General features: G+C 65.8%; 107 protein-coding genes (1 of these 107 only partly in view). 70 read left to right on the top strand and 37 right to left on the bottom strand.

The features are described 5' to 3' along the window. Positions 1-93: 93 nt before the first annotated feature. Positions 94-420 (top strand): hypothetical protein, encoded by a 327-nt coding sequence (locus tag AC3A56_RS14165; RefSeq protein ID WP_487770753.1) that lies wholly within the window; start codon positions 94-96, stop codon positions 418-420. Between the two features lie 352 nt (positions 421-772). On the opposite strand, the gene AC3A56_RS14170 is transcribed toward AC3A56_RS14165, so the two are convergent. After that, on the bottom strand, positions 773-1,852 hold the full coding sequence (locus tag AC3A56_RS14170) for an IS110 family RNA-guided transposase (RefSeq protein ID WP_487770754.1): 1,080 nt from the start codon (positions 1,850-1,852) through the stop codon (positions 773-775). Positions 1,853-1,998: 146 nt separating this feature from the next. Between AC3A56_RS14170 and AC3A56_RS14175 the strand changes: the two genes are divergently transcribed. The 13 genes from AC3A56_RS14175 to tkt all read left to right on the top strand — a co-directional run bounded on the left by AC3A56_RS14175 (position 1,999) and on the right by tkt (position 16,239). Further along, entirely contained in the window at positions 1,999-2,442 is a 444-nt protein-coding gene (locus AC3A56_RS14175; RefSeq protein WP_487770755.1) for a hypothetical protein, read from the top strand. A 776-nt stretch (positions 2,443-3,218) separates the two neighbouring features. After that, positions 3,219-3,563: a hypothetical protein gene (locus tag AC3A56_RS14180; protein WP_487770756.1), complete on the top strand. Its 345-nt coding sequence runs from the start codon at positions 3,219-3,221 to the stop codon at positions 3,561-3,563. 54 nt (positions 3,564-3,617) lie between these two features. After that, positions 3,618-4,088, top strand: a complete 471-nt coding sequence (locus AC3A56_RS14185) for a hypothetical protein (RefSeq protein ID WP_487770757.1) — start codon at positions 3,618-3,620, stop codon at positions 4,086-4,088. A 262-nt stretch (positions 4,089-4,350) separates the two neighbouring features. Further along, positions 4,351-4,704 (top strand): transposase, encoded by a 354-nt coding sequence (locus tag AC3A56_RS14190; protein WP_487770758.1) that lies wholly within the window; start codon positions 4,351-4,353, stop codon positions 4,702-4,704. 92 nt (positions 4,705-4,796) lie between these two features. Continuing rightward, entirely contained in the window at positions 4,797-5,018 is a 222-nt protein-coding gene (locus AC3A56_RS14195) for an IS3 family transposase (RefSeq protein WP_162248802.1), read from the top strand. Positions 5,019-5,020: 2 nt separating this feature from the next. Then, positions 5,021-5,509, top strand: coding sequence for an IS3 family transposase (locus tag AC3A56_RS14200; RefSeq protein WP_487770759.1), 489 nt, complete (start codon positions 5,021-5,023; stop codon positions 5,507-5,509). A 979-nt stretch (positions 5,510-6,488) separates the two neighbouring features. Continuing rightward, positions 6,489-6,731 (top strand): DUF6429 family protein, encoded by a 243-nt coding sequence (locus tag AC3A56_RS14205; protein ID WP_056764358.1) that lies wholly within the window; start codon positions 6,489-6,491, stop codon positions 6,729-6,731. A gap of 656 nt (positions 6,732-7,387) precedes the next feature. Further along, complete coding sequence (gene zwf, locus AC3A56_RS14210) at positions 7,388-8,794, top strand: glucose-6-phosphate dehydrogenase (RefSeq protein ID WP_487770760.1); 1,407 nt, start codon at positions 7,388-7,390, stop codon at positions 8,792-8,794. Beyond that, positions 8,788-9,528 carry an HAD family hydrolase gene (locus AC3A56_RS14215; protein ID WP_487770761.1) on the top strand — a complete coding sequence of 247 codons (741 nt, stop codon included), beginning with the start codon at positions 8,788-8,790 and terminating at the stop codon, positions 9,526-9,528. Before zwf ends, AC3A56_RS14215 begins: the two co-directional genes overlap by 7 nt. A gap of 17 nt (positions 9,529-9,545) precedes the next feature. Next, complete coding sequence (gene tal, locus AC3A56_RS14220; RefSeq protein WP_056714583.1) at positions 9,546-10,649, top strand: transaldolase; 1,104 nt, start codon at positions 9,546-9,548, stop codon at positions 10,647-10,649. Further along, positions 10,646-12,298, top strand: a complete 1,653-nt coding sequence (gene pgi, locus AC3A56_RS14225) for a glucose-6-phosphate isomerase (protein WP_487770762.1) — start codon at positions 10,646-10,648, stop codon at positions 12,296-12,298. Before tal ends, pgi begins: the two co-directional genes overlap by 4 nt. A 95-nt stretch (positions 12,299-12,393) precedes the next feature. Next, positions 12,394-14,040, top strand: a complete 1,647-nt coding sequence (gene pgm / locus AC3A56_RS14230; protein ID WP_056714589.1) for a phosphoglucomutase (alpha-D-glucose-1,6-bisphosphate-dependent) — start codon at positions 12,394-12,396, stop codon at positions 14,038-14,040. A 150-nt stretch (positions 14,041-14,190) separates the two neighbouring features. Continuing rightward, complete coding sequence (tkt, locus tag AC3A56_RS14235; RefSeq protein ID WP_487770763.1) at positions 14,191-16,239, top strand: transketolase; 2,049 nt, start codon at positions 14,191-14,193, stop codon at positions 16,237-16,239. A gap of 62 nt (positions 16,240-16,301) precedes the next feature. Here tkt and AC3A56_RS14240 read toward each other — a convergent pair whose 3' ends face one another. Beyond that, a complete protein-coding gene (locus AC3A56_RS14240) occupies positions 16,302-17,057 on the bottom strand; it encodes a Bax inhibitor-1/YccA family protein (protein WP_056714591.1) in 756 nt (251 codons plus the stop codon). A 133-nt stretch (positions 17,058-17,190) separates the two neighbouring features. Here AC3A56_RS14240 and hemC point away from each other — a divergent pair, with 133 nt between their 5' ends. Then, positions 17,191-18,105, top strand: coding sequence for a hydroxymethylbilane synthase (hemC, locus tag AC3A56_RS14245; protein ID WP_487770764.1), 915 nt, complete (start codon positions 17,191-17,193; stop codon positions 18,103-18,105). Between the two features lie 73 nt (positions 18,106-18,178). Here the strand turns inward: hemC and AC3A56_RS14250 are convergent, their stop codons facing one another. Both AC3A56_RS14250 and AC3A56_RS14255 read right to left on the bottom strand, forming a co-directional pair. Continuing rightward, positions 18,179-18,985, bottom strand: coding sequence for a DUF481 domain-containing protein (locus tag AC3A56_RS14250; protein ID WP_487770765.1), 807 nt, complete (start codon positions 18,983-18,985; stop codon positions 18,179-18,181). Positions 18,986-19,066: 81 nt separating this feature from the next. Continuing rightward, a complete protein-coding gene (locus AC3A56_RS14255) occupies positions 19,067-19,987 on the bottom strand; it encodes a hypothetical protein (RefSeq protein WP_056762757.1) in 921 nt (306 codons plus the stop codon). Positions 19,988-20,091: 104 nt separating this feature from the next. Between AC3A56_RS14255 and AC3A56_RS14260 the strand changes: the two genes are divergently transcribed. After that, positions 20,092-21,072, top strand: coding sequence for a helix-turn-helix transcriptional regulator (locus tag AC3A56_RS14260; protein ID WP_056714604.1), 981 nt, complete (start codon positions 20,092-20,094; stop codon positions 21,070-21,072). 291 nt (positions 21,073-21,363) lie between these two features. On the opposite strand, the gene AC3A56_RS14265 is transcribed toward AC3A56_RS14260, so the two are convergent. After that, entirely contained in the window at positions 21,364-23,124 is a 1,761-nt protein-coding gene (locus tag AC3A56_RS14265) for an SLC13 family permease (protein WP_487770766.1), read from the bottom strand. A gap of 198 nt (positions 23,125-23,322) precedes the next feature. On the opposite strand from AC3A56_RS14265, the gene AC3A56_RS14270 reads away from it, so the two are divergent. Next, positions 23,323-24,276, top strand: coding sequence for a patatin-like phospholipase family protein (locus tag AC3A56_RS14270; protein WP_487770767.1), 954 nt, complete (start codon positions 23,323-23,325; stop codon positions 24,274-24,276). A 10-nt stretch (positions 24,277-24,286) separates the two neighbouring features. Here AC3A56_RS14270 and AC3A56_RS14275 read toward each other — a convergent pair whose 3' ends face one another. From AC3A56_RS14275 to AC3A56_RS14295, 5 genes are all read right to left on the bottom strand, one after another. Continuing rightward, the gene (locus AC3A56_RS14275) at positions 24,287-24,655 is read right to left on the bottom strand and encodes a DUF488 domain-containing protein (protein ID WP_056714614.1); all 369 of its coding nucleotides are present in this window, start codon (positions 24,653-24,655) and stop codon (positions 24,287-24,289) included. A 79-nt stretch (positions 24,656-24,734) separates the two neighbouring features. After that, entirely contained in the window at positions 24,735-25,451 is a 717-nt protein-coding gene (locus AC3A56_RS14280) for a glycosyltransferase (protein WP_007809932.1), read from the bottom strand. Positions 25,452-25,648: 197 nt separating this feature from the next. Further along, positions 25,649-26,518 carry a ParB/RepB/Spo0J family partition protein gene (locus AC3A56_RS14285; RefSeq protein WP_056714620.1) on the bottom strand — a complete coding sequence of 290 codons (870 nt, stop codon included), beginning with the start codon at positions 26,516-26,518 and terminating at the stop codon, positions 25,649-25,651. Positions 26,519-26,521: 3 nt separating this feature from the next. Continuing rightward, positions 26,522-27,400, bottom strand: a complete 879-nt coding sequence (locus tag AC3A56_RS14290) for a ParA family protein (protein WP_056714623.1) — start codon at positions 27,398-27,400, stop codon at positions 26,522-26,524. 78 nt (positions 27,401-27,478) lie between these two features. Further along, entirely contained in the window at positions 27,479-28,570 is a 1,092-nt protein-coding gene (locus AC3A56_RS14295; protein ID WP_487770768.1) for an ABC transporter ATP-binding protein, read from the bottom strand. Positions 28,571-28,701: 131 nt separating this feature from the next. On the opposite strand from AC3A56_RS14295, the gene AC3A56_RS14300 reads away from it, so the two are divergent. After that, positions 28,702-30,057 (top strand): GH1 family beta-glucosidase, encoded by a 1,356-nt coding sequence (locus AC3A56_RS14300; RefSeq protein ID WP_487770769.1) that lies wholly within the window; start codon positions 28,702-28,704, stop codon positions 30,055-30,057. 185 nt (positions 30,058-30,242) lie between these two features. On the opposite strand, the gene rsmG is transcribed toward AC3A56_RS14300, so the two are convergent. Together rsmG and AC3A56_RS14310 are read right to left on the bottom strand one after the other, a co-directional pair. Continuing rightward, positions 30,243-30,875 carry a 16S rRNA (guanine(527)-N(7))-methyltransferase RsmG gene (gene rsmG, locus AC3A56_RS14305; RefSeq protein ID WP_056714629.1) on the bottom strand — a complete coding sequence of 211 codons (633 nt, stop codon included), beginning with the start codon at positions 30,873-30,875 and terminating at the stop codon, positions 30,243-30,245. A gap of 151 nt (positions 30,876-31,026) precedes the next feature. Further along, complete coding sequence (locus AC3A56_RS14310) at positions 31,027-31,482, bottom strand: SPFH domain-containing protein (protein WP_056714074.1); 456 nt, start codon at positions 31,480-31,482, stop codon at positions 31,027-31,029. A gap of 402 nt (positions 31,483-31,884) precedes the next feature. Here AC3A56_RS14310 and AC3A56_RS14315 point away from each other — a divergent pair, with 402 nt between their 5' ends. From AC3A56_RS14315 to AC3A56_RS14365, 11 genes are all read left to right on the top strand, one after another. Then, positions 31,885-32,895, top strand: a complete 1,011-nt coding sequence (locus tag AC3A56_RS14315; protein ID WP_487770770.1) for a LacI family DNA-binding transcriptional regulator — start codon at positions 31,885-31,887, stop codon at positions 32,893-32,895. A 160-nt stretch (positions 32,896-33,055) separates the two neighbouring features. Beyond that, positions 33,056-35,887, top strand: coding sequence for a TonB-dependent receptor (locus tag AC3A56_RS14320; RefSeq protein ID WP_487770771.1), 2,832 nt, complete (start codon positions 33,056-33,058; stop codon positions 35,885-35,887). Between the two features lie 128 nt (positions 35,888-36,015). Continuing rightward, positions 36,016-37,482: a glucoamylase family protein gene (locus tag AC3A56_RS14325; RefSeq protein ID WP_487770772.1), complete on the top strand. Its 1,467-nt coding sequence runs from the start codon at positions 36,016-36,018 to the stop codon at positions 37,480-37,482. Beyond that, a complete protein-coding gene (locus AC3A56_RS14330; RefSeq protein WP_487770773.1) occupies positions 37,479-38,801 on the top strand; it encodes a sugar ABC transporter substrate-binding protein in 1,323 nt (440 codons plus the stop codon). The genes AC3A56_RS14325 and AC3A56_RS14330 overlap by 4 nt, the downstream gene beginning before the upstream one ends. Beyond that, positions 38,798-39,676: a carbohydrate ABC transporter permease gene (locus tag AC3A56_RS14335; protein WP_487770774.1), complete on the top strand. Its 879-nt coding sequence runs from the start codon at positions 38,798-38,800 to the stop codon at positions 39,674-39,676. The genes AC3A56_RS14330 and AC3A56_RS14335 overlap by 4 nt, the downstream gene beginning before the upstream one ends. Continuing rightward, on the top strand, positions 39,673-40,494 hold the full coding sequence (locus tag AC3A56_RS14340) for a carbohydrate ABC transporter permease (RefSeq protein ID WP_487770775.1): 822 nt from the start codon (positions 39,673-39,675) through the stop codon (positions 40,492-40,494). The genes AC3A56_RS14335 and AC3A56_RS14340 overlap by 4 nt, the downstream gene beginning before the upstream one ends. A gap of 2 nt (positions 40,495-40,496) precedes the next feature. Continuing rightward, on the top strand, positions 40,497-43,280 hold the full coding sequence (locus AC3A56_RS14345; protein ID WP_487770776.1) for a discoidin domain-containing protein: 2,784 nt from the start codon (positions 40,497-40,499) through the stop codon (positions 43,278-43,280). Between the two features lie 88 nt (positions 43,281-43,368). Continuing rightward, positions 43,369-43,779 carry a GntR family transcriptional regulator gene (locus AC3A56_RS14350; RefSeq protein WP_056714051.1) on the top strand — a complete coding sequence of 137 codons (411 nt, stop codon included), beginning with the start codon at positions 43,369-43,371 and terminating at the stop codon, positions 43,777-43,779. 20 nt (positions 43,780-43,799) lie between these two features. Further along, positions 43,800-44,720: an ABC transporter ATP-binding protein gene (locus AC3A56_RS14355; RefSeq protein ID WP_487770777.1), complete on the top strand. Its 921-nt coding sequence runs from the start codon at positions 43,800-43,802 to the stop codon at positions 44,718-44,720. Positions 44,721-44,746: 26 nt separating this feature from the next. Further along, entirely contained in the window at positions 44,747-46,597 is a 1,851-nt protein-coding gene (locus tag AC3A56_RS14360; RefSeq protein ID WP_487770778.1) for a hypothetical protein, read from the top strand. A gap of 77 nt (positions 46,598-46,674) precedes the next feature. Continuing rightward, positions 46,675-48,768 (top strand): S9 family peptidase, encoded by a 2,094-nt coding sequence (locus AC3A56_RS14365; RefSeq protein ID WP_487770779.1) that lies wholly within the window; start codon positions 46,675-46,677, stop codon positions 48,766-48,768. Positions 48,769-48,975: 207 nt separating this feature from the next. Here the strand turns inward: AC3A56_RS14365 and AC3A56_RS14370 are convergent, their stop codons facing one another. The 4 genes from AC3A56_RS14370 to xth form a co-directional block, all read right to left on the bottom strand. Next, complete coding sequence (locus AC3A56_RS14370; RefSeq protein ID WP_487770780.1) at positions 48,976-49,809, bottom strand: pirin family protein; 834 nt, start codon at positions 49,807-49,809, stop codon at positions 48,976-48,978. Between the two features lie 106 nt (positions 49,810-49,915). After that, positions 49,916-50,662, bottom strand: coding sequence for a DUF4336 domain-containing protein (locus AC3A56_RS14375; protein ID WP_487770781.1), 747 nt, complete (start codon positions 50,660-50,662; stop codon positions 49,916-49,918). Positions 50,663-50,713: 51 nt separating this feature from the next. Further along, on the bottom strand, positions 50,714-51,397 hold the full coding sequence (locus tag AC3A56_RS14380; RefSeq protein WP_487770782.1) for a YecA/YgfB family protein: 684 nt from the start codon (positions 51,395-51,397) through the stop codon (positions 50,714-50,716). After that, entirely contained in the window at positions 51,394-52,161 is a 768-nt protein-coding gene (gene xth, locus AC3A56_RS14385; RefSeq protein WP_056713787.1) for an exodeoxyribonuclease III, read from the bottom strand. Before xth ends, AC3A56_RS14380 begins: the two co-directional genes overlap by 4 nt. Positions 52,162-52,427: 266 nt before the next feature. Between xth and AC3A56_RS14390 the strand changes: the two genes are divergently transcribed. Further along, positions 52,428-52,637 (top strand): cold-shock protein, encoded by a 210-nt coding sequence (locus tag AC3A56_RS14390; RefSeq protein ID WP_007809889.1) that lies wholly within the window; start codon positions 52,428-52,430, stop codon positions 52,635-52,637. 112 nt (positions 52,638-52,749) lie between these two features. On the opposite strand, the gene AC3A56_RS14395 is transcribed toward AC3A56_RS14390, so the two are convergent. Next, positions 52,750-54,792, bottom strand: coding sequence for a M3 family metallopeptidase (locus tag AC3A56_RS14395; protein ID WP_487770783.1), 2,043 nt, complete (start codon positions 54,790-54,792; stop codon positions 52,750-52,752). A 95-nt stretch (positions 54,793-54,887) separates the two neighbouring features. Here AC3A56_RS14395 and AC3A56_RS14400 point away from each other — a divergent pair, with 95 nt between their 5' ends. Further along, positions 54,888-55,424 carry a gamma carbonic anhydrase family protein gene (locus AC3A56_RS14400; RefSeq protein ID WP_056762807.1) on the top strand — a complete coding sequence of 179 codons (537 nt, stop codon included), beginning with the start codon at positions 54,888-54,890 and terminating at the stop codon, positions 55,422-55,424. Beyond that, positions 55,421-55,750: a low molecular weight protein tyrosine phosphatase family protein gene (locus tag AC3A56_RS14405; RefSeq protein ID WP_487770784.1), complete on the top strand. Its 330-nt coding sequence runs from the start codon at positions 55,421-55,423 to the stop codon at positions 55,748-55,750. The genes AC3A56_RS14400 and AC3A56_RS14405 overlap by 4 nt, the downstream gene beginning before the upstream one ends. A gap of 13 nt (positions 55,751-55,763) precedes the next feature. Here the strand turns inward: AC3A56_RS14405 and AC3A56_RS14410 are convergent, their stop codons facing one another. The 3 genes from AC3A56_RS14410 to aroE form a co-directional block, all read right to left on the bottom strand. Beyond that, on the bottom strand, positions 55,764-56,303 hold the full coding sequence (locus AC3A56_RS14410; RefSeq protein WP_487770785.1) for an energy transducer TonB: 540 nt from the start codon (positions 56,301-56,303) through the stop codon (positions 55,764-55,766). 111 nt (positions 56,304-56,414) lie between these two features. After that, complete coding sequence (locus tag AC3A56_RS14415; protein ID WP_056762813.1) at positions 56,415-56,681, bottom strand: YkgJ family cysteine cluster protein; 267 nt, start codon at positions 56,679-56,681, stop codon at positions 56,415-56,417. Further along, the gene (gene aroE / locus AC3A56_RS14420) at positions 56,678-57,508 is read right to left on the bottom strand and encodes a shikimate dehydrogenase (protein WP_056762815.1); all 831 of its coding nucleotides are present in this window, start codon (positions 57,506-57,508) and stop codon (positions 56,678-56,680) included. The genes AC3A56_RS14415 and aroE overlap by 4 nt, the downstream gene beginning before the upstream one ends. Before the next feature lie 120 nt (positions 57,509-57,628). On the opposite strand from aroE, the gene AC3A56_RS14425 reads away from it, so the two are divergent. From AC3A56_RS14425 to AC3A56_RS14435, 3 genes are all read left to right on the top strand, one after another. Continuing rightward, complete coding sequence (locus AC3A56_RS14425) at positions 57,629-57,880, top strand: hypothetical protein (protein ID WP_056762819.1); 252 nt, start codon at positions 57,629-57,631, stop codon at positions 57,878-57,880. A 190-nt stretch (positions 57,881-58,070) separates the two neighbouring features. Further along, positions 58,071-58,808 (top strand): LysM peptidoglycan-binding domain-containing protein, encoded by a 738-nt coding sequence (locus AC3A56_RS14430; protein WP_056762822.1) that lies wholly within the window; start codon positions 58,071-58,073, stop codon positions 58,806-58,808. Beyond that, positions 58,796-59,218, top strand: a complete 423-nt coding sequence (locus tag AC3A56_RS14435; protein ID WP_056762825.1) for a hypothetical protein — start codon at positions 58,796-58,798, stop codon at positions 59,216-59,218. The genes AC3A56_RS14430 and AC3A56_RS14435 overlap by 13 nt, the downstream gene beginning before the upstream one ends. Before the next feature lie 258 nt (positions 59,219-59,476). Here AC3A56_RS14435 and AC3A56_RS14440 read toward each other — a convergent pair whose 3' ends face one another. Next, positions 59,477-60,964 (bottom strand): RimK family ATP-grasp domain-containing protein, encoded by a 1,488-nt coding sequence (locus AC3A56_RS14440; protein ID WP_056762826.1) that lies wholly within the window; start codon positions 60,962-60,964, stop codon positions 59,477-59,479. Positions 60,965-61,209: 245 nt separating this feature from the next. On the opposite strand from AC3A56_RS14440, the gene AC3A56_RS14445 reads away from it, so the two are divergent. Continuing rightward, a complete protein-coding gene (locus AC3A56_RS14445) occupies positions 61,210-61,677 on the top strand; it encodes a GNAT family N-acetyltransferase (protein ID WP_200946041.1) in 468 nt (155 codons plus the stop codon). A 12-nt stretch (positions 61,678-61,689) separates the two neighbouring features. Here the strand turns inward: AC3A56_RS14445 and AC3A56_RS14450 are convergent, their stop codons facing one another. After that, entirely contained in the window at positions 61,690-62,379 is a 690-nt protein-coding gene (locus tag AC3A56_RS14450) for a hypothetical protein (RefSeq protein ID WP_056764365.1), read from the bottom strand. A 112-nt stretch (positions 62,380-62,491) separates the two neighbouring features. On the opposite strand from AC3A56_RS14450, the gene lptM reads away from it, so the two are divergent. The 16 genes from lptM to AC3A56_RS14530 all read left to right on the top strand — a co-directional run bounded on the left by lptM (position 62,492) and on the right by AC3A56_RS14530 (position 78,110). Next, entirely contained in the window at positions 62,492-62,647 is a 156-nt protein-coding gene (lptM, locus tag AC3A56_RS14455; protein ID WP_487770786.1) for an LPS translocon maturation chaperone LptM, read from the top strand. A gap of 13 nt (positions 62,648-62,660) precedes the next feature. Further along, on the top strand, positions 62,661-63,521 hold the full coding sequence (dapF, locus tag AC3A56_RS14460) for a diaminopimelate epimerase (RefSeq protein WP_487770787.1): 861 nt from the start codon (positions 62,661-62,663) through the stop codon (positions 63,519-63,521). 82 nt (positions 63,522-63,603) lie between these two features. Then, positions 63,604-64,290 (top strand): DUF484 family protein, encoded by a 687-nt coding sequence (locus AC3A56_RS14465; protein ID WP_204110049.1) that lies wholly within the window; start codon positions 63,604-63,606, stop codon positions 64,288-64,290. Positions 64,291-64,297: 7 nt separating this feature from the next. Beyond that, positions 64,298-65,203: a tyrosine recombinase XerC gene (xerC, locus tag AC3A56_RS14470; RefSeq protein ID WP_487770788.1), complete on the top strand. Its 906-nt coding sequence runs from the start codon at positions 64,298-64,300 to the stop codon at positions 65,201-65,203. Positions 65,204-65,353: 150 nt separating this feature from the next. Further along, positions 65,354-65,890 (top strand): ATP-dependent protease subunit HslV, encoded by a 537-nt coding sequence (gene hslV / locus AC3A56_RS14475; protein ID WP_108471249.1) that lies wholly within the window; start codon positions 65,354-65,356, stop codon positions 65,888-65,890. A 103-nt stretch (positions 65,891-65,993) separates the two neighbouring features. Then, a complete protein-coding gene (gene hslU, locus AC3A56_RS14480; protein ID WP_056762842.1) occupies positions 65,994-67,337 on the top strand; it encodes an ATP-dependent protease ATPase subunit HslU in 1,344 nt (447 codons plus the stop codon). A gap of 40 nt (positions 67,338-67,377) precedes the next feature. After that, positions 67,378-68,010, top strand: a complete 633-nt coding sequence (locus AC3A56_RS14485; RefSeq protein ID WP_200950226.1) for a hypothetical protein — start codon at positions 67,378-67,380, stop codon at positions 68,008-68,010. A gap of 139 nt (positions 68,011-68,149) precedes the next feature. Further along, positions 68,150-69,034 carry a ribokinase gene (gene rbsK / locus AC3A56_RS14490; RefSeq protein WP_487770789.1) on the top strand — a complete coding sequence of 295 codons (885 nt, stop codon included), beginning with the start codon at positions 68,150-68,152 and terminating at the stop codon, positions 69,032-69,034. 144 nt (positions 69,035-69,178) lie between these two features. After that, on the top strand, positions 69,179-70,762 hold the full coding sequence (locus tag AC3A56_RS14495) for an AAA family ATPase (protein WP_487770790.1): 1,584 nt from the start codon (positions 69,179-69,181) through the stop codon (positions 70,760-70,762). Beyond that, a complete protein-coding gene (locus tag AC3A56_RS14500; protein ID WP_487770791.1) occupies positions 70,762-71,724 on the top strand; it encodes a hypothetical protein in 963 nt (320 codons plus the stop codon). The genes AC3A56_RS14495 and AC3A56_RS14500 overlap by 1 nt, the downstream gene beginning before the upstream one ends. Positions 71,725-71,845: 121 nt before the next feature. Continuing rightward, complete coding sequence (locus AC3A56_RS14505) at positions 71,846-73,600, top strand: vWA domain-containing protein (RefSeq protein ID WP_487770792.1); 1,755 nt, start codon at positions 71,846-71,848, stop codon at positions 73,598-73,600. Beyond that, positions 73,597-74,562 carry a radical SAM protein gene (locus AC3A56_RS14510; protein ID WP_487770793.1) on the top strand — a complete coding sequence of 322 codons (966 nt, stop codon included), beginning with the start codon at positions 73,597-73,599 and terminating at the stop codon, positions 74,560-74,562. Before AC3A56_RS14505 ends, AC3A56_RS14510 begins: the two co-directional genes overlap by 4 nt. Beyond that, entirely contained in the window at positions 74,559-75,149 is a 591-nt protein-coding gene (locus AC3A56_RS14515; protein ID WP_487770794.1) for a hypothetical protein, read from the top strand. The genes AC3A56_RS14510 and AC3A56_RS14515 overlap by 4 nt, the downstream gene beginning before the upstream one ends. Further along, positions 75,146-76,486, top strand: coding sequence for a phenylacetate--CoA ligase family protein (locus AC3A56_RS14520; RefSeq protein WP_487770795.1), 1,341 nt, complete (start codon positions 75,146-75,148; stop codon positions 76,484-76,486). Before AC3A56_RS14515 ends, AC3A56_RS14520 begins: the two co-directional genes overlap by 4 nt. Continuing rightward, positions 76,483-77,055, top strand: coding sequence for a nicotinamide riboside transporter PnuC (gene pnuC / locus AC3A56_RS14525; RefSeq protein ID WP_056716509.1), 573 nt, complete (start codon positions 76,483-76,485; stop codon positions 77,053-77,055). Before AC3A56_RS14520 ends, pnuC begins: the two co-directional genes overlap by 4 nt. Then, entirely contained in the window at positions 77,052-78,110 is a 1,059-nt protein-coding gene (locus AC3A56_RS14530) for an AAA family ATPase (protein ID WP_487770796.1), read from the top strand. Before pnuC ends, AC3A56_RS14530 begins: the two co-directional genes overlap by 4 nt. Positions 78,111-78,125: 15 nt before the next feature. Here the strand turns inward: AC3A56_RS14530 and AC3A56_RS14535 are convergent, their stop codons facing one another. Genes AC3A56_RS14535 through AC3A56_RS14555 form a run of 5 tightly spaced genes read right to left on the bottom strand, consistent with a single transcriptional unit; the run spans position 78,126 to position 85,541 of the window. Then, complete coding sequence (locus AC3A56_RS14535; RefSeq protein ID WP_487770797.1) at positions 78,126-79,313, bottom strand: VWA domain-containing protein; 1,188 nt, start codon at positions 79,311-79,313, stop codon at positions 78,126-78,128. Beyond that, on the bottom strand, positions 79,306-81,585 hold the full coding sequence (locus AC3A56_RS14540; protein WP_487770798.1) for a DUF5682 family protein: 2,280 nt from the start codon (positions 81,583-81,585) through the stop codon (positions 79,306-79,308). Before AC3A56_RS14540 ends, AC3A56_RS14535 begins: the two co-directional genes overlap by 8 nt. Positions 81,586-81,592: 7 nt before the next feature. Next, positions 81,593-82,675, bottom strand: coding sequence for an ATP-binding protein (locus tag AC3A56_RS14545; RefSeq protein ID WP_007809840.1), 1,083 nt, complete (start codon positions 82,673-82,675; stop codon positions 81,593-81,595). Continuing rightward, complete coding sequence (locus AC3A56_RS14550; protein WP_487770799.1) at positions 82,672-84,213, bottom strand: DUF5691 domain-containing protein; 1,542 nt, start codon at positions 84,211-84,213, stop codon at positions 82,672-82,674. The genes AC3A56_RS14545 and AC3A56_RS14550 overlap by 4 nt, the downstream gene beginning before the upstream one ends. Beyond that, positions 84,210-85,541 carry an SWIM zinc finger family protein gene (locus AC3A56_RS14555; protein WP_487770800.1) on the bottom strand — a complete coding sequence of 444 codons (1,332 nt, stop codon included), beginning with the start codon at positions 85,539-85,541 and terminating at the stop codon, positions 84,210-84,212. The genes AC3A56_RS14550 and AC3A56_RS14555 overlap by 4 nt, the downstream gene beginning before the upstream one ends. Before the next feature lie 530 nt (positions 85,542-86,071). Here AC3A56_RS14555 and AC3A56_RS14560 point away from each other — a divergent pair. The 3 genes from AC3A56_RS14560 (at position 86,072) to AC3A56_RS14570 (ending at position 87,733) form a co-directional block, all read left to right on the top strand. Beyond that, positions 86,072-86,275, top strand: a complete 204-nt coding sequence (locus tag AC3A56_RS14560) for a helix-turn-helix transcriptional regulator (protein WP_487770801.1) — start codon at positions 86,072-86,074, stop codon at positions 86,273-86,275. Positions 86,276-86,402: 127 nt separating this feature from the next. Then, positions 86,403-86,921: a hypothetical protein gene (locus AC3A56_RS14565; protein ID WP_487770802.1), complete on the top strand. Its 519-nt coding sequence runs from the start codon at positions 86,403-86,405 to the stop codon at positions 86,919-86,921. 209 nt (positions 86,922-87,130) lie between these two features. Next, the gene (locus AC3A56_RS14570; protein ID WP_487770803.1) at positions 87,131-87,733 is read left to right on the top strand and encodes a hypothetical protein; all 603 of its coding nucleotides are present in this window, start codon (positions 87,131-87,133) and stop codon (positions 87,731-87,733) included. Positions 87,734-87,844: 111 nt separating this feature from the next. Here AC3A56_RS14570 and AC3A56_RS14575 read toward each other — a convergent pair whose 3' ends face one another. Next, positions 87,845-88,129 (bottom strand): helix-turn-helix domain-containing protein, encoded by a 285-nt coding sequence (locus tag AC3A56_RS14575; RefSeq protein WP_487770804.1) that lies wholly within the window; start codon positions 88,127-88,129, stop codon positions 87,845-87,847. A gap of 149 nt (positions 88,130-88,278) precedes the next feature. Here AC3A56_RS14575 and AC3A56_RS14580 point away from each other — a divergent pair, with 149 nt between their 5' ends. The 4 genes from AC3A56_RS14580 to AC3A56_RS14595 all read left to right on the top strand — a co-directional run bounded on the left by AC3A56_RS14580 (position 88,279) and on the right by AC3A56_RS14595 (position 90,384). Next, positions 88,279-88,860 carry a hypothetical protein gene (locus tag AC3A56_RS14580; RefSeq protein ID WP_487770805.1) on the top strand — a complete coding sequence of 194 codons (582 nt, stop codon included), beginning with the start codon at positions 88,279-88,281 and terminating at the stop codon, positions 88,858-88,860. 64 nt (positions 88,861-88,924) lie between these two features. After that, the gene (locus AC3A56_RS14585) at positions 88,925-89,236 is read left to right on the top strand and encodes a hypothetical protein (RefSeq protein ID WP_487770806.1); all 312 of its coding nucleotides are present in this window, start codon (positions 88,925-88,927) and stop codon (positions 89,234-89,236) included. 67 nt (positions 89,237-89,303) lie between these two features. Next, positions 89,304-89,567 carry a hypothetical protein gene (locus tag AC3A56_RS14590; protein WP_487770807.1) on the top strand — a complete coding sequence of 88 codons (264 nt, stop codon included), beginning with the start codon at positions 89,304-89,306 and terminating at the stop codon, positions 89,565-89,567. Between the two features lie 277 nt (positions 89,568-89,844). Then, positions 89,845-90,384 (top strand): hypothetical protein, encoded by a 540-nt coding sequence (locus AC3A56_RS14595; RefSeq protein WP_487770808.1) that lies wholly within the window; start codon positions 89,845-89,847, stop codon positions 90,382-90,384. 54 nt (positions 90,385-90,438) lie between these two features. On the opposite strand, the gene AC3A56_RS14600 is transcribed toward AC3A56_RS14595, so the two are convergent. Together AC3A56_RS14600 and AC3A56_RS14605 are read right to left on the bottom strand one after the other, a co-directional pair. Further along, positions 90,439-91,251, bottom strand: coding sequence for an AbiJ-NTD4 domain-containing protein (locus AC3A56_RS14600; RefSeq protein WP_487770809.1), 813 nt, complete (start codon positions 91,249-91,251; stop codon positions 90,439-90,441). A gap of 38 nt (positions 91,252-91,289) precedes the next feature. Then, positions 91,290-91,850, bottom strand: a complete 561-nt coding sequence (locus tag AC3A56_RS14605) for a recombinase family protein (RefSeq protein ID WP_487770810.1) — start codon at positions 91,848-91,850, stop codon at positions 91,290-91,292. 956 nt (positions 91,851-92,806) lie between these two features. Between AC3A56_RS14605 and AC3A56_RS14610 the strand changes: the two genes are divergently transcribed. Further along, positions 92,807-93,427: a hypothetical protein gene (locus AC3A56_RS14610; RefSeq protein WP_487770811.1), complete on the top strand. Its 621-nt coding sequence runs from the start codon at positions 92,807-92,809 to the stop codon at positions 93,425-93,427. Between the two features lie 59 nt (positions 93,428-93,486). On the opposite strand, the gene AC3A56_RS14615 is transcribed toward AC3A56_RS14610, so the two are convergent. The 5 genes from AC3A56_RS14615 to rpmH all read right to left on the bottom strand — a co-directional run bounded on the left by AC3A56_RS14615 (position 93,487) and on the right by rpmH (position 98,799). Then, entirely contained in the window at positions 93,487-94,797 is a 1,311-nt protein-coding gene (locus tag AC3A56_RS14615; protein WP_487770812.1) for a tyrosine-type recombinase/integrase, read from the bottom strand. Positions 94,798-94,978: 181 nt separating this feature from the next. Next, positions 94,979-96,325 (bottom strand): tRNA uridine-5-carboxymethylaminomethyl(34) synthesis GTPase MnmE, encoded by a 1,347-nt coding sequence (gene mnmE, locus AC3A56_RS14620; RefSeq protein ID WP_487770813.1) that lies wholly within the window; start codon positions 96,323-96,325, stop codon positions 94,979-94,981. Positions 96,326-96,451: 126 nt separating this feature from the next. Further along, positions 96,452-98,182 carry a membrane protein insertase YidC gene (yidC, locus tag AC3A56_RS14625; protein ID WP_487770814.1) on the bottom strand — a complete coding sequence of 577 codons (1,731 nt, stop codon included), beginning with the start codon at positions 98,180-98,182 and terminating at the stop codon, positions 96,452-96,454. A gap of 63 nt (positions 98,183-98,245) precedes the next feature. After that, the gene (rnpA, locus tag AC3A56_RS14630; protein ID WP_487770815.1) at positions 98,246-98,650 is read right to left on the bottom strand and encodes a ribonuclease P protein component; all 405 of its coding nucleotides are present in this window, start codon (positions 98,648-98,650) and stop codon (positions 98,246-98,248) included. A 14-nt stretch (positions 98,651-98,664) separates the two neighbouring features. After that, the gene (rpmH, locus tag AC3A56_RS14635; protein WP_008211413.1) at positions 98,665-98,799 is read right to left on the bottom strand and encodes a 50S ribosomal protein L34; all 135 of its coding nucleotides are present in this window, start codon (positions 98,797-98,799) and stop codon (positions 98,665-98,667) included. A gap of 193 nt (positions 98,800-98,992) precedes the next feature. Between rpmH and dnaA the strand changes: the two genes are divergently transcribed. From dnaA to AC3A56_RS14680, 9 genes are all read left to right on the top strand, one after another. Beyond that, positions 98,993-100,327 (top strand): chromosomal replication initiator protein DnaA, encoded by a 1,335-nt coding sequence (dnaA, locus tag AC3A56_RS14640; RefSeq protein WP_056716482.1) that lies wholly within the window; start codon positions 98,993-98,995, stop codon positions 100,325-100,327. Positions 100,328-100,571: 244 nt separating this feature from the next. After that, positions 100,572-101,672 carry a DNA polymerase III subunit beta gene (dnaN, locus tag AC3A56_RS14645; RefSeq protein WP_487770816.1) on the top strand — a complete coding sequence of 367 codons (1,101 nt, stop codon included), beginning with the start codon at positions 100,572-100,574 and terminating at the stop codon, positions 101,670-101,672. Positions 101,673-101,768: 96 nt separating this feature from the next. Next, on the top strand, positions 101,769-102,848 hold the full coding sequence (gene recF, locus AC3A56_RS14650; RefSeq protein WP_487770817.1) for a DNA replication/repair protein RecF: 1,080 nt from the start codon (positions 101,769-101,771) through the stop codon (positions 102,846-102,848). A 93-nt stretch (positions 102,849-102,941) separates the two neighbouring features. Beyond that, positions 102,942-105,374 (top strand): DNA topoisomerase (ATP-hydrolyzing) subunit B, encoded by a 2,433-nt coding sequence (gene gyrB / locus AC3A56_RS14655; RefSeq protein WP_487770818.1) that lies wholly within the window; start codon positions 102,942-102,944, stop codon positions 105,372-105,374. Between the two features lie 156 nt (positions 105,375-105,530). After that, positions 105,531-106,817 carry a tetratricopeptide repeat protein gene (locus AC3A56_RS14660; protein WP_487770819.1) on the top strand — a complete coding sequence of 429 codons (1,287 nt, stop codon included), beginning with the start codon at positions 105,531-105,533 and terminating at the stop codon, positions 106,815-106,817. A gap of 213 nt (positions 106,818-107,030) precedes the next feature. Next, positions 107,031-107,690: an energy transducer TonB gene (locus AC3A56_RS14665; RefSeq protein WP_487770820.1), complete on the top strand. Its 660-nt coding sequence runs from the start codon at positions 107,031-107,033 to the stop codon at positions 107,688-107,690. 98 nt (positions 107,691-107,788) lie between these two features. Further along, positions 107,789-108,520, top strand: coding sequence for a MotA/TolQ/ExbB proton channel family protein (locus AC3A56_RS14670; protein WP_007809815.1), 732 nt, complete (start codon positions 107,789-107,791; stop codon positions 108,518-108,520). An 11-nt stretch (positions 108,521-108,531) separates the two neighbouring features. Continuing rightward, a complete protein-coding gene (locus tag AC3A56_RS14675) occupies positions 108,532-108,954 on the top strand; it encodes an ExbD/TolR family protein (protein WP_007809813.1) in 423 nt (140 codons plus the stop codon). 6 nt (positions 108,955-108,960) lie between these two features. Next, positions 108,961-109,365, top strand: a complete 405-nt coding sequence (locus AC3A56_RS14680) for an ExbD/TolR family protein (protein ID WP_040673554.1) — start codon at positions 108,961-108,963, stop codon at positions 109,363-109,365. 85 nt (positions 109,366-109,450) lie between these two features. Here the strand turns inward: AC3A56_RS14680 and AC3A56_RS14685 are convergent, their stop codons facing one another. Beyond that, on the bottom strand, positions 109,451-110,194 hold the full coding sequence (locus tag AC3A56_RS14685) for a pyridoxine 5'-phosphate synthase (RefSeq protein ID WP_487770821.1): 744 nt from the start codon (positions 110,192-110,194) through the stop codon (positions 109,451-109,453). Positions 110,195-110,300: 106 nt separating this feature from the next. After that, a complete protein-coding gene (locus AC3A56_RS14690; protein ID WP_487770822.1) occupies positions 110,301-110,945 on the bottom strand; it encodes a 4'-phosphopantetheinyl transferase family protein in 645 nt (214 codons plus the stop codon). Positions 110,946-111,025: 80 nt separating this feature from the next. On the opposite strand from AC3A56_RS14690, the gene AC3A56_RS14695 reads away from it, so the two are divergent. After that, a protein-coding gene (locus AC3A56_RS14695; protein ID WP_056762893.1) for a hybrid sensor histidine kinase/response regulator crosses the window boundary here: on the top strand, positions 111,026-112,617 show its start. 1,873 nt of this gene lie beyond the right edge of the window; 1,592 of the gene's 3,465 nt are visible here — the first part of the coding sequence; the start codon lies at positions 111,026-111,028; the stop codon falls past the right edge of the window.

A 112,617-nucleotide genomic window follows, 5' to 3' on the forward strand; every position in this document is an offset into this window, starting at 1 on the left:
CCTGCTACCGTGGCCCCTAACCACTCGTCCAAGCGGACGCGCGAAAAGCCGCGCGCCGCTTAACTCAAGCGTTAGGCCTTACAGCGAGAGCTCATGAATCCTCAGGTACCTTCAATCATTCTCTTCGCCGTGCTTTTTGGCATGGTCATCGTGTGGTTTATGCTCATCAAGTTGCTGTTCAATCGCCTCGAAGCGGCACATCCACAAAAGTACGAGGCAATGGGGAGGCCCTCGCTATTTCTGCGCAACAACATCGCTACAGGGTGGGCCACCATGAAGTTTCTGTTCGCGCGCGAGCATCGTTCGCTCCACGATAGCTACCTGTCCAAGCTGTCCGATGCAATGCTCGCCTTCTTCGCAATCTATCTGTTTCTTTTCTTTGGGCTGTCGTACTTCGTTTCCGTACCTCACGCGGCCTAACAATTCCGTAAGAGACTTCCCGTCAACCCGAGGTGCATGACGCTTTTGCCTTGGGCTCTCAGGCGACTGCCGGTGAGGGTGTTGTTCGGTGCTGCATGTTGCGTGTCAGTGCTGCGCGGCTCCAACGAGTGTCAGGCTGCATTTCCGTAACCGGTCTTGTTGAGTCGGTTTCGCTGACTCGGACCTCTGTATAAACCGCACCCAAAGACCTCTTTCGTTCATCGGACTGTCGGGTGCCCGGGGATCAGCCGGAACACCGTTTGGACGTCCATCTGGTTAGTCAGGTTCTCTCTGGGTCGGCCTGAACCGTTGTTTACCACTTCGCGCTGACGATGGAACGAAAACCCTGTGGCTACGCGGCGTTGGCTGTATGGCTTCCCTGGTGCATGGGATGGCTGAGGCAGGCGTGCGGATCGTAGTCCACCTCGTGCGCCAGCATCGCCCAGATTTGTCGTGCGTGTTTGTTGGCGATGGCCACGATCACCTTGCCGAACGGCATGCACCCGTCGAGTGAGCGTATCCACCACTGTTCCGGCGTGGCCTTCTCCGGCGCGCCGACCTTGGCCCGCTGCAGACTGCTGCGGGCCCCCTGGATCAGCAGCGTGCGCAGGTACGCATCGCCGCGGCAGCTGATCTCGCCCAGCTGCACATGCCCGCCGCTGGAATGTTGCGTGGGCACCAGACCCAGCCAAGCCGCCATCTGCCGGCCCTGCTTGAACTCGCGGGCGTTGCCCACCGTCGCCACCGCCGCATCGGCGGTGATCGGGCCGATGCCGGTGATCGCGCGCAGCTGTACACACCGCTCGTCCTCGCGCGCGTGGGCCTCGATGCGTGCATCGCACGCGTCGAGGTGCAGGCGCAACCGCTTCCAGTGCCCGGCCAGATCACGCAACAGCTCTCGGAGCTCGGCCGGCAACCCGGGCTGTCCATCGAGGTCCGCCAGCAGGCGGCACAGCGCCCGGTCACTCGGCGCCACGATCACGCCAAACTCGGCCAGCAGGCCCCGCAGCCGGTTGCCGGTCGCCAGCGACTCGGCCTTGTAGCCTTCGCGGACCCGATGCCAGGACAGGCGCACCTGCTGATCGATGTCCTTGACCGGCACGAAGCGCATGTTGCCCTGCCGCGCCGCCGTGGCGATCGCCTCGGCATCGGCGCGATCATTCTTGGTCCGACCACTCTTGCGGAATGGCGTGACGAACTGGGCCGCCATGATCCGCGGCTGCAGACCGTACACCTGGCACCGTCGTGCCCAGTGATGCGCCCCGCTGCACGCCTCCATCGCCACCACGGTCCCCGCCGGCCGCTGCGCCAGCCACACGGCAAACGCCTCACGTTTGAGCTCCCGCCGTTCCAGCACGTGCCCGGCGCCATCCATCGCGCACACCGAAAACACGTTCTTCGCCAAGTCCACACCCAGGGTTATAGTGCTCATGGAGACTTCCTCTTCTGCTGACGGTTGTGTCGCAACACCATCATGGCCCTCGAGGCCGAAAGGGGAGGAAGTCTCTTTTTACTCGTTCGAGGCGGACGGCTTCGCCGCCGCTCAACTCCAGCGTTAGCTGCTAAGGGGAGATTTTTATGAGCCGAACCTTCTTCTGCTTTGTCGCAGGGTTGATGTTTCTCCTGTCGTCGTGCGCCAAAGAGCCATCGCCTCAAATCGCACTAACAGCCTCGCCACCACCGCCCTCCGGAGAACGTCTCGTTTACGTGGTTGGTTGTGTCAACTGCCATCACCAGACCCCCAAAGAGATACTCAACGCTCCACCTCTGACTATTGTGCAAAGCTATTCTTTGCCAGAGTTCAAGAAGCTACTCACAACTGGGGTCACGCGTGACGGTCGAGACATGTATGCGCAAGGCAGCATCATGGGAATTGTGGCAAGAGAGCAGCTATCCCACCTTGCAGACGAAGAAGTGGTAGCTATCCATCAATTCTTGCAAAAAGGATGGACCGCTGAACGTGGCGCACAAGAAGAGGCCAAGATCGCCACTTTCCCACCACCGACGTTCATGAAGAAATGAGCTCGTTGGCTCCTCGGCACGCAGCTAACAATTCATTCAAGCCGAACCCGCTTCGCAGCTTCTTTGGGGCAGCTCGTTGCGGCTACTATTCCGGCTCACAGGCCCCGCGTTGCGGGTCGGCTTAATTCAGGCGTTAGCCGTCCGATCAATGCTGAATCTTAGAGACCAAATCACCACATTCGCCGCCGTTGAGCGCACGACTAGACGGACTGGAGACCTATCCACGTATGTGGAGGCACACATCCGCGGGAACTATCGCGAGGGCCTCGTCCCGGTCACGGTTCGATATCACTCCTACTTCCGTTACAACGAGGAGTGGCTGGATGATCATGGCAACCGTATCTTGGCTACTCAGCGGGACTTTGACACTGCCGCAGAGCGAGACGCTTACAACAGCACTCGCTTCGTTACTGTTCCCAGTGGCGGCTAACAATTCATTCAAGCCGAAGCCGCTTCGCGGCTCGGCTTAATTCAGGCGTTAGGCCTCCAGATGAGCACTGTCGCAAAATCGTCACCGTATCGCTGGCGGACCGCTCTAAGACGACACTTGCCCTGGTTCGTCATCGACCTTGGCATTGCGCGCAAGGGGCAAGATTGCGAGGCGGTTGGAGGTGTCCATTGTTGGTACAACCTCGATGACACCCGCAGCGGCTGCTATCACTGTGAAATCGTACGTCAGGGGCGTCTCTGGGAGTCCGCTGATGCCTAACAGTTCATTCGAGGCGGACGGCTTCGCCGCCGCTTAACTCCAGCGTTAGACCATATGGGAGCAGGGGTTGAACAAGTCTCTTGTTAGCTCGTTCCTCGCAATGCACGCACTTGGGAACGTAGCCGCGTTTATGTCGAACCCTGACTACTATCTGTGGGCATCGTTTTCTATCATTTCGCTTGCAATTTGCAGCTACCTGGTCAACCGGCAAACTGCCAAGCTCATTGTGCTTTCCTACCTGGCAATCGGCTTGTATAGCTTCCTCGTGGGCCTAGTCTTCTTCAACCACGGGCAACTGAGTGGTGCCGGCGTCGCAGCAATGGTTCTAGCCTTTCCTGCAATGTTCTACGTCGTATACCGCGTTTACTCTTCCAAGCCCCGCACGGATACCGTAGCTTCCGGCGTGGTCTAACATCTCGTTCAAGGCGAACGGCTCCGCCGCCGCTCAACTCAGGCGTTAGCGCTCATGAAAAAGATCGTGGCCCTCTTGACCACTAGTCTGCTTATTGCGGGCGCCTGCGCCGCCACCGGACAGACGCCGGCTCCAGCCTCCGTGGCGCCTGCGGGCGCCATAAGCATTTGCCACATCCGGCAGGACCCTGAGCGGTATGTCGGCCAAGTTGTGACTGTGTCTGGCACCTATAAGACTGACTCAAGCCACTATTCCTACGTGCTTGATCCCTCCTGCTCTAGCCAAGGCACGCTAGAGCTAGGGTTCAAGGTCCCGGAGCGGGATGGATCCGTTAAAGCCTTCGAGGCTGCCGAGGCCGAAGAGTGCAAGCGTTCGGGTCAACGAAGTATTTGTTTGCTTGAGGCATCCATCGTGTTGCGGGGTGAAATCGCCGAGACTAAAGGCGCCCACCTTATGCCGAACCTGGTGCACCTCGTCATCAACCCACTCAGCGTCCTAGCTTACCGGTTTCAGGCTAAGCGCTAACAATTCGTCCAAGCGGACGGGGTACCGCCGCCGCTTAACTCAGCGTTAGGTCGCAAGTGAAATCTCCCTGCTGGTCACGGAAGAAAATGTATGACATTGCCGCATAGCATACGCCCGAAGCTGCACGGAGTGGCCTACTCTGGTGCAGGTCATCAAGGTGGCCGCAAATAGCGTCGTAGCGGCCTAACCAGTCATCCAAGCGGACGGGACAGTTCCTACGCTTTAGTGGACACCCTGAACTAACTTTTCAGGAGTCCACGACATGCCCAAGCCAGGTCCGCGAACCACCTATCGCTACACCGATCAGTTCAAGGCAACCGCCGTCCGTTTGAGCCAGCTACCTGGCGTCGCGGTGGGTGACGTTGCCGCGTCGCTTTACATCCATCCGTTCATGCTGTCTCGTTGGCGCAAACAGGCGCGCGAGGGTTTGATCATGACGAAGGGTGTGGCCGTGGACAAAGAAGTGGCGGCGGAGCTCAAGGAGCTGCGCCAGGTGAAGAAGGCCTACGAGCGACTGAAGGTCGAGCATGACCTTTTAAAAAAAGCGATCGCGTTCACTTCCAGTCCAAGGCCGACATCTTCACCTTCATCCGCCAGCAAGAGAAGCACCCGGTGAGGCTTCTGTGCCGGCTCTACGGTGTCAGTGCGAGCGGGTACTACGCGTGGCGCGACCGGCCAACCAGCGCGCGGGATCGGGAGGATGCGCGGTTGCTTGAGCGCATCCGTCGGGTGCACGACGAAAGCCGGCAGACGTATGGCAGCCCGCGTGTCCATGCCGGTCTGCGGCAGGACGGCGAAGCGGTGGGCCGGCGGCGGGTCGAGCGTTTGATGCGTGACCATGCCGTCCGTGGCTGCTCGGCCGATCTGTATCGGCGCTGCCCGGGCGTGGATCGTTTCTTCGCCAGTGTGGCAACCAGGTTCACGAGCTGATGGTGAATCGACCCGACCAGGTCTGGGTGTCCGATGTCACGTACTTGAAGGTATCGGGGACGTGGCGCTACCTCGCCACGGTCATGGATCGCTACTCGCGGCGTTTGCTGGGGTGGTCGCTGGGAACGGATCGGACGGCGAGCCTGACGCGGCGGGCGCTGGCCGCGGCCATGCGTCAACGCAAGCCGCCCGTCGGCACCTTGCTGCACAGCGATCGCGGCGTGGAGTTCCTGGCCGGGGAGTTCAGGCGAGCGCTGGCCAACGCCGGCCTGGTGCAGAGCGTGAACCGCCCGCATCGCATGACCGACAACGCGCACATGGAGTCATGGCACAAGTCCATGAAATCGGACATGTATCACCGTCGCCACTTCACCACTGAAAGCTCGCTGCGAAAGGCGGTGCGCAGTTACATCGATTTCTACAACAACAAGCGCTTACACTCCGCCCTGGGCTATCGTTCTCCTGTCGAGTTCGAGGCCCAAGGCGGCTAACCCACCGGTGTCCACTTTTGCGTAGGAACACTCCGGCTACGCCGCCGCTCAACTCCAGCGTTAGACGTCATGAATGACACAGCTTCTGATGACGAGTCCTATTTCCTGCTGGGCACTGGCACTTGGCGGGATCTCCTGCCGCGTGTACCACGGCCGGTGTTAGTTGTTGGCTCAAAATCGCTGTATCGCGTTCTCCTGGAAGGTTCACTCTTCAAGTTTTCTATCGCGGGAAGCGATCGGCCGATCATTGGCTTTTTTACAACTCGCTTCGTGGCCGCACGAAATAGGCTCGAAGCTGAGGCTATGGCCAAGTCCTCGGTATTACGCGAGTGGGAACGCCAAGGATTTGCCTCTCGAGCGGGAGCGAAGCCAAGCCTTTCCGTTGAGACTTCGGAGATGCTCTCCTCTCGCTTCCGCCTGCGGTCAGGCGCAGGGTTTGCCTTCTTTGGAGACGCGGGTGACGTCTAACAATTCGTTCAAGGCGGACGGCTTCGCCGCCGCTTAACTCCAGCGTTAGGGGGCTAAACGTGCGTCTTTCATGGCTTGCTATTCCGCTCCTCGCTGCCTGCAGCGTCACAGCGAGTGCAGTGGGTGCTTGGCCCCCGTTGCCAAGAACCGGCTTTGTTGCCGGGCGTGCGGCTACGCAAGCCGACGTAAACAGCGGTAGCGCTGGCTTTGCAATTGGTGGCAATGGCGTGGTTGGCTCACCGTTGTCAATCACAATTCCGCAGTACGCCTACTTCAATGACAACGACACAACGATTCCGGTCGTACTCATCCAAGCAGAGGCATCTCAGGGCAAGCAGCTGGCTGCGGGCAGGAAAGCAGATGGAAGCATTGTCGTTGGGTTCCTGAGCGACTTCACGTTGTTGGGCACGGAGCCGCCCCCTGACATCTAGCTCAAGGCGGACAGCTACGTCGCCGCTCAATTCCAGCGTCAGCCGTCATACTGAGGCACTTGCTCCTTGAGGTTCCCGACATGACCTACGATGAGTCAAAAATCGAGGATGCTGTACTTGCACTGCTCGCCGCTTTCAGCTTCGATGGTGGGCGAGCTTGGAAGGGGTTCGACTTCGACGTAATGGATCGGCTTCATGCGCAGGACTTCATCGAGAACCCCGCAAGCAAGAACAAGTCGGTCTGGCTCACACCACAAGGGCTCGAGCGCGGCCGTAAAGTTGCAGAGCAGCTTTTTTCGTCCAGCCCAGGCAATGCCGGCTGACATCTCGTTCGAGGCGGACGGCTGCGCCTCCCTCCGCTCAACTCAAGCGTCAGACTCCAAGAGGCGACATGACAGCCGTCGTGATTCTTCCCGGGCTTGATGGCACCTCTGCACTCCTCGCAGAGTTCTGCGCGTCCTTGAGCGCGCTGGGTGTTGCCGCGCGAGCTGTGACCTACCCTCCGGATCGCCCGCTTGGATACGAGCAGTTGGAGGCGCTGGTACGGGCTCAGCTTCCGTGCGAGCCACACGTGCTTCTGGGTGAGTCGTTCTCCGGGGGAAGGGTCCCGTTTTCCGGACGGCGCGCAATGCCGGGCGATCCCGACAGCCACCCGTCGCGACAGGTGACCGGCACCGTGTTTCTCACCGCGTCGGGCTGGGCGCCCCATCGCGACTCCTCCGGCATTCCGCCAGCCGGGTGAGGGCCCGCGCTGCGTGGTTGGGCATCGGACTGCCCGGTCTTCAAGGATGCAAGTTCATGCGGCGGTCTCGACCGGATGGGTGCGCATCTTATGCATCAACTTAACCTGTTGGCGTGCAGGCTTTGCGGGTAGATTTGGTCTTCGGTGCGAAGGTGGTACATCAGCGCGCCAGCACCGTTGTCACGCGTACCGCCCGAGGCCCGGGATGCTGCGCCCCCTCATGGAGAAATTCGCCTCATGCCGACCCCTCGTTCGGATGCCTTGGTCTTTTTCGGCGCCACCGGTGACCTCGCCTACAAGAAGATCTTTCCCGCCCTGCTGGCGATGATGACGCGCGACGGGCTGGATCTGCCGATCATCGGCGTGGCGCATTCGGGCTGGGACGTGGAGCAGCTGCGGCAGCGCGCCCACGACAGCCTGGTCGAGGCGGCGAAGCACGACGGCGGCGAGCTGGACGAGGCCGCGTTCAGGAAGCTGTCGGCGTGCCTGCGTTATGTCGATGGCGACTACAACGACGCGGCAACGTTCACCGCCCTGAAGCAGGCGCTGGGCGAGGCGAAGCGGCCGCTGCACTACCTGGCCATTCCGCCCAGCCTGTTCGGGGTGGTGGCGAAGGGGCTCAAGCAGGCCGGCTGCGCCGACGATGCGCGGATCGTGGTGGAGAAGCCGTTCGGCCGCGACCTGGCCTCGGCCCGCGCGCTCAACCGGACCCTGCACCAGGTGTTTCCGGAGTCGGCGATCTTCCGCATTGATCATTACCTGGGCAAGGAACCAGTGCAGAACCTGCTGTATTTCCGTTTTGCCAACACCGTGCTGGAGCCGGTGTGGAACAACCGCTACGTGGACCGCGTGCAGATCACCATGGCCGAGGAGTTCGGCGTGGACGGCCGCGGCGGCTTCTACGAGGGCGTGGGCGCGATCCGCGACGTGCTGCAGAACCACCTGCTGCAGGTGACCTCGCTGCTGGCGATGGATGCGCCGATCGGCAACGACCCCGATGCCCTGCGCGCGGAGAAGCTGCGGCTGTTCCGGGCGATGCGTCCGCTGGACCCGGCCGAGGTGGTGCGTGGCCAGTTCAACGGCTACCGGCAGGTGGAGGGCGTGGCCGCGGATTCCAACGTGGAGACCTTTGTGGCGCTGTGCCTGCACATCGACACCTGGCGCTGGGCCGGCGTGCCGTTCTACATCCGCGCTGGCAAGCGGTTGCCGCTGACCACCACCCAGGTGCTGGTGGACATGAAGACGCCGCCGCTGTCGGTGTTCGACCCGATCGGCGCGCCGCAGTCGAACTACTTCCGCTTCCGGCTCAGCCCGGAGGTGGTGATTGCCGAAGGCATGCGGGTGAAGAAGCCGGGCGAGGAGATGCGGGGCGAGGCGGTGGAGCTGGTGGCGCGGCACGATTCGGGACCGGAGAAGTCGCCGTACGAACGCCTGCTGGGCGATGCGATCCGCGGCGACAACGGGTTGTTCACCAGCGACGAATGCGTCGAGGCGGCGTGGGCGGTGGTCGACCAGGTGCTGGCCCATGAGGGGCCGGTGGCGTTCTATGAACCGGGCAGCTGGGGCCCGGATGCGGCAGCCGCCATCGTCAGCGATGATGAGGGCTGGCACGACACCCGACCGGAGCAGAGCACGCCATGTTGACCGACCGCACCTCCGAATCCGCCGCCGTGGTGTTCCTGCTGGACGTGGACAACACCCTGCTCGACAACGACCGCTTCGGCCGCGATCTCAGCGACACCCTGGACGCCGCCTTCGGCGAGGCCGAGCGCGAACGCTACTGGGCGATCTACGAAGAGCTGCGCCAGCTCGGCGGCGTGGCCGACTACCTGGGCGCGCTGCAGCGTTTCCGCAGCGGGCTGGACAACGAACCCTCGCTGCTGCAGATGTCGAACTACCTGCTCGAATACCCGTTCGCCACCCGGCTCTATCCGCATGCGCTGGACACCGTGGCGCACCTGCGCACGCTGGGCACCACGGTGATCCTGTCCGACGGCGACGTGGTGTTCCAGCCGCGCAAGATCCAGCGCGCCGGTCTGTGGCAGGCGCTGCGCGGCGAGGTGCTGGTGTACGTGCACAAGCAGCAGATGCTGGTGGCGATGCAGCAGCGCTACCCCGCCGCGCACTACGTGATGGTGGACGACAAGCCGCAGGTCCTGGCCGCCATGAAGCAGCGGATGGGCCATCGGCTGACCACCGTGTTCGTGCGCCAGGGGCATTACGCCGCCGCGGCCGCCAGCGAAGTGATCGACCCCGCGCCGGACATCACGATCGCTCGCATCGGCGATCTGCGCGGGCGTAAGCTTGATGACTTTCTGCCGGCGGCTCCGGTCATCGCCCTGGCAGCTGATGGAACCTCCCCCCGAAACCCGTCGTGAAGCGACATGGAGCAAGCATGAAAGCGACCCGCCAATTGCACGACCTCGGCCAGAGTCTGTGGCTGGACAACATCACCCGCACCCTGCTCGATGACGGCACGCTGGCGCGCTACATCGAAGAGGATTCGATCACCGGACTGACCTCCAACCCCAGCATCTTCGACGCGGCGATCAGCGGCGGCGACGCCTACGACGCGGGCATCCACGCCAAGTCGCTGGTGGGCATGCAGGGCGAGGCGCTGTTCACCGAGCTGGCGCTGGAAGACCTGCGCCGCGCGGCCGACCTGTTCCAGCCGGTGTTCGAGTCGACCGGCCAGGTGGATGGCTGGGTCTCGATGGAGGTCTCGCCGCTGCTGGCCGCCGACACCGCCGGCTCGATCGCCGCAGCCCGCCACATCCACCACAAGGGGCGGCGCGACAACCTGTTCGTGAAGATACCCGGCACGCCCGAAGGCGTGCCGGCGATCGAGGAAGCGATCTTCCTGGGCATTCCGATCAACGTGACCCTGCTGTTCTCCTGCGCCCAGTATGAGGCCGTGAGCGAGGCCTACATGCGCGGCATCGAGCGCCGCCTGCAGGCCGGACTGGACCCCAGGGTGGGCTCGGTGGCCTCGCTGTTCATCAGCCGCTGGGACGTGGCCAGCAACAAGCAGCTGCCCGACGAGTTGCACAACAAGCTGGGCATCGCGGTGGGCCAGCAGACCTATCGCGCCTACCGGCAGATGCTGGCCTCGCCGCGCTGGCAGAAGCTGGCCGACGCCGGCGCGATGCCGCAGCGGCTGCTGTGGGCCAGCACCGGCACCAAGGATCCCAACGCATCCGACACGCTGTACATCAGCGCCTTCGCCGCGCCGGAGACGATCAACACGATGCCGGAGAAGACCCTGCACGCGTTCGCCGACCACGGCCAGCTGCACGGGGTGATGGACGTGGACGGCGGTGATGCCGACGCGGTGCTCGCGCGCATCAGTGCGGCCGGCGTGGACATCGAGCAGCTGGCACTCACGCTGCAGCGCGAAGGCGCCGAAGCCTTCGTCAAGTCGTGGCACCACCTGCTCGACGGCATCGCCGAGAAAGCCCGCCAGCTGGCCGAGAAGTCCCAGGGGCCGGCGCTGAAATGAGCCAGGGCACACTTACCCGCCTGCCGCAGTGGCAGGCCTTGCAGCGGCATTTCCAGGACATCGGCGGCAAGCACCTGCGCGAACTTTTCGCGGGCGATCCCAAACGCGGCGAGGCGCTGACCGTCGAGGCGGTGGGCTTGTACCTCGACTACTCCAAGCAGCGCGTGGACGCCGACACGCTGCGCCTGCTGTGCGAACTGGCCGGCGCCCGCCAGCTGCCGCAGCGCGTCGAGGCGATGTTCAGCGGCCGCAGGATCAATACCACCGAGGATCGCGCGGTACTGCATGCGGCGCTGCGCGCGCCACGCGGCGAGCAGATCCTGGTCGACGGCCACGACGTGGTGGCGGACGTGCACGCGGTGCTCGACCGCATGGCCGCGTTCTCGGAACAGGTGCGCAGCGGCGCGTGGAAGGGCCACAGCGGCAAGCCGATCCGCAACGTGATCAGCATCGGCATCGGCGGCTCGGACCTGGGCCCGGTGATGGCCTACGAAGCGCTGCGCGATTACAGCCGACGCGACATGACGTTCCGCTTCGTCTCCAACGTCGACGGCACCGATTTTGCCGAAGCGGTGCGCGACCTGGACCCGGCCGAGACCCTGTTCATCGTCTGCTCTAAGACCTTCACCACGCTGGAAACCCTGACCAACGCGCACGCGGCGCGCGCCTGGAGCGTGGCGGCGCTGGGCAAGGAAAGCGCGGTGGCGAAGCACTTCGTGGCGGTCTCCACCAACGCCGAAGGCGTGGCGAAGTTCGGCATCGACACCGCCAACATGTTCGGCTTCTGGGACTGGGTCGGCGGGCGCTATTCGATGGATTCGGCGATCGGCCTGTCGACCATGCTGGCGATCGGCGCGCACGGTTTCCGCGATATGCTGGCCGGCTTCCACGCGATGGACGAGCATTTCCGGCACACCCCGCTGCAGCACAACCTGCCGGCGATCATGGGCTTGCTTGGCGTCTGGAACGCCAACTTTCTGGGCGCCGCCACGGTGGCGGTGCTGCCGTACGAGCAATACCTGAAGCGCTTTCCCGCCTACCTGCAGCAGCTGACGATGGAGAGCAACGGCAAGCACGTGACGCTGGACGGCGCGGCCGTCGACTACGCCACCGGACCGATCTACTGGGGCGAGCCGGGCACCAACGGCCAGCATTCGTTCTACCAGCTGATCCACCAGGGCACCCACATCGTGCCGTGCGACTTCATCGGTTTCGGCCAGACGCTGAACCCGATCCCCGCCCAGGGCGGCGGCGACCAGCACGATCTGCTGATGGCCAACCTGATCGCCCAGGGCGAGGCGCTGGCGTTCGGCAAGACCGCCGACGAAGTCCGTGCCGAAGGCACCGCCGAGGCCCTGGTGGCGCATCGCACGTTCGAGGGCAATCGCCCCAGCAGCACGATCCTCGCCGCGAAGCTGACGCCGCACAGCCTGGGCACGCTGATCGCGCTGTACGAGCACAGCGTGTTCGTGCAGGGCGTGATCTGGGACATCGATTCGTTCGACCAGTGGGGCGTGGAGCTGGGCAAGCAGCTGGCAAAAACCACCATCGCCGAACTGATCGCGAAGGACGAGCCCTCACTGCACCACGACAGCTCCACCAATACCCTGATCCGTCGCTACCGCCAGCTGCGCGACGGTCATCCCTGACGGTACGGGAGCGCACGCTGTCCACGAGGGACTCCCTTCGGACAGCGTGCGCTCCTGCGAAATACGCCCACCCGTCGCATCACTCCAGAGAACCCATGAGCCAGAAGATCAGCCCCCTCGCCGGCAAGCCGGCACCGCAGTCGATCCTGGTCGACGTGGCGAAACTGCTCGCCGCCTACGCCGACACCCGGCCCGATCCGTCGGTGCCCGCGCAGCGCGTGGCGTTCGGCACCTCGGGTCATCGGGGCAGCTCGCTCGACGGCAGTTTCAACGAGTGGCACATCCTGGCGATCAGCCAGGCGATCTGCGAGTACCGCAAGTCCAAGGGCATCGACGGCCCGCTGTTCATCGGCGCGGACACCCATGCGCTGTCGCAGCCGGCGTTCGAGAGTGCGCTGGAAGTGCTGGCGGCGAACGGCGTGGACGTAATGGTCTCCAGCGGCGGCGAGTTCACCCCCACGCCGGCAATCTCGCACGCGATCCTGGTCTACAACCGTGGTCGCACCACGGGGCTGGCCGACGGCATCGTGATCACGCCGTCGCACAACCCGCCCGACAACGGCGGCTTCAAGTACAACCCGACCAACGGCGGCCCGGCCGACACCGACATCACCAAGTGGGTGGAGAACCGCGCCAACGCGTTGATCGAAGCCGGCCTGAAGGACGTGAAGCGCATGCCGTTCGCGCAGGCGCGCAAGGCAGCGACCACGCACGATCACGACTACCTCAACAGCTACGTCGCCGACCTCGCCAGCATCATCGACTTCGACATCATCCGCAGCGCCGGCGTGCACATGGGCGTCGACCCGCTGGGTGGCGCCGGCGTGCATTACTGGGCGCCGATCGCCGAGCGTTACAAGCTCGACCTCACCGTGGTCAGCGAGGTGGTTGATCCGCAGTTCGCCTTCATGAGCGTGGACTGGGACGGCAAGATCCGCATGGACCCGTCGTCGAAGTACGCGATGCAGCGGCTGATCGGATTGAAGAACCAGTACGACGTGGCGTTCGCCTGCGACACCGACCACGACCGCCACGGCGTGGTCACCCGCTCCAGCGGCCTGATGGAGCCGAACCATTACCTGTCGGTGCTGATCGACTACCTGTACCGCCACCGCCCGCAGTGGAGCAGCAACGCCGCCGTGGGCAAGACCGTGGTCACCACCGCGCTGATCGATCGCGTGGTGAAGCGGCTGGGGCGCCAGTTGTACGAGGTACCGGTGGGCTTCAAGTGGTTCTCCGAAGGACTGTTCGACGGCGCGCTGGGCTTCGGCTGCGAGGAAAGCGCGGGCGCCTCGCTGCTGCGCCACGACGGTTCGGTGTGGACCACCGACAAGGACGGCCTGGTGCCGGCGCTGTTGTCCGCCGAGATCACCGCCCGCGAAGGCCGCGACCCGGGCGAGCTGTTTGACCGGCTCACCGGCGAGCTGGGCCGACCGTACGCGAACCGTCTCGAGGCAGCGGCCACGCCCGCGCAGAAGGCGAAGCTGTCGAAGCTGTCGCCCGACCAGCTGAAGAGCGACCAGCTCGCCGGCGAGAAGATCGAGCAGGTACTGGACAAGGCGCCGGGCAACGGTGCGGCGATCGGCGGCATCAAGGCGGTCGCCGCCAACGGCTGGTTCGCCGCCCGGCCGTCCGGCACCGAGGCGATTTACAAGATTTACGCGGAAAGCTTCAAGAGCGAAGAACACCTCAAGAGCCTGCTCGACGAGGCACAGAAGATCGTCGACGCCGCGCTCGCCTGATCGTGGGCTTGGGTCTTCTGGGCGACGTCATTCCCGCGAAAGCGGGAATCCAGTGACCTCAAGGCCGCCGACAGGGAGAGGCACTGGATCCCCGCTTTTGCGGGAATGACGGTGGTTGCCTCGCACCATTCCCCCACACTGGAGAACATCATGTCCCACGACCTCGACCAGCAATGCATCAACATGCTTCGCTTCCTGTCGGTGGACATGGTGCAGAAGGCCGACAGCGGCCACCCCGGGCTGCCGCTGGGCGCGGCGCCGATGGCCTATGTGCTGTGGACGCGGCACATGAAGTTCCACCCGGCCGATCCGCACTGGGCCGACCGCGACCGTTTCGTGCTTTCCGCCGGCCACGGCTCGGCGCTGCTGTACAGCCTGCTGTTCGCCAGCGGCTACGACGTGTCGCTGGACGACATCAGGCAGTTCCGCCAGTGGGGCAGCAAGACGCCCGGCCATCCCGAGTACGGCCATACGCCCGGCGTCGAAGTCACCACCGGGCCGCTCGGCCAGGGCCTGGCCAATGCGGTGGGCATGGCGCTGGGCGAGGCGCAGCTGGCGGCGACCTACAACCGCGAAGGCCATCGCATCATCGACCACCACACCTACGCCATCGTCAGCGACGGCGACCTGATGGAAGGCGTGGCCAGCGAGGCCGCGTCGCTGGCCGGCCATCTCAAGCTGGGCAAGCTGATCTGCCTGTACGACGATAACTACGTGACGCTCTCGGCCGGCACCGACATGACGTTCTCGGAAGATCGGGGCGCACGCTTCGACGCGTATGGCTGGCAGACCATCCATGTCGACGACGGCAACGACGTGGACGCGATCCATGCCGCCCTGCGCGCCGCCCGCGAGGACACCAGCCGCCCGTCGCTGATCCTGGTGCGCACGCACATCGGCTACGGCTCGCCCGAACAGGACAGCTACAAGGCGCACGGCTCGCCGCTGGGCGTGGAGGACGTGAAGAAGACCAAGCAGAAGCTCGGCTGGCCGGTGGAACCGGACTTCCTGGTGCCCGAGCCCGCGCTGGCGCACATGCGCGAGGCGCTCGAGCGTGGGGCGAAAGCCCAGTCGGACTGGGACGGGCGGATGAGCGCCTACGCGGCGGCCTTCCCCGAGCTGGCCAGGGAGTTGCGCGCCCGCCTTGGTGGCGAGCTGCCGCAAGGCTGGGACGCGGACATCCCGCGGTTCCCCGCCGACCCGAAAGGCCTGGCCACCCGCGTGGCCGGCGGCCAGGTGATGAACGCGTTCGCGAAGAAACTGCCGGCGCTGTGCGGCGGTTCGGCCGACCTCGATCCGTCCACCTTTACCGCGCTGAAGGGCCTGGGCGACTTCAACCCGGCCGTCGTCCCGGGCGAAGACACCGAAGGCTCCGACGGCGGCGGCTGGAGCCGTGACGGCCGCAACTTCCACTACGGCGTGCGCGAACACGCGATGGCCGCGATCAGCAACGGCCTGGCCGCGCATGGCGGCTTCATCCCGTTCGACGCCACCTTCCTGATCTTCTCCGACTACATGCGCCCGTCGATCCGGCTGGCCGCCCTGATGGGGCTGCACGTGGTGCACGTGTTCACCCACGACAGCGTGGCGCTGGGCGAGGACGGCCCCACCCACCAGCCGATCGAACAGCTGGCCAGCCTGCGGGCGATCCCCAACCTCACCGTGATCCGTCCCGCCGACGCCAACGAGACGGCCGAGGCCTGGCGCGTCGCGGTGAGCTCGAAGAAGCATCCGGTGGCGCTGGCGCTGACCCGGCAGAAAGTGCCGACGCTGGACCGCCAGCACCACGCCGGCGCCGAAGGCCTGCGCAAGGGCGCGTATGTGTTGCGCGAGGCCCGCAGCGGGCAGGCCGCGCTGATCCTGATCGCCAGCGGCTCGGAAGTTGGCCTGATCCTCGACGCGGCGGACAAGCTCGAAGCCGACGGCGTCGCCACGCGCTGCGTGTCGATGCCCAGCTGGGAATTGTTCGACGCGCAGTCGCCGGATTACCGCGAGCAGGTGCTGCCCGCCGGCGTCGCGGCCCGGCTGGCCGTGGAAATGGGCGCCACCCAAGGCTGGCTGCGCTACGTGGGCTCGCGCGGTGACGTGCTCGGCATCGACCACTTCGGCGCCTCCGCGCCGGCGGAAAAGCTGCTGCAGGAATTCGGCTTCACCGTCGACAACGTGGTGAAGCGGGCAAAGGCGCTGCTGGGCAAATAGACCCGCGGACACGACGAGGCCGGCGGATCGCAGCGATCCGTCGGCCTCGTTGTTTCAGATGCTCAGTTGCGCGACTGCAATTTCGACAGCAGGCGCAGCAGTTCCAGGTACAGCCAGACCAGGGTGACCACCAGCGCAAACGCGCCGTACCACTCCATGTACTTCGGTGCGCCGGACTGGGCACCGGTTTCGATCAGGTCGAAGTCGAGGATCAGGTTCATCGCGGCGATCACCACCACCACGGCGCTGAAGCCGATGCCCAGCATGCTGCTGCCATTGATGAAGCCCATCGAATGGCCGAAGAAGCCCATCGCGAAATTGGCCAGGTACAACAGCATGATGCCGCCGGTGGCGGCGACCACGCCGAGCTTGAACTTCTCGGTGGCGCGGATCAGGCCGCTGCGGTAGGCCAGCAGCATCGCCGCCATGGTGCCGAAGGTCAGTCCCACCGCCTGGATCACGATGCCCGGATAACGCATCTCGAAGATCGCCGACAGCGCACCGATGAACAGGCCTTCGGCCACCGCGTACAGCGGCGCGGTGTAAGGCGCCCAGGTCTTCTTGAACACGGTGACCAGGCCGAGCACCAGGCCGCCGATGCAGCCGCCAAGCACCAGCGGCATGATCGTGGGCAGGCTGTCCGGGCCGCTGAAGCGGCTCCAGCTGACGAACGCACCCACCAGTACCAGCAATAACAGCAGCCCGGTCTTGTTGACCGTGCCGTTGATCGTCATCGCGTCGTCGCTGCGGGTGACCACGGCGCCGCTGGCGGCGTCGAGGAAGGTGTTCTTGTTGAGCGCCGGATTGCCGCTTTGCATGATCTGCTCCCGAGGTTTCCCCCATCCTAGCCCGGTCCATCGCGGTTTTGCAGCCTCCTGCGCCAATTCGCCGTTGCACCGCGGCGCGGAAACTACGCGACAATGAGCGCTCGTTGAACCTCGCGGAGCCCTGATGAATCCTTCCACCCTGCGTATCGCCACCCGCAAGAGCGCGCTCGCGCTGTGGCAGGCCGAGCACGTCGCCGCGTTGCTGCGCACGACGCACCCGGGGCTGACGGTGGAACTGGTGCCGATGAGCACGCGCGGCGACGAGATCCTGGACAAGCCGCTGGCCACGATCGGCGGCAAGGGGCTGTTCCTGAAGGAACTGGAAGTGGCGATGCTGGAAGGCCGCGCGGATCTGGCCGTGCATTCCCTGAAGGACGTGCCGGCGGAACTGGAACCCGGCTTCGTGCTGCCGGCGATCCTGCCCCGCGCGGACGCGGCGGATGCCTTTGTCAGCAACGACCACGCCGAGCTGGCGTCACTGCCCCAAGGCGCCCGGGTGGGCACTTCCTCGCTGCGCCGGCAGGCGCAATTGCGGGCGTTGCGGCCGGATCTTCAGCTGCTGGATCTGCGCGGCAACGTGGGCACGCGACTGGGCAAGCTCGACGCCGGCGACTACGACGCGATCGTGCTGGCCTGCGCCGGGCTGGAACGACTGGGCCTGGCCGCGCGCATCCGTTCGCGACTGGCCGCCCCGGACTGGCTGCCGGCACCGGGCCAGGCGGCGATCGCGATCGAGGCACGCGGCGACCAGCCCGCCGTGCTCGCCTTGCTGGCCGCGCTGGACGACGCCGACACCCGCCTCACCGTCACCGCCGAGCGCGCGATGAACCATGCGCTGGGCGGCAGTTGCACGGTGCCGGTGGGTGCGTGGTGCATGCTCGGCGAACACGGCCTGCACCTGCGCGGACTGGTCGGTGACGCGAGCAGCGGCCGCCTGCTGCATGCCGAAGCAAGCAGCCCCGGGGAACAGGCGGAGTCACTGGGTCGGCAGGTAGCCGAAGCCCTGCTGGCGCAGGGCGCGGGCGAGATGCTGGGGTAGAAGCGGGAAAGGGGAACAGGGACTCTGAGCTTCGCGCTCTTCCCGTTCCCCGTTCCCTGTTTCCGCTCTTCCCTCAGAAACTGTAAACCAGGTTCGTCGTGGTCAGCGTGTCGGTTTTCTTGGTGCCGGGCAGCACGTCGCTGTTGTGGCGCATCTGGAAACCGACCTTCAGCGCCAGCTTCTTGGTCATGCTGACGGCGAGGCCCGCGTCGTTCTGCAGGTAGGTGTTCTTGGAGCCCGCTTCCATCAGGAAGGTATCTTCGAACGCGGTGTTCTCGGTGAGCTTGAACTTGTAGTTGATCAGGCCGCGGCCGACCATTTCGCTCTCGGTCGGCTGCTGCTGGTGCACCACCGCGCCGTCGACCACCACATCCACATCGGCCGGGCGGTAGCGCTTGTAACCGGGGCCGATTTCGAACGACAGCTCGTTGCGGCCGTCCTTCAACGCGATGTAGCCGTAACCCAGCGAGACGATGCCCTGCCACAGGTTGGCGCCGAAGTCGTCGTGCTCGTAGCGCGCGGCGCCCACGATGTAGCTGCGCGGGTCGAGCTTGAGGCCGACCGAGGCGCCGCCGTCATAACGGTTCGCGGTGGTGTTGAACTGCTTGATCGTGTTGCCGTCGGTGTCGACCAGGGTCTGCTGGCTCTTCGAGCGCAGCGCGTCGACGAAGAAGTTGTTCTTCCACTGCTCGTTTTCCTGACTCAGGCCGAGCTTGGCGTTGATGTTCTCCGAGCGCGAATTGCCGGTGGACGAGGCGAAACCGAATTCGCCCGAGCCACTCCAGCCGCCGTTGGCGGCCTGGGTGTCGGTATCCTGGGCCTGGACGGCGAAGCTCGAGAAGGCGGCCAGCAGCAGGCCGGCGATCAGGGTCTTTTTCATCGGGGCGATCCATTTGTTAAAAGATGGTAAGGCCGCTACCTTAACGTGGCGGTTTGAACTGCCAATGAACGTTCCGGAAAATCACGGGAACGGATTCATTCCGCCAGCGGGAAACCCCCGCGCCAGGGCCGTTTCATAGACATGCTGCTCGATCATCTTGCCGAGCAGGCAACTGGGAACGGCCAGCGCGGACGCCAGCAGCCCGCCGCCGAATCGGTCGGTGAACAACAGGGCCGCGCAGGGCAGCACGTAGATCAGTAGGGCGGCGGCGACGCGGGGCAACGACAGGTGCTGGACGTACAGGTCATGGTCGCTGCCCTGGGCCGGCGCCAACGACTGCCAGCGCATGCCTTCGAGCAGGCCCAGCAGCAGGGCCAGCGCCAGCAACAGCAGGATCCACGGATAGGCGCCGTCGGGGCCTGGCCCGCCCTGCATCATCACGCACAACCACAGCCACAGGCCGCCGCCATACCAGGCGGTGACCAGCCGGCTGACCGGCAGGGAGGAGGACATCCGCTGCAGGTCGGGTGAAAGCTGGCTGCGGAAGCGGTACGCGCTGTGCACCAGGCTGACCAGGCTGCACAGCAGCAGGGCGACCCCGGCCATGCGCATCGACAACACGTGTCCGTGTCCATCACCCAGCACCAGCAGCAACAGCACGGGCAGGAAACAGGCCAGCGCCATCCATGCCGCCCGTTTGGGCCAGCGGCGTTCCGCCGGCGGCCCGCCGTACCACGCGGTGTTCGCCGAAAGACGCAAGCCGCCCAGGGCCAGGCCCGCGCACACCAGCGCCGTGCCCAGCACCAGCGGCATCTGCATCGCACCGTTGCCGATCTGGTTCATGCCCAGGGTCAGGCCCATGCCCAGCCAGATCCACAAGCCGTAGCCGCTGACCGCCAGCACGCGCAGCAGGATCTCGGCGTAACTGGATCGCGTCGTCCCGGCATGGGAGCGGTCGTGCGTGCTGGTGACGTCTGTCGGCAATTCGCGGCTGGGCGACATGAGGCATCCGATGCTGGTTTCGACCGTGCCGGCGGCGACTTGTGAGCAACGCAGGCCGCCTCCATGCTACACAAGGCCTGCCATCGACGAAACGCCGACGCCCCATGGATCGCTACGAACGCATACTGACCCTGCACCGGCTGCTGAAGTCGGCGCACTACCCGATACCGCTGCCGCGCCTGCTCGACGAACTGGAATGTTCGCGTGCCACGCTGTACCGCGACGTGGCCTTCCTGCGCGATGCATTGCGCGCGCCGATCGAAAGCGGCGGCAACGACCAGGCCGCCGCGTTCCGCTACGAGCTGGGCGAAGGCGAGAAGTTCGAGCTGCCCGGCCTGTGGCTGACCTCCGACGAGCTGGCCGCCCTGCTGGCGCTGAACGAGCTGATCGGCCGCTCCGGCCCCGGCGTGCTGGCCGGCGCACTGGCGCCGTTCAAGTCGCGCATCGAGGGCCTGCTTTCCAACCACGACAACGGCAAGGCGTTGCCGATCGAGCGGATCAGGGTGATTCCCTGGGGCGAGCGCAAGCTCGACCAGCAGGTGTTCCGCACGGTGGCCGGCGCGGTGCTGCAGCGCCAGCAGCTGCGCTTCCGCTATCGCGCGCGCACCACCAATGCCGACAGCCGCCGCACGGTGTCGCCGCAGCGGCTGACCCATTACCGCGACAACTGGTACCTGGACGTGTGGGATCACGACCGCGAGGCGCTGCGCAGCTTCGCCGTCGACCGCATGGCCGAGGCGCACGCGCTGGACAGCGCCGCCATCGACGTCCCCGACAGCGACCTCAACGAACTGCTCGCCTCCAGCTACGGCATCTTCGCGGGCAAGCCCAAGGCCTGGGCCACCATCCGCTTCTCGTCGCACGCGGCACGCTGGGTCGCCGACGAACACTGGCACTCGCAGCAGAAGGGCGAATGGCTGCCCGACGGCCGCTACGAACTGAAGCTGCCCTACTCCAACTCGAAAGAGCTGCTGATGGACGTGCTCAAGTACGGCCCGGATGCGGAGATCGTGACGCCCATGTCACTGCGCGAGGAGATGAAGATCCTGCTGCAGCTGGCATTGGGCGGATACGCCCAGCCATGACTGGCGCTACCACTCCTCGGTGGCATTCGCACAACCCGGATGCACGATGAAGCGACTCCCGCACGGCACGTTTGCCTCCTCTCCCCCTCGGGGGAGAGGATTGAGGTGAGGGCCGGTGTACGACGAAACTTGATCGAAGCCGGCTTCGATGCTGGCTCCAGGCGGGGGGGGCCCTCTCCCCAACCCTCTCCCGGAGGGAGAGGGAGCAAACGCGAAATGCGCTTTGCTTTGTTGAAGCGGCCTCCCCCCTGCGGGGAGAGGGAGCAAACGCAAAGAAGCGCTTTAGCTCTATTAAAACGGCCAGAACTTCGGAATCAGCCACATCGACAGCGCGCAGAAGATCAGGATCAGCGGGATACCCACCTTCATGAAGTCGGTGAAGCGATAGCCGCCGGCGTAATAGACCATGGTGTTGGTGGGATAGCCGACCGGGGTGGCGAATGACGTCGCCGCGGCGAACGCCACCGCCACCACGAATGGCCGGGGGTCCACCTTCATCGCGTGGGCGACCGACACCGCGATGCCCACCATCAGCACCACCGAGGGGTTGTGTCCCATCAGCTCGGTGAGCAGGGCGGTGAGCAGATAGACCATCAGCAGGGCGGCCAGCGGGCCGTGTTCGCCGACCACGCCCAGGCCCATCTGCACCAGTTCCTGCGACAGGCCGCTGCGCTCGATCGCGATGCCCAGGGGCAGGATCGCGCCGAGCAGGATGATGATCTTCCAGTCGATGCCTTCGTAGACATCCTTGCGGCCGAAGCAGCCGGTCAGCGCCATGGCGATGGCGCCGCAGATCGCCGCGATCGGAATCGGCAGCCAGTGCAGGCCCGAGGCCACCACCACGCCGGCCATGATGGCGGCCGCGTAGAACGCCTTGCGCGGAGTGCGATGCGTTTCCTCGCGCTCGCTCAGCACGATGAAGGCCTCGTCGTTGCGCAGGTTTGACAGTGCGTCGTCGTCCACCAGCACCAGCAGCACGTCACCTACCGCGAGACTGACGTCGCTGAGCTTGTCGCGCAACAGCTGGCCGCGCCGATGGATGGCCAGGGCGACCGCGTCATAGCGCCAGTTCAGGCCGGTCTCGTCGAGCCGCCGGCTTTCCATCGGGCTGGCCGGCGCCACCATCAGCTCCACCATCACCCGCGAGCGGTCATCGCCCTTGGCATAACGCCGGTCCGGTGCGTTGCGCAGGCCGGTACGGCGCTGGAATTCCTCGATCTTTTCCCAGTCACCGCGCACCAGCAGCACGTCGCCCACGGCGATCTCCTGGCTGCGCGGCGACCACATGCGCTTCTCGCCCCGCAGCAGCTCCAGCGGGTAGACGCCATAACGCTCGCCCAGCTTCGCATCGGCGATGCTGCCGCCGACCAGCGACGACTGTTCGGTCACCTCCAGCTCGGTGACGTACTTGCCGATGTCTTCCTGCTCCGGCATCTCCGCATCGATGTGGCGCGGCAGCAGCCAGCGCCCGACCAGCATCAGATAGAGGATGCCGACCACGGCGAGGATCACGCCCATGCGGGTGAACTCGAACACCCCGAACGCCGCCATGCCGTGCTTCTGCGCCAGCGTGTCGGCGAGCAGGTTGGACGAGGTGCCGATCAGGGTGCACACGCCACCCATCTGCGCGGCGTAGGCCATCGGCATCAGTACGCGGCCCGGCGGCGTATGCGTGCGCTGGCACACGCGCAGCGCCAGCGGCAGGAAGGTGGCGACCAGGGCGATGTTCTTGACGAAGGCGCCCAGCGGCGCGATCGCCAGCATCAGCGCCAGGGTCAGCAGCCAGGGGCGCCTGATCCGCATCAGCCAGTGGCTCAGCGGTTCCAGCGCGCCGGAACGCTCGATGCCCAGGCTCAGCGCGAACATCGCCGCCACCGTCACCGTGGCCTCGTTGCTGAAGCCGCTGAGCGCTTCCACCGGCGTGACGATGCCGAGGATCACCAGGGTCGCCAGCACCAGCAGGGCGACCAGGTCGATGCGCAGCTTCTCGCTGGCGAACAGCGCCATCGCCAGCGCGATCACCGCCACGGTCGCCCAGGCCTGCCAGTTCACGCAGCAAGCTCCGGCCCGCGCACGCGGCTGGGCTTTCGGGCAGAAGCGGGTGATGAAGGAGCCATGCGCGATTCCATGTTCGTTGCCGCCAGCCAGGTGCCGCAGCCCTGATCATACTAACCAGCCGCCACCACCCTCGCTCGCGCTCGATGCAGCCTGCCAACGGCAACGCCTGCATTTCGTGATTGAATGCCTGCCATGAAAGCACATCAACCCGGGCCTTCTTCCACCACGCCGGACCTGCCCGCCGCGCCACTCGGGCCGACGGTGGCGCTGGCGCTGGGAGCCGGTGGCGCCAAGGGGCTGGCGCACATCGGCGTCATCGAGGAAATCGAGGCGCAGGGCTACCGGATCGTGGCGATCGCCGGCACCTCGATGGGCGCCCTGATCGGCGGCATCCATGCCAGCGGCAAGCTGGAGGTCTATCGCGACTGGGTCTGCGCGCTGGCCAAGCTCGACGTGCTCAGGCTGGTCGACTGGACCTTCACCGGCGGCGGGCTGATCAAGGGCGAGAAGATCATCGAGACGATGCGCGGACTGATCGGCGACGTGCAGATCGAGGAGCTGCCGCTGGCGTTCACCGCGGTGGCCACCGACATCGAACGGGGCCGCGAGGTGTGGCTCAGCCGGGGCTGCCTGTTCGACGCGATCCGCGCCTCGATCGCCATTCCCACCGTGTTCCGCCCGCACCTGATCGACGGTCACCGGCTGGTCGACGGCGCCCTGCTCAATCCGGTGCCGGTGACTCCGCTGATCCGCGAGAACGCCGACTACACGATCGCCGTCAGTGTCGATGGCGCGGCCGTGACCAGCACGCCACCGGAACCGCCGATCCGCGACGCGAACGCGCCATCGGGCTACCGCCAGCGCATCGGCGACTTCATCAGCCGGATGATTCCGCATGGCGAGAGCCCCCCGCCGGTGCCAGGCACGCTCGACCTGCTGACCCAATCGATGGACCTGATGCAGGCCAACCTGGCGCGGCTGCGCCTGGCCGCCTACGAGCCGGACCTGCTGATCGAGTTGCCGCGCAACATCGCCAGCGCCTATGAGTTCTATCGGGCGCGCGAGCTGATCGAGATGGGCCGGCTGCAGGCCCGTGCCGCGCTGGCCAGCTGGCCGCGGGCGGGCACGCCGCAACGCGAGGCGTGACGGGCGCGGCTCAGCGCGGCCCGTGCGAGTGCAGCCAGTTTTCCAGATAGGCCTTCAGCGCCACCGCGTTGTTGTGTTCCTCGTCGCGTGCGCCGTACAGCAGGGTGAGCTTGTGCCGGCTGGCACGTTGCGCCAGCGGTTGCCAGTGTTCGGCGAGCTTGTCCAGTTCACTGGCGTAGCGATGGCGGAAGCCGTCCCACAACGCGGGATCGTGTCCGAACCACTGGCGCAGCGCGGTCGACGGCGCCAGTTCCTTCGCCCACAGGTCCAGCGGCACCGCGTCCTTCTTCAGGCCGCGCGGCCACAGGCGATCGATCAGCACGCGGTAGCCATCGGTGGTCGCGGCCGGTTCGTAGACGCGTTTGACGGCAATGCTCATGGGCAGTCTCCCGATGCTCCGGCTCAGCCGAGGACACCACCCAGCATACGAGCATCCGGAGCAGCCGACGTGACCTGGATCAGAGTTCCTCGACCCTGGTTACCTTGCCGCGACGCATCAGCCAGGCCACGCCGCGCAGGTCGGCCAGGCCCACCCACAACCGGTCCAGCATGCCGTACTTGGACACGCCGGCGGTGCGCGGACGATGGCCGACCGGCACGCTCTGGGCGGCGAAACCGGCACGCTTGACCAGCGCCGGCAGGTAGCGGTGCATGTGGTCGAAGTAGGGCAAGCGCAGGAACACCTCGCGCTCGAACAGCTTCAGGCCGCAGCCGGTGTCCGGGGTGGCGTCGCGCAGCATGCGCGAGCGCACCGCGTTGGCGATCTTCGAGGAGATCCGCTTGTTGAAACTGTCGCGGCGGGTGGTGCGCCAGCCCGCGAACAGCCGCGTTTCGGCCGATGCCGCGTCGCGGGCGGCAAGCAGCTTCGGGATGTCGGCCGGATCGTTCTGGCCGTCGCCGTCCAGCGTGGCAATCCACGGCGACTGCGCCGCGCGCACGCCGTTCCATACCGCCGTGCTCTGGCCGCTGCGGGTGACGTGGTGCAGCACGCGCAGTTCCGGGTGGCTCGCCTTCTGCGCCGCCAGCACCGCGCGACTGTCGTCGCTGGAATCGTCATCGATGTAGATGACCTCGTAGTCGACTTGGCCGCGCAGGGCGGCGGCGATCTCGGCCAGCAGCGGCGGGATGTTGTCGCGCTCGTTGAAGACGGGGACGACGACGGAGAGTTGCGGCATGGGGAAGGCCTTTCAGCGGGAGCAAGTGTGCGCGTGGCGCAGCAACGAAGCGCAGTTTAATGCCAAAGTACGTACTGCTCCTCCCTCTGCGAAGCAGGGGAGGCTGGGAGGGGGTGGCTTTTGGCTTGAAAACCAGGATCAAGAGCGACCCCTCCCCGACCCTCCCCTGCTTTGCAGGGGAGGGAGCAGAGCATGCTTCAGCGGATCTTGCCGAGGATGCCGTCGAGCTCGTCGTTGCTGTGATAGTGGATCACCAGCTTGCCGCGGCCGCCGCGGCCCTGGGCCAGCTCGACGCGGGTGGCGAAGCGCTCGCCCAGCTCGCGTTCCAGCGCGCTGATGTTCGGGTCGGTCGCGGGCGCGTTCCTGGCCTTGCCCTTGGGCGCGGTCTGCGCGCGGCGGGCGGCTTCCTCCAGTTCGCGCACCGACCAGCCCAGGGTCGAAGCCTGGCGCGCCAGCGGTACGGCGATGGATTCCTCCAGCGTCAGCAGGCAGCGGGCGTGGCCCATTTCCAGCTTGCCTTCGTCGAGCAGGCGCTTGATCGCCTCGGGCATCTCGGTCAGCCGCAGCATGTTCGACACCGATGCCCGCGAGCGGCCGACCGCATCGGCGGCCTGCTGGTGGGTGAGCTCGAAATCGTCGATCAGCCGCTTCAGCGCGTCGGCTTCTTCCAGCGGGGTGAGGTCCTGGCGCTGGATGTTCTCGATCAGCGCCATCGCCGGCACGGCGGCCTCGGAGACCTGCTTGATCAGCGCGGGAATCTCGCTCATCTGGGCGCGCTGGGCCGCGCGCCAGCGGCGTTCGCCGGCGATCAGCTCGTAGCTGTGCTTGCCCAGCTCGCGCACCACCACCGGCTGGATCAGGCCCTGCGCCTTGATCGACGCGGCCAGTTCATCCAGCGCCTCGTCGTTCCAGTGCCGACGCGGCTGGTACTTGCCGGCCTGGATCTGCTGGATCGGCAGCATGCGCAGCTCGCCTTCCTGCGCCAGTACCGACGGTGCGGCATCGCCGTCGCCGCCGAGCAGGGCGTCGAGCCCGCGTCCCAATCCACGTTTTTTCGCAGCAGCCATGCCTTATTCCTGATGGTTGGCGGCCGGCGCCTTGAGCACCGGGCCGCTGTCGCCGTGCGCGGATACTGCCGCCGGCGGTTCGATGTCGTCCACCGGATCGACCGGCCCGCTGCGCGGCAGCCCGCGCTCACGTCGGATCACTTCGCCGGCCAGGCCGATGTAGGCGATCGCGCCACGCGAGCTGCGATCGTACAGATGGATCGGCTGGCCGTGGCTGGGCGCCTCGGCCAGGCGCACGTTGCGGGGGATGATCGAACGCAGCACCTTGTCGCCGAAATGCTGGGTGAGCTGGGCCGACACTTCGTTGCCGAGGTTGTTGCGCACGTCGTACATGGTGCGCAGCAAGCCTTCGATCTCCAGCTTCGGGTTCAGCCGGTGGCGCACCGCCTTGACCGTGTCGAGCAGGCTGGAGAGCCCTTCCAGCGCGAAATATTCGCATTGCACCGGGATCAGCACGCCGTCGGCGGCGGTCAGCGCATTCAGGGTCAGCAGGTTCAGCGAGGGCGGGCAGTCGATCAGGATGGTGTGGTAGTTGTCCGTCACCGTGGCCAGCAGTTCCTTCAGCCGATGCTCGCGGGCCAGCGCATCCATCAGCTTCAGCTCGGCGGCGGTGAGGTCGCCATTGCCCGGCAGCAGGTCGTAATGCGCATCGGTGGACACGATCGCGGCGGCCAGCGGCACTTCCTCCAGCAGCACTTCGCATCCGCTGGCCTGGATGTCGCGCTTGTTGACGCCCGAGGCCATGGTGGCATTGCCCTGCGGATCGAGATCGATCAGCAATACCTTGCGCTTCGCCGCGGCCAGCGCCGCGGCGAGGTTGACGGCCGTGGTGGTCTTGCCGACACCGCCTTTCTGGTTGGCGACAGCGATGATGCGGGCCATGGATGGATAGCTACCGTTCGCGAAGGACGGCTAGATTAGCATTGCCGCCGCGGCTTGCCTGCCCAGCCGGCGCCTGGCTCACGCCACGATGCGCCGGCCGCTGTCCGCATCGAACAGGTGCAGCCGCTCGTTCGCCAGGCCCAACGGCACCGCGCTGCCGGGCTCGGGCAGGGCTCGCGGCGCCACGCGGGAGACCAGCGGCTGGCTGCCGTAGCGCAGGTTGAGGAAGACCTCGTTGCCGACCGGCTCGACCACTTCGAGCTGCGCGGTGAGGGCGGCCGCGCCGGACGGCTGCGGCTGCAGGTCCTCCGGGCGGACGCCCAGCACCACCGCACGATCGCGCCACGGCTCCCACGCGGACGCCTGCGGCGGTTCGCCCAGTGCGATGTCGCCCTGCCCGGTGACCAGCTTCCAGCCATCCTGCCGCTGCAGGGTGCCGTGCAGCAGGTTCATCGCCGGGCTGCCCACGAAGCCGGCCACGAACAGGTTGGCCGGCTTGTCATACAGGTTCATCGGCGTGTCGATCTGCTGGATCACGCCGCCATCGAGCACCACGATGCGCTGGCCCAGGGTCATCGCCTCGATCTGGTCGTGGGTGACGTAGACCATGGTGGCCTTGAGCTGGCGATGCAGCCGGGCGATCTCCACCCGCATCGACAGGCGCAGCTTCGCGTCGAGATTGGACAGCGGCTCGTCCAGCAGGAACACCTTGGGATCGCGCACCAGCGCCCGGCCCAGCGCCACGCGTTGGCGCTGGCCGCCGGACAGCGCGCCGGGGCGCGAGGCCAGCCGGCTTTCCAGCTCCAGCGTCTTCGCCGCCGCCGCCACGCGGCCGTCGATGTCAGTCTGCCTGTGGCCGCGCAGTTTCAGGCCGAAGCCCAGGTTCTCGGCCACCGTCATGTGCGGATACAGCGCGTAGTTCTGGAACACCATCGCGATGTCGCGATCCTTGGGCGCGACGTCGTTGACCACGCGGCCGTCGATCGCCAGGGTGCCGTCGCTGATCGTTTCCAGGCCGGCGATCATCCTGAGCAGGGTGGTCTTGCCGCAGCCGGACGGCCCCACCAGCACCAGCAGTTCGCCGTCGGCGATCTCGAAACTGGCGCCCGCCACGCCGACGTGGCCGTTGGGATAGACCTTGCGCAGCTGGTCCAGTTGTACGGCGGCCATCGGCATCTCCGGTGCGGGTGGCCACGATGGCCGCCCCGACGAAGCATGCGCTGGTCTGCACATCGGCGGGGCATTCGGCTATTCTGCCCATGTAATCGTTTACATCAAGCACTTTGATTGCAGGAACCCCGATGACAAGCCCCAGTTTCCGCTTTCCCGACGGCTTCCACTGGGGTGCCGCCACGTCGGCCTACCAGATCGAGGGTTCGCCGCTGGCCGATGGCGCCGGCCCCAGCATCTGGCAGCGCTTCGCCCACACGCCGGGGATGATGGTGAACGGCGACACCGGCGACGTCGCCTGCGACCACTACCGCCGCTACAAGGGCGACGTGCAGCTGATGAAGGCGCTGGGCCTCAAGGGCTACCGCTTCAGCATCAACTGGGCGCGGGTGCTGCCCGAGGGCACCGGCCGGGTCAATCCGCAGGGGCTGGATTTCTACTCGCGGCTGGTCGACGAACTGCTGGAAAACGGCATCGTGCCGAACGCCACGCTGTTCCACTGGGACCTGCCGGCGGCGCTGGACGACCGCGGCGGCTGGCTCAACCGCGACATCGCGCACTGGTTCGCCGAGTACGCCGAAGTGATGTTCAAGGCGCTGGACGACCGCGTGCCGCGCTGGGCCACGCTCAACGAACCCTGGGTGGTCACCGACGGCGGCTACCTGCACGGTGCACTGGCACCGGGCCACCGCAACAAGTACGAAGCGCCGATCGCCACGCACAACCTGATGCGCGCCAGCGGCGCCGGCATCCAGGCCTATCGCGCCCATGGCAGGCACGAGATCGGCGTGGTGTTCAACATCGAGCCGAAATACCCGCACAGCGACAGCGCCGAGGATCTGGCCGCCACCCGCCGCGCGCATGCCTACATGAACGAGCAGTTCGCCGACCCCGCCCTGCTGGGCCGTTATCCGCCCGAGCTGAAGGAGATCTTCGGCGACGCCTGGCCGGACTTTCCCGAAGACGATTTCAAGCTGACGAACCAGAAGGTCGACTTCGTCGGCATCAACTACTACACCCGCGCCGTGGTGAAGCACGACGCGAACGCCTACCCGCTGAAGGCGGTGCCGGTGCGCCAGCCGAACAAGACCTATACCGAGACCGGCTGGGAGGTGTTCGAGCAGGGCCTGACCGACACGCTGACCTGGTTCAAGGATCGCTACGGCGACATCCCGCTGTACATCACCGAGAACGGTTCCGCGTTCTACGACCCGCCGGTGGCCGAGAACGGCGAGCTGGACGACCCGCTGCGCACGAACTACCTGCGCAAGCACCTCAAGGCGCTGCACAAGGCGATCGGGGCCGGGGTGAACCTCAAGGGCTACTACGCGTGGTCGCTGCTGGACAACCTCGAATGGTCGCTGGGTTTCTCCAAACGCTTCGGGCTCTACCACGTCGACTTCGCCACCCAGCAGCGCACGCCCAAGGCCACCGCGAAACTGTATGCCCGGGTGATCGAGAGCAACGGCGCCGTGCTGGACGACTGACCCATCGGAAGCTTTCGCTTCCCCTGCCCCGCAGGGGAAGCTGCCCGAAGGGCTGATGGGGTAGTGCTTTTGCTTTTCGCTGCTCGGAGCGTGGCTGCGCCGCGCGCACCCCCATCCGCCCTTCGGGCACCTTCCCCCGCATGCGGGGGAAGGGATCGGCGGACTGGTCGCGGGGGTGGTTTCGGTTAGGCGCCGCGGGCCAGCACCAGCAAGTGGCGTTCGGCCGGCAGGCCCGGCACCGTCAACTCGTGCGTGCCGCGCAGCGCGAAACCCGGCGGAATGCCCGGCAACTCGTCATCCGGCAGCTTGCCCTTCATCGCCAGCCAGATCCCGTCGGGGGCCAGCAGATGACCGCCCCAGCCCAGCATGTCGGCGAGGCTGGCAAAGGCCCGCGCGGTGACGCAGTCGAACTGGCCTTCGACGTCCTCAACCCGCGACTGTTCGGCGCGCACGCCTTCCAGTTTCAGCGAACGGATCGCCTCGCGCAGGAAGCGCACCTTCTTGCCGTTCGAATCCACCAGCAGGATCTGCCGACCGGGGGCGGCAATCGCCAGCACGATGCCGGGCAGGCCCGGACCGGTGCCGAGATCGGCCAGGGTCTGGCCCTGCACGTACGGCAGGATCGCCAGCGAATCGAGCAGGTGGCGGGTGATCATCTCGTCCGGATCGCGCACCGCGGTGAGGTTGTACGCCGCGTTCCAGCGCTGCAGCAAGGCCTGGTAATCCAGCAGGCGCGGCACCGCCTCGGGCGGCAACGACAGGCCAAGCGTGGCGATGCCTTGTTCGAGTCGTGCCTGCAGGGCGTCGCGGCTGGTCATCGGTTCACTCGTCACATGGGGCCGCAAAGTATCGGCGGCCGCTGCCGCGCTTGCCAGCCCCGCCAAAAGAAAAACCCGCCGTGGCGGGTTCAATACCTGCAAATCCCCTGCGGCGCGGGCGTTCTGGGACGCCCTGGCGCGACCCCTTGATTCAGGCGGCGTCCAATTCGACCCGCGTCACCATCATGCCGCGCTCGCGCAGCGCGCTGTTCAAGGACTGTTTCATCCGGGCGCCAAGGTCGCGCCGATCGGCGCCAGCAGCGACGGGCTCGTTGCGCAGCGCTTCACGGGCGCCGCGACGAATCAGCTGGTCGACCTGTTCGAATACCGCGTCCGCCCGCTCCGGCTCCAGCACCTGCCAGTACACGGTGCCGCGTACCTCGCCGGCATCCTCCTGCGACGCATCCAGCCGCAGCGTCTGCCCGGCCAGGTTGATCTTGTGAGCCACCCGGTCAAGCAACGGCAACACCAGATGCGTTCCCTGCTGCAGCACCCGCACCAGCTTGCCGCGGCGATACAGGCTGTAGACCTGACCGGCCGGCACATGACGCACGGCGCTGGCGATCAGCGCGGTGGAGACAAGCAGCAAGGTGAGAGCAGCAGTCATCATGGTCTTGAAAAACAGCAGGTTGCCTATCGTTTGTTGAGTAACCGCGATAACTTGAGGATACAGTTGCCTGAGTCCACAAAGATTAACCTTCATTTAACGGCGAAACTGAAAATTTAACAAGTAGTCAGACGAGGGCGGCGAATGACTCCGGTCACAGAACCGCCAAGTCACTGGATGTCATGCCTGAATCGTGCCAAATCGAGGGCTGCTGCAGCGCCGCAGCGGGAATCCGGTCGATGCGGGCCAGCATCAGGGAATCTGCCGGCGGCAGCGCGCGGCGATCGACGGTGACTGCCGCAGCGCAGCAGAGGTATCGTTTTACAAGCGCTTTACAATCCGCCATGAAAACGTTTACGTTGGCGCCGCAATGCGGTTCCCTGTTCGCGGATCGGGTCACCAATGCCAGCAGCAACCATCAAAGACGTGGCGCGCGAGGCCGGTGTATCGGTGGCCTCGGTGTCGCGCGCGCTGAATGGCGGCCGTGGCGTCACCGCCGAGACCGGCCGGCGCATTCTCGAGGCGGCCCAGCGCCTGCGCTACGTGCCGCATGCCGCCGCCCGCATGCTGATTACCCGGCGCACCAACACGGTAGGCGCCCTGCTGCCCGACCTGTACGGCGAGTTCTTTTCCGAGCTGATCCGCGGCATCGACCTGGCGGCGCGGGCGCGCGGCCTGCACCTGCTGGTCTCCAGCTCGCACGATGACGCGGAAGCGGCGGCCGCCGCCCTGCGCGCGATGCAGGGGCGGGTCGACGGCCTGCTGCTGATGTCGCCCCACGCCGATGCTGACTTCCTGCGGCAGAACCTGCCGCAGAATCTTCCCACTGTGCTGATCAACACCCGGCTGTCCGGCACCGACTACTGCGCCCTGTCGGTGGACAACGACGGCGGTGCGCGGCTGATGGTCGAACACCTGCTGTCGCTGGGTCGCCGGCGCATCGTGTTCATCCAGGGCCCACCGGGCAACCGCGATGCCACCCAGCGCGAGCTCGGCTATCGCGAATCGCTGGCCAGCCATGCACCGGACAGTCCGGTGATGATGCTGCGCGGGGACTTCAGCGAAGAATCCGGGTATCGCGCCGGCCAGCAGGTGCTGGCGATGCGGCCACGGCCGGATGCGGTGTTCGCCGCCAACGACATGATGGCGATCGGCTGCCTGGCGGCCCTGCGCGAGGCGGGCCTGCGCATCCCGCAGGACATCGCCGTGGGCGGCTTCGACGACGTGCCGATGGCGCGCTACGTGACGCCGCCGCTGACCACGATCCAGGTGCACATCGCGGAACTCGGCGGGCAGGCGATGGCCCTGCTGGGCGAACAGCTCGACCACCCGGACGACGTGCGCGCGGGCAGCCGGCGCCGGGTCGGCGCCGAGCTGGTGGTGCGGGCATCCAGCGCCGCGCCATCGGGCTGAAACGCATCGAGATACCGGCGCCGGATCGCGCCGGAAGAAACCGCACCGGGCACCGGTCGGTGCACTCCAGGCGGGCCACGATAGGGGTCCGCAGACAATGGCACGGCAACGACGGAAGAGCGTTCCACCACCTTGCAACGATTACGGGAGAGGGTCAGTCATGGTCAATCAACGTACGTTATCCAGGCACATCTCGCTGGCACTCGCCGGCCTGCTGGTCACCGCATTCGCGCTGCCGGGCGCGCACGCCCAGACCAGCACGGCGATCCTGCGCGGGCACGTCAGCGCACCGCAGGGCGCGATGCCCACCCAGGTGGTGGCCACCAATACCGCCAACGGCTTCGTCAGCAAGGCGAAGGTCGGTGCGGACGGCAACTACACCCTGGCCGGACTGAGCCCGGGCAGCTACACCATCGTGGCCAGCGGCAACGGCAGCAGCGCCAGCCGCACCGTCACGGTACAGGTCGGCCAGGCGCTGAACCTCAACCTGGACGCCGGCGCCGCCGCGGCCGGACCCAGCACCAGCAATGCCACCGAGCTGCAGGGCGTCTCGGTGAACGCCACCACCCTGGTCGAGACGCGCACTTCGGAAGTGGCCACCAACATCAGCCAGAAGCAGATCCAGCAACTGCCCCAGAACGAGCGCAACTTCCTGGATTTCGCCAAGCTGGTGCCGGGCGTGACCACCTCGCGCGACCCCAACTCGAAAAGCTTTTCGTCGGGCGGTCAATCGGCCGAAAATGTAAACGTTTTCATCGACGGCGCCAGCCTGAAGAACAACGTGCTCAAGGGCGGCATCGCCGGCCAGGACTCCACCCGCGGCAACCCGTTCTCGCAGGAAGCGGTGCAGGAATTCCGCGTACTCACCAACAACTACAAGGCCGAGTACGAGCAGGCCGGCACCGCAATCATCACCGCGGTGACCAAGTCGGGCACCAACGAATTCCACGGTTCGGTCTACGACTACTTCCAGAACACGTCGATGATCGCGCAGAACTCGTTCGACAAGAAAAACCACGTCAAGAAGCCCGAGTACAAGCGTGAACAACGCGGCTTCACCCTGGGCGGACCGATCATCAAGGACGTGGCGCAGTTCTTCATCAACTACGAGGAACGCAAGGACACCGCCAACAACACGGTGCAGATCAACGACTCGCGCTTCGCCCAGTACAACGGCACGTTCTCGGCGCCGTTCAACGAGAAGACCTTCTTCGGCAAGTTGAGCTGGCAGCCGAACCACGACAACAACGTCGACCTCAGCCTGACCACGCGCCGCGACAGCGAACAGCTCGGCTTCGGTGGCACCACCGCCTACAGCGCGCGCAGCAACCGCAAGAACAACGTCGACGACCTGCTGCTGAAATGGCAGAAGCGCGGCGACAGCTACACCAATGACCTGCTGCTGGATGCGGGCACGGCGAAATGGCACCCGACCTCGGCCGAGTCCGGCACGGTGCGGGCCATCTACGATCCCGGCATCGCGGTGATCGGCGCCGGCGGCGACCTGCAGGACAAGGGCCAGAACCAGCGTACCTTCCGCGACGACTTCACCTGGTTCGGCCTGCCCGACCACACGATCAAGGCGGGCATCAAGTATGCCGCGTACGGCATCACGCTGGAGCAGAACAGCGCCACCGTGCCGACCTACTACTTCCAGGAAGGCGCGGACTATCCCGGTGGTTTCAACTCGCCGTACAAGGCGGTGTACGCGCCCAACGGGGCCAGCGCCAACCTGCACACCAACCAGCTCGGCCTGTACGTGCAGGATGACTGGGACATCACCGAACGCCTGCAGCTGAACCTGGGCATCCGCTGGGATTACGAGACCAACGCGCTGAACAAGGACTACGTGACGCCAGCCGAGCAGATTCCCACGCTGGAATACCTGGGCCTGCAGAACTACATCAGCAACGGCCACAACCGCGACGGCTACAAGGGGGCGATCCAGCCCCGGCTGGGCTTCTCGCTGGATGTCAGCAAGGACGGCGACCAGAGCACCACGATCTTCGGCGGCGCCGGCCGCTACTACGACCGCACGCCGTTCGACTGGATCAGCCAGGAGGAATTGCACTCGCTGGTGCCGAACTACACCTTCCTGTTCAGCCCCGGCGGTGTCACCCCTGGCACCATCGCATGGGACCCGAGCTACCTGACGCCGGCCGGCCTCAACGGTCTGCTGGCATCCGGCTCGGCCGGTTTCAGTTCCGAAATCGACGTGATCAACAACAACACCAAACCGCCGCATACCGACCAGTTCAGCCTGGGCGTGCGTCAGGTGATGGGTGACTGGACCGCCTCGCTGACACTGGCCCGCGTGCTGGGCTACGACCAGTTCACCTGGGTGTGGAACCGCCTGCCCGAACCGGGTTTCGTGCGTGACCAGATGCCGGGCAGCCCCTACGGCAACGTGCTGCACAACACCGACAAGAAGACCCAGTCCAGCAGCGTGCTGGTCAGCATCGACAAGCCGTACACCGAGGCCTCCGGCTGGGGTGTGGGCCTGGCCTACACCTACCAGCGCGCGCGCCAGCAAGGCGGCGACAACTACTCGCTGGACTATGTCGATCCGGCGGGCTACTTCGCCGACAACGTGGGCGAGAAACAGCACCTGGTGCTCAACGGCATCGTGCGCGGCCCGTGGGACACCCGCCTGACCGGCATCTTCACCTACGGCTCGGGCCTGCCCTGGGACTACTTCGCCAACGTGCCGGGCTGCGACTACAACTGCATCTTCTACAAGAACGGCAAGTACGGCCAGAAGTACCTCAACCTCGACCTGTCGATCGCCAAGGAATTCCGCTGGGGCGAAAGCCAGGCGCTGGAGCTGCGCTTCGACGTGATGAACGTGTTCAACCGCGACGTCGACAACGGCTACATCAACAACCAGTACAACTGGGGCACGCTGAACCCGAACCCGGACTTCGGCCGCGCCACCAGTGCCGACCCGAACCAGACCCGCCGCTTCCAGATCGGCGCCCGCTACACGTTCTGATCCACCCGCGGCAAGGCAGTACCGATTCATCCGTCCGCTTCGTGATAACGGACGTCTGGACGTCCACCTGAACCTGCGCTCCCCCGCGGGTCCAGGTGGCGTCGCTCACAAAGTACGGCAGACCGATCATGACGTTTCCCCACCGGCCCGCATGGCTTGCCTCCCTTCTGCTCGGCCTGGCCCTGGTGCTGGCAGCTCCCGCCAGCCCGGCCTGGCAGGCCCGGCCCGACCCCGCTCCCGCCACAACCGCCAGCACGCCCGAAGTACCGGCGCTGGTCAACGACCTCGAACAGCGCACCTTCCGGTTCTTCTGGGACAGCGCGGACCCGGCCAATGGCCTGGTGCCCGACCACTATCCGGGCGAATCGTTCTCCAGCATCGCCGCGGTCGGCTTCGGCCTGACCGCCTACGGCGTGGGCGTGGAGCGCGGCTACATCACCCGTGAACAGGCGGTGGAGCGCACGCTCGCCACGCTGCGCTTCTTCGACACTGCGCCGCAGGGCGACAGCGAGGACGACGACAGCGGCTACCACGGTTTCTTCTATCACTTCCTCGACATGAAGAGCGGCCGGCGCTTCGCCCGCTGGACCGAGGTGTCCACAGTCGACACCTCGCTGCTGCTGGGCGGCGTGCTGTTCGCGCAGTCGTACTACGATCGCGACACGCCGGCCGAGCAGGAAATCCGCACGCTGGCCGACCGCATCTACCGGCGGGTCGACTGGCCCTGGGCACAGGTGCGCGCGCCGCTGATCAGCATGGGCTGGACGCCGGGCGGCAAGTTCATCCCGCACGACTGGGAAGGCTACAACGAGGCGATGCTGGTCTACGTGCTGGCGCTGGGCTCGCCCACGCATCCGGTGGACGCCGACGCCTGGACGGCATGGACCCGCACCTACGACCGCAGCTGGGGCAGCTTCCACGGCGAGCAACTGCTGAACTTCGGCCCGTTGTTCGGCCATCAGTACAGCCATGTGTGGATCGACTTCCGCGGCATTCGCGATGCCTGGAACCGCCAGCACGACCTCGACTATTTCGAGAACAGCCGCCGCGCGGTGATCGCCCAGAGGAACTACGCGATCGCCAACCCGGGCGGCTGGACCGGCTACGGCCCGAACATGTGGGGGCTCACCGCCAGCAACGGTCCCGGCGGCATCGTCATGGACGGCAAGAGCAAGCGCCAGTTCTACGGCTACACGGCGCGGGGCGCCGGACTGGGCTACCTGGTCGACGACGGCACCCTCGTGCCCACCGCGGTCGCCGGCTCGATCGCGTTCGCGCCCGAGCTGGTGATTCCCGCGCTGGAGGAGATGAAGCGCCGCTACGGCAGCGCGATCTACAACCGGCACGGCTTTGTCGACGCCTTCAATCCCAGCTTCCACGTGCATACGGAGTTGCGCACGGGCAAAGTGCTGCCGATGGGCTGGGTCGACAGCGAGCAGCTGGGCATCGACCAGGGGCCGATCGTGCTGATGATCGAGAACTGGCGCAGCGACTTCGTCTGGAACGTGATGAAGAAGAACCCGTACATCCGCAAGGGACTTCAGCGCGCCGGCTTCGAAGGCGGCTGGCTGGCCGCCGAGGCGTCGAAAAAATGAGCTGCCGTGCGCGCCCGTGGCGGCACGCATGGCTGGTGGCGATCGCCTGCAGCGCCCTGCTGGGCAGTTGCACGCAAGCGCCGGACAACCACGAACTCACGTTCTGGACGATCGGCCGCGAAGGCGAAGCCATCGTCAAATTGCTGCCCGCGTTCGAGCGCGCCCACCCGGACATCCGGGTCAAGGTGCAGCAGCTGCCGCTGACCGCCGCGCACCAGAAGCTGCTTACCGCCTTTGCCGGCGATTCCACCCCGGACCTCAGCCAGCTCGGCAACACCTGGCTGCCCGAGCTGGCCGCATTGCACGCGCTGGAGCCCTTGCAGGCGCGGGTCGACCGTTCGCGGGTGATCCAGCCGCGCGACTACTTCGCCAGCATCTGGGCCACCAACGTGATCGACGGCACGCTGTACGGCGTGCCGTGGTACGTCGACACGCGGCTGCTGTTCTATCGCCGCGACCTGTTGCAGGCCGCCGGTTTCGACGCACCGCCGCGCAGCTGGGCCGAGTGGCGGCAACAGCTTGCTGCATTGAGCGATCCCGCCCGTCACCGCTACGGCATCCTCTTGCCGACCAACGAGTACGAGCAGCTGATGTCGCTGGCGCTGCAGCAGGACTACGGCCCGCATCCCGGCGACGGGCTGCTGCGCGACGGCGGCCGCTACGGCAATTTCGAAAGCGCGGGCTTCAGGCGGGCGCTGGCGTTCTACGTCGACACCTTTCGGCTGCGCCAGGCGCCGGCGATCACCAATGTCGAAGCGGGCAATCCGTGGACCGAGTTCGGCCGCGGCGTGTATGCGTTCTACCTGTCCGGCCCGTGGAACATCGGCGAATTCCGCGCGCGCCTGCCGGCAGCTCAGCAGGACGACTGGGCCACCGCGCCCCTGCCCGGACCGACCGGCCCCGGCATCGGCGTGGCCGGCGGTTCCAGCCTGGTGATCTTCCGTCGCTCGCGGCACAAGGACGCGGCGTGGCAGCTGATCGAGTACTTGTCGCAGCCCGCGGTGCAGCGGCAGTTCTACGACCTGCTCGGCGACATGCCGCCCCGGCGCAGCTCGTGGGAGGGCGGCGCCCTGCATGACGACCCCAAGGCGCGCGCGTTCCGCCAGCAGCTGGAACAGGTGCGGCCCGCGCCGGCCGTGCCGGAGTGGGAGCGCATCGCCAACGAGATGCAGCTGGTCGCCGCCGAGGCGATCGCCGGCCGGTTGAGCATCGACCAGGCCGCCGCCGAGATGGATCGCCGCGCCGATGCGATCCTGGCCAAACGGCGCTGGGTGCTCGACCACGCTCATCCTGACCAGCTCCGTGGGCACACGCCATGAACCCGCAACGCACGGCCTGGCTGTTCCTCGCCCCGGCGCTGCTGGTGCTGGGCGTGTTCTTCCTGCTGCCGGTGCTGGCCGCGCTGCTGCTCAGCCTCACCGACTACGACCTCTACGCGCTGGCCGACATCCGCAACCTGCGTTTCGTGGCGCTTGGCAATTACTGGGAACTGCTGCAGCGGCCGCTGTTCTGGTCGGCGCTGGGACACACGTTGTACTTCGTGGCGGTGGGCGTGCCGTTGTCGATGGGCGCCTCGCTGGGCGCGGCGATGCTGCTGAACTCGCCGCTGACGCGCTGCAAGCCGTTCTTCCGCACCGCGCTGTTCGCGCCGGTGGTGACCACGGTGGTAGCCACCGCGGTGATCTGGCGCTACCTGTTCAACACCAAATACGGCATGGCGAATTATGTGCTGGGACTGGTCGGCATCCATCCGGTGGACTGGCTGGGCGATCCGCACTGGGCGATGCCCACGATCATCGCGTTCGCGGTGTGGAAGAACTTCGGCTACAACATGATCATCTTCCTGGCCGGCCTGCAGGCGATCCCGCCAGACCTGTACGAAGCCGCCCGCATCGACGGCGCCTCGCCCTGGCGGCAGTTCCGCCACATCACCCTGCCGATGCTCAAACCCACCATGCTGATGGTGGGCATCCTCACCGTGTCGGGCTACTTCCAGCTGTTCGCCGAACCCTACGTGATGACCGAGGGCGGCCCGCTGCAAAGCACGGTCAGCGTGCTGTACCTGATGTACGACGAAGGCTTCAAGTGGTGGAACCTCGGCTCCGCCTCGGCGGTGGCGTTCCTGCTGTTCCTGATCATGTTCGCGGTGACCGTGCTGATGCTGAAGCTGTCCCGACGCGGAGAGCAGGCATGAATCCGCGGCTGGCCAGGGCGCTGGTCAACGGCCTGCTGATCGGCGTGGCGGCGGTGGCGCTGTTCCCGCTGCTGTGGATGCTGTCGGTGTCGTTCATGGCGCCGGGCGCGGCCAGCGCGCTGCCGCCGCCGCTGCTGCCGCGCCATGCCAGCTGGGACAACTACCGCGAATTGTTCGTGCACGCCGGCATGGGCCGCTACCTGCTCAACAGCCTGCTGGTGGCCGGCACCATCACCGTGCTGTCGCTGGCCTGCAACCTGCTGGCCGGCTACGCTTTCGCCAAGCTGCGCTTCGCCGGGCGCGAGCGGCTGTTCCAGGCCCTGCTGGGCGCACTGGTGATCCCCGCCCAGGTGGCCATGCTGCCGCTGTTCCTGCTGCTGAAGTACATCGGGCTGGTGAACAGCTACGCCGGCGTGGTGGTGCCCGCGCTGGCCACCGTGTTCGGCATCTTCCTGGTGCGCCAGTATGCGCGCGGCATCCCCGACGAACTGCTGGAAGCGGCGCGGATCGACGGCGCCGGCGAGTGGCGGATCTTCGCGCAGATCGTGCTGCCGCTGCTGAAGCCGATCATCGTCACGCTGGCCATCTTCACCTTCCTCGCCGCGTGGAACGACTTCATGTGGCCGCTGATCGTGCTGACCGGGCAGGACCACTACACCTTGCCGATCGGCCTGGCCTCGCTGGCGCGCGAACACTCGCAGGACAGCGAACTGATGATGGCCGGATCGGTGGTCACCGTGCTGCCGGTACTGCTGCTGTTCCTGTCCCTGCAGCGCTACTACCTCGAAGGCCTGCTGCTGGGCGGCGTGAAGGGCTGACGATGCGTCGCTACCTTCCCGTGCTGCTTGCCCTGCTCGCGATCAACCACTTCGCACATGCCGAAGCGGCGTCACGAACCCTCGACGACTTCACCCAGCCGAACGCCTGGCAAGCCATCGCCACCGACGACATCGGCGCATCCCTGCGCCCGGCCAGCGGGCCGCACGGCAAGGCGATCTGCCTGGACTTCGACTTCAACGGCGTGTCCGGCGGGCCGAGCCTGCGTCGCACACTGCCGATCACTTTTCCCGACAACTACGCGCTGTCGTTCGACGTGCGGGGCAACATGCCGCCGAACGACCTGCAACTGAAACTGATCGACGCCAGCGGCGACAACGTGTGGTGGTATCGACAAGAGAACTTCCGGCCGACCGATACGTGGCAGACAATCACCGCCAGCAGGCGCGACATCGTTTCCGCCTGGGGTCCGGCACAGGACCGCACGCTGCGCCACACGCAGACGCTGGAATTCACCCTGTATGCCGGGCAGGGCGGTCGCGGCGAATTCTGCGTCGGCAATCTCCGCCTGACGCCGTTGCCGCCCGCGCCCGTCGACGAGCCCGCGCCGGCCAGCCTCACCCCGAATGCCCGGCTGATGCAGCAAGCGCGCAGCGCACCCCGCGGCATCTATCCCCGCGGCTTCACCGGCGAGCAGAGCTACTGGACCCTGGTCGGCGTGGACGGTGGCGCCAAGCAGTCGGCGCTGCTCTCCGAGGACGGCGCGGTGGAGGTGCGCAAGGGCGGCTGGTCGATCGAGCCGATGCTGCTGGACGGCGACACGCTGATCGACTGGGCCACGGTGAAAGCCACGCAAAGCCTGCAGGACGGCTACCTGCCGATCCCCACCGTGCACTGGCAGGCCGACGACCTGCGGCTGGACACCACGGCCTTCGCCAACGGCACGTCGGCTCGCTCGAACCTGCTGCTGCAATACCGCCTGCACAACGACGGCGCGCAACCGCGCGTGCTGACGCTGGCCCTGCTGTTGCGACCGTTCCAGGTCAATCCGCCCACCCAGTTCCTCAACACGCCCGGCGGCATCAGCCCGATCCGCGACCTCGAGCGGGATGGCCATGGCGTGCAGGTCAATCGGGCGCTGCGCGTCGTACCGCTGCAGGCGCCCACCGCGTTTGTCGGCAACCGCCATGGCGAGCTCACCTTGCCACAGCGGCTGGCCCGCGGCGAGCGGCCGCGCATCACCGCGCTGCACGACGACAGCGGCTACGCCCAAGGCGCGCTGCTGTATCGGCTGACCGTGCCGGCTCACTCGGCCGTGACGCTGGGCCTGGTGGTGCCTTCGGGTGCGTCTTCGTTCGCCCCTCCCGCCGACGCCATGCGCTGGCTGCAGCAACAGCGCGACGAGGTGGCGGCCGCATGGCGCGAAAAGCTCGATCGCGTGACCCTGCAATTGCCGGCTGCCCAACAGGCGCTGGTCGACACCGCGCGCAGCGCGCAGGCCCAGATGCTGATTTCGCGCGATGGCCCGGCGCTGCAGCCGGGCACGCGATCCTACGCGCGCACGTGGATTCGCGACGGCGCGATGATGAGCGAGGCGCTGCTGCGCAGCGGCCACGCCGACGTCGTGGGCGCGTTCGTGCAGTGGTATGCACCGCACCAGTTCGCCACCGGCAAGGTGCCGTGCTGCGTCGATGCGCGCGGTTCCGACCCGGTGGTGGAGAACGACAGTCCCGGCGAACTGCTGTTCGCGATCGCCGAATGGTGGCGCTACGGCCACGACCGTGCCGGTCTGCAGCGGCTATGGCCGCACGTGGAACGCACGGTGGCCTACATGGATCAGCTGCGCGCCAGCGAGCGCACCCCGACGCAGCAGGGCAGCTCGCGCTACGGCCTGATGCCGGCCTCGATCAGCCACGAAGGCTACTCGGCCAAGCCGATGCATTCGTACTGGGACGACTTCTGGGCGCTGCGCGGCTACGACGATGCGGTCGAGCTGGCGCGCGCCCTGGGCAGGCACGACGAGGCGATCCGCTACGCCGCCTCGCGCGATGCCTTCCGCGCCGACCTGCAGGCCTCGATCCTGGCGGCGGTGCACGAACACCGCATCGACTTCATTCCCGGCGCGGCCGAGCTGGGCGACTTCGACGCCACCTCCACCACCATCGCGTTGTCGCCAGGCGGCGCGCAGGACTGGCTGCCGCCAGCGCTGCTGCAGCAGACCTTCGAGCGCTACTGGCAGGGCTTCATCGCGCGCCGCGACGGCGACAAGCCATGGGATGACTACACCCCGTACGAGTGGCGCAACGTGGCGGCCTTCGTCCGGCTGGGCTGGCGCCAGCGGGTGCCGGCGCTGCTCGATTTCTTCATGGCCGACCGCCGACCCGCGGGGTGGAACCAGTGGGCCGAAGTGGTGGGTCGCGACGCACGCGAGCCGCGCTTTGTCGGCGACATGCCGCATGCGTGGATCGCCTCGGACTTCCTGCGCTCGCTGTACGACCTGTTTGCGTGGGAGCGCCGCAGCGACCAGGCGCTGGTGCTGGCCGACGGCATGCCGGTGGACTGGCTGCGCGGCGAAGGCATCGGCATCGAGCACCTGCACACGCCCTACGGCGAGCTGAGTTATCGCCTGCGCGAACACGACGGGCGGCTGGAGCTGTCGCTGCCGGCCGGCAACGCGATGCCGCCCGGCGGCCTGGTGCTGCGCTGGCCGTACGCCGGCCAGCCCGGCGGCACGGCGCGGCTGAATGGTGCGCCGGTGGCGTGGCGGCACGGCGAGATCGTCGTCCGCTCGCTGCCCGCCACGGTGCAGATCGACCCCGCCCGCTAATCCCGACGGCGAAAACCGCTTGACCGCGACGTCGCTCCTACTGTACTAATGCACACAGTACACAAGGTACAGCCAAGCGGAGATCCTGATGGCCCGAACCCAAGCCCTGCTGATCCAGATCGCCACCGGCGATCCGCGGCCGATCAGCAAGCAGATCGTCGACGGCGTGCGCATGAAGATCGCCACCGGCGAACTCGCGGTCGGCGCGCAGCTGCCCAGCGTGCGCGGACTGGCGCAACAGTTGACGATCAACCCGAACACCGTGGCCAAGGCCTATGCCGAACTCACCGGCGACGGCTGGCTGGAGTCGCGCCAGGGTCTGGGCCTGTACGTGGCCACGCCGCGCCAGCGGCTGAGCAATGCCGAACGCGACCGCCGCATGGATGACGCCGTGCAGAACTTCGTGCACGAGGTGGCCGCGCTGGACTATCCGCCCGAGCGCGCGCTGAGCCGGCTGGAACGCGCGCTGCGCGTGCTGGCCCCGAAAAAATCCGCCTGACCCGGAGGCGAGAGACGAGCATGACCGAGCCCACGCCTTCCGAGTACGTGATCGAGACCGCAGCGTTGTGCAAGCGCTACGGCAACAAGCTGGCGCTGGACCAGCTGGACCTGCGCATCGCCAGCGGCCGCATCCACGCCATCGTGGGCGCGAACGGCGCGGGCAAGTCCACGCTGTTCCGCATCCTGCTCGGCTTCCTGCCGCCGAGCTCGGGCCAGGCCCGCATCCTCGGTCGCGACAGCCAGCGATTGACACCGACCGACCGCGGCCGCATCGGTTTCGTCAACGAGGAACACACGCTGCCGAACTGGATGCGCGTGGCGGCGGTGACCGCGATGCAGCGCCACCACTACCCGCGCTGGGACCAGCGCGCGTTCGACGAGGTGATCGGCCACTACCACGTGCTGCCGGAGCAGAAGGTCGGCCAGCTGTCGCGCGGCGAGCGCGCCGGTTTCAACCTCGCGCTGACCCTTGCGCAACGGCCGGAGCTACTGGTGCTGGACGAGCCGACCCTGGGGCTGGACGTGGTGGCCAAGCGGGCCTTCCTCGAATCGCTGCTGTATTCGAACGCGGCCGGCCAGTGCACGGTGATCTATTGCTCGCACCAGATGGAAGAGGTCGAACGGGTCGCCGACAACCTGATCATCCTCGAGCGCGGCCGGCTGATGAACATGTCGGCGCCCGACGATTTCTGCGCGCGGGTGACCCACTGGGTGGCGGACATCCCGTTCGCCGGCCCGCCCCCGGCCAGCGTGCCCGGACTGCTGCAGGTACAGCGCATCGACGGCTTGCACCACTACCTGGTGCTGGACCAGGACGAGGACTTCGCCAGTTTCCTGCAAGCCAGCGGCGCGCGTTCGATGCAGAGCATGCCGGTGAGCCTGGACCGTGCGGTCAACGGCTTCCTGGCCAAGAACCACGCCGTACCGACCGCGGCCTGAGCGCCGCCCTTCTTCGAGGAAACAACATGCGCGATCTTTTCAGGGCCGAATTGCTGCGCTTCCGCAGCTGGGCCATCGCCGGCGCGGTGCTGCATCTGCTGGTGCTGGGTTTCCTGACCCGGGTGGTCGACCTGGCGCAGCAGCCACTGCTGGTTTACCGCGTGTTCGGCGGCGTCTACGCGCTGGCCGGCCTGTTGCTGGGGCTGTTCCAGATGGGCAGTTACCGGCGTCCCAGCACCTGGCTGAACCTGCTGCACCGGCCGTTGCCAAACTGGCGCATCGCCGCGGCGCTGCTGGGTGCGGGCGTCGTGTTGCTGGCGCTGGCCGCGGCGCTGCCGATCCTGCTGATCGCCGTCTACCAGCACGGCATGACCGCACGCGTGGTCGACCTGCGCCACTGGCTGTTCCCGCTGGCCGCGCTGCTGATCGCCGCCTGCGGTTACCTGGCCGGCGCCTACTGCATGCTGGGCGGTCGTCGTCATTCGACCTGCGCGCTGGTGTTCCTGGTGTTGCTGGCGGTGAGCCAGGCCATCGGTCCGCGGACGCTGATCGTGCAGGCGCTGGCCCTGCTGTGGCTGGCGGCGATGGTGCTGGCCGCGTTCAAGCCCGACCTCAGCGCGCCGCCACGTTTGCTGGCCGCCACCGTGATCACCGCCCTGCCGCTGCAGATGGGCGTCTATCTGCTGGCCCTGCTGCTGGGCTTCGGCGTGGAGATGCTGTGGATCATGCAGGGCACGCATCCGAACAACATGAGCGTGCCGCCACCCGGAGGCCACAACGAAACCGAACGGATGACGCCGCAGCAGCGCATGCTGGCCGGCCTGGCCGTCAGCCGCGCGGCGCAGGCGCCGCTGTGGCGCGAGCAGGTGGCGCTGTCCGAAGTGCATGAGATCGGTTCGCAGCTGGCGGCCACCCCGGTGCGCAACGAACTCACTCACGCCGCGGCGGCGCAGATGGAATTCGACGACGAGGAACTGCGCGTACGCTGGGTGTTCAGCCACGATCGCATGCGCTTCGAAGGCTACCGCCTCACCGATGGTCGCCGCTTCGGCGAGCTTGGCGTGGGCGCCGCCGATGCCGCGTTCCCGGCACCGGCCCAGGCGGCCGGCAGCCTGCCGGCGCTGCCCAGGGGTGATGGCGCGCTGGTCGCCGGCAACACGCTGTATCACTACGTCAGCGCCAGCCATCAGGCGCTGCCGCGCATCCGCCTGCCTGCCGGTGAAATTCTGGCCGGGGTGACGCCGGTGGGCGAAAGCCTGGTGGTGTTGAGCGATCGGGCGCTGTACTTCTTCGATGGTCGCGACGCGGCTGCCAGCGACGTCTTGTTGAGCCCGCGCCAGCGGCTGCCGATTCCCGGCCGCAGCGGCGACCTGAGCAACATCGATCTGATCGAGCTGGTGGACGGCTACCTGGTGTCGTTCTCCTTCACCACCTACGCGCATGAGCTCACCGGCGCGGCGCCGTACCAGAGCGTGCTGTGGCTGGACGACGCCGGCCACGTCACCGAAGCTGCCCATCGCGCGATCGGCTACGACTACCCCGCGTTGTACCGCTACAAGGCGTGGTGGCCATCGCCGGCGCTGTACGCCTTGCGCGTGGCGGCGCTGGACCTGTTCGCGGTGCACGATCCGCTGGACGTCACCGCACCGCCGCCGATTCCCCGCCGCATCCAGCTGTTCGCCGGCGCGCTGATGCTGCTGTCGCTGCTGGCGGCGATCTGGCTGTGTCGTCGACGCGCCTTGTCCACGCCGGCGCGGCTGGCCTGGCTACTGGCTTGCGCCGTGGTCGGACTGCCGGCGCTGGCCAGCCTGTGGCTGCTGTATCCCGCCGGCGAACATGCGCCGTCCCGGCGCAAGCTGCTGCCCGCAACCGCCTGACCACGCGCGGCGCAGGCCGCCTCGTCCCCTTGATGATGCGGCCCGTCGGCATGACGGGCCGACAGCCGGAGAAATCCATGTCCACGTTCCCGAAGTGGTTGGCGGCGCCGTGCGCCCTCGTGCTGGCGCTGGCGAGCGGAACGGTGCGCGCCGACGAGGCGGCAGACGCTGCCGCCCTGCATCGCGCGGTCGCCATCGAGCAGGCGCGCGCGCCGGCGCCGCGCTTTCCGCGCAGCGCGTTCCTGGTCGATCGGATGATCGGCAGCGTGAGCCTGTCGCCCGACGGGCGATCCGTCGCCTGGCTGCGCGTGCAGGGCATCCAGCGCAGCGTGTGGCTGCAGTCGACCGCGGGTGGCGCCGCACGCCAGCTGCTCTCGCGTACCGAGGCGCGCCAGTTGTACTGGTCGCGCGACAGCCGGTGGCTGCTGCTGGAATCGCCGCGCCAGCTGTTTGCGCTGGCGGCGGCCGGCCAGGGCGGCTCCGGCATCGTCACCGCGCTGGGTGGCGGCGAACGGCGCGAAGTGCGTGCCGTCGATCCGCTGCAGGGCGCCGCGGTCATCGTCGGCGAGCAGGTGCCGGCCACGTCGCCGGCATCGGCCGGGAAGTGGCGGCTGTTGCGCGTGGACATCCACGGCAAGCGCAGCGTGCTGCACGAAGACGCCGATGAACTGGCCGGGTTCGCGTTCGATCCGCAGGGTCGGCTGGCCTTCCTCGAACGGGTCGAACACGAGGACCTGGTGATCCATCGCGTCGACGCGGACGGCGGCCTGCACGAGGTGCTGCGCTGCGTGCAGTTGCAGCGCTGCAGCCTGTTGCCGGTGACCGCGCCGGACGGCGAGCTGCTGCTGCGCACGGATCGCGGCGGCAGCCTGCTCGACCTGACGCGGCTGGATGCGCAAGGCACGTTGCACACCCTGCTCACCGATCCGGCGGGCGAAGCGGACCTCGACGCGCTGCTGCTCGATCCCGTCGACGGCCAGCCGCTGATCGCCAGCTGGCGAAGCAGCACGTCGGCGCAGCGCGGGCTGGATGCGCAGACACAGCAGGCGGTCGAAGCCATCACCCGCCACTTCCCGCAACGCGATCTGGACATCCAGGTCGGTCGCGGCGCGCAGGCCGCCTGGCTGGTCGGCGAACGCGGGCCCACGCTGCAGGCCGGGCGCTGGCATCTCTACGAGCCGTGGTCGGGTCGGTTCAAGCCGTTCCTCGACGACGCGCTGACGCAGCAGCGCAGCGGCAAGCCGCTGTCGCCGCTGCCCGGGTCGGCGCTGGCACGCAAGATTCCGTTTACCTGGAAAGCCTCCGACGGCATGCGCCTGCATGGCTTCCTGCTGCTGCCGCCGGGCGCCGATCCGGCAACGCTGCCACTGGTGGTGACTCCGCATGGCGGTCCGTGGAACCACGATCGCCCGGACTACGGCAGCTTCGGGCAGTTCCTGGTCAACCGCGGCTACGCGGTGTTCCAGCCGCAGTTCCGCGGCTCCACCGGCTACGGCCGCGACTACGTGCTCGCCGCGCACGGCGACTTCGGCAACGGCCGGGTGCAGCAGGACATCGTGGAAGGCACGCGTTACCTGCTGGCGCAGGGCATCGGCGATGCGCAGCGGGTCGGCATCGCCGGCGCCTCGTTCGGCGGCTACGCGACCCTGCTCGGGGTGACCTTCCAGCCGGAGTTGTTCAAGGTGGGCGTGGCGATCGTGCCACCGGCGGATTTCGGCTGGGATCTGCGCTGGGTTTCGCGCAGCCACGAGGCGCTGAACCTGTCGCGCTACATCCCGTTCATCGCCTGGCTGCGCCTGCTGTCGCTGGACCTGCACGACGACGCCACCATGGCGCGGCTGCATGCGCAGTCGCCGCTGGCCAACGCGGCACGGATGCAGCGTCCGTTGTTGTTGATTGCCGGTGGCGCGGATCACCGGGTGGCGATCCGTGGCGTCATCGCGTACGCCGCGCAGCTGAAACTGCTGGAGCGGGAGGTCAGCCTGCTGGTCGATGACCAGGCCGGCCACACCAACGAGGATCCGCTGGCCAGGGAGGCGATGTTCTACCTCACCGAACGACTGTTGCAGCGTCATCTCGGTGGTGTCGCGCCCGCGCCGCCGGACGCGGCGATGCGCGAGTACCTGCAGCGGAACCTGCGGCTGAGCGGAAAGGATCTGCGCGGCGAGTGAATCGCGCCGACGGCCCGGTGCTTCCCTGCGCGGAAGCCACGCAGGGCGGGCACTGCCCGCCGGTTCTGCTTTTTGTTGCGACTTGGCGGGAAGCGGCGGGCAGTGCCCGCCCCTTTCGACGGAAGCGCGCTTCGCCCAGGCAACGCTGGACGCGTGGACCCTCACCCGGAGGGAGAGGGAGCAACGCGCAAGAAGCGCGTTACTTGATCAAAAGCGGCCGGCGCGGAAGTCGGCGATTGCCTCGTGGATCTGCTCGGGCGTGTTCATCACGAACGGCCCGTAGCGCGCCACGCTTTCGTTCAACGGTTTGCCGGCGACGACCAGCAGACGTGACGGTTTGTCAGTACCCGCCAGCTTCAGTTGCCCGCCTTCGGACAGTACGCCCAGTTCGCTGCGCTGCAGTGATTCGCCGCCGACCAGGGCCGATTCGCCCTCGAACACGTAGGCGAAGCCGTGATGGCCGGCGGGCAGATCCAGCGTGAACTGCGCGCCGGGCTGCAGGCTGATATCCAGGTACACCGGCGCGGTGACGATGCCTTCGACCGGGCCGGTGGCACCGGCCAGCGAGCCGGCGATCAGCTTCACCTCGACGCCGTCGGCCGGATGCACCACCGGGATCCGTTCCGGGCCGATGTCCTGGTAGCGCGGCGCGGTCATCTTGTCGGACGCCGGCAGGTTCACCCACAGCTGGAAACCCCACATCAGGCCGTTTTCCTGCTGCGGCATTTCCGAATGCAGGATGCCGCGGCCGGCAGTCATCCACTGCACGCTGCCGGGCACCAGATTGCCCCGGTTGCCGTGGTTGTCGCCGTGCTGCATGTGGCCGGCCAGCATGTAGGTGACGGTCTCGAAGCCGCGATGCGGATGTTCCGGGAAGCCCGCGATGTAGTCGCCGGCCTGGTCGGAGCGGAACTCGTCCAGCAGCAGGAACGGGTCGAGCATGTCCAGCCCGGGCTGGCCGATCACGCGCTTCAGCTTCACGCCCGCGCCGTCGGAGGTGTCCATGCCGCGGATGCGGCGGGTGATGTGGCGATCGCTCATGGCTTGCTCCGGTAAAGGGAAGGACTGGCCGCCAAGATGGCCCCGTTCGAGCGTCTGTCCAAGCGCCGCCGCGGGAACGGATCGTTCCGGCAGGGGCAACGCCGGGTCAGTCGAGCCAGCGGAATGCCCGGGCCAACTCGGCCGGCGCGTTGTCGAGGTAGCAACGACCGTGGGCGAGGATCACACGTTGCGGCTGCCAGGCCAGCATCCGCGTCAGGCAGGCGCGCGCTTCGTCCTTGTGCCCGAGATAGGTCAGGCGCATGTCCAGCGGCGCCTTGCCGTCGGGATCGGTCACGCCGCCCAGTCGCGCCATCCAGCGCATCGCCGTGGGCAGCTTCCCAGCTTCGAAGTTCTCGATCAGGTCAGTGAGGATCAGCGTGGCGCTGGCGCGATGCAGGAACACGATTTCCTGCAGCACCCGGCTGCCACGGAAGCGCAGCTGGTCGATCGTGGCGGCCCAGTCTGGCGGCGGCGCGTCATCGAGATCCGCGTCGAACGCGACCTCGATGTGCTGGCTGGCGGCGCGCTGCCGCACGCCTGGTGAGGCCCACGCCGTCGCCTGCGGATAGCGCCGTTTCCAGGCCGCGATGTGCGCGTAATGCAGCAGGTTCGGCGAAACCAGGTGACGCACCGGGCCGAGTGCATCGATCGCGGCGAACAAGGCTTCGTCAGGCGCGATCGGCGAGTGGCACCACAAACTGCCATCGGCCAGCCGCACCACCGTCATGCGGGTGGGAAACGGCACGCGCATGCCGAGTGCGGCCATCTGCACCAGCGGGCCATCGGCGATCCAGACCCCGGACGCGACCGGCTTGAGCGTGTTGAGCGGGGTGTACAGGCCAACTTCGGACATGGCAGCTTCCGTTTCGCAGTAACGCGCCAGCAGCCTCCCGCAGGACCCTGTTCAGTGCACCCAGTGGCCGCTGCGCTGGCGCGGCGGGGTGGCTTCTTCCTGCTTGCCCGGGCGTTGCTGCAGCACCATCGTCTCCACTTCGGCCTCGGTGGCGGGCTTGGCCTGCCAGTACTGGTTGACCGCGCCAAGCACGGTCGGCACCTGGGCCAGGCACTCGTCGTATTCTTCTTCGCTGAGCTTCTCGAATTCGGTGTCGGCGCTGAGGATGCCTTCGTCGACGGCCAGCGCCATCACCGGGCCCAGCAGTTCCATCAGTTGCGGGTCTTCGGCCAGGCGGTTTTCCCACAGCGCAGCGCGCAGGTCGATGCCGCGGCTGAAGCCCTCGCACCAGCCCGCGGCCGACAGCATCGGGCCGCCTTCCATCTCCACCTCGCCCAGGATCGGCTCGTAGGCATCGACGTCGAGTTCGGCGCTGATCGAATCGTTGAGCTTGGCCAGCAGGGCCAGCACGCGATTGCCCTCGTCCTCGTCGGTGAACGGCTCGTGCAGCACTTCATGCAGCCATTCGTCGGGCAGCACCAGCAGCGGGCCCACCGCCAGTGCGCTGAGCAGGCCGTGGACGCCATCCAGCAGCAGGTCGCCTTCGCCGGTGTGCGCGCGCAGGTAGCGGTCCAGTTCTTCCAGTTCGTTGTCGTCCAGCGAGCTGGGCCATTCGGCTTTCGTCATGTCGTTCATATATCCAGTTCCAGCGTCACCGGCGTGTGATCGGAAGGGCGTTCCCAGCGTCGCGGTTCGCGGTCGATCGCTGCCGCCGTGGCAGCGGATTTCAACGCCTCGCCGATCAGGATCAGATCGATGCGCAGGCCCATGTTGCGGCGGAATGCCGCCTGCCGATAGTCCCACCAGCTGAAGTGACCGGGCTCGGGCTGGAACAGGCGGAAGCTGTCGTGCAGGCCGAGGTCGGTGATCGCCTTCAGCGCGGCGCGTTCCGGCGGCGAGCAGAGGATGTCCTCGCCCCAGGCCACCGGATCGTAGACGTCGCGATCGTCCGGGCAGATGTTGAAATCGCCCAGCACCACCAGGTTCGGGTACCGCTCGTGTTCGCGGGCCAGGAACTCGCGTACCCGGGCCATCCAGTCCAGCTTGTAGGCGTATTTTTCGTCGCCGACCGCCTTGCCGTTGACCACGTACAGGTCGACCACCCGCAGGCCGCCGACGGTCGCCGCCAGGATGCGCCGCTGCGGATCATCCAGGCCGGGAATATCGGTGACGATGTCGGCGGGTTCCTCGCGGGCCAGGATCGCCACCCCGTTGTAGGTCTTCTGGCCGGAATACACCGCCCGGTAGCCGGCGGCGGCCAGCTCGTCGACCGGAAACTTCGCGTCTTCCAGCTTGGTTTCCTGCAGCGCCACCACGTCCGGCTGCGCGTCGGCCAGCCACTGGGTCAGGTGCGGCAGGCGCACTTTCAGCGAATTGACGTTCCACGAGGCGATTTTCATCGGGTCATTGTAAGGGGAAGCGCCGGCACGAGGCAGCGCGGGCGAGCGCCAAGCGCGCCACGACGCGGTTTCGGGGAAAAAGGGGCGGTTTCGATGAACGGGAACGCGGGTTCGGGGATGTTTGCCTGAAAAACCCACCAAACCGCCGAAATACGGTGTATGCTGGTCGAGCAAGAGTACCGCGTAAAGGCGACCCCTTGCTTCTATTGCGGTTCGGCGCACGTCGCCAGGGCCGCAAATCATCCATGCTTCAAAGGTAATGTTACATGTCGGATCGTCAGAGCGGTACAGTCAAGTGGTTCAACGACGCCAAGGGTTTTGGCTTCATCACCCCGGAAAGCGGTGACGACCTGTTCGTGCATTTCCGCGCGATCCAGGGCACGGGCTTCAAGTCCCTGCAGGAAGGCCAGCGCGTCACGTTCGTCGTCACCAAGGGCCAGAAAGGCCTGCAGGCTGAGGAAGTCCAGGTTGCCTGATTCCCCCGGGAATTGAGCGATCTTGAAGAAACCCGCTTCGGCGGGTTTTTTCTTGCCCGGCGTTTGGCCTTGCCCGGACAACGCCGCGGCGGTGGCCGCGGCGTTGCGTCGATCAGGCCAGCCCGTGGCTGCGCAGCAGCGCCTCGGGTTCCGGCTTGCGGCCACGGAAGGCGATGAAGCTTTCCAGCGCCGGCCGGCTGGCGCCCACCGACAGGAACTCGGCGCGGAAGCGTTCGCCGGTGGCGCGATCGATGACGCCATGCTCCTCGAACTCGCCGAACGCATCGGCGCTGAGCAGTTCGGCCCACAGATAGCTGTAGTAACCGGCGGCGTAACCGCCGGCGAAGATGTGGCTGAAGCCGTGCGGAAAACGCTGCCAGGCCGGCGGATGCAGCACGGCCACCTGCTTGCGGACCTGCTCCAGCACCGCCAGCGTGCGCGCGCCCTGCGTCGGCTCGTACTCCAGGTGCAGCAGGAAATCGAACAGGGCGAATTCCAGCTGGCGCACCAGGAACAGGCCGGCGTGGAAGTGGCGCGCGGCCAGCATGCGGTCGAACAAGGCGTCCGGCAGGCGTTCGCCGGTCTCGTAATGCTTCGCGAACAGGTCCAGCGCCTCGCGGTTCCAGCCGAAGTTCTCCATGAACTGACTGGGCAGCTCCACCGCGTCCCATTCGACGCCATCGATGCCGCCGATCGAGGGCAGCTCGATCCCGGTCAGCAAGTGGTGCAGGCCGTGGCCGAATTCGTGGAACAGGGTCAGCACGTCGTCGTGGGTGAGCAGGGCCGGCTTACCCTCGGTCGGCGGCGCGAAATTGCAGGTGAGGAAAGCCACCGGCCGTTGCTTCCGGTCGCCGTCGTCGAAGCGGGCGCGGCAGACGTCCATCCACGCGCCGCCGCGCTTGCCGTTGCGCGCGTACAGGTCGACATAGGCGCCGGCGAACACCTGGCCGTCGGCATCACGCACGTCGTAATAGCGCACGTCCGGATGCCACACATCGACACCATCGCGCGCGGCGAGGGTGATGCCGTAGAGCCTTTCGGTGAGGCCGAACAGTCCGTCGATCACCGCCGGCAAGGGGAAGTACGGCTTCAGTTGTTCCTCGTCCAGTGCGTACTCGCGCTGGCGCAGCTTCTCCGACGCATAGCCGACGTCCCACGGTTCGAGGTTGTCGAGCTGCAATTCCTCGCGGGCGAAGGCGCGCAAGGTGGCCAGTTCCTGTTGCGCCACCGGCTTGGCCCGGGCGGCCAGGTCGTGCAGGAATTCCAGCACCTCGGCCGGCGAGCCGGCCATCTTGGTCGCCAGCGACTCCTCGGCGGCGTTGGCGAAGCCCAGCAGCCCGGCCGCCTCGTGGCGCAGCGCCATGATCTGCTCGATGCGCGCGCTGTTGTCGAACTTGCCCGCGTTCGGGCCCTGGTCCGAGGCGCGCGTCTGGTACGCCCAGTACACCCGTTCGCGCAGGCCGCGGTTGTCGGCGTAGGTCAGCACCGCCTGCACGCTGGGCTGCTTCAGGGTGACCAGGTAGCCATCCAGCTGCTGGTCTTCGGCGTACTGGAGCAGCACTGCGCGACCGGAGTCAGGAATGCCGGCGAGATCACGCTCGTCGGTGACGTGTTCGTGCCACGCCTCGCTGGCATCGAGCACGGCGTTGGAAAATTCGGTCGAAAGCTTGCTGAGCTCGACGCCGATCTCGCGGAAACGCGAGCGCGCCGGCTCTTCGAGCGCCACGCCGGACAGGCGGAAATCCCGCAAGGCGTGCTCGACCAGCGCACGCTCCGGCCGCGGCAGCGACGGAAAGTCTGCCGCATCGGCCAGCGCCTGCACCGCGGCGTACAGCTCGCGGTTCTGGCCCAGTTCGATCGCGTGATCGGTGAGCTTTTCCTCGGCCGGCGCGTAGACCTCGCGCAGCGCCTCGCTGTCGGCGACGGAATGCAGATGGGACACCGGCGCCCAGGCGCGCGCCAGGCGTTGTTCCAGCCTTTCCTGGGTCAGCATCACCGTGGCGAAGTCACGCGGCGCCGCGGGCGCCAGCAAGGCGTCGATGCCGGCGCGGTAGTCGGCCAGAAGGGACTCGACGGCCGGCAGCACGTGTTCGGGACGGATCTGCGAGAACGCCGGCAGGGTGTCGTCAGCCAGCAGGGGGTTGTCGTGACTCATGAACGCTCCTTTGCGATGCGCCAGCGTGGCGACCGGGACGGGCGAAATCAAGCGCGGCGACGTGACGACGCGGCCCGCGCCGCTAGAATGCCCGGATGAACTCCTTGCGCAGCTTCCAGGGCGTCACGCCCACCCTCGGCCAACGCGTCTACGTCGACCCGGCCGCCAGCGTGATCGGTGACGTAGTGCTCGGCGACGATGTCTCGATCTGGCCCGGCACGGTGCTGCGCGGCGACGTCCACCACATCCGCGTCGGCGCAAGGACCAGCATCCAGGACGGCAGCGTGGTGCATGTGGCCCACGCCGGTCCGTACGGTCCGGGCTTTCCCTGCCTGATCGGCGCCGGCGTCACCATCGGCCACGCCGCCGTGGTGCACGCCTGCACCATCGGCGACTACTGCATGATCGGCATGCACGCCACCGTGATGGACGGCGCGGTCGTCCACAAATACGGCTTCGTAGGCGCCGGCAGCCTGGTGGCGCCGGGCAAGGTGGTCGGCGAGCGCGAACTGTGGCTGGGCAATCCGGCGCGGTTCGTGCGCCTGCTCAGCGACCGGCAGATCGAGCAGCTGCATTATTCGGCCGACCACTACGTGCGGCTGAAGGACCGCTACCTGGCCGGAGCCGAATGAGCGCACGGCGCGTGTTGTTCCTGTGCAGCCGCAACCGGTTGCGCAGTCCCACCGCCGAACAGGTGTTCGGCGCGTGGCCGGAACTCGAGGTGGATTCGGCCGGTCTCGCCGACGATGCCGAAACGCTGCTCAGCGCCGAACAGCTGGACTGGGCCGAACTCATCGTGGTGATGGAGGCGGCCCATCGGCAGCGCCTGCAGGCGCGCCATCGCCGCCGGTTGCGCGGCAAGAAGGTGGTCTGCCTCGACATCCCCGACCACTACGCGTTCATGCAGCCGGAACTGGTCGCCTTGCTGCTGCGGAAGGCGGGACCGTTGCTGCGTTGACACCCATGCCGGTTCAGCTTCCCGCGCCCCTTGCCTGGCGGATGCGCTCCGCCTCCGCCTCGTGCTGCTTCGTCATGATGTTGCGCGCGGCGGAAAGCTTGCCGCCAAGCAGGGCCAGCGTGAAGTTGTTGCTGTCGAACTCGCGCAGCAGGTCGATCTCGCGCCGAGCCTCTTCGAGGTCTTTCCGGTTGATGGTGCGTTCGATCTCTTCCGAGGCGCGCACGAACGATTCGCGCAGGGCCTCGTGGGCGGTCCGGTTTTCTGGCTCCAGCTGCAGCACGCTGAGGTAGAACTCGAACGCGTTGCTGCCGGCTGGCGCCACCAGCCGGCCGTCCCGCATCGCGTCGCGGGCCAGCCCGAGCAGGATGGCGCTGCCGCTCTGCGCATCGTCGGTCGATGCCTCGTTCACCTCGCCAGCCGACAACGCGGTGTCGTCGATCGTGGCATTCACCGCCTGGCCATGCCAGAAAATCGCGGCGGCCGCGACCAGCACCAGCAATGAGACAAGAACAAGCGCGTATCGATGCGATACGGCGGAAAGAAAGCGGGACATGACACCTGCTGCACAAGCGATGGCCGCGCGCTGGAGCTTCCGTCGTCGACGCGCTCCCGGCGGGTGGCGGTATCTTGGCGGCGCTTTGTTGCAGTCATGTGGCGCGGCGCTTCACGTCGTCGCCGTGGCCGCTTCCAGTCGCGCCAGCCACGCCAGCGCATGGGCGCGATCCGTACCGCACATCGCCGGTTCGGCACGCAGGCTGCTGCACACCGCCGGGCGCTCGGGCTGGCCGAAGATCGCGCAGCGATTGTCGTCGGTGAGCTGCACGCAGCGCACGCCGGCCGGCTTGCCGTGCGGCATGCCGGGGATCGGCGAGGAGATCGACGGCGCGATGCAGCAGGCGCCGCAACCGATGCGGCAAATCGCCGAACTCACGCGGCTTGCTGACGCAGGGACTGATAGACCGGTTCGGTCTCGGGGCGCCGGCCATGCCACAACTCGAACGCGTCGGCCGCGGTTTCCACCAGCATGCCGAGGCCGTCGACCGCATAGCGCGCGCGCGCCGCCTTCGCCCAGGCCAAGAAGCTGCCGGCGGCGGGGCCATAGGACAGGTCGTAGCACAGCGCACGCGCGCCGATCAGCGAAAACGGCAGTTGCAGCGCCACGCCCAGCACGCCGGCCGAGGTCGCGTTGACGATCAGGTCGTAGCTGCCGATATTGGCCAGGTCGTCCCAGTAGCGCGTGTGCGCACGCGCCGGGTCGCCGATCGCGTCGGCCAGCACGTCGGCCGCCTCGGGCGAACGGTTGACGATGGTCAGCGTTTCCACGCCGGCATCCAGCAGGTTCCACGCCACGCCATGCGCGGCGCCGCCCGCGCCCAGCAGCAGCGCGGTATGGCCGCGCAGGTCCAGGTCGTGGCGTTCGGTGATGTCGCGCACCACGCCCGCACCATCGGTGTTGTGCGCCGCCAGCTGGCCGTCAGGCAGCCGGGTCAGCACGTTCGCGCTGCCGGCGCGGGTGGCGGCCGCGCTGCGCTGGTCAGCCAGCGCGAAGGCGGCGGCCTTGTGCGGCAGGGTGACGTTGGCGCCGCGGCCGCCGGTGGCAAAAAACCGCCGCACTGCATCGGCGAAATCGGCTGGTGCCGCGTCGATCGCGCGGTATTCCAGTTCGATGCCGAACTGTTGCGCGAACGCCTGGTGGATGCGCGGTGACAGCGAATGACTGATCGGATGGCCGAATACGGCGAACTGGGCGATGGGCATGCGATTCCCCGCAGGATGTCTGGCAACCATTCTACAAGCCGGATTTTTGGGGAAGCGAAGTCGCAGGTGATGAGATGGCGTTCCGGCAACTTGCGGACAACCTGTCCGAGGAGAACTCCCATGCGCATGCCCGTCCTGCCCTCGCCGCGCCACCTGCGCCTGCTCGGCGCCGCCGTGCTCTGGTTGCTGGGCGGAACCTTGTTGCTTCTGAGCATGCTGGTGCCAGCTCATACGGAGCTGCTCGGCTGGACGCCGGCGTTCTGGCTGGGCGGTGCGCCACTGATGGTGGTGCTGGTGCTGGAGCCGACGCTGCCGCGGCAGGTGCTGGCATTGTGCCGACCGCAGCAACGCGCGATCCGCCGCGCCATTTGACGCTGGCGGATTGTCCGGCGGGTCCTTTGCAGGGTAGCTGGCGAGTCGGTATCTGCCTACGCATTTTTCGGGATTCCCGCAGCAGCTCCAGCGCTACCCTCGACGTTGGCGTTCAACGCCGCAGGGTGGCCCGACGTGGCCGGTATCCGGCACCGGCTCGGCGCCCGGATTTGACGGAGGAGAGGCGCAGATGGCGGGACCGCCCCATGCGAAGTCTGGTTTCCAGAAGTGGCAGGACACGATTCGTCGTGCCCGCTGCGATACGAAGTGGGCCGAATACGACGCCGACATCAGGAGAACCGTCGGGGAGTTCAACACACACCTGAAACCGAGCTCGGGCTACGTCCCGCTCGACTGGCGGTTGATCAAGGCCATGGCGTGGACGGAAACTGGCGCGGCGGCAAGCTTGTGGAAGTCGAACCCGATGCAGATCGGCATGTTCAATGATCCAGGGCTGGATCAGCTGCTGTCGGGAGCGCCGGCGTCGGGCCTGATTCTTCCGGCCTGGAAGCAGCCGCTGACCAGGAAGGACGTGCGCACGACGCCGCTTTACAACATTCGCGCGGGCGTGGGCTATCTGCTGCTGAAACTCGCAAGGTTCGAGGTGAAGGACGTGCTCGACAAGGACAACACGATCCACCAGCTGACCGTGAAAGCTGGCGACAGCTTCGACAAGCTGGCGCATGCGCACGGAAGCACGGTTGCGGTCATGCAGGCATTGAACCCCGGGGTGCGTGTGCTGCACCCAGGCCAGGTTCTGAAATATCAAAAGGCCTCCCGCCAAACGGTCATCACAGGGTGGCGGGCTGCCACCACGGCAAACGTCGCCATGTATTACAACGGCGGTGGTGACGCGGCCTACGCAAAAAAGCTGGATTTCGCCCTGTCGGTCATCCAGCAGGGGAACGTTCCGCCATGCCGGCCGTGATCCGACGCAGGATGGCCGTGCTGGCGGGCCTGATCCTGCTGGTCGGTTGCGCCAACGCGGGCGATGGCATGCTGACTGGCCAGTTCGAGGGAAGCGGCCGGCAATGTCGGGGCGTCCTGTTGGTGCAGGCCAAGATCATCGCGTGGCACACCCCGTTCGCAAGCTGTGCAAAAGCATCCTACGACGTTCTCGACCAGCCCGCCGTTGGCGGCGCGACGCGCAGGGTCTTCCTGTTGAAGCCGGGTTCCGCCTGCGCCTTCGCGGTGATTTCGCTGGAGCGGGATGCCGAACATCCGGAATACTGGAATGCCACGGGCTATCGTTCGCGCCAGGATTACGAAGACGGCAGCGACGACACGCTGCGTTGCAACCTCACCAGGAAGGAAATCGCGTCAGCGTCGTCCCGCTGACGAAGCGCGTCTGCCTGAACCCACCCGTTGCGCACGGAACATCGCGGGAACCGTCGAGGCGCCATCGGCCCCGACCCACCCTCTGCACGAGACGATCGTCCTGCGCTCAGCGCCTGTGAAGAAAGCCACTTCCTGTGGTTTTCTTCTATCGCGAGTCCGGTACACGCCCGGACTCGCTCACATGAAACAGTCACTTGCATGACTGCTTCATGCTCGGCCATCCATGGCCGACCTGAGAGGTTGAAAACTCACAACCTCTCAGCGCGCGCTGCCGCCCTGGCGCTTGCGCTCCATCCGGCGCAGGAACTCCTGCATGATGCGCGAGTACAACTCGTCGCCGAGATGGGCGTCCTCGACGCCGGCATCGATCGACGGATTGTCGTTGACCTCGATCACCACCGGCTTGCTGCCGACCTGCTTCAGGTCGACGCCGTAGAGGCCATCGCCGATCGGCTGGGTGGCCTTCAGCGCCAGCTTGACCACCTCGGCCGGCGCGTCCTTCACCGCAATCGTCTCGAAGCCGCCGGACTTCGCGGTGCCCTTGGCGCCGTGGTTGTAGATCTGCCAGTGGCCGCGCGACATGTAGTACTTGCAGGCGTACAGCGGCTCGCGGTTGAGCACGCCGATGCGCCAGTCGAATTCGGTATAGACGTATTCCTGCGCCAGCAGCAGCGCGCTGTGCTGGAACAGGCCGCTGGCCGCGGCGGCCAGCGCCGCCTCGTCCTCGACCTTGACCACGCCCCGCGAGAACGAGCCGTCGGGAATCTTCAGCACCAGCGGGAAGCCCAGCTTGGCGACGACTTCCTTCATGCCCTTGCTGTCGTCGCGGTAGAGAATTTCCGTACGAGGGACAGCGAGCTTGCGCGAGACCATCAGGTCGTTGAGGTAGATCTTGTTGGTGCAGCGCAGGATCGAGCTGGGGTCGTCGATCACCACCATGCCTTCCTTCTCCGCGCGATGGGCGAAGCGGTAGGTGTGGTTGTCCGAGGCAGTGGTCTCGCGGATGAACAGACCGTCATATTCGGCCAGCCGCTGGTAGTCGTTCTTGCCGATCGGGTCGACCTCGATGCCGAGTTCCTTGCCCGCGTCGATGAAGGCCTTCAACGCCTTCTTGTTCGACGGCGGCATCTTTTCCTTGGGATCGACCAGCATCGCGAGGTCGTAGCGGAACTGCCGGCGTGCGCGTGGCTTGCGCCACAACTTGCGCGAGAAGCGGTCGAGCTCCTCGGCGAAGGCGTCTTCCTGGGCGTCATCCAGCGTGTGCAGGCCCACCGGCTTGATCGAGCTGACCTGCCACACGCGATCGCGTTCGAACTCGATGCGCAGCAGCGGGCAGGGGAACATTTCGAACACCTGCCGGGCAAGGTCCTGCAGCGCCGGGTAGGCGGTCTCGCCGAAGTAGACCAAGATGCCGAAGTCGGTGGTGTCGCGGCCGCCGGCGGGCAGGAAGTGGGTGAGCTTCTGGTTGAGGTCTTCGATGTCCAGGCCGTACAGCGAGCGCCGGCGCAGGTCGTTCACCGTGCGCACCGACGGCATCACCTTGTGTCCGCGCGCCTCGGCCAGCAGCGACACGTAATAACCGGTGCCCAGATATTTGTAACTGCGGCACAGGTTGATCACGTGGGTGCGTTCGTCGTCGCCGCCGACCGGCGTGCGCAGGTAGTCCATCGCGCTCATGACATCGACGGACGGGTAGTACGAGCCCCAGTCGGAGGCTTTTTCGACAACGATGACCAGACGGGTCATGACACCACTCAGGCGATGCGGCGACGGCGGACAGGCCTGCGTGGGCAGGGCGGTACGTGCAAGGCGCGCAGTTTGGCACAGCAACCACGCCGCACAAGGGCAGGCGCTGAAGCGTGACTAAACGGCACGACTGCACTGCGAGGCGCACCTTCGGGCCCGCCGGCTGCTAGAGTCCGCGCGTGCCGACCCATACTCCCCAACCATCATCCGACTACGCGCGCCGCGTCGTGGCGGAATCCGCCGACATGCTGCCCGTTCCCACCGGCACGCGCGTACGCCGCGCCGCCTCGTCCGACCTGGATGAGCTGGTCGCCCTGGAACAGCGTAGCTTCAGCAGCGACCGGCTCAGCCGCGCGCAGTATCGTCGCCACCTGGACAGCGACAGCGCCGTGGTCCTGGTCGCCACCGGCCATCCCCGGCCTCTGCTCGGCAGTGGCGTGCTGTTCTTCCGCAAGCGCAGCAGCGTGGGCCGGCTCTATTCGCTGGCGACCCGGCCCGAGGCACGCGGCCAGGGCGTCGGTGCGGCGTTGCTCGAAGCGGCGGTGAACGCCTGCCGGCACCGTGGCTGCCACGCGCTGCGACTGGAAGTGCGCACCGACAACGCCGCCGCGATCGGCCTGTACGAGCGCGCGGGATTCCGGCGCATCGGCCGCTACGAGCGCTACTACCAGGACGGCGCGGATGCGTGGCGCTACGAGAAATCGCTGGACTGAGCGCCAGCTCGTTCAGTCACCCAGTGGCTGCCCGATGCGCCGCTCGGTCGCTTCGTCCGGCCGCGCCACCAACGCGCCGGTGCGCATCAGGCTCACCGTGTAGTGACCCTGGTCAACCAGCGGCAGGAACGCGCCGCTGCCGTAGACCGTGTCCACTTCGGGCAGCCAGCGCGGGTACTGCTTCTTGAGGTCGAGCAGATCGAAGCCGCCGTTCTCGCCGAAGCCGATCACCGTGCGCGGTGCGTTCATTTCCTGCGCCGCATCGTCGTAGCGGCCGGACAGGCGGTCGAGCCGGTACAGCGGCGGCACGCCGGCCAGCAGGGCCGGCAGTTTCCATTTCAGCACCACCGCCTCGATGCGCCACTGGTCTCCCGCCAGTTGCACCTGGCGCGTGCTGCCGTCCGGCCAGTTGAGGGTGACGTCCCAGCGCTGCGGCGACAGGATCCGCGCGTCGATCTCCACCACCGGCGCCTCCTCGCCGAGCAGGCGGTAGCCGCGCAAGGCATAGCCGGCGCCAGCCAGCAGCAGGGTCAGCGCGAAGCAGGTCAGGCAAAGCAGCGCGCGCCAGCTGGCCGCCAGTCGACGACCGCGCTGCAGGCGCTGACGCACGGCCACCAGTTGCACCAGGGTGACCAGTGCAAGCACGGCGGCCAGCACCAGCAGCATGGTCGTCGGCAAGCGCAGCAGGGTGGCCCAGTCCATCGTGTTCATCCTCGTCGCCGCGGCCGGCGACCTGCGTCGGCATGATAACCGGCGCCCGCGAAGCAGGGCGGCCGGCCTCGCTATACTGCGCGAATCCACAGGAAACCCCGCCATGTCCCGTACCCTTTCGCTGCTGGCCTGCTGCCTCGTCCTCGCCCTGCTTGCCGGCTGTGGCAACAAGGGCCCGCTGGTGCTGCCGAGCCATCCCGCCGCCGCTTCCACCGCGCCGGCCCCGGCAGCGGTTGCACCGGCCAGCCAGCCGCACTGAGCGGCGTGACCTGATGCGGCTGCACTTCTCCAAGATGCACGGCATCGGCAACGACTTCGTCGTGCTGGATTGCCGGCAGCATCCGTTTCCGCTGAACCCGGAACAGATCCGTGCGCTGGGCGATCGCCATGTCGGCGTCGGTTTCGACCAGTTGCTGAGCGTCGAGCCCGCGCGCGATCCGTCCTGCGCGTTCTACTACGGCATCTGGAACGCCGATGGTTCGCCGTCGGGCCAGTGCGGCAACGGCGTGCGTTGCGTGGCGGCGTGGCTGCATCGCGCCGGCGCGCTGGCGCTCGGCGAGCAGGTGATGATCGAAAGCCCGTCCGGGCCGGTGACGGTGCGCCTGCTGGACGCCCACGAGGTGACCGTGGACATGGGCGAGCCACGGTTCGAACCCGGGCGCATTCCATTGTCGGCCGAGGCGAGGGCGGATCGCTACGAGATCTTCGCGGGTGATCGAGCCGTCGAGTTTGGCGCGGTGTCGATGGGCAATCCCCACGCGGTGGTGAGCGTGGCCGATCTGGCCGACCCGGCGCTGGAGCAGCTCGGCCCGCTGCTGACCAGCCATCCGCGGTTTGCCGAAGGCGCCAACGCCGGCTTCGTCCTGCAGCTGGACCGCACGCAACTGCGCCTGCGCGTGCACGAACGCGGCGCCGGCTGGACGCGCGCCTGCGGCACCGGCGCCTGTGCCGCGATGGCGGTGCTGCACCAGCGCGGCGAGGTGGGCGACTCGGTGAGCGTCGCACTGCCCGGCGGCAAGTTGCGGATCGATTGGGCCGGCCCCGGCCATCCGCTGTGGATGACCGGTCCGGCCGCCTTCGTGTTCGAGGGCGAATGGCCGGTTCCCGCGGTCGACGGCGACCGGGGCGGTTGAAGCGCGCCCCGGTCCATCGCACACTCGCGCCAGGCGGCACGCATTCTGCGCGTGCCCCGGAACGGTTCGAGGAACTCCGCGCATGACCGCAACCCTGCTCGACGATGCCACCCAGGCCCGGGTGGTCGCCGCTTACCTGAAGCGCCATCCGGAGTTTCTCAGCGAGTATCCCGAGCTGGCGGCCAAGCTGACCATGCCGCGCCCCGAGGGCGCGGTGGCCTCGCTGGCGGTCTATCAGCTGCAGAGCCTGCGCGACAAGAACGCGGAACTGGAACGCCAGCTGGCCGAGCTGGTCGCCATCGCCGCCGAGAACGAAAAGCTGATGGAGCGTGTCCATGCGCTGACCGTGGCCCTGCTGCGGGCGAACACCATGGAGGTCACCGTGCGCACGGTCATCGCCAGGCTGTCCGCGGATTTCCACACCGAACAGGTGCGCCTGCTGCTGTTTGGCGACGAGCCCCAGTTGCCGCGCACCGACTGGATGCAGCAGATTCCCGAAGGCGCCAGCGCACTGCCTGAGTTCAGCGAGTTCCTGCACAAGAACGAACCCGTGTCCGGTCGGCTGGCGAGCGAAAAACTCGTGCGCCTGTTCGGCGTCGATGCCCCGCAGATCCATTCGGTGGCGATGATGCGGCTGGGCGACTGCGGCATCCTGGCCATCGGCAGCGCCGACCCGGACCGCTTCCAGCCAGGCATGGGCACGCTGTTTCTGAAGATGATCTCGGCCACCATCACCGCGGCGCTAGCGCGCTCACGGGACGTCTCCTGAGCCGGCGATGACGCCCGAACAACAGGTCGAACGCTGGCTCGGCCGCCTCGCCGAAGAACGCCACGCTTCGCCGCACACGATCGCCGGCTACCGGCGCGACCTGGCCAAGCTGCTGCGCTTCATGCAGGCGCAACGGCTGGCCTCGTTTGACGCGCTGGATGCGAATCGGATGCGCACCTTCATCGCCGGCGAGCATCGCGACGGGCTGGCGCCGAAGAGCCTGCAACGCCTGCTGTCGTCCTGCCGCAGCCTGTTCCGCCAGCTCACCCGCGAAGGCCAGCTGGCGAACGATCCGCTGCTCGGCGTGCGCGGCCCCAAGGTGCGCCGCAAGCTGCCCCAGGTGCTCGACGTCGACGAGGCCACCGCCCTGGTCGAGACCGACAGCGGCGGCCAGCTCGCCGTGCGCGACCGCGCGATGCTGGAACTGTTCTATTCCAGTGGCCTGCGCCTGTCCGAACTGGTCGGCCTGCGCTGGCTCGACCTCAACCTCGACGATGGCGAGGTCCGCGTGCTGGGCAAGGGCGGCAAGACCCGCATCGTGCCGGTCGGCCGTCACGCCGTGACGGCGCTGCGCGCACTCGGCGCGGAGCAGGGCATGCCGGCTGATGGTCCGGTGTTCCGCGGCCGCGGCGGCGCACCGATCAACCCCCGCACGATCCAGCTGCGCATGAACAAGCTGGCGCTGCAACAGGGCATCCCGAAGCACATCCACCCGCACCTGCTGCGCCACACCTTCGCCAGCCACATGCTGGAATCCTCCGGCGACCTGCGCGCCGTGCAGGAGCTGCTCGGCCACGCCGACATCGCCACCACCCAGATCTACACCCATCTGGATTTCCAGCATCTGGCGAAGGTCTACGACGCGGCGCATCCGCGAGCACGGGTGAAGCGAAGGGCGAAAAGAGAGGAGTGAGTGGAGAGGAGTGAGGAATGAGAGAGAGCAGACCACGAGCCCGGCTTTCTCTCGCTTCTCCCTCCTCTTCACTCACTCCTGGCCCGCGCATTGAAGCCCGCCGCCCGCGGCCCCATCTCTTCCGCTCAGACATCCTCTTGCGGAGCTCTCATGGAATCGTTCCACGCCACCACCATCGTCTGCGTGCGGCGCGACGGCCGCGTCGTGATCGGCAGCGATGGCCAGGTCACCCTTGGCAACACGGTGATGAAGGGCAACGCGCGCAAGGTGCGCCGGCTCGGCAAGGCCGGCGAGGTGGTGGCCGGCTTCGCCGGCGCGACGGCCGATGCATTCACCCTGTTCGAACTGTTCGAGCAGAAGCTGGAAAAACACAACAACAACCTCACCCGCGCCGCGGTGGAGATGGCCAAGGAATGGCGCACCGACCGCCGCTTCGGCAAGCTCGAGGCGATGCTGGCGGTGGCCGACAAGGAAACCTCGCTGCTGATTTCCGGCAACGGCGACGTGGTCGAGCCCGAACACGGCCTGATCGCGATCGGTTCGGGCGGACCGTTCGCCCAATCCGCGGCGATGGCCCTGCTGGAAAACACCGAACTGGATGCCCGAACCATCGTCGAGAAGGCGCTGAAGATCGCCGGCGACATCTGCATCTACACCAATCACAACGTCAGTATCGAAGAGCTTTGAGGCGGGAACGGGGAACAGGGAACGAGGAACGGCAAACCGCCGACCGCTGTTCCCCGTTCCCCGTTCCCCGTTCCCTGTTCCCCCGTTCCTTTGAGTAAAGCCCATGTCCGAACTGACCCCCCGCGAAATCGTCAACGAACTCGACCGCTACATCATCGGCCAGCACGACGCCAAGCGCGCCGTGGCGGTGGCGCTGCGCAGCCGCTGGCGGCGCATGCAGTTGCCGGCCGAGATGCGCAACGAGATCACCCCCAAGAACATCCTGATGATCGGCCCCACCGGCGTGGGCAAGACCGAGATCGCGCGACGCCTGGCCACGCTGGCGAACGCGCCGTTCGTGAAAGTCGAGGCGACCAAGTTCACCGAGGTGGGTTACGTGGGCAAGGATGTCGAGTCGATCATCCGTGACCTGGCCGACGGCGCCTACAAGCTGACCCGCGAGCAGGCAGTCAAGCGCGTGCGCTCGCAGGCCGAGGACCGCGCCGAGGATCGCATCCTCGACGCACTGCTGCCGCGCCGGCAGTCCCAGCCCACCGACTGGAGCCACGACGCCACGCCCGAGCCCGCCATCGAAAGCGACACTCGCCAGAAGCTGCGCAAGCAGTTGCGCGAAGGCGTGCTGGACGAGCGCGAGATCGAGCTGGATTTCGCCATGAACGTGGGCGTGGAAATCATGTCGCCGCCGGGCATGGAGGAGATGGGTGCGCAGCTGCGCCAGATGTTCCAGAACATCGGCGGCGCCAAGACGCAGAGCCGCAAGCTGGCGATCAAGCTGGCGCGGCCGCTGCTGATCGACGAGGAAGCCGGGAAGCTGCTTAACGACGAGGAGATCCGCGCCCAGGCGATGGAAAACGCCGAGCAGAACGGCATTGTCTTCATCGACGAGATCGACAAGGTGGCCCAGCGCAGCGACCACGGCCACGCCGGGGTCAGCCGCGAGGGTGTGCAGCGCGACCTGCTGCCGCTGGTGGAAGGCTCCACCGTGTCGACCAAGTACGGCCCGATCAAGACCGACCACATGCTGTTCATCGCCTCCGGCGCGTTCTCGCTGGCCAAGCCGTCCGACCTGATCCCCGAGCTGCAGGGTCGGTTGCCGATCCGGGTCGAGCTGTCCGCGCTTTCGGTGGACGACTTCAAGCGCATCCTGCGCGAACCGCACAACGCGCTGACCAAGCAGTACGTGGCCCTGCTGGGCACCGAAGGGGTGGGCATCGAGTTCACCGATGCCGGCATCGACCGGCTGGCCGAGGTGGCCTTCCAGGTGAACGAGCGTACCGAGAACATCGGCGCCCGCCGGCTGCACACCGTGATGGAACGGCTGCTGGAGAAGATTTCCTTCGAGGCCGCGGACAAATCCGGCGAAAAATACCTGATCGACGCCGAACATGTAGACAAAAACCTCGGAAGCCTGGTCCAGAACGAAGACCTCAGCCGCTACATCCTCTAGCTTTGGGGTACTAACAAGCCGCTCAGGCTGCTCTGCTAAAATGGACGCCGTGAATAACGTTATCGAATTGAAAGGCACCGGCCAGCGCGCCCAGTTGCGCGAGGCGCAGCAGAACCAGACCCTGATCCGGTTGTGGCGCGAAGGGCTGGAGCACGGCAGCTTCTGCGGTTACGTGGGTGGCGTCGGGCGCGAGTTCTTCCTGCTGTGGGTGGTCGGCGACGGCATCACCTACGACGGCATGTACGTGATGCGCCACCGCGACATCTCCGAACTGGAGGCGCCGGACAAGCACCACGTGTTCTTCGCCAAGGCGCTGGCCCTGAAACACATCCAGCCGCGCCCGCCGCGCGGCTTCCCGCTGGACAACATCCGCGAAGTGATCCAGGCCGCCGGCGCCCAGGCACCGGTGATCGGCGTGCACGTGGACAGCGAGGACGAATCGGAAGTCTGCTACATCGGCCGCCTGATCGACGTCGAGGAAGACGGCTTCAACATGCAGGAACTGAGCCCCGACGCGGAATGGATGCGCGAGCCCTCGTTCTTCAGCTGGGACGAAGTCTCCACCGTCAGCATCGAGGATGCCTACGCGCAATCCCTGCTGGCCGTGGCCGGCCCCGCCCCCGACCTGCTGCCCGGCGGCGACACCGGCATCGGTCGCGTTCCGTCCCCCTGACATTCAGCTCTTCTCCCTCCCCTGCTTGCAGGGGAGGGCCGGGGGTGGGTCGCTCTTCGCCCCCGCCCAAGCCCGCCCCACCGCCCGCAGCAGCTAAGCTCTCCCCTCCACCGTGAAACCTGCGCAAGGGGCTAGAGGCATGACACGCATCGTCGTCGTCGGCAGCATCAACATGGACCTGGTCACTCAGGCGCCGCGCTTCGTCGGCCCGGGCGAGACCATCCTGGGCGAACGCTTCCTCACCGTGCCCGGCGGCAAGGGCGCCAACCAGGCCGTGGCCGCCGCACGACTGGGCGCGGAAGTAGCCCTGGTCGGCGCGCTCGGTCGCGACGCCTTCGGCGACCAGCTGCACGCGGGCCTCGCCGCCGAACACGTCGACCTCACCCACGTCGCCCGCCTCGACGACAGCGCCAGCGGCACCGCCTCGATCACCGTCGCCGACGGCGAAAACCAGATCATCGTGGTGCCCGCCGCCAACAGCCGCGTCACGCCCACCCAGGTCGAAGCCGCCCGTTCGCTGATCGAACGCGCCGACGCCGTGCTGGTGCAGATGGAGATCCCGCTGGAAACCGTCGAGACCACCGTGCGCCTGGGCCACCGTCTCGGCGTGCCGGTGATCCTCAACCCCGCGCCCGCGCAACCGCTGCCCGTCGACTGGCTGAAGCTGGCCCGCTACGTCACGCCGAACCAGCACGAGCTGGCGATCCTACTCGGCGCCGATCCCGCCGAGGACTTCAAGGCGCTGATGCAACGCGCCCCATGCCCGGTCGTGCTCACCCGCGGCGGCGAAGGCGCGTGGTATCGCGAGCAGGGCGAACCGCTGCACCAAGCCGGCTTCAAGGTCGACGTGGTCGACAGCACCGGCGCGGGCGACACCTTCAACGCGGCATTGGCGGTGTTCCTGAAAGATGGCCTCCCCGCCGCCGTACGCAAGGCCTGCGCCGCCGCCGCGCTGTCGGTGACGAAGCTGGGCGCGCAGGGTGGCATGCCGCGGCTGCAGGAGCTGGACACACTGCCGGGCTGAACCACGCGCCGACCCGTCGGCGCGCTGCGACACCGACGCGCTTCCGCGCCCTGCGTCGTTGGCCAGAACCCGCCGCATGCGCCAGAATTCGCGCCGAGGCCAAGGACGGCAACGTTGCCGCCGTGGCATGACACAGGGGTCCGCATGTCCGGCTTCAAGCTCTTCCAGCGCGTCTCCAAGGCGCCCACCAATCCGCGTGCCGTGCCGGCCACGACACGCGAGTTCGATGTCGCCAGCCTGTACGAGGGACCGCTGGATGCTGGCGAGGAGACCGCCGCCACGGCGCTCCCGCTCGACGAAAAGCTGCGCCAAGCCTACTTCTGGATCGTCAACAACGCGGTGATCAGTCCGCACTACGACATCGAGTACAACGACGGCGCCGCCGCGGCGTTCACCATCGGCGACAGCAAGCGCACGCTGAACCTGCCCTCGGCGCAAAGCTACTCGAGCTTCATCCTGCTGCCGCTGCTGACCTTCGCCACCCGCCGCAAATGCCTGTTCGTGGGCGGCCCCGGCCGCGGCAAGACCGCCAGCGCGATCCTGATGGGCGTGCTGGCCGGCTATTCGGTCAAGGACGTGCGTCGCGCGATGCAGCACGGCCACCCGCAGATGACCCTGGCCGACCTGCTTGGCAATCCGCTGCCGGCCGACCTGGCCGGCGCGCAGAGCATGGAGGACATCCGCATCGCCTGGCGCAGCTGGCTGGGCATGCGGGTGAAGATCATCGACGAATACAACCGCATCCCCACCCGCACCCAGAGCGCCCTGCTCACGGTGATGGGCGACAACTACGCGGAGATGCTCAACCACGTCTACGAGTGCCCGGAATCGGCTTGGTACCTCACCGCCAACGACGACCAAGGCGGCGGCACCTACCAGGTGATCGAGGCGCTGCGCGATCGCATCGACGTGATCGTGCAGGCGCTGTCGTTCAACCCGCGCTTCCTCGACGAGCTGCTGCTGCGGATCGAGTCGGGCTTGCGGCCAGAAGAAATGATGCCGCCGGAGATCGTCTTCAGCGCCGCCGACATCGACGCGGCCGGCAAGCAGATCCTCGCAGTGACGGTGCCCGAAGAACTGCGCCGGCGACTGGAGTTCTTCAGCAGCCAGTTCGAGCTGATGGAAACCGCGGGCAGCCAGTTCGAGTACATGACCAAGGACACCGCACGGCTGTCCGGCGCGGAATGGCACCAGCTCACCGCCGCCGACAACGGCCGCGACCGGCTCAAGGACCTCGGTTGCCAGACCCGCAACGGCCTGTCGGTGCGCAACCTGATGACCTTGCTGGTGTACGCCAAGGCGATGGCGTGGTTCCGCGGCAACCCGGCGATCGAGCTGGAGGACCTGCGCCAGGTGCTGCCGTTCGTGCTGCACGACAAGCTGCAGCCCGACCTCGACGCGCCGTTCTTCGCGCTGCCCGAACACGCCGCCTTCCGCAGCGACCGGCTGAGCTGGCTGCGCCACCTGTTCGACCTCTCCAACGCCGAATACGACCGGCTGGACCTGGACCGCAACGACCCGGTCGGCGAGCTGTCCGCCGAATTTGCCAAGGGCCTGGATGGACTGGGCGAGCGCGAGACGCGGGCGCGGCTGTCGAAGATCGAGCACCTGGTGGAACAGCGCGCCGCCGGCCGCAAGCTCTACGGCCCCTTGTACGACGACCTGCTGAAACTGAAGTACCTGCACCAGCGCTACACCAACTACCTGAACTGGCTGCGGGCTTCCTGATGGCCGTCAGCGCACCGCTGGCCCGTGCACTCGCGGCCGGCCGCAGCCGCTTCAATGCGCGCGCGGCTGAAGTTCGCCACCGCCACCCCGGTTTCGACGACGCGGCCTTCGCCGGCTTCGTCGGCAGCGCGCTCGATCGCGTGGTGCAGGCCGTCGATGCGGTCGCGCCCGAACGCGTCCATGCGGTGACGATCGCCGGCTACGACATGGCGCTCGATCTGGTGGCGCAAGGCCTGGCCGGCCCCGGCGCGCGCCAGCCGTGGGTCGATCGGGTGTGGCTGGAACTGGCGCCGCGCCACGCCGGCCTGCTCGCCGCGCAACCGCAGGCGGTGCTCGGCGCGCTGGGCAATGCGGTCATCCAGCTGGGACAGTGGCCGCAGGTGCGCGTGGCCGACTGGCTGCAATGGATGACCGCGCTGGCCGGCGAGGTGGCCGAGCTGACGCAACTGCGCGCGCTCGGCCAGCTGCTGGCCTGGCGTGCCGGCATGGCGCACTACCGACGCGGTGCGCTGACCGCCGCGAACATCCTGCCGCCCGCACTGGCGCTGGCCGCGCTGGACGCCGACCCGGCCAGCGACTGGCCCGCGCTGCGCGACGCGCTGCTGGCCGATCCTTGGCACGGCGCGCAGCAGGTGCCGACAAGCGGCGTGCAGATCGGCGCCTTCAGCGGCTTCGGCGGCCACTTCGCGCAACCGCCGGAACTACGCGCCGCCGACGAAGGCTTCATGGTGCGCAGCGCGGATCGCCACCGGCTGCTGCTCGCCGACCGCCACGGCGCCGTGCTGCTACCGGCCAGCGCGGCGGAATTCGAGGCGGCATCGACGAGCCAGGTGACCGCGCCGCCACAACACATCGCCGCGCTGGGCTGGCCGCGCGACTCGCTGCTCGCGGTGGCCGACGTGCACACGCTGGCGCTGAGCTCGCCGTACACCCACGCGATCGCGCTGTTCCCGCGCCCATGAAACCGGAAGTCACGCACACGGCCTTCGTAGGGCGGGCACTGCCCGCCGCTCTTCGCCGCGACGCACGGACAAGCCGGCGGGCAGTGCCCGCCCTACACGATGTCCACCCGGCGAATAGCGCGTGAACACACCGGCGGCCGCCACCAACCTGCTCGAACGCTGGCGCGCCGGCTGGCCCGTCGCGCTGGCCACCTGGAGCAAATACACCCGCCTGCGCGACCCGCGCTTGTGCGAAAGCCGCGTCGACGCCGCCGGCGAAGGCCTCAGCGGCAGCTTCGCGATGATCCGGCTGGCCGACCAGCGCGTAGTGGTGGACCTGCAGCAGGTACGCGCGCTGGCGCTGGACGACTACGCGCTGGAGATCCTCGCCCACGAGATCGGCCACCACGTGCTGGCGCCGGCCACGGCCACCGACCAGTTCCGCCTGCTGGCGCGCATCCGTCGCGCGCTGCCCACGCTGGAACGACACGCGCCGATGGTCGCCAACCTCTACACCGACCTGTTCATCAACGACCGCCTGCAACGCCAGGCCGGCCTGCGCATGGCCGACATCTACCGCAAGCTGGCCGCCGCCACGCCCACGCACGATCCGCTGTGGGCGCTGTACATGGGCATCTACGAAAATCTGTGGCAGCTCGATCGCGGCAGCCTCGGCGGTGCCGATGACGACGCCACCTACGGCGATGCCTGGCTGGGCGCCCGGCTGGTGCGCGTCTACGCCGGCGACTGGCTGGACGGCGCCGGCCGCTTCGCCACCTTGCTGCTGCCGTACCTGGTCGAAAGCGACCAGCGCCACGGCGCGATCGGCTTCCTGCACGACACCGCCCAAGCTGCCGCCGACTGCGATCCCAGCGGCGTGCTCGATGTGGAGGCGGACGAAATCGACGGCGCGATCCACCCCGGCCGCGACCCCGGCATCACCGGCGACGCCGCGCCGCCCGCGGCACCATTGCCGAACACGCAGCAGTCGAAAGGCCAGGCGCGCGAGCCGTTCGAATACGGCGAACTGCTGCGCGCCGCCGGCATCACCCTGACCGATCACGAGATCGCGGTGCGCTACTACCGCGAACGCGCGCTGGCCGACCTGGTGCCGTTCCCGGTGCGGCTGTCGCCCGCCTCGCCCGAACCGCAGCTGGAAGGGCTGGAGCCGTGGCAGATCGGCGATCCACTGGACGAGATCGACTGGCTGCAAAGCACCCTGCAGTCGCCACAGGTGATCCCCGGCCTCACCACCGTGCGCCGCGTCTACGGCAACGCACCGGCGCGCGAGCGCGAGCGCGTGCCGGTGGACCTGGACATCTACGTGGACAGCTCCGGCTCGATGCCGAACCCGCAGCAGCGCACCTCGTTTCTCACCCTGGCCGGCAGCATCATCGCGCTGTCCGCGCTGCGCGCCGGCTCACGCGTGCAGGCCACGCTGTGGAGCGGCAAGCACGAGGTCACCGCCACCGACGGCTTCGTCCGCGACGAGGACGCGATCCTGCGCGTACTCACCGGCTTCTACGGCGGCGCCACCTGCTTCCCGATCCATCGCCTGCGCGACACCTACGCCAGCCGCGGCAAGCACGCACGGCCGGTGCACATTCTGCAGATCTCCGACGACGGCATCACCACGATGTTCGAACCGGACGAACGCGGCAACAGCGGCTGGCAGGTCGCCGCCGACGCACTCGCCCGCGGCGGCGCCGGCGGCACCATGGCACTGAACCTGCCGCCGCGCTGGACCGACGCGAAGTATGGCCATTGGGCCGCCGACCTGATCCGCGCCCGCGACGAACAGGGTTGGGACATCCACGCGGTAACCGCGATGGAGCAGCTGGTCGCGTTCGCCCGCGCCTTCGCCCGCAAGCATTACGCCGGGGAGGCGCCGCGATGATCGTGCTGTGGCGGGTCAGCGAGCGCTGCAACCTCGGCTGCGGCTTCTGCGCCTACGACCGTCGCCGCCCCGGCCCGCGCCACGAGATCGATGCGGCCACGGTCGAGCGCCTCGGCCGCTTGTTTGGCGAATACCGGCAGGCCACCGGCCAGCGCGTGCTGTGGAGCTGGCTCGGCGGCGAACCGCTGCTGTGGCCGCCGCTGTGGCGGCTGTCGCGAATGCTGCACGAAGCCGGGCTGGCGATCAGCGCCACCACCAACGGCAGCACGCTGCAGCAGGCCGCGGTGCGCCGGCGGTTGCTGCAACACTTCGCCGAGCTCACCGTCAGCATCGACGGCCCGGCCGATTTCCATGACGCCATGCGCGGCTGGCCCGGTGGCTGGCAGCGCCTGCGCGAAAGCATCCTCGCCCTGGTCGCCGAACGCGACGACAGCGGCGCGCCGCTGAAGCTGCGCATGAACACCGTGCTGATGCGGCAGAACGTGGCGTCGTTCGCCGAGCTGTGCGAGACGCTGGCCGGCTGGGGCGTGGACGAGATCAGCTTCAATCCGCTGGGCGGCCGCGACCGCCCCGAGTTCTTCCCCGCCCACCGGCTGCGCCCGCAGGACGTGGCCGAGCTGGGCGAGCTGCTGCCGGGCTTGCGCCAACGGTTGCTTCGTCACGGTACGCGGCTGGCCGGCAGCGCGCACTATCTGCAGCGCATCGAAGCCAACGCGCACGATCGCGCCGTGGCTGTCGGCGACTGCGCGCCGGGCGAGGACTTCCTGTTCATCGACGAACGCGGCCGCATCGCCCCGTGCAGTTTCAGCGTCGACGACTACGGCCTGCACGTGGACGAGCTGCGCACGATCGACGACCTGCAGGCGCTGTCGCCGCACTGGCGCGTCGCGCGCAGGCAACACGCTGCCCCGGCCTGCGCCGACTGCCGCGCCAACCATGTATTCGCCAAGTTCGAGGTATGAGCGTGCAACGTGAAGGCCCGCTGCTGGAAACCCTGACCCGCCGGCTGGCGGAAACGCCGCCGGACTTCCTCGACGAGCCGCGCATCGGAGAAGGCGGCAGCGTGGCCGTGCCTGCACTGGTGCACGACCTGCTGCGCATGCACGGCGCCCGGGCCGGGCGCGACGTGCTGCTACGCTTCGTCTCGAACGACGCCCGTGCCGATCGCAACCGCCTCGCCCTGGTGCAGATCGGCTGCTGGCTGCTCGCCGACGACTGGTTCCTCGGCGCCGGCTGCAGCGGCGAGGCCTTGCTGACGCGGCTGGACGGCGACCTCGCCGAACTGGCTGCCGCCACGCCCGCACCGCGCTTCGTGCAGGACCCGGACCGTCGCGAAGAACTCGCCCGCGTGCTGCTGGCCCACCTCGGCTATCGCCCGGCCGGCGAGACCGAAGCCCAGGCCAGCGACCGGCTGTCGCGCATCAGCGGCACCGAACGCCAACGCCTGCTCGCCGCCAGTCGCGCCGCAGAAGAGCGCGCCCGCGCGATCCGCGAGGCGCTGGCGAAGAAGGCCGCCGAGGAGTCCGCCGACAAGTGGACGCGCGAGTGACCGAAGCGAGCGACGCCGACCGCTACCCCACGCTCACCGACGCCGGCCGGCGCATGCTGCAACGGCTGCGCGAGCACCCGAGCGCGCCGATCTTCCGCAACTGCAGCGGCAATCGCCTGACCCTCGACGACGTGGCGGCGCTGGGTGAATTCGAACAACACACGCTGGCGGCCTCGCCAGGCTGGCCAGCGACGGGAACGCCGGCATGGCTCGACGCCTTCGTGCAGCGCGTGTTTGACGAGGTGCCGTACTACCGCGCGCTGGGTTCGCCGCCGCGCGACTTCCGGCAGCTGCCGACGATTTCGCGCGCCGAACTGTCGGCCGACATCACCCGCTTCGTGCCCGATCCGCTGCCGCTGGACCGGCTGATCAATTTCCACACCACCGGCACCACCGGCCACCCGCTGCTGATCCCCTCACATCCGCAAGTGGCCGGCCGCTACCTGGCCTTCCACAAGCGCGCGCTGCGCCGCTTCGGCATCGTGCCGCGGCACGGCCGCGACCAGGTCGGCGTGATCCTGCTCGGCCACCAGCGCAAGTGCTTCACCTATGCCTCGGTGACGCCGACGATGGACGAATCGGGGCTGGCCAAGATCAACCTGCATCCGGACGACTGGCGCGATCCCGCCGACCGCGCCCGCTATCTCGACGCGATGGCGCCGGAAATCGTGGCCGGCGATCCGATCTCCTTCGCCGAGCTGCTGCGCCTGCCGACCCGGATGCAGCCGCGCGCGTTGCTGAACGTCTCGATGACGCTGACCGCCGGCCTGCGCGCCGAACTGGAACAACGCTTCGCCTGCCCGGTGCTGGACATCTATTCGATGAACGAGGTCGGCCCGATTGCCGTGTTCGATGCCGCGGCCGGCGGCCACGTGCTGCTGCAGGACCGGCTGTACGTGGAGATTCTCGATCCCGCCGGGCGACCGGTAGCCGAAGGCCAGCGCGGCGAGATCACCGTCAGCGGCGGCTTCAACTTCTGCCTGCCGCTGCTGCGCTATCGCACCGGCGACCACGCCGCCCTCGCGCACACCGCCGCCGACCCGGTGCTGCGCGAACTGGCCGGTCGCGCACCGGTGCGCTTTCGCCACGCCGACGGCCGCTGGCTCAACAACATCGACGTCAGCCACGCGCTGGGCCATCTGCCGCTGGCCCATTACGGCCTGCACCAGCAAGCGGACGGCGCACTGGCCTTGCGGCTGCCTGCGCAATCAAGCTGCGACGACGACGCCCGGCTGGCGCTGCGCGCCCTGCTCGGCGAACTGCCGCTGAGCCTCCACGCCATCGAGGAGGACGACAAGATCATGCAGTACAGCTCCGACTTGGACGACGCCCGATGAACCTGCTGGAAATCGCCGCCAACCTGATTACCGGCGCCTCGATCCTGCTGGCCGGGCGCAACAGTGTGCATACCTGGTGGACCGGCATCGTCGGCTGCAGCCTGTTCGCCTTCGTGTTCCTGGAAAGCCGTCTATACGCCGATACGGTGCTGCAGGCGTTCTTCGTGGTCACCAGCGTGGTGGGCTGGTGGCAGTGGCTGCATGGCAGCCATGGCGAGGCGCTGCCGGTCACGGATTTGCCGATGCGCCGGCTGTTGTGGCAGCTCGTCTACGGCACGCTGGGTGCGCTCGGCTACGGCATGCTGCTGCATCGCTTCACCGACGCCTATGCGCCGTTCCTCGACTCCACCGTGCTGGCCTTCAGCATCGTGGCGCAGTTGCTGATGATGCGCCGCCATGTGCAGAGCTGGCCGTTCTGGCTGCTGGTCAACTCCATCGCGGTGCCGCTGTACGCCAGCCGCGGCCTGTACCTCACCTCGGTGCTGTACGCGGTGTACTGGATCAACGCCGTCGTGTCGTGGCGGCACTGGCTGCACCTGCGCGGGGCCGAACCGGCAGCTGCGGCATGAGCGAGCGGTATCGTCGCGGCCTGGTGGTCGGCAAGTTCTGCCCGCTGCATCGCGGCCACGAACTGGTGATCGACGCCGCGCTGGCGCAATGCGACGAGGTGCTGGTGATCAGCTATACCCGACCCGCGTTCGACCGCTGCGACGCCGACGCGCGCGAGCGCTGGCTGGCCGATCGCTTCCCGCAAACGCGGCGGCTGGTGCTCGACGTCGAACGCTTCGCCGCACTCGCCGCCGCGCACCACGGACCCGGTCCCGCCACGCTGCCGCACAACGACGACGCGGACGCCACGCACCGCGACTTCGTCGGCTGGCTGTGCGATCGCGTGCTCGACTGCAGCGTCGATGCCGTGTTCACCAGCGAGGATTACGGCGACGGCTTCGCCGCCGCGTTGACCACGTATTTCCGCCAGCGACGCGATCCACGACACGCCGAGGTTCGACACGTCTGCGTGGATCGCGAACGCCACGCCATCCCGATTTCCGGCAGCGTGCTCCGCCGCGATCCGCACGCCCATCGCGAACACCTGTCGCCCGCGGTCTACGCCGACTTCGTGCAACGGGCCTGCCTGCTCGGCGGCGAATCCAGCGGCAAGACTGCGCTGGCGCAAGCCCTCGCCGAACGCCTCGACACCGCCTGGGTGCCCGAATACGGCCGCCAGCGCTGGGTGGAGCAGGGTGGCGCCCTGGTCTACGACGATCTGCTGCACATCGCTCAAACCCAGCTCGCGCACGAACGCCAACACGCCGCCCACGCCCGCCGCTGGCTGTTCTGCGACACCAGCCCGCTCACCACCTTGCTGTACAGCCGCGATCTGTTCGGCCGCGCCGACCCCGAACTCGAGCGCCTCGCCACCCGCCACTACGACCACGTCTTCCTGTGCGCCCCCGACTTCCCCTTCGTGCAGGACGGCACGCGGCGGGGCGACGCGTTCCGGCGGCAACAGCACGACGAATACCTGAGGGAACTGGCTACGCGCGGCGTGCCGTTCACCCTGCTGGAAGGCAGTCCGCACCGGCGTGTCGCCACGGCACTGCGCGTGCTCGCGGCCAGCTGAGCGGAACGCTCCGGCTCACTCCTGTCCGCGCGTGGACACCAGTCCCTGGGTCGCGGCCCATTGGCCGATGTCGTCGCGGCGGATCGCGGCGGCCATCAGGCCGGGGAAGGCGTCGGGGGTGCAGGCGAAGGAGGGCACGCCGAGGGCGGCGAGTTTGGGGGCGAGGGCCTTGTCGTAGGACGGGCGGCCTTCGTCGCTCAGCGCGAGCAGGGTGATGAACTGCACGCCGGCGTCGACCAGTTCGCGGGCGCGGGCCAGCAGGCGTTCTTCCACGCCGCCTTCGTAGAGGTCGGAGATCAGCACCAGGATCGCGTTGTGCGGTTCGCGGATCAGCGACTGGCTGTAGCTCACCGCGCGGTGGATGTCGGTGCCGCCGCCGAGCTGCACGCCGAACAGCAGGTCGACCGGATCGTCGAGCTGCTCGCTCATGTCGACCACGCTGGTGTCGAACACCACCAGCCGCGTCGACACCGCCGGCAGCGAGGCGAGCACCGCGCCGAAGATGCTGGAGTACACCACCGAGGCGGCCATCGAGCCGCTCTGGTCGATGCACAGGATCACCTCGCGCTGCGGCTTGCGCGCCTTGCGGCCGAAGCCGACCAGGGTCTGCGGGATGATCGTGCGATGGCTGGGCTGCCAGTGCCGCAGGTTGGCGCGGATGGTGCGGTGCCAGTCGATCTCGGCATGCCGCGGACGGCGGTTGCGGCGGGCACGGTCGAGTGCGCCGCTGACCGCCGAGCGCATCGGCTCCTCCAGCTTGCGCAGCAGTGCGTCGACCACCTGGCGCACCACCAGTCGCGCGGTTTCCCTGGTGCCGGCCGGGATCACCTGCGACAGCGAGATCAGGTTGGCCACCATGTGCACGTCGGGCTGGATGCTTTCGAGCATCTCCTTTTCCAGCAGCATCTGGCGCATGTCCAGCCGCTCCAGCGCATCGCGCTGCATCACCTGCACCACCGAGGCGGGAAAGTATTTGCGGATGTCGCCGAGCCAGCGCGCCACGTTCGGCGCGGAGCCGCCGCGACCGCCGCGCCGCTGCAGGCCGTGCTTGCCGTCGGGTTCGTACAGCGCGGCCAGCGCCGCATCCATCTGGCCCAGCGCACCGTCGAGCGTGCCGCAGCTATCGGCGGCGTCGCTGCCCAGCACCAGCCGCCAGCGTTCGGCGCGGCTGGTGGAAGGCAAGGTGTCGTCGTGCTCAGCCATCGGCCACTCCCAGCAGTTCGCGCAGCATCGGCAGGGCGCGCCGCGCGCGGTTTTCGTCCCACGCCAGTTCGGTGACGGCGGCACGCGAGGCGCCGGCCGGCCGCTGCACGCGCAGGCCCAGGTCGCGCCGGTCGGCAGCCGCGAATGCGGCGAAGCTGCGCCGCACCAGCGGCAGCACGCGCACGAAATGCTCCTCGCCGAGGCCGGCGATCCATTCGTCGATCAGGGCCCACAACGCGTCGCTGTGCAGCAGCACGGTGGCGTTGCGGTTGAGGAAACCGTCCAGCCATTGCGCGGCGGGCAAGGGTTCGGCACCGGGCGACAGCTGTTGCGACAGCTGCCGGCGCACCTCGTCCAGCGGCAGCACCGCGGCATCGAGCAGCAGGCGGCAGCACAGGCCGCGCAGCAGCGGCGTGCCGCTGTCCGCGTGGGCCACGATGTGCAGGGCGCGTTGCCAGGCTTGCTGCTGCGATTCGCCCTGGCGCAGCTCGACGGCGCGATCGGCGGCGAGGATCTGCTCGCGCGCCTGCGCCGCCGGTTCGTCGTCCAGATCCGCCAGCGCCAGCGGCAGGCCGAGGCTGGCACGCAGCAGCATGCTGTCGAACAGTTGCGCGACCTGGGCCACGTCGGTCTGGCGCACGTTGCCGTAGCGGTACACGTTGGCCAGCGCGGGTAGGGCGCCGAGCAGGGCCAGCGGATCGGCATCGGTGGCGGCACGCGCCTGCAGCTCGGCGGCGACCTGCTCGACCGCGTCGGGCAGGTTCGCCAGCAGCACGCGATCGATCAGCGAGGCCAGCTCGGACAGCCGGTTCGCCGCGCGCGCCTGCTCCAGCGCGCGCGCCGCGGCAGCCAGCGCCAGGGTGTGGCCGTAGCGACTGGCCACGATCAGCTCGACCGCGAACGACGGCTCCCACGCCAGCTGCCACACCTCGTGGAAGGTGCCGCGACTGGAACGGCCGACCGCGCCGAGCCGGCCCCACTCGATGCCGAGCAGGGCCAGCCGGTGCAGCAGCTGGCTGCGCTGGCGGTCGTTGTCGTTGCGCAGATCCAGATCGAGCGTGCGGCTCAGCGCCTCGGGCTTCAGGCGCAGGCGTTTCTGCTGGGCTTCCAGGTCGCGCTGCAAGGGCACGGTGGGCACCGCGGACGGCACGCTGCCGAGCGCGTCGCCGAACATCAGCCGTTCGGCGATCAGCCGCATCGGCGCGTCGTCGCCCATGCAGATCACGCTGCGGGTAGCTTCGTTGAGTTCGTCCAGCCCGGGCGCAGGACGCTCGCGCAGCGCGGCCAGGGTATCGGCCAGACGGCTGGCCTCGATCAGGTGGGCGCTGGAGCAATCCAGCTCGTGTTCGCGCAGCAGCCGCGCCACCCGCGCGAACCAGCCGATCGCGCGGCTGCCGGCGGCGGGCTGGCGCCACAGGTGGTCGTACCAGCCCGGCGCGGCGATGCCGGCGGCGTAGCCGCTGCGGCGAGCCAGGTGGCGATACGTCCACGGCACCCAGGTGGTCTGCGCCTTGAGCTTGTCGACGCCCTTGAGCACGGCCTTGTCGGCCGCCGCGGTGACGCTGGCGGCAAGCGCCGGCACATGCCACGCGCCGCAGACCACCGCGATGCGCGCGTGGCCGGCCTTGCGCGCATCGCGCAGCAGGCTGCGCATGTGTGCCTCACGGATCGCTTCCTGCGCCTCGTCGCCGCGCAGACGCTGCGGCGCGTGCGTGCGCAGTTCGGTCATCGCGGCGGCGATCGCCTCGAACAGCCCTTCGCCGTCGCCGCGTTCCTCGACCATGTGGTTCCACCAGCTCTCGCCGTCGTCGTAGCCGGCGGCGTGGGCCAGCCAGTCGAGCGGATCGTGCGGCAGGTTGGCCGTGGTTTCGTCGACGACCGCTTCTTCATCGGACGGCGCTTCGTCGACGTCGGCGGCCACTTCCTCCGCACGGCGCGCCTGCTGCTGCCAGGCCAGGCTGATCCCGGCCGGCACGTCGATGAACTGCACCGGCACCGCGGCCTGTGCCGCCCATTGCAGCGCCTGCCACTCGGGCGAGAATTCGGCGTAGGGATGGAACACCGCCAGCTGCGGATCGTCGACGGCGTGCGAGAGCAGCGCCACCGGCGGCTGCATCGCTGCATCGGCCAGGTGCGTCAGCAACGGCTCGCTGCCGGCCGGGCCTTCGATCAGCACGCAGTCCGGCTGCAGCGTTTCCAGCGCACGGCGCAGGCTGCGCGCGCAGCCCGGGCCGTGGTGGCGGATGCCGAACAGGGTGACCGCGTCGGTCATCGAAAGCTCACGCCTGTTCGCGGAAGGCACGGTACAGGTCCTTCCATTCGCTGCGTTCCTTCACCACGGTTTCCAGGTATTCGGTCCACACCACCTGGTCCTGCACCGGGTCTTTCACCACCGCGCCGATCATGCCGGCGGCCATGTCGGCCGGGCGCAATACGCCGTCGCCGAAGTGGCCGGCCAGCGCCATGCCGTTGTTGATCACCGAGATCGCCTCGGCGGTGGACAGCGTGGCGCTGGGCGATTTCAGTTTGGCCTTGCCGTCCTCGGTCTGGCCGTTGCGCAGCTCGCGGAAGATCCGCACGATCCGCGTCACTTCCTTCAGCGCCGGTGGCTCGGCCGGCAGCTGCAGCGCCTGGCCGAGTTCGGCCACGCGCTTGACCACGATCGACACCTCTTCTTCCTCGCTGGCCGGCACCGGCAGGATCACCGTGTTGAAGCGGCGCTTCAGCGCGCTGGACAGTTCGTTGACGCCCTTGTCGCGGTTGTTCGCGGTGGCGATCACGCTGAAGCCGCGGGTGGCCTGCACTTCCGAGGCCAGCTCGGGAATCGGCAAGGTCTTCTCGGACAGCACGGTGATCAGCGCGTCCTGCACGTCGGCCGGGATGCGGGTGAGCTCCTCGATGCGCGCGATCTTGCCCAGCTTCATCGCCTGCATCAGCGGGCTGGGCACCAGTGCCGCTTCGCTGGGGCCGTTCGCCAGCAGTTGCGCGTAGTTCCAGCCGTAGCGGATCTGCTCCTCGCTGGTGCCGGCGGTGCCTTGCACCAGCAAGGTGGAATCGCCGCTGATCGCGGCGGCGAGGTGCTCGGACACCCACGACTTGGCCGTGCCGGGCACGCCGAACAGCAGCAGCGCGCGATCGGTGGCCAGGGTGGCCACGGCGATCTCCATCAGGCGCCGACTGCCGATGTACTTCGCGCTCACCTCGAAGCCGTTGTCGAGCCGGCCGCCGACCAGGTAGGTGACCACCGCCCACGGCGACATCAGCCAGTTGCCGGGACGCTGCCGCGTGTCGACCTTCCTCAGCTGGTCGAGCTCTTCGGCGAATTGGACCTCGGCATGTTGACGCAGGACGGCTGTGCTCATCGAAGCTCCGTGGAACGCGTGGATCGGGCAAGGGAATCGTGCAGCGCGCGGCGCACCGCGACGATGCGCTGGAAATCGGTCAGGCATTCGGCCAGCGCCGGGGTCTCGTCGCCGCGGCGCGGCGGCAGGCGCAGCGCCGGCAGGCTGTCGGGATGCAGCAGGGTGGCCAGCTCGAGCAGCACGGCGCGCAAGCCGTAGTCCTGGCGCAATGCATCGCCTTCCAGCAAGGCGTGCAGGCTGGGCAGCAGCGCGGCGGAATAACCGGCGGACAGCGTTTCGTCCGGGGCGCACGCGCCGATGATCGGGCCGAGCAGGCCGGCCTGTTGCAGTTCGGCGAGGTTCCGCGGCCAGTGCCGCTCGCGTTGCGCCATCGGCAGCAGCGCCAGCAGGTCGGACATGCCGTGGCGGAAGATCGGCGCGTTAGAGGCCAGCATCGCCTCGATCCATTCGGGGTCCGCCGCGCTGACGCGTTCGCGCCAGCCGCGCTGCAGCGCCTCGGCCCAGTCCGACCTGGCGGCCCAGGCCAGCAGTTCCGCCGCGCGCATCCCGGTGTGTTCGCACCACCACGCCAGCGGCACCTGCCGCACCAGCTGGTACAGCCACCAGGCACGTTCGCCCAGCGTCTCGTGCTGCGGCCGGCTGGGCTCGATCGCGGCGCCGGCCCATTCCGGGTCGGCCGCCGCGGGCGCTTCGCACTGCCAGCTGCGGCCGAGCATGCCGCGTCTGGATGTCACCAGTTCAGCCGTCCATGCGCGCAGGCGTCGCGCGTGGGCGGCATCAGGCAGCAGGGCCAGCAGGCGGGCGGCGAGGTAGCGCACCTCGCGGCTGCGATCCTTCAGCAGGCTTTCGAGCAGGGCGGCATCGTCCGCCTGCAGGCCGATCGCCAGCAGCTCGACCAGCGCCGCGCGCTCCTTCGCCGCCAGTTCGCCCAGTTGCGCCTGCAGCAGGGCGTTCGCCGCCACCGGATCACGGCTGCGCAGGGCGCGGAAATACTGCGATCGCTGCTCGATGCTGCCTTGCTGCCACTGCTGTTCCTCGTCGTTCGCCGCTGGCGCGCTTTCGCCAGAGGAAGCGGCGTAACGCCAGTCCGGATTGCACGCGGCCAGCCACTGTCCGCGCGCGCCGAGCCGCGGCAACAGCGCCGCACGCAGAACTTGCTGCCGCTGGCCAGCCTGTAACGCTGACGGCAGCAGCGCCGCGGGCAAGTGCGCATCGATCTCCGCCAGCCGGAGGCAGGCCTCGTACTGCAGGCGCAACGGGCCATCGGCGAAGGCCGAGACCAGCGCGGCGCAGGCGGGATGATCGTCCGTCAGCGCCTGCGCATCGGCAGTGGCCGCGGTCGGCAAGATCACCGGCGGCGGCAGGCTCAGCGCCGCGAGACGGCAAGCCGCCAGTACGCCGGCGACGCGGCAGTAACCTTGCGCCGGATCATCGCCCTGGGCGGCGAGCGTCGCCATCAACGCGCCGATCTCCCCGTCGGCAGGCATCGGCGCACTGGCTTCGATGCCGAGCAGGGCGGCCTTCAACCAGCCATTCATCCGCGCGTCTCCAGCGCCCACGTCGCACCCGTCGACGCGCGCGCAGCGAGCACATGCAGACGCCGGCCATCCCACTCGCCCATCAACTGCAGCGGATGTCCGCCGCTGAACGCGAGCAGCGACCAGCCGTTGGCCAGGTCGGTGCGCAGCGGAAACGTGCCGGCTCGGGTATGCAGCAGCCACTGTTCGTCCTGCCGCAGCGGCGTAGCGTCGGCCAACAGCATCGGCACGGCAGGAAGCCACGGATTGCCGGCCAGCGCATGCGAGGCCTGATCGATCGCCTCGTCCGCGTCGACCACCGGCCAGGCTTGCGCCACGCCGCTGCCCTGCTCCCCCGCGATCGCCCGCAACGGCACGCTGCCGGGATAGAAGCGCAAGCTGGCCGGATAGCTGCAACCATTGCTCCACGCGCCTTCCCAGCCACGGCCCTGATACGCGTAATCCAGCAGCAAGGCATGGCGGCCGCTGTCGCGGCCACGCAACCAGATGTGCCGCTCGCTGAGCTGCTCGTCGTCGCTTTGCACCCGCTGACCCAGCACCAGCCAGTGATCGGTGATCACCTCGCCGCTGGCCAGCACCTCGTCCCTGTCGTGCGGCCAGCCCAGCGCGCTGCGCAGGTCGGCCAGTCGGGGCGGGGCCAGCGTGTCGCGGCGGGCGACGCCGTCGACCAGCAACTGCAGCAGGCCGAAGCGCTCGATCGCTTCCTCGTGGCGGCCGCCGGCGAGGGCGTCCAGCGCCTCACCCAGCCGCTGGGCCAGGCCGGGGGCCTGGGCGTCGACCATCCGCGCCGCCATCGCCGCGCCGTCCTTGCGCTGCGCCTCGCCGAAGCGAGCCAGGCCGTGGCGGAACTGGTCGGCCATCCAGCGCTGCAATTCGACGCTGCCGTCCTCGATGCGCTTCCAGCGCGCGGCCTCGCGTTTTGCCGCCGTCGCGGCGGCCTTCTGCGGATCGGCGGGCGGCTGCTCGGCCGCCTGTTCCTTCTTCGCCGCCTTGTCGCGACGCGAGGCCAGCCATTCGCTGACCCAGGTCGGCGGCGCGCTCGGCGTGGCCAGTCGCGGCTGGCCCTGCGCATGCATCAGCAGCAAGGCCAGCGCGTGCTTGCAGGGAAACTTGCGGCTGGGACAGGAGCAGCGCGTGACCAGCGCGGAGAGATCGACCTGGGTCTGGTACGGCCTGGCGCCGCTGCCCTTGCACTCGCCCCACAACGCCTCGCCGTCGACCCCCAGGCTCGGCCACTGACCGTCGCCGAGCAAACCGCCGGCCGCTTTTGCCGAGGCGCTGTCCGGTGCCAGGGCCAGCACCTGGTCTCGAGTCAACGCGGTGGTCATGTGTCTGCCGGTTCCCTTCGGTCGTCATCCATGTCCGGCGAAGCATAGCCGAGGCAGGGCGTTTCTGAAGAGCGGCGTGGCGGCTTACTTGCCGATGCAGAAGGTTATCTTAGGTGAAATATGGCTATCTAAAGCCTTTTCTCTTAAGTCAATTACTACGGTGGTCCCGCCCGTGGACCCAACCTGAGTAGCCTGCAACTTAGAAGTCAGTGATAGGCAGCGGGAGCACTGTGCACCACCGCAGCCCGTTTAGCCCCCGTTTATTTTCTAATTTGCTCAATCCTTTGATCGCGGCTCGACCACAGAGCATGCCTTCAGCAGCCTTCTTTGCTTATTAAAAACTCTCGCGCGCAATGCGGCAGAGGGAAGGCTAGCTGTACCCAAACAGAGCGTAAGCAAGTCCCGCTGAAATCTTATATTTACTGAACTATTATTTTAAAACAGTTGAGTAATTGGCGATCCGGGAGACACTTGTAGCTGGACAGCAGTCCTAGCCGGCATTCGCCAAAACTCAACCAAAAAGGTGATCTATGAACTACGAAATCTGCACTGAACAACGATTCCTACGCTTTCCGCACGTCATGCACCGGGTGGGAATTTCCAGATCTCATATCTACGCACTCATGAAGCAAGGGCAGTTCCCGCAATCCTTCCCACTATGCGGCAGAACGGTGGCGTGGCTTGAGTCAGAGGTCACGACGTGGATGGCTGCGAGGATCAGAACCGCTCATTGACGCTGGCAACGTACTAAGCAACGCCGCTGCTCAGATTCCTGACAGCGTTTACATCCGATAAGTATATCTACCGCTGGAATCGGTCCAGCCGGGGAGAAGCTATCAATTAAATTTAAGGAAATTCTTAATGAACGTAACAGACACAAACCAGCAAGCATTCCTACGTGAATCAGTCATTCCGAACTGCTTGTCAAGCGAAAGTCCCTATCGCGTCGCGATCGGTCTTAATTTCAATGAACATGTGAGCCCGGTAACCATTGGAAGAACCGCTGCTGAGCTTGCTACACGCATGCGAGGGCATCTTCGAGAACTTTGTATTCCAGAAAGTTCACGTGACGTGGATGGCATCGCGATATTTGGCTTGGATGCCACGTCGGCAGCACCGCAAGTACTTTTGCTTTTCGAAGACCACCCATGTTTCAGATCTGACACGTCAACAGCGTATGAGACGGTTCTTGAGGCTTACGTCACCGCACTTGGTGAGTCTTTAGACCTAACAAAGTTGATAGATCAGGTTGTATGCCCTTTGACCAAATTTATCTTGGTGAAGGACCACGGCTCTGATGATGACGAACAAGCATCGGTGCTCGCAGACTTTATGGCAAATGTTGATTGCTTATCCGTGTGCGGTTTCGACCACGAATAGCGACGAGAGCAAATTTCGGCCGCAGCGATCGTCTGGCCGACATGCACCCGCGATCCTGACACAGGATTGCGGAAGCTCTAAATAGTGCACATGAGTGGTGCGATTGCTCAACGTGATCGTTCCATCATCCATCAAACAATTTCCCCTGAACTGCTCGAAATCCCTCGATCAGATTGGATAGCTATACCCAAAAATAGGAATCAACAAACATGTACAAGAATTACAAAATATTTGAGAACCAACATCCTAAGATACTGAAATACATCGACTTCATTGACCAAGGCTGGCCGTACAGATTCTTCGCTACATTGACCTTTCAGTACGCGCTTACAGATCGTGCGGGAATAGCTTTCGCGTCAGAACACGTGAAGCGCTTCAATCGAAAGTTGCTGGGACGAAATTGGTCAAAGCAAGGCCTCACTTGCCTTACAGGTAGGGCGACCTTGGAGCATGCAAGTATCCTAAAGCGCACCCACGATGGACATGCGATCAAGGACAAGGGAACGTGCCACTTTCACTTCCTGCTGCATGATCATCCTAGCTTCGACAAGGATCCAGCCATCGCACTGCATGAGGTTACTCAGGCGTGGGAAGCATCGGCCCGATCATTGAACTATAAGAGCACAAGGAAGCTCGTCAGCGTGAACGGTACTGATGTACAGCTGTTCGAGACGACAGGCGTATACGGATACATCCTTAAAGAGGCATGGATGCCCGGCTGGGAGTATCAGGAACGCCTCTTCTATCTGGACGGAAAAGGGCTTTTACACATCGACGCTTCGGTCGTAGCCACTCCAATGCGTACACTGTAGAGCTTGAATTTTGGAAGCTCGGAAACCCTTACACCACAAGGGTTCTGAGCCGTTCTGGCAACGATCATTTCTACAACTTGAGGTCAGCGGAAGCATACCTTGCGCATGCTACTAGACCGAAATCTTTCGCTTCACAGCACGCTTCTTGTGCGCTGTCATCCGATGCTGAAGAAATTTCTTCATCCATACCTCGGGTGATACATCGAGAGCTTCAAAGATCTCGACCAGTTCAACAACATCCAGCCTGCGCTCCCCTCGCTCAACCTTGGAGATGAAGGTTTGGGTCGAGCCTAGCCGTTGAGCTAACTCAGTCTGTGGCACAGATTTTTCTTGACGGGTTTCCTTCAGCAGCTTGAGCAGCAGCTGGTAGTCCTCATGATGCGTTGATGCAGCCATGGCGTTGCCGAGTCGCTGAACTGACAAGGAACGCTAGAGACCGTTTTGGAATAGTCCAAAATAGGCTAGGTTATAATAGACTATTGCGGGTATGGCTTACGTGAAGCTCAGTCGGTAGCCAGTTCAAACATTCCACAGGGGGAAGCAGCGTGACGATCATTCCTAAGAAGCTTGGCTGCGGTATCGCAGCGCTCAGCCTCGTGCTGATCGTGCTCACCGGGTGCGGTAACGAAAACGCTTCTAGTGGAGAGTTTGCGGGGAGTCATGCATCAGCAGCTGCAACCACAGATGCGCAGTCTCAAGGCAGTGCTAGCACGGCAAGCGCCGGCGACAGCTCGTATCCAATGGACGGGAAAGAGTTTGCACATCGCTACAACAAGCTGGCCGATCCTGCATATCAGATTGTTAGCATCTCTCCGAACCGTGGCTTCAATACGCTCGATCTGGCTAGTTCGAGATGGCACTACATCACCGCAAAAAAAAGCGGGCAGTACTCCCTGAATGTTCCGAGGAGCAATGCTGAAGAGCTGCCTAACAGCACAGTGGCCAGAATTTGTGAATGGATGATCCAAGCCGCTGGCCCATCTGTTTCGCCTGCAGATGCGGCGGACATCGCATCTAAGGTGACTTCCAATCCTTCGCCAATTCATCACGTCGAGATCATCAAGGGTGGCGTGGTCGTAGATGGCAGCCGTGATTACCCCTGCGATCTCATGCCAACGGGCCTATGACCAACTTGAGCCTTCCACAGAGAACCTTCAGTCACACCATGTTATTCGACTTCGGACGCGACCAATGAGCAAGCTACTTGGAGAACTGCTAACAGCCTACGCCTTGTACACCTTGGGCGGAGCCGGCCTGCTCTTCATCTTCTTCGCTGGGTCATGTTGGTACGTCCAAGGCAACTTCGGATGGATAGCTCTTGGCGTCTACCTTGTTGCATGGTGGATCATCGCCGAATGTCTCATCACGGCGACGATTAAGTGGATCAAGAAGAATTCCATCTTCTACAGTCAGGAAGCTTGGGAGAAGCACCGCACGAAGAGCATTGCAGACGATCGCGACGTTAGGAAGGAAAGAGTTAGATCCGAACGGCATGGGTACTGACGCCAGAGATGCTGCCCCTTCGCATGCTTACGATATCGTTTTCCATCACCTGATCTGAGGTCCCGAAATGACAGAACTCACCGATGATGATCTGACGTTCCGTGTCCAAGCGATGACTCTGTCAGCACATGTAACAGAGACCGCCATACAACTTGCGGAAGCTGCTGGTGAACAGGTGGATCGCCCGCTGACCCAAGCACAGCTCAAGCGCGCATTTGATGTTCACGTAGCGGAGGATTTGATCCTTACGCGTCTTCTGATCGACCATGCGGAGTTCATGGCTTTGCCAGAGTACGTGCGATCACTGCGCCTCAGCGGGATGATACCTTGAATCTGCGGACCCTCGTTGCAAGTTTAGCCATTCCTTCGACCACTTTTTTAAAGTTCATAGGACAGCGTCTATAGCCAATCTCTAAGCGAGCGTCACTCAGCCATCCAAGATGATTTCGGCAGGTCTCCGAGGAGCTTTTTGAAGGCTAGACCTGCTTTCTTCGACCAGACGGACAACGGACTGATAGCTTCGTCGTTATGACTGCATCTGCGTCAGAGGAAGCGTTGCACTCGGCCAACAGATACACTTTCGAGCCATTGTAATATTTGGAGCAGGCATGACGCTTTTCGTTGAACGTGCGCTCTTTGTTGTCGCTCCTCAAGACTCTGGAAAGAGCACAACACTTCGCTCGATGTTTCTCGACCGAAGGCTGGGTAGCAACGGCATTCCGCCACCGTCATCTGAACAACGTCGGCTGACTGAGACCTACAACCTTAGCAACGAACGTCGACTCTATCTGCGGCTGACATCACCACACGAATACGACGAAAGCCCTGCGGAATTTCAGGCTAAGGCTCGCACGAAAATGGGAAGTGGCCGATGGTGCTACGCAGGCCCATTTCAACCTGATGCCTTTAAGAAGATGCCAGACGTAGTTCAGTCCGTGACGTCGTTTGTGAAAGCCTTCGAACCGGAGAGAATCAGAGTAGTGTTTCTGTCGCCGAACAGGCATGGGGAGACCATCAGCAATTTTTTGCCCGGCCGTGACCTTACAGATGAGCTATTGGCGATACCCACGGTGGAGGTGATGTGCATCGACGGACGCAAAAGAGAAAAAAATGGCTTGTTGCTTGCTGATTTCTTCGACTTCACATGATGATGACGCCATCAAATGAAGGTGTATCCCGTCTTGGATCGCTGCACGCGAGCATCATGCCAACTTGTGCTTCAGGTAACGACAGAGTGCACCGCTAAGACCGACCATCAGCTCCGCCTCCTCAAAGCTTGGAGGTTGCCCTTCTTGAAGGTGTCGTCCATTGTTCGAAGCCCAGCCCCATGCCTTGTCAACGACGCTACCCAACGGAGTTGGAAACATTTCTGGATGTCGCTGAAGCAGTGAGCCTAACGTATCCTTGGAATGACCTACATCGCGCGCGAGGCATTCCAGTGCTGCAAGAGCGTGCTGGATCGCGCCGGTAATTTCAGGCGTTGGGCGGCGCGACAGGTCCGTAATTGCTTCATGCAATTCAGTAGCCGCAGTCATCTTTCCCGCACTCTCTAGCAAAGCTGCGGTGTCTCGCACCGATGTTTCGAATATTTCGGTACCGCGCATCTCCAAGATGCCGTTGATCAGCTGCCAGCCAATGCCTACGCGCCTGAAGTATCGGTTGAGTTCATCTGCAAAAGCGTCGTCACCTCGCCGGCCAAATACGGAATTCGCAAAAGCGTTATTACTCGACAGGTCGTTGGCGATCGCTTCGATGATGTTGTAGACATCCCACCATATGCATTCGTCGAGTAGGCCGCGAACTTCGCGATCTATATTGGGGAAGGGAGACCAATTCGAGCTATCTGGCCTCTTGAACAACACTCGACAAACGAGACTGCGCAAGGTCTCAGGTGCATATCCGGAGCGATAGGCTAGATCGACAAGGACGCCGCGCAGCTCCTCTGGCGCGTCGTTACGCACCGTAATTTCCACATCAGCGAGTGACAGGCCAAGACGATCCGAAAAGTTAGGCATGAAGCAAATTCTGTGGTGGTGTTTTCACCAGTATCTCCTTACGTGGACTTCAGAGCCCTATACGCGGTCGCTACCCCAACATTGAACCTTTCAGCTATCTGCGGCATGGAAAACTTTTCCTCATCGCGTAGGGTGCGGATACGCTGGCACTGCTCAAGCGTCAGTGCACGCTTGCGACCAAACACGACACCTTTCTCCTTGGCTTTTACGATACCGTCGTTTTGGCGTTCTGCACGGATATCGCATTCGAATTCTGCGAAAGCGCCAAGCAAAGAGAACATTAGCTTGCCCTCGGATGTGGACGTATCCAAGGCCTGATCCAGCACCTTGAGCGCGACGCTTTTGCTCTTCAGCTGATCGGCAATCTTGGCCAGATCGAGGACAGACCGTGCCATGCGATCAAGCCGAGTGATGACCAGAACATCACCATCCCGCAGGAATTGAAGGCATGCCTGTAGCTCGGCTCGACCTTCTGCCTGTCTGCCGGATCGTTTTTCGGCGAAGACTCGCGTACAGCCGAACTGCTTCAGTTTGTCTTGCTGCACATCCAACGACTGGCCGGCAGTGCTGACACGTGCATAGCCTACGATCTCACCCATATCAAATCTCCTATAGGTTGAGATTGTATCATTTTGATAGGACTTTTGGTAGGCCTGAGGGGCGGTATCAGAAGGTATACATAATGAAACGGCCGGGCTTATGCCCGGCCGTTTCGGCTACTTGCGCTTACGACTAGCGTTTACCCGCTGGCTTCTTAACAGGCTTCGGCGCAGGTCGCCGTTCGACAGTCGTCGTATTGGGATGCGCCTTGGCGTACGCCTCAGTCACATATCGGCCGCTCACCGCGCTGCGGCCGTGTTCAACAGTTTTCTTCGTGGTACTCATGAAACCTCTCCTAATGGGAATGATTCACTTCTAGAAGAAAGTGCCATAGAGCTAGATCCTCGCGGGTCGCTCGGAATTCTCCGAGCGACCCTCCCATGTTCCGCCTACCAGCTAACGATCGTTAGCACGGCATTGAACGAAAGTGCTGACAAACGTACTCAAGCCGGCCACGCCGGAAGCGCACGTAGGCAGTCACGAACACAGTCTTGGGACCGATGCTCATATGACACCTCATAGTGTTAGAGGCGTCACACCGTGCGAAGAAAAGCGTTTACAGGAGCCGTCGTGTTGCTATACTGTGCAACTACCTTCGGTGGTCATCCTTTCAACGAGCCCTTCGCTATAGCAATGAGCAGCCTAATCAGCTCATTGCTACCGGGCCTGCTGGCATTTGTGCGGTTGAAGGCCACACTGCTGCCGGTATAGTTGTAAAGCGTCACCTCCTTTTAAGAAGCTCCGCATCTGCGGGGCTTTTTTTTGGTCGATTAAACTGCATTTAACCACATATTGTGATACGTGCCGCATAGAAACACGATATCTAGTATTTCGCTGGAAAACGGAGTCCGCGCGTGGTGACAGGTGTTTCTTCATACACAACGTACACGTCACATTTATACACAATTTACAATCAGCGTGCAATACTCACGCCCAGCAAGGCCGGGGAAGAAAGATGAACGACACCAAGAACAAGGGCGGCAGGCCTCCACGTACAGAGGAGAAGCTCCAACGCCTAACCTTGAACTTGAGATCCACAATTCTTTTTGGGCTGGAAATGGTTGCCCGCCATCGCAGGACGTCATTAAGCCAAGCAGCTGAGCACTTGTTGCTTTCAGCTCTGCGTCCCTATGAGATTGATGGGAGCACAGTTTTTAAGACGCTTGAGTCCACCATTACAGAGCTGACTGAGCTTGGTGAGTGGACTGAGACGCTACACGGGAACGAGAGCGGGATTGAGACAGAAGTTTCTGCAGAAGATCGAGAGTTCGAACTTCAATCTCGGTTGCTAGGAACCCCCGCTGGTCGAGCACTCCTCTTACCCGAGTCACTACAGACTTCGTCTGAGCGCTATTTCGATATCGTTTTTTCGCGCATATTGGCCGCAGAGTCTGTCGAAGGAAAGCAACACCCGATCATGCTTCTCTTCATACCAGAGTTGATTAGCAGCCTCTTCGAGAAGTCTAGAGAGCTTGAGGAAAGGGGAGTGCCGGCAGAAGAAGCTGGAACCTTGTTACGAGACATGACGAACTACGCTATCAATATGTCAGACCACGAGCATTCGAACTTTCCGTAGGTCTATTCGCCATCGTCGATATGGCGAGCGCAGTCGCGAAGCTCAGAGTGGTCCAATGCTTACGTAGGAGACTGCTCAAGCAACGCGCTTAGCAGATATCGTCTCAGCGCAGGGTCTGCCTTAACCTGCAGAAGTACCTCACCAAACTGATCCGGAATCTTGGGAGCATGGGCGGCAGCGTCTCCACCTAGCATCAGATTCTGAAGGTAGCTTTCCCATTTCTGCAGTGCTGCGTAGCGTTGCTCTATGAGCTCTGCTCGGTCATACACGCCTCTCACACCAGCAGGGCGATGATTGAGGCACAGTTCGGCTACATGTGGCGTCACACCAAGTTCTGACAGATACGTACGAACAGTTCGCCTTAGGTCATGTATGACGACTCCTTGAGGAAGCCCAGAAATTCCTCGTATCGCCGTGTTCATTGTCGAGCTCGAAATATGATTTTTCCCAAGACCGCGTGATGACGGAAGCAGCCACTGACTATCCATGGACAGCTCCTTCAGCTCGCGTAGGACTGCCACAGCTTGATCAGGGAGTTTGTGGCGAAGTGGAGCGCTGTTCTTGCTTGCGTGCTCTGGGATATCCCATGTGCCGGCCGCGAAGTCTACGTCGCTCCACTTCGCAGAGATAAGCTCACCCTTTCGAGCAGGAACCAACAGAAGGAATCGGAGAGCTAGTTTTGTCGACCTCGCAATGCTGCTCGTCTCAATGGCGTGTAGCCAGCTGGGGATTTCTTGTAGGCTCAGCACGCGAGACCGTGCTTTTGTCAGGGCGATGTGAGTCGGCCTAACCGCGCTGGCAGGGTTGGTTTGTGTAAGACCATGGCTCATCGCATAGTCGAAGACTCGCTTGAGAACACTCCGCACACGACGTGCCGCCTGCCCATGGCCACGTGCTTTCACAGCCTCTACGCAGCTCCATACATCCTGCGTGGTGATCGCTTCGGGCCGCTTGCTCCCAATTTTCGGAACGATGTCACGCCGAACGTAGATCTCATCTTGCCGAGAATTCTTATTCGCTGGCTTAAGTACCTGTTCGATCCACTTTTCTGCCAGATGCCCAAATGTGTCTTGTGGGTCGAGGCCAGCTGCAGTCTGTAATCGACTTTCTTGTTTGGCCCGAGCGGGTGACTGACCCATATTGACCTGATCGAGCATTTCCGAATGCCGGATGCGAGCGATCTTCAAGGTCATGGAAGGGTAGCTACCGATCGTCACCTTCTCACGTTGGCCATCGAGCCTGTATCGGTACCGGAAAGATTTCGCGCCAGAAGGCATGACTTCAACGTAGAAGCCGTTTCCCTCGGTCTCCACGTACCGACTCGCCCTAGGCTGCAAGCCTTTCAAAAAGAGGTCTGTAAACTTTGGCACAAGGGTCCACCAGCCTGTTAAAGCAGTGACGCCCGTAATGGTGCCCCGCCAGTGGACCCAAAATACACTGGCTGTCCCAGCTATTCAATGGACGACTGTGGACATGTATATCCTAAGAATGGCTATATGGAGCCATTCTTATAAAAGTCGCGGATCATCATAAACCTGTACGGACAACACACTACTTGCCGATGCAGAAGCTCGAAAAGATCGCGCCAAGCAGGTCATCGCTGCTGTAGTCGCCGGTGATTTCACCCAGCGCGTGCTGGGCCTGGCGCAGTTCCTCGGCGGCGAGTTCGCCGGCGCGGGTGGTGCTCAGCGCGTGGGCGGTCTGGTCGAGGTGGATGGCGACTTGCTGCAGGGCGAGCACGTGGCGGCGCCTGGCGCTGAAGGCGCCTTCGCCGCTGCCTGCGCCGGCCAGCAACTTGAGATGCTCGCGCAAGGTATCGAGGCCTTCGCCGGTCTTGGCTGACGCCCACAGCCAGTGCATGCCTTCGCACTGGTCGTGTCGCGCGGGCAGATGGTCCAGGTCGATCTTGTTGATCAGCACGATGCGCTCGACGCCGGCAGGTACGCCTTCGAAAAGAGCCAGGTCCTCGGCATAGCCGCTGTGGGTGGTCACCAGCAAGGCCACGTCGGCGCGCTGCAGTTCGCCGTGGGCACGGCGCACGCCTTCGCGTTCGACTTCGTCGTCGGTGTCGCGCAAGCCGGCGGTGTCGGCCAGTTCCAGCGCGATGCCGTCGAAGCTCAACGATTCGCGCAGCACGTCGCGGGTGGTGCCGGCGATGGGGGTGACGATGGCGCGGTCGCTGCCGGCCAGCGCGTTGAGCAGGCTGGACTTGCCGGCGTTGGGGCGGCCCACGATGGCGACCCTGAGGCCGTCGTTCAAACGCAGGCCGCGTTGCGCTTCGCGCAGGAGTTCGGCGTGTTCGGTGCGCAGGTTTTCCAGTCGCGCGGTGATCGCCGGGTCGGCGAGGAAGTCGATTTCCTCTTCGGGGAAGTCGATCGCCGCCTCGATGTGTACGCGCAGGGCGATCAGCGATTGCAGCAGTGCCCCGACCTTGCGCGAGAACACGCCTTCCATCGACTGCAGCGCGGCGCGGGCGCCGGCTTGCGAGCGGGCGGCGATCAGGTCGGCCACGGCTTCGGCCTGGGCCAGGTCGAGCTTGCCGTTCAAGAAGGCGCGCTCGGTGAATTCGCCGGGGCGGGCCAGCCGTGCGCCGAGTTCGCAGACGCGGCGCAGCAGCAGGTCGAGCAGCACCGCGCTGCCGTGGCCTTGCAGTTCCAGCACGTGCTCGCCGGTGTACGAGGCGGGCGCGGGGAAATGCAGCAGCAGGCCGCGGTCGATCAGTTCGCCGGCACCGTCGCGGAACGCGGCGAAGTGGGCGTGACGCGGTTGCGGCGGGCGGCCGAGCAGGGCTTGCGCGATGCCCGGGACGGCGGGACCGGAGACCCGGACCACGCCGACGCCGGCCGCGCCGGGGGCGCTGGCGATGGCGGCGATGGTGTCGGCGGTTTCGGCTGTCATGGATTCAACTTTACAGGGCGTTTCCGGATTGGGTCGGAGGCGCAAGGTGTGATGCCCTTTCGACCAGAAACGACACAGCCGCGACGGTTGCCCGGTCGCGGCTGTCGGTTGCCGTTCGGCGCGAGATCAGGCCGCCTTGGGCTTGACCACTTCCTCGCGATCGATGTGATGGGTGATCCACCACTGCTGGCCGAGGCCGACGATGCCGTTGACGGCGTAGTACAGGCACAGGCCGGCGGGGAAGAAGGCGAACATCACGGTGAACAGCAGCGGCATCACCTTCATCATCTTCGCCTGGGTCGGGTCCATGCCCGCGGCGACCGGGTTCAGCACCTGCGTGCCCAGCATCACGACCGCGTAGATGATCGGCAGGATGTACCACGGATCGGGCGCGCTGAGGTCGGGGATCCACAGGAACGGCGAATGATGCAGTTCCAGGCTGTACTCGAGCACGAAGTACAGGCCGTAGAACACCGGCATGGTGATCAGCACCGGCAGGCAGCCGCCCATCGGGTTGACCTTCTCCTTCTTGTACAGCTCCATCATCGCCGTCTGCATTTTCTGCTTGTCGTCGCCATAGCGCTCCTTGAGCGCCTGGACACGCGGCTGCAGCTTGCGCATGCGGGCGCTGGAGCGGTACTGGATGGCGGTGAGCTTCCAGCTCAGGCCCTTGATCAGCAGCACCAGCAGGATGATCGCCACGCCCCAGTTCTTGGTGATGGCGTGGAATTGCGACAGCACCCAGTGCATCGGCACGGCGATGATCTTGAACATGCCGTAGTCGATGGTGAGATCAAGACCCGGCGCGATCGCGTCCATCGTGCCCTGGCGATTCGGGCCCACGTACAGGCGCGATTCGCTGGTGGCAGTCTGGCCCGGCGCCACGCTGATGGCGGGACCCACGGTGCGGATCAGGAAGCGCGGATGGGCACTGTTCGGATTGATCGTGTCGGTGAGGTAGTGCTCGGTCTGGCCGGCCGGCGGAATCCAGGCGGTGACGAAGTACAGACGCAGCATCGCCGCCCAGCCGCCCTTGATCTGCGCGTTGAGCTGGTCCTTCGGTTCGGCGAAGTCCTTGAACGGCAGCTTTTCGAACTTCTCGCCGGTGAACCAGGCCGCGCCCTGGAAGCTGCGCTGTTCCGGATTGGAATAGTTCGCCAGCCAGTTGCTGGCCTTCGGCGGCTCGACGCGCAGCAGTTGCTGGTAGGCGTTGCCCTGCCACGGCGTGGCGGCGCCGTTGTCGATGCGCTGGCTGACGCCGATCACGTAGCTGCCGCGCTTGAACGTATAGGTCTTGGTGACCTTGAGCCCCGCGGCGTCCTGCCAGACGAGGTCGACCTTCAGCTCGTCCTGGCCATCGGCCAAGACGTACGAGGTCTTGTCGCTGTGGAACAGCGCCAGGTGGTTCGGCTGGTCCGCCGGTGCGGCATCGCTGCTGCTGACCAGGCCATTCTGGGCGACCGAGTAGTGCGCATCGTCGCTGGACAGCAGCACCGTCGGCGGCGGGTTGGGATTCTTGTGCGTGCGTGGCGCGTTCGGGTAGGCCAGCAAGTCGGCGTGCACCAGGCTACCTCCGCGGCTGTCCACGCTGAGCTTCAACACGTCGGTCTGCACCGTGATCAGCTGTGCAGCGGCGGGAGCCGGGGCATTGGCCACGTTGCCGACGGCGGGGCTGGCCACAACGGTTGCAGTCGAGCCGGGGATCGCGCCCGGCACGCTGGCATCGCTGCTCGGCGCCGCGGTGGCCGTCACGGTGTTCTGCGGCGGCCTGGGTGCGTAGTCCTTCTGCCAGGCCATGAACAGGAAGTAGGCCACGGCGACCAGGGCGAACAAGAGGAAGGTGCGCGTTTGATTCATCGCGTAGCAGATCCGGGTAACGCCACGACACTTGTCAACGCCGCGGAGACAGTAAGAAGGAGGTCAACGCTCGATTGTGGTGGTGTCGCCGGCGCGCTTCAATGGCCCGGACGATGCGGTCTGGCTGGCCAGCAGCTTTTTCCACAGCCCATCCAGTTCGGTGAGCAACTGCGGCCCCGGCACACCGGCGGCCTGTTCGCGCGCCATCACCATCATGTCCACCGGAGGAAGCTGGTGGCGCACGCGACGGAACGATTCGCGCAACAGCCGCTTGATCCGGTTGCGTTCGACCGCCCGCTTGGAAACGCGCTTGGAGATCGCCAGACCCAGGCGGGCATGGCCGAGCTCGTTTTCGCGAAAACGCATATGAAAACAGCGGCCGCCTGCGCGTCCGCTGCTTGTCCGCAAGGCGGCGAAGTCACCCGGCCGACGTAACCGCGCGTCGCGCGGCAGCCCGGCGCTGGACATCACGCCAGGCCTGATTACGGGATCAGGCGCTTGCGGCCCTTGGCGCGACGGGCATTGAGGATCTTGCGACCGTCGGCGGTGGCCATACGGGCACGGAAACCGTGGGTGCGCGCGCGCTTGAGCTTGCTGGGCTGGAAGGTCCGCTTCATGGCTTACTCCGAAGGGAATATGGATAAAAAGGTTGGAAAGTATGGCGGGGATTTGTCACGGCTGTCAAATGCCTGCCCGGCGCAAGCTGTGGACATCCATGTGGATATCCGTGCGGTCTGCCTGTGGAGGCAGCTGTTAGACTAGCCCATCACCCCGCGCAGCAGCGCTTCAAAGCAGTGGTTGATTTCATTCATGAGTGATCTGTGGCGGCGCTGCCTTGAGCGCCTGGAGGGCGATCTGAGCGCCGAAGACCTGCACACCTGGCTGATGCCGTTGCAGGCGCGTGAAGATGGCCATGGCCTGCAGCTGTTCGCGCCCAATTCGTACACCCTGGAAACGGTTCGCGGACGCTATCTGGAGCAGATCGAAACCGTGCTGGCGCAACTTGCGGGCAAACCCTGCGCCGTGCGGCTGGAAGTGGGTTCCAGCTCGATCCGCCCAGCCCCGGTCAGCAAACCGGCAGCCGCCCCTGCGCCGCGCCCTGCGGCGGCGCCGGCAACCCCGCATCTCCACAATCTGGACCCCCACTACACCTTCGAAACCTTCGTCGAGGGCAAGTCGAACCAGCTCGGCAAGGCCGCGGCGATGCAGGTGGCGACCAACCCGGGTCGAGCCTACAACCCGCTGCTGCTGTACGGCGGCACCGGCCTGGGCAAGACCCACCTGATGCACGCCGCCGGCAACCTGATGCGCGAGCACAATCCCGACTGCAAGGTGCTGTACCTGCGTTCCGAGCAGTTCGTCGGTTCGATGATCGAGGCCTTGCGTGCCAAGAGCATGGACCAGTTCAAGCAGCGCTTCCGCTCGGTCGACGCCCTGCTGATCGACGACATCCAGTTCTTCGCCGGCAAGGACACCACGCAGGAAGAATTCTTCCATACATTCAATGCCTTGTTCGAATCCAAGCAGCAGATCATCCTCACCTGCGACCGCTATCCGAAGGAAGTGGACAAGCTGGAGCCCCGGCTGAAGTCGCGGCTGGGCTGGGGCTTGAGCGTGGCGATCGAACCGCCGGATTTCGAAACGCGGGCGGCGATCCTGCTGGCCAAGGCGCACGAGAAGGGCGTGGCGGTCGACGAGAACGTGGCGATGCTGCTGGCCAAACGCATCCGTTCCAACGTGCGCGACCTCGAAGGCGCGTTGAACACGCTGGCGGCACGGGCGAATTTCTACGGCAAGCCGATCACCACCGACTTCGCCGAGGAGACCCTGCGCGACCTGCTGGCCACCCATGCGCAGGCGGTCACCATCCCGAACATCCAGAAAATCACCGCCGAGTATTTCAACGTCCGGCTGCAGGACCTGCTGTCCAAGCGTCGCGTCCGTTCCCTGGCACGTCCGCGCCAGATCGCGATGACGCTGTCCAAGGAACTGACCGAACACAGCCTGCCGGAGATCGGCGAGGCCTTCGGTGGGCGGGACCACACCACGGTCATGCACGCGTGCAAGACGATCCGCAAGTTCATCGAGACGGACCCGCGGATACGGCAGGACTGGGAACAACTGATTCGAACACTGACCGGTTGAGGCGGAAATCAGCGAAAGCTATGGATAAGCGGGCGCGCAGGTTGTGGATAATGGGTGGATGGATTGGCCGCTAGACTTATCCACAAATCACGCACCGGCAACCCGCCTCTCAGGACACAGTGTGGAAACGCGACAACTTTTTGATTTGTCTGTGGTTTTTGAGATATAAAAGTTATACACCGCACCAACAACCACTACTAACTTCTTTTAAAGATAGAACAGCAGGTATAGGGGAAGCACAGCCATGCAATTCAGCATCCAACGAGAAGCCCTGCTCAAGCCGCTGCAACAGGTTGTCGGCGTGGTCGAACGGCGGCAGACCCTGCCGGTTCTGGCCAACCTTCTGGTCAAGGTCGGCGACGGCAAGCTGTCCCTTACCGGCACCGATCTCGAAGTCGAGATGGTGGCCACGGCAGATGCGGAGAATCTGGCCGACGGCGAGATCACCATTCCCGCGCGTAAGCTGTTCGACATCGTGCGCGCCCTGCCGGACGGCGCCCGCATCGACCTGAAGTTGAACGGCGACCGCGTGGCGCTGAATGCCGGACGCAGCCGCTTCACGCTGACCACCTTGCCAGCCAGCGAATTCCCCACCGTCGACCAGATCGAACTGGTTGAGAAGGTCAGCCTTCCGGAAGATGTCCTGCGGGACCTGATGGAACGCACGGCATTCGCGATGGCAAACCAGGACGTGCGCTATTACCTCAATGGCATGCTGCTGGATCTGCAGGAACACACGTTGCGGTGCGTGGCCACCGACGGTCATCGACTGGCCATGAAGGAAACCGAGCTGCAAAGTTCGGTGAGCACCCGCCGGCAGATCATCATTCCGCGCAAGGGCGTCAACGAACTGGTCGGCCTGCTCGAGACCGGCGACGGCGAGGTCGAGCTGGAGTTCGGTCGCAATCATCTGCGCGTACGTCGCGGTGAGGTGGTCTTCACCTCCAAGCTGATCGACGGACGTTTCCCGGACTACGAGGCGGTGATTCCGCTGGGCGCCGACAAGACCGCCACGCTGGATCGTGAGGTGCTGCGCGGCGCCCTGCAGCGTGCAGCCATTCTCTCGAACGAGAAGTACCGCGGCGTTCGCCTGGAACTGTCGCCGGGCAAGCTGCGCATCGTTGCGCACAACCCCGAGCAGGAAGAGGCGGTCGAGGAAGTGGAGGCTGATACGCACGTGTCGGATCTGGCCGTGGGTTTCAACGTGGGATACCTGCTGGATGCGCTGGCGGCGTTGCGTGGTGACCAGGCCCGCTTGAGCCTGCGAGATGCGCAGTCCAGCTGTCTGGTGCAGGAACACGACAACGAGCACGCCCGTCACGTGATCATGCCGCTGCGGCTCTGACGGCCACGGCATGGTTTTCAGGAGCTGGGGCAGGAAGTCGAAGCGCCGGGGTATCCGCGAGGAACTCCGGCGTTGCTGTTTGCGGCGTGGCTACGCATGAACATCGAACAGCTGCGCATTGCCGGCCTGCGCTGCTTCGGCGAGGCAGCCGTGGCGCTGGACCCCGGCATCAATGTCTTTACCGGCGACAACGGCGCGGGCAAGACCAGCGTGCTGGAAGCGGTGTTCCTGCTGTCCCACGGCCGCTCCTTTCGTAGCGGCGCGAAGGATGCCTTGTTGCAGCGAGGGGCATCGGGACTGTCCATCTTCGCCGAACTGCGCCATGCGGATGGCCGACTCGCGCGGCTCGGCTTGGGGCGGACGGGATCCCGCTGGGAAGGGCGGATCGACGGACTCAACGCTCCGTTGGGCGAACTCGTTCGGGAGTGTGCCGTGGTCTGTTTTGATCCCGGTTCGCACGCACTCATCTCCGGGGGTGCTGAGGAACGCCGCCGCTATCTCGACTGGGGCGTGTTCCACGTGGAACATCAGTTCCTGTCGACCTGGCGCCGTTATCAGCGGGCTCTGAAACAACGGAACAGCCTGCTGCGCAGCTACCCGCTGGCCACTGACGCACTCTTCCTGCCCTGGGAAGCCGAGCTGGCCCAGACGGGGCAGCAGATCGACCTGCAACGGCAGGCGTATCTCGATCTGTTGCGACCCAGGCTGGCCCGAAGCATGGAAGGACTGCTGGGTGAGCTGGGCGCACTGGAGCTGCGCTATCGCCGGGGGTGGGCGGAAGATCAGGACCTGGCCTCACAGTTGCGCGTCCATCGGGAGAGGGACGTCGCTCGTGGGCACACCACGATGGGAGTCCACCGCGCAGACTGGACGCTGGCGTTCGAGCATGCCCCGCTGCGCGAGCACCTGTCGCGCGGCCAGGGCAAGCTGGTCGCATTGGCCTGCATGCTGGCTCAAGCCGAACTCTACGCGGAGCATCACGGCGACTGGCCCATTGTCTGTCTGGATGATCTGGCTTCGGAACTCGACCAGGCCCATCAACGCGCGGTCATCGGACAATTGATGGGGGCCAGCGCCCAGATTCTGCTGACGGGTACCGAGCTGCCGGCAGCGATGCAGGGTCTGCCCGCCCGGGTGTTCCACGTGGAACAAGGCGAGCTGTCCCGCCTGCTATAATCGAAAGGTTGCATCCCCACGGATCGCATAACCCTGTCCGGCCTTTACGGCGCCGCGTCGGGCGGGTAGCTGGCGCCAGGAAACGGTCACCGCATGAACGAATCCACGAACGAATCGCACTACGACTCAAGCAACATCAAGGTCCTCAAGGGCCTGGAAGCGGTGCGCAAGCGCCCGGGCATGTACATCGGCGACACCGATGACGGCACTGGCCTGCATCACATGGTGTTCGAGGTGGTCGACAATGCGATCGACGAAGCGCTCGCGGGTTACTGCGACAAGGTGGTGGTCACCATTCTTGAAGACGGCTCGGTCAGCGTCAGCGACAACGGCCGCGGCATTCCGGTCGACATCCACCCGGAGGAAGGTCGCTCCACCGCCGAAGTCGTGATGACCGTGCTGCACGCCGGCGGCAAGTTCGACGCGAACTCGTACAAGGTCTCGGGCGGTCTGCATGGTGTGGGCGTCTCGGTGGTGAACGCACTGAGCGATCACCTGTGGCTGACGATCTATCGCGACGGTTTCGAATATCTGCAGGAGTACGCGCTCGGCGAACCGCTGTACCCGTTGAAGGAAGTCGCCCCTTCGACCCGGCGCGGTACCGTGGTGCGTTTTCTTCCCAGTCCGGCCACCTTCACCAACAACATCGATTTCCATTACGAGATTCTGGCCAAGCGCCTGCGCGAACTGGCCTTCCTCAACTCGGGCGTGACCATCGATCTGAAGGACGAACGCGGGGAAGGGCGAGCGGACACGTTCGCGTACGAGGGCGGCATCCGCTCGTTCGTGCAGCACCTGGCGCAGCTGAAGACTGCGCTGCACCCGAACGTGATCAGCCTCCTCTCCGAGCAGGACGGCATCGTCGTCGACCTCGCGATGCAGTGGACCGACTCCTATCAGGAGACGATGTTCTGCTTCACCAACAACATTCCGCAACGTGATGGCGGTACCCACCTCACCGGTTTCCGCGCCGCGCTGACCCGCTCGCTGCAGAACTACATCGAGAAGGAAGGCCTGGCCAGGAACGCCAAGGTGGCGCTGTCCGGCGACGACATGCGTGAGGGCATGATCGCGGTGCTGTCGGTGAAGGTGCCCGATCCGAAGTTTTCCTCGCAGACCAAGGACAAGCTGGTTTCCTCCGAGGTGAAGACCGCCGTGGAGCAGGCGGTCAACGAGAAGTTGAGCGAGTTCCTGCTGGAACACCCGAACGAGGCAAAGGCGATCGCCTCCAAGGCGGTCGATGCCGCGCGTGCCCGCGAGGCTGCGCGCAAGGCGCGTGAGATGACTCGCCGCAAGGGCGCGCTGGACATCGCCGGCCTGCCCGGCAAGCTGGCCGACTGCCAGGAAAAAGATCCGGCGCTGTGCGAACTGTTCCTGGTCGAGGGTGACTCCGCCGGCGGCTCCGCCAAACAGGGCCGCAACCGCAAGACCCAGGCCGTGCTGCCACTGAAGGGCAAGATCCTCAACGTCGAGAAGGCGCGCTTCGACAAGATGCTGTCCTCCGCCGAAGTCGGCACCCTGATCACCGCGCTGGGCACGGGTATCGGCAAGGACGATTACAACCCGGACAAGCTGCGCTACCACCGCATCATCCTGATGACCGACGCCGACGTCGACGGCTCGCACATCCGCACCTTGCTGCTGACCTTCTTCTATCGCCAGATGCCGGAGCTGATCGAGCGCGGGCACGTCTATATCGGCCTGCCGCCGCTGTACAAGGTGAAGCAGGGCAAACAGGAGCTCTACATCAAGGACGACGCGGCGCTGAACGACTACCTGATCTCCAGCGCGGTCGACAACGCTTCGCTGACCTACAGCCCGGATGCGCCGCCGATCACCGGCGAGGCCCTGGAAAGGCTGTTGCGAGGCTATCAGCACGCACTGGATCAGATCGCCAAGCTGGCGCATCGCTTCGATGCGGCGGTGTTCAACGCGCTGCTTGAACACCCACCGATCCATGCCGAGCTCTGGGCCGATGAAGCCGCCATGCAGGCATGGCTTGATGGCGCCGCCGGGCGGCTGGCCGCCAGTGGCCTGGGCAAACCGCACTACCGCATGGCGTTGCGCCCGGCGCAGGGCGAGCAGGTGGCCGCGATCGAGGTGGTCAGGGAACAGCACGGGCTGACCCATACCTGGCTGTTGCCGCAGCCGTTCTTCAGCAGCAACGAATTCCGGCCGATCCTGGCGATGAGCCAGCAGATCGCCGGCATGATCCAGCCCGAAGCCGTCGTACGTCGTGGCAACGCCTCGCGTGGCGTGCTGAGCTTCCTGGAAGCACGCAACTGGCTGCTGGACGAGGCCAAGAAGGGCCGCAGCATCCAGCGCTTCAAGGGTCTGGGCGAAATGAATCCCGAACAGCTGTGGGACACCACCGTGAATCCGGAAACCCGGCGCATGCTGCAGGTGGGCATCGAGGACGCGATCGCCGCCGACCAGATGTTCTCGATGCTGATGGGCGAAGCCGTGGAGCCGCGTCGCGACTTCATCGAGGCCAACGCGCTGAAGGTGGCCAATCTCGACATCTGACCATTCGCCAGAGTATGCACGAGTCGTCGCCAAGTGGTTGATTTTCAACAAGCTTTCATGCGGCGTTGCAGCTTGTTATCGCACGCCGGCTCGGGTTAATCTCCATAGTTCCCCCGCGTCACTCGATCGATACGCGCAGACAAAACGAGGATCACCATGAAGCATGTCCGTGGATTGACCATGCTGGCGAGTGCGGCATTGTTGCTCGGCCTTGCCAGCAGCCCGGTACTGGCGCGCAAGCACGACGATACGCCGAAGAAGGAAGTGCTCTATCCCGACACCAGTCGCAAGGAGCCGAAGCTCGACCTGACCAGCGCAAAGGACCAGAAGAACCTCAACGAGGGTCTGGACGCGGTCAACGCGGGCGACAAGGCCAAGGCTCAGCAGATCCTGCAGCCGATCATCGATGGCAGCAAGAGCAAGTACGCGCAGTCGCTGGCCCTCCAGGGCTTGGCCAACCTCGCCTACAATGACGGTGACGTCAAGGGAGCGATCAGCCTGCTGCAGCGCTCGTTGGCCATCGGCGTGCTGCCGAACGACACCTACTTCCAGCTGCAATACATGCTCGCCCAGTTCCAGCTGGCTGACGAGCAGTACCAGGCTGCACTCGACACCGTCGCCAAATGGCGCACCGATGGCAAGAAGGAAACCGCCGATTCCTACGCGCTCGAGGGCAGCGCGTATTACCGTCTCGCCAAGTATCCCGAAGCGATCGCCGCGATCACCAAGGCCAAGTCGCTGACCACCAAGGCCGAGCCGAACTGGGATCAGATCCTGATGGCCAGCTACGCCGAATCCGGCCAAGACGACAAGGCCGCCGCACTGGCGACCAGTCAGCTCAATTCGAATCCAAACGACCCCAATGCGCTGAACAATGCCGTGGCTGTGCTGATGCAGGCGCACAAGTACCCGGAAGCGATCCAGTTGATGGAGAAGGCTCGTGCGGCCGGTACGCTGACCAAGGAATCACACTATGTGAACCTGGCCAAGCTGTACCTGATCACCGGTCAGGAAAGCTCCGATCCCGCCCCGAACGCCGCCAAGGCCACCCAGGTCCTCGAAGAGGGCATGAGCAAGGGTGTGGTCAAGCCGACGGCAGAGACGTACGTGCTGCTCGGTCAGGCCGCCGAGATCGGCAACAAGATCGACAAGGCCGTCGGCTATTACACGAAAGCCCAGCCGCTCGCCGGCGACGGCGAGCCCGCGCTTCGGGCCAGCCGCCTGATGCTCAGCGAAAGCAAGTACAAGCAGGCCAAGACCATGGTCCAGACCGCCATCGACAAGGGCGTCAAGGAGAAGGGCAAGGCCTACATGATCCTGGCCGAAAGCGAACGCGGCATGAAGAACAAACCCGCTGCTGTCGCTGCCATGAAAAAGGCCGCGCAGGATCCGGAAACCGCCGCGAAGGCCAAGGCCTGGTTGCAGAAGGCCGGTGCCGGCTGAAAGCAGAAAGATCATGGCAAGCTGCGGGATGGAATGGCCGTCAATCCGCCCCGCAGCGCTATACAAAAGCCATGTGCTGTTGTAACGTTGAAACCTTCCCCTGCGTCTCCCCAGTGGCAAGTTCTCTCCGGCTCCGTCCAGGCATCAGACGGATCCGGGCCAAGCCCTGCGGCAACGTTCTCTTCCGATTGATCAGCTCCAGACTAGTGACAGATGGCCTCAAGTAACGAAGAAATCGGGCGCGAGCCATTCAGTTGGAAGCGCACCTGGGCATTGGCTGTAGCTATTGGGCTGCACGCGTTTGCGTTCCTGTTGATCGTGGCGCCCATGGCGCCACCGCATCAGAACCACAAGGAGAAGGAACGCATCGTCCAGGTGAACTTCATCGAACCGCCGCCGCCGCCACCGCCGCCACCGCCGCCGCCGCCGGAGCCGCCGAAGCAGCCGCCACCGAAGGTCATCAAGCAGGTTGTGCCGCCACCGACGCCGCCGCCGCCGACTCCGCCACCTCCGGTGGAAGAAGTCTCGGCGAACGCGACCCCGGCGCCGCCGCCTGCGCCGCCTGCTCCACCGGCGCCGCCGTCGGACATCACGGCCAGTTCGGACCTCAGCTACAACAGTCGTCTGCAGCCAAAGTACCCGCCGCAGGCGATCCGCCAGCGGCATGAAGGTACGGTGGTGCTGATGATCCTGGTGGGCGTGGATGGTTCGCCGAAGGACATCAAGATCGATCGGTCCAGCGGTTACCATGAACTTGACCGTGCAGCGATGGATGCGGCACGTCGTTGGCGCTTCAATCCAACGATTCGAAATGGACAAAAAGTCGAGGGGTACGCACGCGTTCCCGTCAACTTCAATCTCAACCAGCTGTAACCGGCTTACCCCGGTTTACAGTTACAGTTCACGCTTGACTTCCCTAGGGTAGCGTTATGTTCCTACAGACTCCTGCAACGACCGATGCCGCACAGGCCATGGGTGGCAATACCAACGCCGAAGCCATGAAACAGATGGGCTTCGACAACCTGATCCAGAACTTCGACTGGCTCGGCTGGGTCGTCTTCGTGACCCTGGTCGTGATGTCGTTCCTGTCGTGGTACTTCATCATCGCCAACGGCATCCGCAATGCCACCGTCCGCGCTCGCGCCGACAAGGTCATCGACGGCTTCTGGGGCAACGGCTCCACCCAGGACGCGATCCGCGAACTCGAGGCGCAGCCGCGCAGCGAGCCGTTCTCGAAGATTGCGCTGGACGCTGCCTCGGCGGTTGCCCATCACCAGCAGGCCACCGCGGCTGCCGGCACCACCGGTCGTCTGGCCGAGTCGCTGAGCCGTTCGGAGTTCATCGATCGCGCCCTGCGTCAGGCCGTGGCTCGCGAGAGCCTGCGTCTGGAAGGCGGCATGACCCTGCTCGCCACCGTCGGTTCGGCGGCTCCGTTCGTCGGTCTGCTCGGTACGGTGTGGGGCATCTACCACGCGCTGATCCGCATCGCCGCTTCGGGCAACGCCTCGATGAACGCCGTGGCCGGCCCGGTCGGTGAGGCGCTGATCATGACCGCCTTCGGTCTGTTCGCCGCTATCCCGGCGCTGTTCGCGTACAACTTCTTCAGCCGCTCGAACCGCCTGACCTACGCCCGCTTCGACGAATTCGCACACGACCTGCACGACTTCTTCGCTACCGGTTCGCGCGTCGACAGCTCGAAGTGAGGGATTGACCCATGGCGATGAGCACTGGAGGCAATTCCGGCGGTCCGATGTCGGAAATCAACGTCACGCCGCTGGTCGACGTGATGCTGGTTCTGCTGATCATCTTCATGATCACCGCGCCACTGATGTCGCACTCCATCACGATCGACCTGCCTACCGCCAATCCAAAGACCAAGGAACCGGAAATGGTGGTTCCGCCCCTGGATCTGGCGGTCAAGCAGGACGGCAGCATGTACTTCAATGACCATGCGGTCACGGAAGCCGAGCTGAGGTCGCTTCTGGCGGTGAACGCCCAGAAGTCGCCCCAGCCGGAGCTGCAGATCCGCGCGGACAAGGGCACCGAGTTCAAGATCGTGAAGAAGATCATCGGCGACACGAAGGATTCCGGCATGGTGCATGTCGCCTTCATGACCACTGACGCGCCGAAGGGGTGACCTGAGATGGCTTTCACTACCAAGACAACAGGTCCGATGTCGGAGATCAACGTCACGCCGCTGGTCGACGTGATGCTGGTCCTGCTGATCATCTTCATGATCACGGCGCCGGTGCTGGCCCACAAGATCCAGGTCGACCTGCCGCAGCCGAACGTGAACAATCCGCCGCCGACCAATCCGCTCGATCCGATTCATCTGAAGATCGATCAGGCCGGTGCGCTGTATTGGAATGACACCCCGGTCGACGAACTCGGCCTGAAAGCCCAGCTGGCGGTGATCGCGCAGCAGAGCAATCAGCCGGAGATCCAGATCGCGGCAGCCGACGGCGTGGCCTACGAGCACGTGGCCCGCGTGCTGGCGGATGCGAAGAGCTACAACCTGGTCAAGATCGGCTTCACCGAAGACTTCTGATCGGGCTGCCTCGGCAGCATGCAACAGACAAGACCCCCGCCCCGTGCGGGGGTTTTTGTTGGTGTGACGGTTTGTCGGAACGGTGTCAGCGCAGGATCTGCAGGTAGTTGCGCACGGTGGTGCCAAGTCCCTCGTACAAGGCCTCGCCAATCAGTGCGTGTCCGATGGACACCTCGGCCAGGCCGGGAATCGCGGCGCGGAAGGTGCCCAGGTTCGCCTGGCTGAGATCGTGCCCCGCGTTCACGGCCAGCCCGGCCTGTTGCGCGCGCCGCGCGGTGTCCGCACAAGCGGCCAGCACCGTGGCGGGCTGGCCGTCGGCAAAAGCCTGGGCGTAGGGCCCGGTGTAGATCTCGATGCGCTGTACCCCGATCACCGCGGCCAGGTCGAAATCCTGGCTGCCGGCGTCGACGAACAGGCTGACCCGGCAACCGAGATCGCACAACTCGCCCACCAGCGGGCGCAGCTGCGCAATGTCCCGGCGCAGGTCGAAGCCGTGATCGGAGGTGATCTGGCCATCGCCATCGGGAACCAGGGTCACCTGGGTGGGACGCACTTCGCGGGCCAGTTCGACCAGGCCCGGATAGTCTCCCCGCGCGCCGGCAAACGGGTTGCCTTCGATGTTGTATTCGACCCGTCCGCGCAGCATCGCGGCGAGCGCCCGCACGTCGTGTGGGCGCACATGGCGCTGATCGGGCCGGGGATGGACGGTAATGCCGCCGCAGCCCGCGTCGATGCAGGTTTGCGCGGCACGGCAGATGTCCGGTTCGTCGCCGCCGCGCGAATTGCGCAGCACGGCGATCTTGTTGAGGTTGACGCTGAGCAGGGTCATGGCGTTCCGGCAATCCGCTGGGGATGAAAGGCTATCGCAAGGACGATCGGGCGAGGCGGCCGACGACCGCTACGCGGCTGTCGATCGACCGGAAACAGTGCGCCGATCACTCGCTGCTGGCAAGCGCCCCGAACCGTATCCGGCGCTCGTCCCCGCGCCACGCCAGTGCCGCGACCAGGCCGGTGTCCAGCTCGAGCCGGCGCAGTTGCCAGGCGTCGACGTCGTCACCTTGAAGGTGTCGCAGGCGCAGCTGTCCGGCATCGCTGGTGACGCTGAAGCGGTCGAGCCCGAACGCGATGCCGCGTCCCAGCGCCTTCACCACGGCCTCCTTGGCCGTCCACAGCTCCAGAAAGGCCGCGTCGCGCGCCGCCGCCGGCAACGCCGCCAGGGCCGCCGCTTCGTCGGCGCTGAAGAAGCGCCGGGCAATCTCCAGACTGCGCTGGCGCGGTCGCGCGCGCTCGAGGTCGATCCCGGGCGCCACGTGCCGCCCCACCGCGATCAGCGCCTGATCACCGCTGTGCGACCAGTTGAAGCCCAGCGACTGATCGTGGAACGCGCCCAGCGCGGGACGCCCATGCTCGCCATCCACCAGCGCCACCCGTTCCAGACTGACATCGAGATAGGCGGCAAGCACCGCGCGCAGCGGCTTCCGTCCCAGCGCCTGTCGGTAGTGCACTCGCCACACATGAATCTCGTCATCGCGCAGGGCCTCTGCTACGTTGGCAAGCACGAGTTCGGGCGGGGCGATCATCAGGGCATGGTGCCGTCCGGCCCGCCGGGGCACAAGCGCGGATCGCCCGCCGCGCCGCCCATCTGCTGGGGGAGATTGGCTTGATCCAGGGCTGGTTGCTGCTGCTGGTGTCGCTGCTCTACGTGGGACTGCTGTTCGTGGTGGCCTACGCGGGCGACCGGCGACCGCTGTATCCGCGTCAGCCGCGCCTGCGCCCGATCGTCTACAGCCTGGCGCTGGCCGTCTATTGTTCGTCGTGGACGTTCTACGGCGCCGTGGGCACGGCCGCGCGCGACGGCCTGGCCTATCTGCCGATCTATCTGGGCCCGATCCTGCTGTACGTGTTCGGTTTCGGCCTGCTGCGCCGGCTGGTGCAAGTGGTCAGGCAGCGCAACATCACGTCGATCGCCGACTTCATCGGTGCACGCTTCGGCAAGTCGCACGGGCTGGCGGCGCTGGTCGCGGTGATCGCGGTGATCGCGGTGGTGCCGTATATCGCGCTGCAGTTCAAGGCCGTGGCAATGTCGTACGGCGTGCTGGGCGGCGCGGCGTTTGGTGCGATGAAGGCGGGCGGGATCGACAGCGCGATGTGGTGTGCCGTGCTGCTGGCCCTGTTCGCGATCCTGTTCGGCACGCGCAGCATCGATGCGACCGAGCACCACCATGGCCTGATGCTGGCGATCGCGCTGGAATCGCTGATCAAGCTGTTCGCCTTCGTGGCGCTGGCGGGCTACGCGCTGTGGCGTGGCCCCGGCCTGCTCGGCACCGTGCAGCCGCCGATGGCCCAGCTGAGTCACGGACTGAGCCCGGGCTTCATGGCCCAGACGATGCTGGCCTTCTGCGCGATGTTCTGCCTGCCGCGCCAGTTCCAGATCGGCATGGTCGAATGCGAGGACGCCAGCGATCTCAGCCGCGCGCGCTGGATGGTGCCGCTGTACCTGGTGATCGTCAGCCTCGCGGTGCTGCCGATCGTGGCGGCCGGCGCGCACATGCCGCTGGTGCGCGACGGCGCGGCTGACGCGTGGGTGCTGACCCTGCCGTTGTCGCACGGCGATCGGGGCATGGCCCTGCTGGCTTTCGTGGGCGGATTCTCGGCCGCCACCGGCATGGTGATCGTGGCGGCGGTGGCATTGTCCACGATGATCAGCAACGACCTGGTGATGCCGGCCCTGCTGCGCTTCCGCCGCCTGCGGCTGGAACATCGCAGCGACCTGTCGCAGCTGGTGCTGGGCGTGCGGCGAATCGCGATCGTCCTGCTGGCGGCGATGGCCTACGCGTACTACCGCGTCGCCGCCAATGCGGAGAACCTGGCCGCCACCGGCCTGCTGGCGTTCGCCGCGGTGGCGCAGTTTGCCCCGGCCCTGGTCGCCGCGATGTACTGGCGCGGCGCCAGCCGTCGTGGCGTGGTGGTGGGCCTGGCCGGCGGCTTCATCGTATGGGTCTACACCCTGCTGCTGCCGGCGCTGATCCGCTCGGACCAGTGGCTGCAGCAGGGGCCGTTGGGCTGGGACTGGCTGCGTCCGCAGGCGCTGTTCCACCTCAGCGGCTGGGAACCGGTGATGCACGGCACGTTCTGGTCGTTGCTGGTCAACGTGGGCTGCCTGGTGTTCGTCTCGCTGCGCTTCCGGCCCAGCCTGGAAGAGCGCCTGCACGCGGCGGTGTTCATGGATGCCGATCCGGCCAGTCGCAGCGG

This window comes from Rhodanobacter sp. Soil_C_14 (assembly GCF_057657335.1).

Excerpts from the sequence above, each read along its gene's own strand:
- AC3A56_RS14590 (WP_487770807.1), top strand. The coding sequence starts at position 89,304 with ATGACAGAACTCACCGATGATGATCTGACGTTCCGTGTCCAAGCGATG.
- AC3A56_RS14555 (WP_487770800.1), bottom strand. The coding sequence starts at position 85,541 with ATGACCACCGCGTTGACTCGAGACCAGGTGCTGGCCCTGGCACCGGAC.
- AC3A56_RS14170 (WP_487770754.1), bottom strand. The coding sequence starts at position 1,852 with ATGAGCACTATAACCCTGGGTGTGGACTTGGCGAAGAACGTGTTTTCG.
- dnaN (WP_487770816.1), top strand. The coding sequence starts at position 100,572 with ATGCAATTCAGCATCCAACGAGAAGCCCTGCTCAAGCCGCTGCAACAG.
- hemC (WP_487770764.1), top strand. The coding sequence starts at position 17,191 with ATGAATCCTTCCACCCTGCGTATCGCCACCCGCAAGAGCGCGCTCGCG.
- dnaA (WP_056716482.1), top strand. The coding sequence starts at position 98,993 with ATGAGTGATCTGTGGCGGCGCTGCCTTGAGCGCCTGGAGGGCGATCTG.
- hslU (WP_056762842.1), top strand. The coding sequence starts at position 65,994 with ATGTCCGAACTGACCCCCCGCGAAATCGTCAACGAACTCGACCGCTAC.
- AC3A56_RS14380 (WP_487770782.1), bottom strand. The coding sequence starts at position 51,397 with ATGAACGACATGACGAAAGCCGAATGGCCCAGCTCGCTGGACGACAAC.
- AC3A56_RS14290 (WP_056714623.1), bottom strand. The coding sequence starts at position 27,400 with ATGGCCCGCATCATCGCTGTCGCCAACCAGAAAGGCGGTGTCGGCAAG.
- rnpA (WP_487770815.1), bottom strand. The coding sequence starts at position 98,650 with ATGTCCAGCGCCGGGCTGCCGCGCGACGCGCGGTTACGTCGGCCGGGT.
- AC3A56_RS14285 (WP_056714620.1), bottom strand. The coding sequence starts at position 26,518 with ATGGCTGCTGCGAAAAAACGTGGATTGGGACGCGGGCTCGACGCCCTG.
- AC3A56_RS14370 (WP_487770780.1), bottom strand. The coding sequence starts at position 49,809 with ATGAGCGATCGCCACATCACCCGCCGCATCCGCGGCATGGACACCTCC.
- AC3A56_RS14250 (WP_487770765.1), bottom strand. The coding sequence starts at position 18,985 with ATGAAAAAGACCCTGATCGCCGGCCTGCTGCTGGCCGCCTTCTCGAGC.
- AC3A56_RS14295 (WP_487770768.1), bottom strand. The coding sequence starts at position 28,570 with ATGGCCGCCGTACAACTGGACCAGCTGCGCAAGGTCTATCCCAACGGC.
- AC3A56_RS14175 (WP_487770755.1), top strand. The coding sequence starts at position 1,999 with ATGAGCCGAACCTTCTTCTGCTTTGTCGCAGGGTTGATGTTTCTCCTG.
- AC3A56_RS14575 (WP_487770804.1), bottom strand. The coding sequence starts at position 88,129 with ATGGCTGCATCAACGCATCATGAGGACTACCAGCTGCTGCTCAAGCTG.
- AC3A56_RS14315 (WP_487770770.1), top strand. The coding sequence starts at position 31,885 with ATGCCAGCAGCAACCATCAAAGACGTGGCGCGCGAGGCCGGTGTATCG.
- AC3A56_RS14680 (WP_040673554.1), top strand. The coding sequence starts at position 108,961 with ATGGCTTTCACTACCAAGACAACAGGTCCGATGTCGGAGATCAACGTC.
- AC3A56_RS14595 (WP_487770808.1), top strand. The coding sequence starts at position 89,845 with ATGACGCTTTTCGTTGAACGTGCGCTCTTTGTTGTCGCTCCTCAAGAC.
- AC3A56_RS14435 (WP_056762825.1), top strand. The coding sequence starts at position 58,796 with ATGCCGGCCGTGATCCGACGCAGGATGGCCGTGCTGGCGGGCCTGATC.
- AC3A56_RS14280 (WP_007809932.1), bottom strand. The coding sequence starts at position 25,451 with ATGCCGCAACTCTCCGTCGTCGTCCCCGTCTTCAACGAGCGCGACAAC.
- AC3A56_RS14495 (WP_487770790.1), top strand. The coding sequence starts at position 69,179 with ATGTCCGGCTTCAAGCTCTTCCAGCGCGTCTCCAAGGCGCCCACCAAT.
- AC3A56_RS14320 (WP_487770771.1), top strand. The coding sequence starts at position 33,056 with ATGGTCAATCAACGTACGTTATCCAGGCACATCTCGCTGGCACTCGCC.
- AC3A56_RS14450 (WP_056764365.1), bottom strand. The coding sequence starts at position 62,379 with ATGGACTGGGCCACCCTGCTGCGCTTGCCGACGACCATGCTGCTGGTG.
- hslV (WP_108471249.1), top strand. The coding sequence starts at position 65,354 with ATGGAATCGTTCCACGCCACCACCATCGTCTGCGTGCGGCGCGACGGC.
- AC3A56_RS14675 (WP_007809813.1), top strand. The coding sequence starts at position 108,532 with ATGGCGATGAGCACTGGAGGCAATTCCGGCGGTCCGATGTCGGAAATC.
- AC3A56_RS14500 (WP_487770791.1), top strand. The coding sequence starts at position 70,762 with ATGGCCGTCAGCGCACCGCTGGCCCGTGCACTCGCGGCCGGCCGCAGC.
- zwf (WP_487770760.1), top strand. The coding sequence starts at position 7,388 with ATGCCGACCCCTCGTTCGGATGCCTTGGTCTTTTTCGGCGCCACCGGT.
- AC3A56_RS14270 (WP_487770767.1), top strand. The coding sequence starts at position 23,323 with ATGAAAGCACATCAACCCGGGCCTTCTTCCACCACGCCGGACCTGCCC.
- AC3A56_RS14510 (WP_487770793.1), top strand. The coding sequence starts at position 73,597 with ATGATCGTGCTGTGGCGGGTCAGCGAGCGCTGCAACCTCGGCTGCGGC.
- AC3A56_RS14530 (WP_487770796.1), top strand. The coding sequence starts at position 77,052 with ATGAGCGAGCGGTATCGTCGCGGCCTGGTGGTCGGCAAGTTCTGCCCG.
- AC3A56_RS14430 (WP_056762822.1), top strand. The coding sequence starts at position 58,071 with ATGGCGGGACCGCCCCATGCGAAGTCTGGTTTCCAGAAGTGGCAGGAC.
- AC3A56_RS14565 (WP_487770802.1), top strand. The coding sequence starts at position 86,403 with ATGAACGTAACAGACACAAACCAGCAAGCATTCCTACGTGAATCAGTC.
- AC3A56_RS14550 (WP_487770799.1), bottom strand. The coding sequence starts at position 84,213 with ATGAATGGCTGGTTGAAGGCCGCCCTGCTCGGCATCGAAGCCAGTGCG.
- AC3A56_RS14260 (WP_056714604.1), top strand. The coding sequence starts at position 20,092 with ATGGATCGCTACGAACGCATACTGACCCTGCACCGGCTGCTGAAGTCG.
- AC3A56_RS14400 (WP_056762807.1), top strand. The coding sequence starts at position 54,888 with ATGAACTCCTTGCGCAGCTTCCAGGGCGTCACGCCCACCCTCGGCCAA.
- xth (WP_056713787.1), bottom strand. The coding sequence starts at position 52,161 with ATGAAAATCGCCTCGTGGAACGTCAATTCGCTGAAAGTGCGCCTGCCG.
- pgm (WP_056714589.1), top strand. The coding sequence starts at position 12,394 with ATGAGCCAGAAGATCAGCCCCCTCGCCGGCAAGCCGGCACCGCAGTCG.
- AC3A56_RS14670 (WP_007809815.1), top strand. The coding sequence starts at position 107,789 with ATGGGTGGCAATACCAACGCCGAAGCCATGAAACAGATGGGCTTCGAC.
- AC3A56_RS14275 (WP_056714614.1), bottom strand. The coding sequence starts at position 24,655 with ATGAGCATTGCCGTCAAACGCGTCTACGAACCGGCCGCGACCACCGAT.
- pnuC (WP_056716509.1), top strand. The coding sequence starts at position 76,483 with ATGAACCTGCTGGAAATCGCCGCCAACCTGATTACCGGCGCCTCGATC.
- AC3A56_RS14310 (WP_056714074.1), bottom strand. The coding sequence starts at position 31,482 with ATGACTGCTGCTCTCACCTTGCTGCTTGTCTCCACCGCGCTGATCGCC.
- AC3A56_RS14405 (WP_487770784.1), top strand. The coding sequence starts at position 55,421 with ATGAGCGCACGGCGCGTGTTGTTCCTGTGCAGCCGCAACCGGTTGCGC.
- pgi (WP_487770762.1), top strand. The coding sequence starts at position 10,646 with ATGAGCCAGGGCACACTTACCCGCCTGCCGCAGTGGCAGGCCTTGCAG.
- AC3A56_RS14215 (WP_487770761.1), top strand. The coding sequence starts at position 8,788 with ATGTTGACCGACCGCACCTCCGAATCCGCCGCCGTGGTGTTCCTGCTG.
- AC3A56_RS14560 (WP_487770801.1), top strand. The coding sequence starts at position 86,072 with ATGAACTACGAAATCTGCACTGAACAACGATTCCTACGCTTTCCGCAC.
- AC3A56_RS14330 (WP_487770773.1), top strand. The coding sequence starts at position 37,479 with ATGAGCTGCCGTGCGCGCCCGTGGCGGCACGCATGGCTGGTGGCGATC.
- AC3A56_RS14340 (WP_487770775.1), top strand. The coding sequence starts at position 39,673 with ATGAATCCGCGGCTGGCCAGGGCGCTGGTCAACGGCCTGCTGATCGGC.
- gyrB (WP_487770818.1), top strand. The coding sequence starts at position 102,942 with ATGAACGAATCCACGAACGAATCGCACTACGACTCAAGCAACATCAAG.
- AC3A56_RS14360 (WP_487770778.1), top strand. The coding sequence starts at position 44,747 with ATGCGCGATCTTTTCAGGGCCGAATTGCTGCGCTTCCGCAGCTGGGCC.
- tkt (WP_487770763.1), top strand. The coding sequence starts at position 14,191 with ATGTCCCACGACCTCGACCAGCAATGCATCAACATGCTTCGCTTCCTG.
- aroE (WP_056762815.1), bottom strand. The coding sequence starts at position 57,508 with ATGCCCATCGCCCAGTTCGCCGTATTCGGCCATCCGATCAGTCATTCG.
- AC3A56_RS14535 (WP_487770797.1), bottom strand. The coding sequence starts at position 79,313 with ATGGCTGAGCACGACGACACCTTGCCTTCCACCAGCCGCGCCGAACGC.
- AC3A56_RS14165 (WP_487770753.1), top strand. The coding sequence starts at position 94 with ATGAATCCTCAGGTACCTTCAATCATTCTCTTCGCCGTGCTTTTTGGC.
- AC3A56_RS14605 (WP_487770810.1), bottom strand. The coding sequence starts at position 91,850 with ATGGGTGAGATCGTAGGCTATGCACGTGTCAGCACTGCCGGCCAGTCG.
- AC3A56_RS14375 (WP_487770781.1), bottom strand. The coding sequence starts at position 50,662 with ATGTCCGAAGTTGGCCTGTACACCCCGCTCAACACGCTCAAGCCGGTC.
- mnmE (WP_487770813.1), bottom strand. The coding sequence starts at position 96,325 with ATGACAGCCGAAACCGCCGACACCATCGCCGCCATCGCCAGCGCCCCC.
- tal (WP_056714583.1), top strand. The coding sequence starts at position 9,546 with ATGAAAGCGACCCGCCAATTGCACGACCTCGGCCAGAGTCTGTGGCTG.
- AC3A56_RS14240 (WP_056714591.1), bottom strand. The coding sequence starts at position 17,057 with ATGCAAAGCGGCAATCCGGCGCTCAACAAGAACACCTTCCTCGACGCC.
- AC3A56_RS14685 (WP_487770821.1), bottom strand. The coding sequence starts at position 110,194 with ATGACCCTGCTCAGCGTCAACCTCAACAAGATCGCCGTGCTGCGCAAT.
- AC3A56_RS14300 (WP_487770769.1), top strand. The coding sequence starts at position 28,702 with ATGACAAGCCCCAGTTTCCGCTTTCCCGACGGCTTCCACTGGGGTGCC.
- rpmH (WP_008211413.1), bottom strand. The coding sequence starts at position 98,799 with ATGAAGCGGACCTTCCAGCCCAGCAAGCTCAAGCGCGCGCGCACCCAC.
- AC3A56_RS14485 (WP_200950226.1), top strand. The coding sequence starts at position 67,378 with ATGGACGCCGTGAATAACGTTATCGAATTGAAAGGCACCGGCCAGCGC.
- AC3A56_RS14365 (WP_487770779.1), top strand. The coding sequence starts at position 46,675 with ATGTCCACGTTCCCGAAGTGGTTGGCGGCGCCGTGCGCCCTCGTGCTG.
- AC3A56_RS14540 (WP_487770798.1), bottom strand. The coding sequence starts at position 81,585 with ATGACCGACGCGGTCACCCTGTTCGGCATCCGCCACCACGGCCCGGGC.
- AC3A56_RS14395 (WP_487770783.1), bottom strand. The coding sequence starts at position 54,792 with ATGAGTCACGACAACCCCCTGCTGGCTGACGACACCCTGCCGGCGTTC.
- dapF (WP_487770787.1), top strand. The coding sequence starts at position 62,661 with ATGCGGCTGCACTTCTCCAAGATGCACGGCATCGGCAACGACTTCGTC.
- AC3A56_RS14600 (WP_487770809.1), bottom strand. The coding sequence starts at position 91,251 with ATGCCTAACTTTTCGGATCGTCTTGGCCTGTCACTCGCTGATGTGGAA.
- AC3A56_RS14465 (WP_204110049.1), top strand. The coding sequence starts at position 63,604 with ATGACCGCAACCCTGCTCGACGATGCCACCCAGGCCCGGGTGGTCGCC.
- AC3A56_RS14350 (WP_056714051.1), top strand. The coding sequence starts at position 43,369 with ATGGCCCGAACCCAAGCCCTGCTGATCCAGATCGCCACCGGCGATCCG.
- AC3A56_RS14255 (WP_056762757.1), bottom strand. The coding sequence starts at position 19,987 with ATGTCGCCCAGCCGCGAATTGCCGACAGACGTCACCAGCACGCACGAC.
- AC3A56_RS14690 (WP_487770822.1), bottom strand. The coding sequence starts at position 110,945 with ATGATCGCCCCGCCCGAACTCGTGCTTGCCAACGTAGCAGAGGCCCTG.
- AC3A56_RS14515 (WP_487770794.1), top strand. The coding sequence starts at position 74,559 with ATGAGCGTGCAACGTGAAGGCCCGCTGCTGGAAACCCTGACCCGCCGG.
- xerC (WP_487770788.1), top strand. The coding sequence starts at position 64,298 with ATGACGCCCGAACAACAGGTCGAACGCTGGCTCGGCCGCCTCGCCGAA.
- AC3A56_RS14445 (WP_200946041.1), top strand. The coding sequence starts at position 61,210 with ATGCTGCCCGTTCCCACCGGCACGCGCGTACGCCGCGCCGCCTCGTCC.
- AC3A56_RS14410 (WP_487770785.1), bottom strand. The coding sequence starts at position 56,303 with ATGTCCCGCTTTCTTTCCGCCGTATCGCATCGATACGCGCTTGTTCTT.
- AC3A56_RS14545 (WP_007809840.1), bottom strand. The coding sequence starts at position 82,675 with ATGAGCACAGCCGTCCTGCGTCAACATGCCGAGGTCCAATTCGCCGAA.
- AC3A56_RS14205 (WP_056764358.1), top strand. The coding sequence starts at position 6,489 with ATGACCTACGATGAGTCAAAAATCGAGGATGCTGTACTTGCACTGCTC.
- AC3A56_RS14355 (WP_487770777.1), top strand. The coding sequence starts at position 43,800 with ATGACCGAGCCCACGCCTTCCGAGTACGTGATCGAGACCGCAGCGTTG.
- AC3A56_RS14345 (WP_487770776.1), top strand. The coding sequence starts at position 40,497 with ATGCGTCGCTACCTTCCCGTGCTGCTTGCCCTGCTCGCGATCAACCAC.
- AC3A56_RS14325 (WP_487770772.1), top strand. The coding sequence starts at position 36,016 with ATGACGTTTCCCCACCGGCCCGCATGGCTTGCCTCCCTTCTGCTCGGC.
- rsmG (WP_056714629.1), bottom strand. The coding sequence starts at position 30,875 with ATGACCAGCCGCGACGCCCTGCAGGCACGACTCGAACAAGGCATCGCC.
- AC3A56_RS14335 (WP_487770774.1), top strand. The coding sequence starts at position 38,798 with ATGAACCCGCAACGCACGGCCTGGCTGTTCCTCGCCCCGGCGCTGCTG.
- AC3A56_RS14570 (WP_487770803.1), top strand. The coding sequence starts at position 87,131 with ATGTACAAGAATTACAAAATATTTGAGAACCAACATCCTAAGATACTG.
- AC3A56_RS14425 (WP_056762819.1), top strand. The coding sequence starts at position 57,629 with ATGCGCATGCCCGTCCTGCCCTCGCCGCGCCACCTGCGCCTGCTCGGC.
- AC3A56_RS14390 (WP_007809889.1), top strand. The coding sequence starts at position 52,428 with ATGTCGGATCGTCAGAGCGGTACAGTCAAGTGGTTCAACGACGCCAAG.
- AC3A56_RS14185 (WP_487770757.1), top strand. The coding sequence starts at position 3,618 with ATGAAAAAGATCGTGGCCCTCTTGACCACTAGTCTGCTTATTGCGGGC.
- lptM (WP_487770786.1), top strand. The coding sequence starts at position 62,492 with ATGTCCCGTACCCTTTCGCTGCTGGCCTGCTGCCTCGTCCTCGCCCTG.
- recF (WP_487770817.1), top strand. The coding sequence starts at position 101,769 with ATGAACATCGAACAGCTGCGCATTGCCGGCCTGCGCTGCTTCGGCGAG.
- rbsK (WP_487770789.1), top strand. The coding sequence starts at position 68,150 with ATGACACGCATCGTCGTCGTCGGCAGCATCAACATGGACCTGGTCACT.
- AC3A56_RS14660 (WP_487770819.1), top strand. The coding sequence starts at position 105,531 with ATGAAGCATGTCCGTGGATTGACCATGCTGGCGAGTGCGGCATTGTTG.
- AC3A56_RS14665 (WP_487770820.1), top strand. The coding sequence starts at position 107,031 with ATGGCCTCAAGTAACGAAGAAATCGGGCGCGAGCCATTCAGTTGGAAG.
- AC3A56_RS14610 (WP_487770811.1), top strand. The coding sequence starts at position 92,807 with ATGAACGACACCAAGAACAAGGGCGGCAGGCCTCCACGTACAGAGGAG.
- yidC (WP_487770814.1), bottom strand. The coding sequence starts at position 98,182 with ATGAATCAAACGCGCACCTTCCTCTTGTTCGCCCTGGTCGCCGTGGCC.
- AC3A56_RS14440 (WP_056762826.1), bottom strand. The coding sequence starts at position 60,964 with ATGACCCGTCTGGTCATCGTTGTCGAAAAAGCCTCCGACTGGGGCTCG.
- AC3A56_RS14190 (WP_487770758.1), top strand. The coding sequence starts at position 4,351 with ATGCCCAAGCCAGGTCCGCGAACCACCTATCGCTACACCGATCAGTTC.
- AC3A56_RS14585 (WP_487770806.1), top strand. The coding sequence starts at position 88,925 with ATGAGCAAGCTACTTGGAGAACTGCTAACAGCCTACGCCTTGTACACC.